The sequence below is a fragment of the Terrabacter sp. 2RAF25 genome (genome assembly GCF_052115265.1).
Lineage (GTDB): Bacteria > Actinomycetota > Actinomycetes > Actinomycetales > Dermatophilaceae > Terrabacter.
Map to the genome: position 1 here is coordinate 56,562 of NZ_JBFRGJ010000008.1, position 114,062 is coordinate 170,623.

The window sequence follows — 114,062 nt, forward strand, 5'->3', positions numbered from 1 at the left end:
AGAAGCAGCTGGACTTCCCGCTCCTGTCGGCCAACACCGTCCACTGGAAGACCGGTTCGCCCGCCTTCAAGCCGTGGGTCATCAAGACCGTCAAGCTGCCCGGCCAGAAGCCGATCAAGGTCGGCATCCTCGGGCTCGTCACGCCGGGTGTCGCGATCTGGGACAAGGCCAACGTCGAGGGCCGGCTGAAGTTCCCCGGCATCGTCGAGCAGGCGAAGGTCTTCGTGCCGCGCCTCAAGGCGGCCGGCGCCGAGGTCGTCATCGTGTCGTGCCACTCCGGTACCAACGGCAAGTCCTCGTGGGGCGACGCCCTGCCGTACGTGGAGAACGCCAGCCGGCTCCTGGCCGAGCAGGTGCCCGGCATCGACGCCGTCCTGGTCGGCCACTCGCACGTCGAGGTCGTCGACAAGGCCACGAACGCCCAGACCGGCAAGCAGGTGCTCCTCGTCGAGCCGCTCTACTGGGGCATGCGCGTGGCCGAGCTGACCCTGTGGCTGCGGAAGGTCCGGGGCCAGTGGCAGGTCGTCGACTCCGCCGGGCAGCTGTGGGACGCCAACGCCGTGCCCGAGGACCCGGCCGTCACCGGTGCGGTCCAGGCCGCCCACGAGAAGGTCCTTGCCTACGTCAACGGCGTCATCGGCACGTGCACGCAGGCGATGTCGGCGGCCAGCTCGCGCTACGAGGACACCCCGGCCATCGACTTCATCAACTACGTCCAGGCCGACGCCGTCAAGAAGGCCCTGGCCGGCACGCCCGAGGGTGCGCTGCCGATGCTTTCGATCGCCGCCCCGTTCAACAAGCTCGCGGCGATCCCGCAGGGCGACGTGACGATCCGCGACGTCGCCGGCCTCTACATCTACGACAACACGCTGCTCGGCATCGTGCTGACGGGTGCGCAGGTCAAGGACTACCTCGAGAAGAGCGCGTCGTACTTCGTGCAGTACGCGGGCACCGGCCCGGTCGCGGCCGACGCCATCACCGGCGCCGGCGGCACGCCCGACTACAACTACGACATCATGGGCGGTCTCGACGCCGACCTCACCTACGACATCGACATCGCCAAGGCGGTCGGCTCGCGCATCACCAACCTCGCCTACGGCGGGGCGCCGGTCGCCGCCGACGCGCGGTTCGTCGTCGCGATCAACAACTACCGGCAGTCCGGCGGTGGCGGCTTCCCGGGCGTCACGACGGCTCCGGTCGTCTACAACCGCCAGATCGAGATCCGCCAGCTGCTCATCGACTGGGCCACCGCCAACAAGGTCATCGACCCGGCCGTGTTCTCCAGCACCGACTGGAGGCTCGTCAGCAACGGCAGCCCGGTGACCGTCACCGGCTGACCCGCACCGTCCACGTGGCGGAAGTTCGCAGGAGTGCGGGCTTCCGCCACGGGTGCGCCGTGCACGGCGCACCCGTGCGGGCAACGTCCACTCGTGACGGGACTGCATACCCCTACGGGTCCTCGGGGCACGAAAAGGCGTACCCGCCGGGACAGGGGAGCACCGACGGGTACGCACCCCCATCCTCGCCGATCGACCCCTCCCACGTCTGTGGTTTCGGCGCGTTTTCGGCTGACAATTCGCGCGTCCGGGAGTTTTCTTCAGTCCTGCTCGGCGACGGGGGCACCGACGAGGACCCGGTGGCCCCAGGCGGGCAGCGTGAACGGCTGCCCGACGGACAGCTCCACGGGCTCGCCCGTGAACGCGTCGTTCCACAGCCCGGCTTGCGGCCCGTCGCCGAGCGTCACCGTCTGCTCGGTGTCCGAGAAGTTGAAGGCCGCGAAGACGCGGTCGTCGCCCACGGCCCGCACGAAGCTGAGCACCGCGGCCTCGGCCGAGTTCGGCACCCGCACCATCCGGCCGCCGGCAGCGCCGTTCCACAGGGCCGGGTGCGCCTTCTTCAGGGCGAAGAGCCGGCGGTAGAGCTCGCCCTGCTCGTCGTCGCGCCACTCGATCTGGTCCTTGTCGAAGAAGACGAGGCGCTTGTCGCTGCCGGCCTCCTGTCCGTTGTAGACGAGCGGCACCCCCTCGCTGACGACCGACAGCACGATCGCGGGCTCGAGCGCGTCGCCGAACTGCTCGTACTCGGTGCCCTCCCAGGCGTTCTTGTCGTGGTTGCTCACGAAGAGCATGCGGTAGGCGTCACGCTGGTAGAAGCGGTCGTTCCAGGCGTAGTAGACCTTGAGCGCCTCGACGTCGGCCTTGCCGTGCGCGATCTTGTGGAGCGTGTCGTTCCAGCTCCACGCGTACGTCATGTCGAAGGCGCGGGTGTGCAGGTCGCGCGCCTCCCACTCGGCGAGCATGAAGACAGGCTTGATCTCGTCGAGCTCGCGGCGCACGTTGTCCCAGAAGTCGACGGGCACGAATCCGGCCACGTCGCAACGGAACCCGTCGACGTCGACCTCGCGCACCCAATACGCCATGGCCTCGGTCATGTAGCGGCGGAGATCCTCGTTGTCGTAGTCGAGGTCGATGATGTCGTCCCAGTCCCACCACGGCGTGGGGCGGAAGTCGCCCTTCCAGTCACGGGCGTACCAGTCGGGGTGCTCCTCGACGAGCGGGTTGTCCCAGGCCGTGTGGTTGGCCACCCAGTCGAGGATGACGTGGAGCCCGAGGTCGTGGGCTGTCGCCACGAAGTGGCGCAGGTCCTCGAGGGTGCCGAACTCGGGGTTGACCGAGAGGTAGTCCTTGACGGCATACGGGCTGCCGAGCACCCCCTTGCGGTTCTGCTCGCCGATGGGGTGCACGGGCATCAGCCAGACGATGTCGATGCCGAGGTCGCGCAGGCGCGGCAGGTGGGCCTCCGCTGCGCGGAAGGTGCCCTCGGGGGTGAAGTGGCGCTGGTTGACCTGGTAGATCGTCGCGCTCCGGGTCCAGTCGGGGTGGGTCAGCAGGGTCTCGGCCCTCGGGGCGTAGGGGTTGGCGCTCACGGCTTCGGCGGTCACGGGTGGTGGTCTCCTTGGGCGAGGTCGAGCAGGTGCTCGACGAGTGGGACGGTGCGGTGGTCGAGTCGGGTGGCCAGCGAGATGACGGTGGAGGCGCGAGTGACGTGGGCGTCGTCGACGACCTGGTCGATGACGCGCTGAAGGTCGGCGTTGTCGCGCCCGACGATGCGGATGAGCACGTCGCCGGACCCGGTGATGGTGTGAGCCTCGAGCACCTCGGGGATGGCGGCGAGGTGCTCGACGACGGGGGAGTGGCCGCCGCGGCCCTGGCGGATCTCGAGGGTGCAGAATGCCGTCACCGGATAGCCGAGCGCCGCCGGGTCGACATCGGGGGCCATCGACCGCAGCACGCCGGTGCGCTGGAGGCGGTCGATGCGGGCCTGGACCGTGCCTCGAGCCACGCCGAGGCGGCGCGACGCACCGAGCACGCCGACGCCGGGCTCCGTGAGCAGGAGCAGCAGGATGCGGCAGTCGAGCGCGTCGACGGCGGCACGCGATCCCAGCCCGGCGGTCGAGGTCATGGGCAAAGTGTCCAGCACCAGACGGCATACGGGCAACACTTTGCGCACTGTGTCCAGCCGGAATCCGTGCTGTTGCACAGTCGACCAGTGTCGGACACCCTCGCTCCATGACTGACACGATGCCGTCTCAGGCCGCCGACCGCGCCGTCGACCTCAGCTCCGACCTCACCGCCCAGGAGCGCGAAGCCGACCTCGACCTCGACCAGCTCAAGCAGCTCGTCGGACTCGTCGAGTACGACGAGAACACCGACGTCTTCCCCGTCACCGGATGGGACGCGATCGTCTTCGTCGCCGGCAACGCCACCCAGAGCGCGCACTACTACCAGAGCGCGTGGGGCATGGACCTCGTCGCCTACTCCGGTCCCGAGAACGGCAACCGCGACCACAAGGCCTTCGTGCTGCGCAGCGGCTCGATCCGCTTCGTCGTCAAGGGCGCCGTCGACCCCGACAGCCCGCTCGCAGACCACCACCGTCGCCACGGCGACGGCGTCGTCGACATCGCGCTCGAGGTGCCCGACGTCGACAAGTGCGTGGCCCAGGCGCGCCGCGCCGGCGCGACGGTGCTCGAGGAGCCCGCCGACCACACCGACGAGCACGGCACCGTGCGCACCGCCGCCATCGCGACCTACGGCGAGACGCGCCACACCCTCGTGCAGCGCACCGTCGACGGCCAGACGTATGCCGGCCCGTACCTCCCCGGCTACGTGCCGACCACGTCCACGCACGTCAAGCGGGAGGGCCAGCCGAAGCGGCTCTTCCAGGCCCTCGACCACATCGTCGGGAACGTCGAGCTCGGTCACATGGACGAGTGGGTCACCTTCTACAACAAGGTCATGGGCTTCGTGAACATGGCCGAGTTCATCGGTGACGACATCGCGACCGACTACTCCGCCCTGATGAGCAAGGTGGTGGCGAACGGCAACCACCGCGTGAAGTTCCCGCTCAACGAGCCCGCGATCGCGAAGAAGAAGAGCCAGATCGACGAGTACCTCGAGTTCTACCGCGGTGCGGGCGCTCAGCACCTCGCCGTCGCGACGAACGACATCCTCGCCTCGGTCGACGCCCTGCGCGCCAACGGCGTGGAGTTCCTCGACACCCCCGACAGCTACTACGAGGATGCGGAGTTGCGCGAGCGCATCGGCAACGTCCGCGTTCCGATCGAGGAGCTGCAGAAGCGCAAGATCCTCGTCGACCGCGACGAGGACGGCTACCTGCTCCAGATCTTCACCAAGCCGCTCGGGGACCGGCCCACGGTGTTCTTCGAGCTCATCGAGCGGCACGGGTCGCTCGGCTTCGGCAAGGGCAACTTCAAGGCGCTCTTCGAGGCGATCGAGCGCGAACAGGACAAGCGCGGCAACCTCTGACCGCGGCCGCGACAGGAGTCCGCCCCCACGTCCGTCGACGGACGTGGGGGCGGATCCTTCTTCCCGGTCCCACGCGAGGGGGGGCGACCGCGGTCCCGGTCAGGTCCTGCGTCAGCCTCCCGTGGTGAAGGCTGCCGTGCTCGGTGTCAGGATGTTGCCCGCCGTGTCACGGATGCCCGAGGTGAGGCCGAGCGTGTAGCGCGTCCGAGCGGCGAGGGTGGCGTTCGGGTTGAGCGTCGCGCGCCGGGTCGTCGCGTTGTAGGTGACGACGGCAGGGACGATCGCTCCGCTGGGCGAGCGCAGGACCACCGACGCCGTGCTGACACCCGCGACGGGCTCCGTGAAGCCGACCGTCACGTTGCTGACCCGGCTCACTCCCACGGCGCCCGAGGCGGGGCTGCGGAAGTTGACCACCGGCGCCGGGCCCGTGAGGAACGTCCACGTCGTCGAGACCATCGCGACCCCGAAGTCGGCGCTCTTGACCGCCGTCGTGAGGCTTGCTGCGTAACGCGTGTCGGGGGCGAGGGTGGCGTTCGGGTTGAGCGTGGCCACGTGCGTCGGCGCGTTGTAGCTCACGACGGCCGGGACGACCGCCCCGCTCGGCGAGCGCAGCACGAACGACGTGCCGCTGACCCCGGTCACCGCACTGCTGAAGGTGGCGGTGACGTTCGCCGTCTGGACGATGCGGCTCTGGCCCGGGAGCGGCGAGCGCGTGCTGACGGTGGGGGCGACACCGACGGCGAATGCGGCCGAACGGGTCGCACCGACGTTGCCTGCGAGATCCGTCGCCCCGACGGTGAAGGTGTAGCGCCCGTCGGTGAGCGGGCCGTAGGTCATGCCGGTGAGGCAGGCCTGCGCGGCCGCGCCCGGCGTGAGCGAGCACGTGAAGGTGGATCCGGCATCACTCGTGAAGCGCCAGATGACCGTGCGTGCCGTTCCCGCCACAGCGGGCCCGGACGTGATGGACGTCGCCGGCGCGACCGTGTCGATCGTGAACGGCAGCGCACCGAGGCCCATCGTCTCGGGGCTCGCCCCGGAGACCTCTCCGGCGGTGACCGTGTGGGGACCGTCGGCGAGCGGGACCGTCGGCGTGATCGACCAGGCGCCGTTGGGCGCGATGGTGGTCGTGCTGCCTGCGGGTGCGCCGTCGATGTACAGGTTGATGGTGGTGGCGGTCGGCAGCCCGCGTACGCCGCCGAAGGTCGGCATCGGGTTGCTCGTCACGTTGTCGGTGCTCGAGCTGCCTGAGTCGCTGGCGGCAGCCAGGTCAGGCGTGCTGGGCCCACGGTCGGCCGGTGCGGTGCACGGAGCGCCCGGGCCGCCCACCTGGCCGAACTCGAAGATCGTGGACTCGAGGGGAACGGCTGCCGCTGGGATCCGGCCGAGCCACATGCCGCGGGTCTCGTTGGCCACCGCCCGCTGCGCGTCGGTGAGGCCCGCGACCGGGTCGAACTGCCCGAGCCCGGTGAAGGTCGCCGTCCACGTGTTGACCGTCGGTCCGTCGTAGGCCAGCGTGCCCTCGCCGCCCGTGCTGGACGCCCGGATGGTCCGCTTGCCGTTGATGAGGAAGGACTGCTTCGCGGCGACGATGCGCGCCTCGAGCTGGTCGACGGGGATCTGACCGCCCGTGGCAGAGGTGGCGGTGCCCTTGACGATCACGCTGGTGGGGTCGGCCGGGTTCAGGGTCGCCTTCTGGGTGATCGTCACGTCGGCCGTCGTGGTCTGGTCTCCCGTGTCTGGTGCCGTGAGCACCTGCACCACGTCGCCCGGGCGGATGTCGGGCGTGACCCCTGCCCAGCAGCCGCCGCCGGGGTGGTTGACCTCGACGATGCCGTCGAACCCGACGGTGGTCGGGTCGTCCTGCGGATCCACGAGCGCGGTGCCGACCACGAAGCCGGCGCGCACCACGTTGACCGTCGCCGTCTGACCCTGCTGGTAGCCCGCAGCGGAGATGAAGTCGCGCTCGGGGAAGACGATGATCGAGTGGGGTGCCACCGGAGGCTCGTTGATGCCGGCCGCGAACGCCGGCCAGGCTGAACCGAGGCCTGCGGCCATCACCACCGATCCGGTCACTGCTGTCAAGAACCTGATGTGGTGCTTTCGCGACATGGCCATCCTCCTGTGTCAACGCGGCGGCCGGGTCCAGCCACGGCCACGGCTCGTCCCCCCGACGGCGACGAGCCCACCGCACGCTCATGGTCGCCATGGGGCCTTGAGGAAACCTTGTGTTGAGATTGCGTGATATCGACCGATAGGCGTGATTCGCCGGGCAAGACGGACAGGACTCGCGACCGGGGGCCCGCTCCCTGGAGGGCGTACACCGTCGTGGCACAGTTGGGTCATGAGCCAGCAGCCCTCCGGGTGGTACGACGACCCGAGCCAACCCGACATGCTCCGCTACTGGGACGGCGTGTCGTGGACGAACCACACCGCACCGAAGAAGTCGCCGACGGTGTCGCAGAGCACCATCGGACTGCCGCAGCAGGCTCGCGGCGACCAGGGCTCGGCTGACCGCACGGGGGCTGCCGCGCCGACGCCCACCACTCCGGTGCCCAAGGGCAGCGGCTGGCAGAGCCAGTCGCAGACGCCCCAGCAGTACTACCAGCAGGCGCCGGGCAACGCGCAGTGGATGTACAACATCCGCACCACCGCCGACGGCATACCGCTCGCGTCCTGGGGCAAGCGCGTCGGCGCCTGGTTCATCGACGGCATCGTCATCTCGCTCGTCGGCGGCGCCATCTCGTGGGCGGCGACCCCCCGCATGGGCCAGCTGTTCTCCGAGATGGTGACGGCGGCCGAGGCCAACGACCGGGTGCGCCTCACCGCGATCCAGGGCGAGCTCACCGGGCCCGCACTGCAGTTCTCCTTCATCCTCTGGCTGCTCACCACGGCCTACTGCCTCGTCTTCTGGACCACCACGGCGCAGACCCCCGGCAAGATGGTCGTCGGCATCAGCGTGCGCCGGACCACCGAGCCCGGACCCCTGCCCCTGGGCACCGCGGCGCTGCGCCGGCTCGTCCCGCTGGCAGGGCAGTTCGTCCCGTTCCTCTCCCTGCTCGACGGGCTCTGGCCGCTCTGGGACGACAAGCGACAGGCCCTCCACGACAAGGTGGCCGGCACCCAGGTGGTGGAGGGCAAGCAGCCGCGCAAGCAGGGCTGAGTCCCGCACGGCACACGCGCCCTTCCCGTATGCCGGGTGTGGCGTAAGTGGGTTGCGCCGTTGTCGGGGGTGCGCGGCACAATCGTGGGTGCGCGGTCCGTACCGCTGCCACGGCGTCGTCGCCGATCCAGAACTCTGAAGACAATCGGAGCCCACCAGTGTCTGCACCAGTCGCACCATCCGCCGGTTCCGGCGGTCCGGCCTATCCTGACAAGCTCGACGCGGCCGTCCTCAAGGTCGCCGGGGTCGTCGTCCTCGGCGCGATCATGTCGATCCTCGACATCACCGTCGTCAACATCGCCCTGACCAAGTTCCAGACCGTCTTCGCCGAGCCGGGTGGTCAGCCGCTCGCCTACTCCACGGTGGCGTGGACGGTCACGGCCTACACCTTGGCGCTCGCGACGGTCATTCCGCTCACCGGGTGGGCGGCCGACCGCTTCGGCACCAAACGTCTCTACATCATGGCCGTCATCCTCTTCACGGCCGGTTCGGCCCTCTGCGCGACCGCCGGGTCCATCGAGATCCTCATCGGCTACCGCGTCCTGCAAGGCCTCGGCGGCGGCATGCTCATGCCCCTCGGTATGACGATCATGACTCGTGCTGCCGGCCCCGAGCGGATGGGCCGGCTGATGGCAGTCCTCGGCATCCCGATGCTGCTCGGGCCGATCTTCGGCCCCATCCTCGGCGGCTGGCTCATCGACAACTACTCGTGGCACTGGATCTTCCTGATCAACGTGCCGATCGGCATCATCGCCGTCCTCTACGCCCTCTGGGCGCTGCCCGGCGACCGGCCCGAGCCGTCCGAGTCCTTCGACCTCATCGGCATGCTGCTCATGTCGCCCGGCCTCGCACTGTTTCTCTACGGCGTGAGCTCGATCCCCGGCGAGCGCACGGTCGGGTCGGCGAAGGTGCTCGTCCCCGGCCTCGTGGGCCTGGCCATGATCGTCGCCTTCGTGTTCTACAGCTTCCGGCCCAAGCACCCGCTGCTCGACCTGCGTCTGTTCAGCAACCGCCGGCTCACGGTCGCCATCGTCACCATGTTCCTCTTCGCGGCGGCGTTCTTCGGGGGACTGCTCCTCGTGCCCCAGTACCTCCAGCAGGTGCGCGCCGAGACACCGCTCCACGCGGCGTACCTCATGGTCCCGCAGGGCATCGGGGCCATGCTCACGATGCCCGTCGCCGGATCGCTCGCCGACCGCATCCCCGTCGGGCGCATCGTGCCCTTCGGGCTGGTCGCGATCGTGGCGGGCATGTTCGCGCTCACCCAGGTCGGCCCCGACACCTCCTACTGGGGCTTCATCATCCCGGTGCTGTTCCTCATGGGTCTCGGCATGGGCGGCACGATGATGCCGATCATGACCTCGGCGCTCAAGACGCTGACCCACCACCAGGTGGCGCGTGGCTCGACGCTGCTGAACATCACCCAGCAGATCGCGAGCTCCATCGGTGTCGCCGTCATTTCGGTGGTGTTCACCAACTACCTCAACGGCTCGCAGTCGGCCGGCGCCGTGCTGGGCGCGCAGTTCGACCCGACCATCAAGGACAAGCTCGGCCCGCAGGGGATGGCCACGGCCATCGCCGAGCTCGCCCACGTCTACGGCAAGACGTTCCTCATCGCCGCGATCCTCTGCGCCGCAACGCTCGTCGCGGCGGGCTTCCTGCCGCGGAGGCACGAGAACTCACGGCTGCTCGTCGAGGAGTCCGAGCCGGCAGGGGCGCCTCCGGTCGTCCTGCACTGACAGCACCTTCACCCACAGTCGAGGTTCAGCGCGTGGGGACGATGGTGCCCGTGACCTCGGCGATGCCGATGCGTGAGTTGTCGGGCCCGGGGGCCCAGGCGGTCATCGTCACGGTGTCGCCGTCCTCGAGGAAGCCGCGCGTCGTGCCGTCGTCGAGGGTGACGGGTTCGCTGCCGTTCCAGGTGAGCTCGAGCAGGCTGCCGCGGCTCTCGCGGGTCGGGCCGCTGATGGTTCCGGAAGCGAAGAGGTCGCCGTCCCTGATCGAGGCTCCGTTGACGGTCAGGTGGGCGAGCATCTGCGCCGGCGACCAGTACATCGCCGCGTGCTCCGGGCGCGAGACCACCGTGCCGTTGAGGGTGACCTCGAGGTGGACGTCGAGGCCGAAGGCGTCGCCCTGGAGGTAGGGCAGCACCTGCGGATCTGCCTGTCCCGGAAGGGGAATGCGCGCGGCGGCCAGAGCGTCGAGCGGCGTGACCCAGGCCGAGATCGACGTCGCGAAGGACTTGCCGAGGAAGGGCCCCAGGGGGACGTACTCCCACGCCTGGATGTCGCGGGCACTCCAGTCGTTGAGGATCACGACGCCGAAGAGGTGGTCGGCGGCCTCGTCGACCGACACCCGTGAGCCGAGCTCGGTGGAACCACCCACGACGTAGCCGAGCTCGGCCTCGATGTCGAGGCGGGTGCTCGGGCCGAAGACAGGCGCGGGATCGGACGGTGCCTTGCGCTGGCCGCTCGGTCGCACGACGTGGGTGCCCGAGACGACGACGGTGCCCGACCGGCCGTGGTAGCCGATCGGCAGGTGCTTCCAGTTGGGCGGTAGCGCGGCGTTGTCGGGCCGGAAGATCTGCCCGACGTTGCTCGCGTGGTCCTCGCTGGCGTAGAAGTCGACGTAGTCGGCGACCTCGATGGGCAGGTGGAGCTCGACGTCGGCGATCGGGTGCAGGTGCGGGGACACCCCTTCGCGATGCACCTCGTCGGTGAGCACCTCCGTGAGCCACTCGCGCGCCACCGACCACGCTGGGCGACCCAGGGCGAGGAACGCGTTGAGGCTCGGTGTGAGCCAGGCCGTCGCCAGGTCGGGTCCGTCGCCCACGAGCCCGGCATCGCGGCCGATCGCGGCGACGGCCCCGACGTCGAGGACGAGCTCGGCGATGCGCACACCGACCCGTCGCGTCGGGTCGTCGCTCGTGCTGAAGACCCCGTAGGGGAGCGTGTTGATGCCGAACGGGTGGTCGGCAGGGACGTCGAGCCAGGTGGTCGGCTGGGCGGGCAGTGTCACGCGTGGGTCTCCTTGCTGGGAACGAGGCCGAGTGCCTCGAGCTCGGTCAGGGGGTCGAGCACGCCGCAGCAGCCGTATGCCGTGAAGCTCGCTCGCAGGCGGCGCGCCTCGCTCTCGTGCAGGCCCGACACCGCGGTGACGAGGACCTCGGTGTCGCTTCGGCCGAGCTCGCCCGCGAGCTCGCGGGTCTCGGCGCCGTCGAGGGCCTCGTGGGTGGCGAGGAGCACGTTGAGCAGGCCGTGTGCGGGGTGGCCGGCGTGGTCGCCGCGGACCGCGTGGTGCAGCCCGCCGGTCAGCTTGAAGGGCAGGCCCCGGAGGACGACGGCGTCGAGGAAGCCGGCGAGCGTCGTCTCGTCGGGCCAGGCCCACGCGGGGGTCGCGCCGGTGCGGAACTTGGCGGTGACGTCGTGCTCGTGGTCGACCGCGTGGGCGAGGTCGTCGAGGGCCGACTCCTGGTCGGAGCCCAGGCCGACCTCGACCACGAGGGGAATGTCCAGGTCGAGGGCCCTGCGCCAGCCGGTGGGCCCGTCGGTCCAGCCGAGCTCGGCGGCGCCCACGAGGATCCGGGGGTCGTCGCGCAGCAGCTCCACGGCGTCGAGGAGCGGCTCGAGGGGGGAGCCCGGGCGGACGATGAGCCCGACCTCGAGCGGCTGCGCGACGGCTCGCTCGTCCTTCGCGGCGAGGTCTGCGAGCTCGGCCGCCGCGGTGGCCGGCACGAGGAGCGGACCGATGTGGGCGGCATACGGCCCCTCGCGACGGTCGAGGTGCTCGCGCACGGCGACGTCGACGGGGGCGAGCCCCGGCGGGAAGACGGCGGCGTCGTCGACGAGGCGGTCGAAGAGCGGCGCGAAGGGCGTTCTTGACATGACCGGGAGCGTACTCCACTGTTGCAATAGTGATACACCAGCGTCCGTTCAACGGACGCGCTCGACGGAGAGGCTCTCGCCCGTGGCGCACTACCAGGCTGTCGGCAACATCCCACCCAAGCGGCACACGCAGCACCGCCGCCCCGGCAAGGGGCGGACCCCGGGCGAGCTCTACTACGAGGAGCTCATGGGCGAGGAGGGGTTCAGCTCCGACAGCTCGCTGCTCTACCACCGCAACATCCCGTCGACGACGATCGGCGCCGCTGTGTGGGAGCTGCCCGACCAGTCGACGACCCCCAACCACCCGCTCGTGCCGCGTCACCTCAAGCTCCACGACCTCTTCGACGCCAAGGCGGTCCGCGACACCGACGTCGTGACGGGGCGCCGTCTCGTGCTCGGCAACGGCGACGTACGCATCTCGTATGCCGTTGCCGCACAAGCAAGCCCGTGGTACCGCAACGGCATCGGTGACGAGTGCGTCTACGTCGAGCGGGGAAAGGCCCGGGTCGAGACCGTCTTCGGCGCGTTCGAGGTGGGCGAGGGCGACTACGTGATCATCCCGCGTGCGACGACGCACCGGTGGATCCCGAAGCGCTCGACCAAGGACCCGCTCCGCGTGTACTGCATCGAGGCCAACAGCCACATCGCCCCGCCCAAGCGCTACCTCAGCAAGTACGGCCAGCTGCTCGAGCACGCCCCCTACTGCGAGCGCGACCTGCGCCAGCCCGCGGGGCCGCTGCTCGCCGAGGACGTCGGCGAGCGACCGGACGAGCAGACCGAGGTGTACATCAAGCACCGCGGGAACGGGCCCGGCGGGGTCGTCGGCACGGTGCACACGCTCCCGTTCCACCCGCTCGACGTCGTCGGGTGGGACGGCTGCCTCTACCCGTACGTCTTCAACGTGCGCGACTTCGAGCCGATCACCGGCCGCATCCACCAGCCGCCGCCCGTCCACCAGGTCTTCGAGGGCTGGAACTTCGTCATCTGCAACTTCGTCCCGCGCAAGGTCGACTACCACCCGCTCGCGATCCCGGTGCCCTACTACCACTCGAACGTCGACAGCGACGAGATCATGTTCTACGTCGACGGCGACTACGAGGCGCGCAAGGGGTCCGGCATCGGCAAGGGGTCGATCTCGGTGCACCCGGGCGGGCACCCCCACGGCCCCCAGCCGGGTGCCACCGAGGGGTCGCTCGGCGTCGAGCGCTTCGACGAGCTCGCCGTCATGGTCGACACCTTCCGGCCCCTCGAGCTCGGCGAGGGCGGCCTCGCCGTCGACGACGGCAGGTATGCGGCGTCCTGGTCCAAGGGCCTCGTCGGCGGCGGCGATCCCGGCGCCGCCCACTCCGAGGGCTGAGAGCGGTGCCCGCTCCCGGTTCCGAGCCCGTCAGAGGGTCGGCGAGAGCCGAGTCGTCGCAGACGCTCGACCGCGGCATCCGGGTGCTCGAGGCACTGGCCGGCGAGAGCGGCCCCACCGGCCTCACCGTCACCGAGCTCGCCGCCGCGCTGGGTGTCGGTCGCCCGGTCGTCTACCGCCTCGTCACCACCCTGGAGGAGCACCGGCTCGTCTCGCGGGCCACCGACGGCCGCGTGCGGCTGGGGCTCGGCGTGAGCCGGCTCGCCTCGGCCGTCACGCCGATCGTGCGCGCCGAGGCACGTCCGGTGCTGCGTGAGCTCGCCGACGCGGTCGGCGCCACCGCGCACCTCACCATCGCCGAGGGCGACGAGGCGCTCGCACTGGTCGTCGTCGAGCCCTCGTGGACCGACTTCCACGTGGCCTACCGCTCGGGCGCCCGGCACCGCCTCGACCAGGGAGCCGCCGGGCGAGCCATCCTGGCCGGGCGGGCCGGTCGGTCGGGGCCTGTCTCCACTGACGGGGAGCTGCAGGCAGGCGCGCACGGGCTCGCGGTGCCGCTGGGCGTGGGCGCAGAGCCGCCCGGGGGTGTCGAGGCGTCGGTCGGGGTCGTCTCCCTCGAGCCCGTCGACGCCCGGACCGTCGGCCCACACCTGCGGCGAGCGGCCGAGGCGCTGCGCGGCATCCTGCGCTGAGGGCCTCACGCAGGGAGTCGAGGTGCCACCTCACGCCCCAGCGTGACGGCATACCTCGGTCCGGAGGCCGGGGCGCCGTCAGGCGACGGTCGGTGACCCGAGCAGCCGCACTCCCGCCTCGATCAGCTGCGCCACGGCTGCGTCGGTGGTCGGTCTTGCGACGCCGGCCGTGAGGTCCAGCAGCACCGTCGTGTGCAGGCCCCCGCGCTGCGCGTCGAGCGCCGTGGCGCGCACGCAGTGGTCGGTGGCGATGCCCACGACGTCGACCTGCCCGACCCCTCGCTCCCGGAGCCAGTCGGCCAGCGTGAGGTGCTCGTCGTCGTCGGACCGACCCTCGAAACCGCTGTAGGCAGCGGCGTGCTCACCCTTGCGGAACACCGCCTCGACGTGGGCCAGGGCCCCGGCCAGGCGCGGGTGGAACTCGGCGCCCTCGCTGCCGGCGACGCAGTGGACCGGCCAGGTGTCGACGTAGTCGGGACTCTGCGAGAAGTGGGCGCCGGGGTCGATGTGCCAGTCGGCGGTCGCCACGACGTGGTCGTAGTCGGCCGCATGGCGGCTCACGTGGTCACTGACCTGCCGGGCCACGTCGGCGCCGCCCTCGACGGCGAGCGAACCGCCCTCGCAGAAGTCGTTCTGCACGTCGACGATGACGAGCGCCCGCCGGGCACCGGCAGACCCTTCGGAAGGGTGGATGCTGCTCGATTCGACCACGGCTCAGTCCTCCTCGTAGATCGTTGGGATCACGGGCTCGCCGCGTGAGAGCTGCGCGGCCGCGCGGGGGAGCTCGGCGCGGGAGGCCTCGTGCCGAGCCCGGGCCTCGTGGATGTCCTGGTGGTCGACGACCTCACCGGCGCGGACCAGCTCGATCATGAGGGGGCGGTCGTTGCCGTCGTCGCGTGGTCGCTCGCCGATGCCGATGACCTCTGCCTGCGCGACCCCGTTGTCACCGAGGCGGCGCATCGCCCACTTGCGACCACCGACCGACGTCTTGTCCTTGCTCTTCTTCGCCACGCCCCGCATCTGGCCGGAGGCGTCCTCGCGCTGGACGAGCTTGTAGACCATCGACGCGGTCGGGGCGCCCGAGCCGGTGACCAGCGCGGTGCCGACGCCGTAGCCGCTCACCGGCCCGGCGGCCAGTCCGGCGATGGCGTACTCGTCGAGGTCGGATGTCACGATGATGCGGGTGTCGGTGTTGCCCGCCGCGTCGAGCTGGGCGCGCACCTCGGTCGCCTGGATGAGCAGGTCGCCCGAGTCGAGGCGCACCGCCCCGAGCTCGGGCCCGGCGATGTCCATGGCGAGGTCGACAGCCGTCTTGACGTCGTAGGTGTCGACGAGCAGGGTCGTCCCCTTGCCGAGCGACTCGACCTGCGCGGTGAAGGCCTCCTTCTCCGAGTCGTAGAGCAGCGTGAAGGCGTGCGCGGCCGTGCCGGTCGTGGGCACGCCGTAGCGCCGTCCAGCCTCCAGGTTGCTCGTCGCGTCGAAGCCGGCGACGTATGCCGCCCGGGCCGCTGCCACGGCCGACTCCTCGTGGGTGCGTCGCGACCCCATCTCGATGCACGGCCGACCGCCGGCTGCTGTCGTCATGCGTGAGGCCGCAGAGGCGATCGCCGTGTCGTGGTTGAGGATCGAGAGCACCAGCGTCTCGAGGATGACCCCTTCGGCAAAGGTGGACTCGACGACGAGCACGGGGGACTGCGGGAAGTAGCACTCGCCCTCGGCGTAGCCGCTGACCTCGCCCGAGAACCGGTAGGACTCGAGCCACTCGATCGTCGGCCGGTCGACGACCTGGTGGTCCGACAAGAAGCGCAGCTCCTCGTCGCCGAAGCGGAACTGCTCGAGCGCCTCGAGCACCCGGCCGGTGCCGGCGATGACGCCGTAGCGGCGCCCGTCGGGCAGCCGCCTCGCGAAGGCCTCGAAGACGCAGCGCCGGTGCGCCTCGCCGGAGGCGAGGGCGGCCTGCAGCATGGTCAGCTCGTAGTGGTCGGTCAACAGCGCCGTGCTCGCGGCGCCAGGGCTCGTCGGGCTCACCTTCCTCACCCTAGGGGTGTGCCTCTCTTCGCGGTCGGGAGCAGCCCCGGCCACGACTCCCGGGTCGGGCCCCCCGTCCGGGGACCTAGGGTGGCCCTGTGACCGCAGCGACCCTCTCCCTCGCCCCTGTCGAGCAGGAGGTGACCTCGACCGAGCACGTCGTGTCTCCGGACCTGCCCTGGGTGACGATCGTCTGGAACGACCCGGTCAACCTCATGACCTACGTGACCTGGGTCTTCGAGACGTACTTCGGCTACGCGCGTCCCAAGGCCGAGAAGCTGATGATGGACGTTCACGTCAAGGGCAAGGCGGTCGTCTCCAACGGGCCGCGGGAGTCCATGGAGCGCGACGCCGAGGCACTGCAGGGCTACGGCCTGTGGGCGACGTTCGAGAAGGACGAGTGATGGCACGCGCCTTCCTGCGCGAGGACGACGACTACGTCGCGCTCCTCGACGCGACCGAGCGCACGGTCCTCTACGGACTCATGCAGCAGACCCGCATCCTGCTGTCCCCGGAGATCGAGCCCACCGGTGACACCTTCGACGACCTCGTGGCCTCGATGGGCCTCTCGCTGAGCGCGGCCGATCGGACCCACCCGCTTGACGGCGGCGACGGCCTCGGCGCGGGCGAGCCTGTGGCGCAACCGGACTCGTCGAGCCTCACCGACCGTGACCCTGCCCTCGACCGACTTCTCCCCACCGCCCACCGGGGCGACGACCAGGTCGCCGCCGAGTTCCGCCGCCTGACCGAGGAAGGCCTGCGACAGCGCAAGAGCGGCAACCTCGACGTCGCCCTCGACCGGCTGACGGGGGTCTCGGGTGACCGGGTGGTGCTGGGCGAGCAGCAGGCGCCGGCCTTCCTCATGGCCCTGACCGACGTGCGCCTGCTCCTCGGCGAGCGCATGGGCATGCGCACAGAGGAGGACGCGGAGGCGCTGCACGCCGCCATGGAGGTGATCGACGACGACGACCCGCTCGGCTACGCCATGGCCTGGTACGACTTCCTGACCTGGCTGCAGGAGACGCTGACGCACGCGCTCATGGGCACCGACCTCAGCCTCGGCGAGACGGCATACGACGAGGACGACCTGGACGACGTCGACGACCTCACCGAGGACCTCACGGATGACTCCGGCGACGACGTCGAGGACGAGCCCCCCGGCGCGGTGTGACACACGCGACGCGCCGGTCGCGAGCCGGCGTCGGCGTCGGCACCTAGGCTCGACCCGTGGACGTCACGATCGTCGGGTGCTCGGGATCCTTCGCCGGGCCACGCTCGCCCGCGTCGTCCTACCTCGTGCAGGCCGAGCACGAGGGCCGCACCTGGAGCATCGTGCTCGACCTCGGCAACGGCGCCCTGGGTGCCCTCCAGACCCACCTCGAGCCGTATGCCGTCGACGCCGTCCTGCTCAGCCACCTGCACGTCGACCACTGCATCGACATGTGTGGGCTCTACGTCATGATGCGCTACGTCCCGGGAGGCCCCGGACGTCCCGCGATGCCGGTGTGGGGACCCCCGGGCACGGGCGTCCACCTCGCCCGTGCCTACGGCGGAGGCGACAGCGAGGACGTCTTCGGCACGTTCGACTTCCACGACCTGCGCGACCGCGAGACCGTGACGGTCGGACCGTTCACCGTCACCCCGGTGCGGGTCAACCACCCCGTCGACGCGTTCGGCTTCCGGGTCGAGGCCGACGGGCGCACGCTCGCCTACACCGGTGACACCGACACCTGCGACGAGCTCACCGACCTGATGGCGGGTGCCGACCTGGTCCTGGCCGACTCGGCCTTCGTCGACGGCCGCGACACCGTGCCCGACATCCATCTGTCCGGAAGACGCGCCGCCGAGGCCGCCGTCCGGGCCGGGGGAGTGGGGCGCCTCATGCTGACCCACATCCCCGCGTGGAACGACCCCGAGGTGTGCCGCGAGCAGGCCGCCGCGGTCTGGCCGGGCAAGGTCGAGCTCGCCGAGCCGGGCGCCAGCTACTCGCTCTGACGACTCCGCCACCCTGGACGCGTGGGTGACGGCGGCGGCCGCCCGGGTATGAGTCGTCTCGGTGCGTCGCCCGGCCGAAGGCCCGTCCACGCACCGACGACCCGGACCACCCGACGCACGACCGACCCAGGGAGGCGCAGTGCACCAGCGAACCATCGGAGCGAGGAAGGTCAGCGTGATCGGGCTCGGCGGCATGCCGATGTCGATCGAGGGGCGGCCCGACGAGGCCCGCTCGATCCGCACGATCCACGCCGCGCTCGACGCCGGTGTCACCCTCATCGACACGGCGGACGCGTACCATCGCGACGCCGACGAGGTCGGGCACAACGAGTCGCTCATCGCCAGGGCCATCGCGTCCTGGCCCGGCGACGCCTCCGACGTCCTCGTCGCGACCAAGGGCGGCCACCTGCGGCCGGGTGACGGGTCGTGGACCCTGAACGGTCGTCCCGACCACCTCAAGGAGGCGGCGCGAGCCTCGCTCGCCCGGCTTGGTGGCACCGCGATCGGGCTCTACCAGTTCCACCGGCCCGACCCCGACGTGCCGTACGCCGAGTCCGTCGGTGCGCTCGCCGAGCTGCTCGACGAGGGGGTCATCGAGATGGCCGGCATCTCGAACGCAGACCCGTCGCAGATCCGCGAGGCCCAGGAGGTGCTCGGGGGACGTCTCGCGTCGGTGCAGAACCAGTTCTCACCGGCGTTCCGCAGCAGTGCTCCCGAGCTCGACCTGTGCGCCGAGCTCGGCATCGCGTTCCTGCCCTGGAGTCCGCTCGGCGGCATCAGCAGGGCCGGCGACCTCGGTAGCAGGCACGACGCGTTCGCCGAGGTGGCGCGCGCCCACGACGTGAGCCCGCAGCAGGTGGCCCTCGCGTGGGAGCTCGCGCTGGCCCCGACCGTGGTGCCGATCCCGGGTGCCTCCCGCCCCGAGAGCATCGAGGACTCCGTCAAGGCCGTCGACCTCGAGCTGTCGGCCGACGAGGTCGAGCGCCTGTCGACGGAAGCGACTGACTGACCGACGACCGTCCACCGGGCACCCGCGATGCGGGGCTCGGCACCGAGCATGGCTAGCCTCGTCGTCATGACCCACCGACATGACGGACGTGCCCCCGACCAGACGCGCGAGGTGCGGATCACGCGCAACTGGCTCGACCATGCCGAGGGCAGCGTCCTCGTGGAGTTCGGTCGCACCCGGGTGCTGTGCGCGGCGTCCTTCACCGAAGGGGTGCCCCGATGGCTCAAGGGAAAGGGCACCGGGTGGGTCACGGCCGAGTACGCCATGCTCCCGCGGGCGACGAACACCCGTTCCGACCGCGAGAGCGTCAAGGGCCGCATCGGAGGCCGCACCCACGAGATCAGCCGGCTGATCGGGCGCAGCCTGCGCGCCGTCATCGACACGAAGGCCCTCGGCGAGAACACCATCGTCCTGGACTGTGACGTGCTCCAGGCCGACGGCGGCACGCGCACGGCCGCCATCACCGGCGCGTTCGTCGCGCTCGCCGACGCCATCGAGGACGCCCGCGCGAAGGGTCTCATCGCCAAGAAGGCCGAGCCCCTCACCGGTTCCGTCGCCGCCATCTCGGTGGGGGTCGTCGGTGGCCGCGCCGTGCTCGACCTCGACTATCCCGAGGACTCCACGGCCGAGACGGACATGAACGTCGTCATGACCGGCGACGGGCGCTTCATCGAGGTGCAGGGCACGGCCGAGGGCGAGCCCTTCGACCGCGACCTGCTGGGGCAGCTGCTCGACCTCGCGACGAAGGGGTGCGCCGACCTCACCGCGCAGCAGCAGCAGGCCCTCGCCACACCGTCAGCCGGCGGGGCCGACGGGGGGTCGGTCGCGTGACGAAGGTCGTCCTCGCCACCCGCAACGCCCACAAGGTCGAGGAGCTGCGCGAGATCCTCGGCGACGTCAGCGCGGAGCTGGGGCTCGACATCGTCGGACTCGACGAGTTCCCCGACGCGCCTGACGTCGTCGAGGACGGCGTCACCTTCGAGCAGAACGCGATCCTCAAGGCGGCCTCTGCGGCGCACGCCACCGGCATGCCCGCGCTGGCCGACGACTCCGGCCTGGCGGTCGACGTGCTCGGCGGGTCGCCGGGGATCTTCAGCGCACGCTGGTCCGGTGGGAGCGGCGACCGGGCCAACCTCGAGCTGCTCCTCGCCCAGCTGGGTGACGTGCGCGACGAGCACCGTGCGGCGGCGTTCGTCTGCGCCGCGGCGCTCGTGCTGCCCGACGGACGCTCGGCCGCCGAGGTCGGGCGTTTCCCGGGCACCGTCGCGCGCGAGCCCCGTGGCACGAATGGTTTCGGTTACGACCCGATTTTCGTGCCATCCGACCAACCCGACGGCAACGAACGCACACTGGCGGAGTACGCCGCCGACGAGAAGAACCACGTGTCGCACCGCTCGCTCGCCTTCCGAGCCCTCGTGCCGCACCTGAAGGAGCACCTGAGGCCATGACCGCAACCAGCCCGGCCACCCGTCCCGAGACCGCTCAGGAGCCGGTGGCTCGCCCACTGTGGTGGGGAGCCGTCGACGGGGTGGTGGTCGGGCTGGTCACGGTCGGCCTCGCCACGCTGGCGGCCGCGGCCCTGGTCGCGGTCGGCCAGTCGTCCGGGCAACCCGCTCCGGTCGCCGCGGTCAGCGGTGCCTTCATCGACCGGACACCCCCGTGGCTCAAGGACTTCGCGGTCTCCACGTTCGGCACGAACGACAAGCGTGCCCTGCTCGTCGGCACCGTGGCCGTGCTCGCCCTCGTCTGTGCAGCGATCGGTGCCGTCGCGACGCGACGCATGGTGCCGGCGCTCGTCGCCTTCGCCCTCGTCGGGGTCGTCGGCGCGGCAGCCGTCATGACGCGCCCGGGCGCCGGCCCTCTCGACGTCCTGCCCACCGTGCTCGGCACCGTCGCCGGCCTGTGGTTCCTCAGCCGCTCGCCGGTTGCACGAGGTGCAACCGGTGGAGCCGGGGCCGCGAACCCCGGTAGGCGCTGGCTGATCGGTGGCGCGGTCGGCGCCGTGACCGCATACCTCGGGAGCTACGTCGGGGGTGGCTCGTCGGCGGCCACGGTCTCACGCGATGCGCTCAAGAGCGTGCCGCTCAAGGGCACGAAGCTCGCCATCCCCGCAGGGGCCGACCTCGGTGTCCCAGGCCTCACGCCCTACATCGTCCCCAACGCCGACTTCTACCGCATCGACACCGCCATCGTCGTGCCGCACATCGACGCGAACGACTGGAAGCTCAAGGTCACCGGCATGGTTGACCGCGAGGTCGAGATCGACTGGAAGACGTTGCAGGGCAAGCAGATGCAGGAGGCGCTGGTGACCCTCACCTGCGTCTCGAACGAGGTCGGAGGCGACCTCATCGGCAACGCGGTCTGGACCGGCTGGCCGGTGCGCGAGCTGCTGGCGCTCGCGGGCCCGAAGGCCGGCGCCGACATGGTGCTGCAGACGAGCATCGACGGGTTCACGGCGTCGACGCCGCTCGCCGCGCTCACCGACGACCGCAACGCGCTGCTCGCGATCCGCATGAACGGCGAGCCGCTGCCCTTCGAGCACGGCTTCCCCGTACGCGTCGTCGTCCCCGGCCTCTACGGCTACGTGTCGGCGACGAAGTGGGTGACCGAGCTCAAGGTGACGACGTACCAGCAGGACGTGGCCTACTGGTCGACCCGCGGCTGGTCGGCGACAGGCCCGATCAAGACCGCCTCCCGCATCGACGTCCCGCGGGCAGGGGCGACGGTCAAGGCCGGCACCGTCGCGGTTGCCGGTGTCGCCTGGCACCAGCACACGGGCATCTCGAAGGTCGAGGTGCAGGTCGACCAGCAGCCCTGGGCCGAGGCCCGGCTCGCGGTCGACGCGAGCATCGACACCTGGCGGCAGTGGGTCTACGAGTGGCAGGCGACACCCGGCAGCCACGACCTGCGCGTGAGGGCCTACGACGACAAGGGGGTCGTGCAGTCGCCGCTCGAGGCCCCGCCGGCGCCCGACGGTGCCACCGGCATCCACGTCGTCAACGTCAGGGTGGAGTGACGGCGGACGCCGAGCCGCCGACGATGGCCTCCGCCTCGATCTCGACGAGCAGGTCGGGCTCGATGAGGGCGCTCACCTGCACCAGCGTCGAGGCCGGGCGCACGTCGGCGAACACCTCACCGTGGGCCCGTCCGACAGCCTCCCAGTCGCGCATGTCGGTGACGTAGAGGCGGGTGCGCACGACGTCGGCCGGCGAAGCCCCGCACTCGACCAGTGCCGCGACGAGGATCTCGAGGGCCACCTGCGCCTGGCGGTACGCGTCGCCCGGCGCCACCACGCGTCCGTCACGCACCGCCGTGGTGCCCGCGACGTGCACCGTGTCGCCGACCCGCACGGCGCGCGAGTAGCCGACGACGCTCTCCCACGCGCTGCCCGTGCCGATGTTGCGTCTCATGCCTGCAGGCTAGCCGCCGGCCCGAGGAGGACAGGACGTCCGGGACGGGGCCCGGGACAACTACAGTGGGCGGCGCAGCAGCGAGCGGACGTGGTGGAACTGGTAGACACGCAGGATTTAGGTTCCTGTGCCTCAGGTGTGCGGGTTCGAGTCCCGCCGTCCGCACCGAGATGAGGTCGATGTGTCGGCCTGAGGGCCGGGGGAGCGCCCGGGGCGGGTACGTGACCTACCGATACGCTTCGTGAAAGCCATTCGTCCAGCGCGAGATTCGTGCGCGTCGGGACCGCGGTCCGCGGTCGCACCGGCACGTTCCGACCAGGAGGAGCCCCAGTGACGTCAAGACTCGAGCCCGGCGAGCAGGCACCGGCCTTCGACCTTCCCGACGACGCCGGCGGCACGGTCGCCCTGGGCGACTTCGCCGGGCGCAAGGTCATCGTCTACTTCTACCCGGCGGCGATGACCCCCGGCTGCACCAAGCAGGCGTGCGACTTCAGCGAGTCGCTCGACTCGCTCAAGAAGGACGGCTACGAGGTCGTCGGCATCTCCAAGGACAAGCCGGCGAAACTCGCCAAGTTCCGCGAGCGCGACCACCTCACCATCCCGCTGCTGAGCGACGAGGACCTCTCGGTCCACAACGCGTACGGCGCCTGGGGTGAGAAGAAGCTCTACGGCAAGACCGTCGAGGGCGTCATCCGGTCCACCTTCGTCGTCGACGAGGAGGGCAAGGTCAGCCACGCGTTCTACAACGTCAAGGCGACCGGTCACGTGGCCAAGCTCCGTCGCGACCTCGGCCTCGCCCACTAGAGTCGCACCGTCCCGAAAGGAAGCCAGATGACCGACACCGCACGTATCGAGCAGGACATCCGGGCCGCCCGCGCGCGCCTCGAGGGCACCGTCAACGAGCTGGCCTACCGGGCGCAGCCACAGGTCATCGCCGAGCGCCAGCTGCAGGGCCTGAAGCTGCGCCTCGCCTCGGCCACCCACACCGAGGACGGCGACCTTCGCATCGAGCGCATCGGCGCGGTCGTGGCCGCGGCCGTCGTGGTGGTCGTCGCCGTCGGGCTGCTCCGCCGCCGGCGGGGCTGAGCGGGCGCGACCGCCCGGTCACCGGGAAACGACCAGGCACCCGCAGGTCACCATGGGCAAGAAGGACTCCGCCACGACGGCTCAGGAACTGCCGGTGCGGATGTTGCACGACCGCGTGCTCGTCTCGCTCGAGAAGGAGGGTGACCGGCGCTCGGGAGGCGGCATCCTCATCCCCGCCACCGCGTCCGTCGGCAAGCGGCTCGCCTGGGCGGAGGTCGTGGCCACCGGGCCCAACGTGCGCCAGGTGCAGCTCGGCGACCGCGTCCTCTTCGACCCCGAGGAGCGGGCCGAGGTGGAGCTGCAGGGCACCGACTACGTGCTGCTGCCTGAGCGTGACATCCACGCCGTGGCCGCCCAGCGCGTCGACCCGGGACAGACCGGCCTCTACCTGTAGGCCGTCGGCTCCGACCAGGTCACAGGACCTTGCTGCCGTACATCTCGCCGAGCGGGTCGGCGATGAGCTCGAGGCGTGCACCGTTGGGGTCGCGGAAGTAGAGGGACGACCCGCTCTCCTCGAGGTACTCGACGCCGGCCTCGTCGAGCCGTCCGCGCAATCGCGTCCAGGTGTCCGGCTCCACGGAGATGGCGATGTGGTGCAGTCCGCCGAGCACCTCCGCGTACGGCCCGACGTCGAGGCCCGGGAAGTCGAAGAACGCCAGCAGGTTGCCGTTGCCGATGTCGAAGAAGAAGTGGTTCGAGCCCCGGTAGTCGCGGTTCTCGAAGATCTCGGTCAGGGGGAACTCGAGCACTCCCTGGTAGAACCTGACGGTCTCCTCGACGTCGCGAGCGACGACGGCGAAGTGGTGCAGGCCGCGGGCGCTCGACCCCGGCCGTCGCTCGGCGGGCTCGAGGTAGGAGGCGCGGATGCGCTCGCGCTCGGCCTCGATGGCGGTCAGGTCGATCTCGGTCACGGGTGCCTCGGATCCTGGAGTCGGCGTCGACGGGCGGACGGCAGTTGCGCGTTCAACTCAGGCTAGCCCGAGGCGAAGGGTCGCTCCAGTCGCGGAGGTTGGGGGCGGTGTCGTGCGCCGCCTCGAGGTGGACGTACCAACCGGGCATGTCGGACTCCTTCGCGGAAACGGGACCGAACGGTCCTCCATCTCCAAAGAGGCCCACCTCAGGACGCTGAAACGCCGTCTGCCGCTCGGACTCGGCGTCCTACCGACTCGAGACCCACTCGCCGTAGAACAGCGCCAGGCCTGCCGTGATGCAGATGCCGGCGACGATCCAGAAACGGGCCACGATGGTGACCTCGGACCATCCGACCATCTCGAAGTGGTGGTGCAGCGGTGCGATCCGGAAGACGCGCTTGCCGGTGAGCTTGAAGCTGACCACCTGGATGATGACCGATGCCGTGACGATGACGAAGAGGCCACCGAGCACGACCAGCAGCAGCTGGGTGCGGGTGAGGATGGCCATCCCCGCCAGGGCGGCGCCCAGCGACAGCGAACCGGTGTCGCCCATGATGATCTCGGCCGGTGAGGTGTTCCACCACAGGAAGCCGAAGCAGGCGCCGCCGATCGCGCAGGAGACGACGGCCAGGTCGAGCGCGCCAGGCACGGCGTAGCAGTTGGGCCCGGGCGCGACGGCGCAGCCCTGGTTGTACTGCCACATGGCGATCAGCGTGTAGGCCCCGAACACCATGACCGAGGCACCTGGAGCGAGGCCGTCGAGGCCGTCGGTGATGTTGACCCCGTTCGACGCTCCGGCGATGAGCACGTTCGCCCATGCGATGAACAGCAGAACTGCGACGACGGGACCGGCGAACGCGAGGTTCACGGGCGTGTCCCTGACGAAGGAGATCGCGGTCGACGCGGGGGAGAGTCCGTGCTCATCGGTCAACAACAGGGCACCTAGCGCGAACACGACCGTGACGATCGTCTGGCCGATGAGCTTCTGCCTGCCCGTGAGGCCGAGGCTGCGTTCCTTCCGGATCTTCGTGTAGTCGTCGAGGAAACCGACGACGCCGAGGCCGGCGAGCAGGAAGAGCACGAGGGAGGCGTTGATCGAGATGCCGTTGTGGATGACTTTGAGCAGTCCCATGGAGCTCAACGCCAGCACGGCCGCGTGTGAGCCGAAGTAGCCGACGAAGGCCGCAGCGATGATGACTGCACCGCCCATGGTGGGCTTGCCCCGCTTGACGTGGTGATGGGTGAGGTCGTCGCGGATGAACTGGCCGTAGCGACGTCGCACGAGGAAGGCGATGAAGGGCTTCGTGAAGAGCAGTGCCACTGCCATCGAGATGCCACCGGCAAGCATGACGTTGACCATCGGAGCTCTTGGCTGCCCTTCCGACCGCGATCACGGTCATCGGTTGGTCTGGTCCGCGGCGCCCGTGCACGTGGCCGCACCCCGGTCGCCGGCCAACCCTAGGGCAACGACTGCGTGAGAGGTCGACCGGCACGCGCGAGGGCGTGAACGCACGTCCTTGAACGCTGACAGGACCGGCCGACGGCTCGTGTTCCGGCGCCCGGACAGCTCGGGCTCGAGCGCGGATCTCAGCTCAGCTGGTACGCGCGGGCTGGTATCGCACGGCGAACGCCCCCGACCGGAAATCCTGGCGATCGACGAGCTCGAGCTGGATGCGTTCGCGAAGACCGGCGAGCAGGGTCGGCCCGTGCCCGGCCAGGACCGGCTGCACGACGAACACGTACTCGTCGATCAGCCCCTGATCCGCCAGCGCCAGGGGGAGCGTCACCCCGCCCACGAACAGGCCCTCGCCCGGCTCCTGCTTGAGCCGTTGGACCATCTGCCCGACGTCGCCTCGCACCAGCTCGGCGTTCCAGTCGACCGCGCCCAGCGTGCTCGACACGACATGCTTCCTTGCCGTGTCGATGGCCTCTGCGAACTGGGTCTCCCGCTCACCCATCCAGTCGGGCCACGCGCCCGTGGCCGGCCGTCGCCACGCCGACTCCATCATCTCGTAGGTCACCCGACCGAACAGCAGGGCATCGGCGCGTTCGATCTCAGCGGTCCAGTAGCGCATCGAGTCGTCGTCGGGGGGCAGCCCGGCCTCGTGGTGGCAGCAGCCGTCGAGGGTGACGTTGATGGAGTATCGGAGCGGTCTCATCTCGTGGCTCTCCCTGGATCCGCGCAGCACGTCGTCACTGGACCGTACTCAGTATCGGACGACGCCACTGCTCCTGCGGGCGCCGTGGCAGGTTCGTGGGAGACCCTGATGGGGACACGACCTGTCGGCTCCGGGTCACAGGTCGCCCGGTGCCTGGAGTGAGCAGTTCCGGGCACACGAGTAGAGCCCGGTCCGTGTGGACCGGGCTCTACCCGCATGAAGAGTGCGCCGTCAGGGACTCGAACCCCGAACCCAGTGATTAAGAGTCACTTGCTCTGCCAATTGAGCTAACGGCGCAACGAGGGGAAACGTTAGCAGTCGCCCCCGGCGGGTACAAAATCGAGACGCTGGGCCCTTGAGGAGAGCAAGCGGGCCGGGCGGACAGCCCCAGCCGACGGGCGGATTCGCTGTTCCGCGAGGCAGCCCGAGCGCGCCAGATGCCTCACGGCGTCGCACTCGCGGTCGAGATCAGCGACAGCGCCAGGCTGACGACGATGACGCCGATGACGATGCCGACGGTGATCCGCTGGGCCTTCTTGCTTCCCATGAGCATGCACCCATTGTCGGGCACGCGCCGGTGTGGGCCTCAGCCGGCCACGACGACGATGAGGGTGCGCGGCCCGTGGACGCCCTCGACCCGGCTCAGCTCGATGTCGCTCGTGGCGGACGGTCCGCTGACCAAGGTCGTCGGCCGGGTCGGGTCGAGCCGGGCCAGCCCTTCGGGCACGGTCTGCACGACGTCCTGCACGCGTACGACACAGACGTGCGTGTCGGGCACGAGCGTCAGGGCACGCCGGCCGCAGAGCGGGGTGCCGTCGAGGGCTATCGTGCCCGTCCCGGAGACCGCCACGACGCAGCCCGTGACGACGGCGGGCACGGCGTCGAGCTCTCGGGCGCCGCCCGTGCCGTCGTCGGTGCGTGCCACGTCAACCGCGGCCGCCCAGGCCTCGGGGGCGCCCGGTGGTCTCATCACCTCGCGGATGCCGCGCTCGGCCAGGGCCGAGGCGACGGCGGCGCCGATGGCGGTGTCGTCGCCGGCCGCGCGGACGACGGTGGCCCGGTAGTCCTCGAGCCGGTCGACGAGCTCGGCGACGACGGCGTCGGAGCCCGGAGCGTGCTCGCCGCTGGTGCGGTAGCTGCGGGGCACGGTCGTCGCTCCGCTCACGTCGCCGCGCGCCTGCCGGATGCGCGCAAGCATCTCTTCGCGTGCGCTCACGACCGGTCACCTCGCGTCCGCGTCCACCAGTCGCGGAAGGTCTCGCTGGGCACGCTCGGCAGGTCCCGTGAACCGGTCCACCCGTTGAGGGGAGGCGGCAGCGGCAGCACCGGCTTGCCCTGCCGTATGCCGTGTCGCCCGTTTGTCGCCGCCCGCCCGGCCCGGGCGAAGCGCTTCGGGTCGGCCATCACCCAGGCGGCGGCCTTCATCGCCGCGGCCTCAGCCGTCGGGAGGCGGTGCTTCGCAGCGTGGGCCTCGGTGTGCTCGGCGCGCAGCTGGACGAGCAGGTCGGGGATGTTGATCTTGACCGGGCAGACGTCGTAGCAGGCGCCGCACAGGCTGGAGGCGTACGGGAGCGAGTCGTTGGGGTCGGTCCCCCCGGTCACGCCCGTGAGGAAGGGGGTGAGCACCGCACCGATGGGGCCGGGGTAGACCGAGCCGTACGCGTGCCCGCCGGTGCGCTCGTAGACGGGACACACGTTGAGGCAGGCCGAGCACCTGATGCAGTGCAGGGCCGTGCGTCCGAGGTCGTCGGCCAGTGCCCGGGTGCGACCGTTGTCGAGCAGGACGAGGTGGAACTGCTGCGGCCCGTCGCCGGGCGTGACGCCGGCCCAGGTCGAGGTGTAGGGGTTCATCCGCTCGCCGGTCGAGCTGCGGGGGAGCAGCTGGAGGAAGACCTCGAGGTCACGCCAGGTCGGCACGACCTTCTCGATGCCCATCACGGTGATGAGCGTCTCGGGCAGCGTGAGGCACATGCGGCCGTTGCCCTCGGACTCGACGACCGTCAGCGTGCCGGTCTCGGCCACCCCGAAGTTGGCGCCGGAGACGGCGACGCGCGCACGGAGGAACACCTCGCGCAGGTGCCTGCGGGCCGCCGCGGCGAGCACGGCCGGCTCATCGGTGAGGCCGGGGTCGACGTCGGGCATCTCGCGCGCGAAGATCTCGCGGATCTCGGACCGTCCGCGGTGGATGGCGGGCACGAGGATGTGGCTGGGGCGGTCGTGGCCGAGCTGCACGATGAGCTCGGCTAGATCGGTCTCGTGCGCGGTGACGCCGGCCTCCTCCAACGCCTCGTTGAGCCCGATCTCCTGCGTGGCCATCGACTTGACCTTGACGACCTCGGACTCACCGGTGGCCTTGACGAGGGCGACGACGATGCGGTTGGCCTCCGCCGCGTCACGGGCCCAGTGCACGGTGCCGCCCCGCGCGGTGACGTTCGCCTCGAGCTCTTCGAGCAGCTCGGGCAGCCGGGCCATGGTGTCGGCCTTGATCGCCGAGCCGGCCTCGCGCAGGGCCTCCCAGTCGGGCACCTCGCCGACGACGGCGGCGCGCTTCGCCCGGATCGTCGACGTGGCGTGCGCCAGGTTGCGGCGCAGCTGCGTGTTGCCGAGCGCTTCGCGTGCCGCAGTCGGGAACGGCCGGTCGCCGGTGAGCTGGCCCACCGCCGTGTCGGCGGGTGGCCCGGGGACCCGGCCCTGCGGCATACCCAGGAAGGTGCTCACGGTGCGCTCGCGAGGATCTCGGCGAGGTGGACCGGACGCACCCCGGTGCGCAGGCGCGAGAGGCCGCCCCCGATGTGCATGAGGCACGACGCGTCGCCGGCCGTGACGACCTCGGCGTCGGTCGCGAGCACCGCCGACATCTTGTCGGCGAGCATGGCGGTCGAGGTGTCGGCGTTCTTCACCGAGAACGTGCCGCCGAAGCCGCAGCACACGTCGGCGGCCGAGAGCTCGACGAGGTCGATGCCGCGCACCGCTCGGAGGAGCCGGAGCGGCCGGTCACCCACACCGAGGAGGCGCAGCGAGTGGCACGTCGGGTGGTAGGTGACCCGGTGCGGGTAGGACGCGCCGACGTCGGTGACCCCGAGCACGTCGACGAGCAGCTCGGACAGCTCGAAGGTGCGGGCCGCGACCGCCTCGGCCCTGGCGGCCAGCGCCTCGTCACCGCCCCGCCGGGCGACCGCAGCGTGCTGGTGGCGCACCGACCCCACGCACGAACCCGACGGCGCGACGATCGCCTCGCAGCCCCGGGCGAGGGCCTGCTCGAACACGTCGACGTGGTGGCGCACCAGATCCACCGCGTCGTGCTGGTAGCCGGTGTTGGTGTGCATCTGGCCGCAGCACGTCTGGGCCACGGGGAAGTCGACCTCGTGGCCGAGCCGCTCGAGGACGGTCACGGTCGCACGGGCGACGTCGGGAAACAGGACGTCGCCGAGGCACGTGACGAACAGCGCGACCTTCATGCGCGCCTCGCGCTCGCGGGCACGGCGGTCGACGCGCGCGCGATGAGCTCGGGTGGGAAGACGACGTGCTGGTGCTCGTGCTGGCTGCCGCGATCCGCCTCGTCGGCGAGCAGGCGGGCAGCCGTGCTGCCGAGAAGGTGGCGGGGCTGGGCGACGGAGGTGAGCGGCACCGCTGCGGCAGAAGCGAACTCGATGTCGTCGTAGCCGACGATGGCGATGTCGTCGGGCACCGCGATGCCGTGCTGGGTGAGGTGCTGCAGCAGCCCCAGGGCCAGCAGGTCGTTGGCGCAGAAGACACCGGTGGGGCGGCTGCGACGCGGCAGCCCGAGGAGGCGCTCACCCGCTCGGCGTCCTTCGGCGATGGTCAGGCCCGAGGTGCGGATGAGGGTCAGGGCCTTCTCGGGCAGGCCCGCGGCCGCCGTCGCCGCCGCGGCGCCGGCCTGTCGGTCGCGCACCTGCGGGATGTCGGCCGGGCCGCCGACGAAGGCGAGGCGTGTGTGACCCGCCTCGACGAGGTGGGTGATCGCCAGCTCGCCACCCGCGACGTCGTCGACCCCCACCGTGCACCACTCGGTCGTGCCCTGCTCGGGCGCCCGGTCGACGAGGACCACGGGCACGCCGGTGTCGCGGAGGCGCTGGAGGCGGGGGTTGGCGTAGTCCATCGCCGTGATGAGGACCCCTCGGGCGCGGAGCTCGGTGAGCTGCGCGAGGTACTGGTCCTCGCGGTCGGCGTCCTGGTCGCTGTTGCAGATGAAGAGCGCGAGCCCCTCGGCCTTGGCGACCTCCTCGATGCCACGCGCGACGTCGGTGAAGAAGGGGTTGGTGGCGTCTAGCACGACGTAGGCGATGGTGCGTGAACGCCCGGCCGCCAGCTGCCTTGCCGAGGCGTTGGGCACGAAGCCCAGCTCGGCGATGGCCGACTCGACCTTGGCGCGGGTGGCGGCGCGCACCGCGGACGGCCGGTTGAGCACGTTGGAGACGGTGCCGAGGGAGACTCCCGCCCGTGCCGCGACGTCCTTGATGCTCACCCTTGCCATGGGGCCTCCTCTCGTCGCTGAAACGTATCGCGCCGGGACGGTTCCGCGCCGCACCCGGTTCACGAGGGACGGTGCAGACGCAGTGGCTGCGTGGCCGCGAGGTCGGCCCGGATCTCCTCGAGGGTGGAGGGAGCCGCGCCGAGGGCCCGCGCCTGCACGAGGACGTTGCCGAGGGCGGTCGCCTCGACAGGGCCGGCCACGACCGGCACGCCGGTCAGGTCGGCCGTCACCTGGCAGAGCAGCCGGTTGCGCGAGCCCCCGCCCACGACGTGGATGACGTCCACGGCAGCTCCCGAGAGCTCCGTCGCGCGCTGGGTCGTCCTCGCGTATGCCGTCGCGAGCGAGTCGAGGATGCACCGCACCGTGTGAGCAGGGTCGGGCAGCGCTCCGGGAGCTCCGTGTGCCCCGGGTCCACCGAGTGCGTCGGCGGCGGCCGCGATGCGTTCGGGCATCTGACCCGGCGGGATGAACGCGTCGTCGTCGACGTCGATGACGGGTCCGCCGGCAGGTAGGCGCTCGGCCCTGTCGAGCAGCGTCTCCAGGTCGTGGCCGAGCCCCCGCTCGGTCCAGGCTCGCATCGACTCCTGGAGCAACCAGAGCCCGCCCACGTTGCGCAGGAACCTGGTGCGCCCGTCGACCCCGCCCTCGTTGGTGAAGTTGGCCGCGCGGCTGTCCTGCGTGATGACCGGAGCGTCGAGCTCGAGCCCCGCGAGCGACCACGTGCCGCTGGAGACGTACGCGAGCCGGGTCGTCGTGGCCGGCACAGCCACGACAGCGGAGGCGGTGTCGTGCGAGCCGACTGCCGTGACGAGGGTCCCGGGTCGCAGCCCGGTCTGCTCGAGGGCGGTGCTCGTCAGCGGGCCGACGACCTCACCGGGGGTGACGAGCGGGGGCAGGCGGTCGGCCGGGATCTCGAGCCGGTCGAGCAGGTCCTTGGCCCAGTCCCCGGTGCGCGCGTCGAGCAGCCCGGTGGTCGAGGCGTTGGTGGCCTCGGTGCGCAGCTCTCCCGTGAGCTGGAAGGTGAGCCAGTCGGGCAAGAGTGCGATGTGGGCGGCCTTGTCCCACAGGCCCGCCGACTTCTCAGCCTCCAGCTGGTAGACGGTGGTGAACGGCAGGAACTGCAGGCCGTTGACGGCATACAGCTCCTGGCGTGGGACGCGTCGGTGCACGCGTTCGACGGCTGGCCCCGAGCGTCCGTCACGGTAGGAGACCGGCTCACCGAGCAGGGCGCCGTCGACGTCGAGCAGGGCGTAGTCGACAGCCCACGTGTCGACGCCGACGGACTCGGTCTCGGGGAAGTCGCGGGCGAGGAGGCGCAGTCCCGTGAGCACCTCGGACCACAGGCGGGTCAGGTCCCAGCGGAGGTGGCCGTCACGCTGTACCGGTCCGTTGGGGAAGCGGTGCAGCGTGTGCAGGGTGGTCCGCGCGCCGTCGACGACGCCGGCCATCACCCGACCGCCGGAGGCGCCGATGTCGACGGCGCCGAAGACGCGCGGAGCCATGACGTCAGCGCAGGAACGCGGCGGCGACGCCGGCGTCGACGGGGACGTGCAGGCCGGTCGTGTGGCTCAGCTCGTCGGACGTCAGCACCGCGGCGGCGTTCGCGACGTGCTCGGGCAGCACCTCGCGGCCGAGCAGGGTGCGCTTGGCGTAGTAGGCACCGAGCTCCTCCTCGGGCACCCCGTAGACGGCGGCGCGCTTGGCGCCCCAGCCGCCGGCGAAGATGCCGCTGCCACGCACCACGCCATCGGGGTTGATGCCGTTGACGCGAACGCCGTGCTCGCCCAGCTCGGCCGCGAGCAGCCTGACCTGGTGGGCCTGGTCGGCCTTGACCGCGCTGTAGGCGATGTTGTTGGGGCCGGCGAACACGGAGTTCTTGCTCGAGATGTAGAGGATGTCGCCGCCCAGCCTCTGGGCGATCATCGCCCGCGCCGCAGCCTGCGCCATGAGGAAGCTGCCCTTGGCCATGACGTCGTGCTGCAGGTCCCAGTCGGCCTCGGTCGTGTCGAGCAGCGGCTTGCTGATGGACAGCCCGGCGTTGTTGACGAGCAGGTCGAGGCCGCCGAAGGCGAGCACGGCCGCGTCGACCGCAGCCTGCACCTGGGCCGCGTCGGTGACGTCCGCCTGCACGCCCACGGCGACGTCGGCGCCCTTGGCCCCGCTGATCTCGGCCGCGGCGTCCTGCGCCTTGGACAGGTCGAGGTCGGCGATCACCACGCAGGCCCCTTCGGCGGCGAGGCGGGTCGCGATCGCCTTGCCGATGCCGCCGGCGGCACCGGTGACGAGGGCGATCCGACCGGCGTGGCTGCGCGGCTTGGGCATCCGCTGGAGCTTGGCCTCCTCGAGGGCCCAGTACTCGATGCGGAACTTCTCGCTCTCGTCGATCGGCGCGTAGGTCGAGACGGACTCTGCGCCGCGCATGACGTTGATGGCGTTGACGTAGAACTCGCCGGCGACCCGCGCGGTCTGCTTGTCCTTGCCGTAGGAGAACATCCCGACGCCCGGCACGAGCACGATGGCCGGGTCGGCGCCGCGGATGGCGGGGGAGTCGGGGGTGGCGTTGCGGTCGTAGTAGCCCTGGTAGTCGTCGCGGTAGGCCGCGTGCAGCTCGGGCAGGCGGGCGATGACCTCGTCCACCGTGGCGCCGCTCGGCAGGTCGACGACGAGTGGCTTGACCTTGGTGCGCAGGAAGTGGTCGGGGCACGACGTGCCGAGCTCCGCGAGGGCCGACAGCTTCTCGCTCGCGAGGAACTCGAGCACGACGTCGGCGTCGGTGAAGTGGCCGACCATGGTCCGGTCCTGCGAGGCGACGGCCCGGATGTGGGGGGCCAGGGCGGCCGCCTTGGCACGGCGCTCGGCGGGCGGGAGGGCGGCATACGCGGGCACCTCGGCGCCGAAGGGCTCTGCGCTGCCGTGCTCGTCGAGGTAGGCCTGCGCGGTCTCGATGATCCACCTCGAGCTGGCCTCCGCCTCCTCGCTCGTCTCGCCCCACGCGGTGATGCCGTGACCGCCGAGGATGGTGCCGACGGCCTGGGGGTTGGCCGCCTTGATGGCAGCGATGTCGAGGCCCAGCTGGAAGCCGGGGCGGCGCCACGGCACCCAGACGACCTTCTCGCCAAAGATCTCCTTGGTCAGCTGCTCGCCGTCCTTCGCGGTCGCGATGGCGATGCCGCTGTCGGGGTGGAGGTGGTCGACGTGGACCGCGTCGACGAGACCGTGCATCGCGGTGTCGATCGAGGGGGCGGCGCCGCCCTTGCCATGGAGGCAGTAGTCGAAGGCGGCCACCATCTCGTCCTCGCGGTCCACACCGGGGAACACGTCGACGAGGCTGCGCAGGCGGTCGAGCCGGAGCACGGCGAGGCCAGGCTCGGTGAGCGTGCCGAGGTCGCCGCCCGAGCCCTTGACCCAGAGCAGCTCGACCGGCTCGCCGGTGACGGGGTCGGTCTCGGCGCCCTTGGCGGAGGTGTTGCCCCCGGCGTAGTTGGTGTTCCGGGGGTCGGCCCCCAGCCGGTTCGATCGGGCGAGCAGCTCGGCAACGGCGGTGTTGGTCATCTCGATGTCTTCCTCAGTGGCTCGGTTGGTCTGGTGTCTCTGGGTTTTCGGCGAGAGGTGCTCGGCTCAGGCACCCCAGCCGGCCTGCGTGCCGCCGACACGGTCGGCGGCGATCTGGTCGTGGTAGCCGCTGGCGGCGTACGCGGCCATGGGGTCGGCGGGGAGCCCGCGGTCGCCGCGCCACTGCGCGAGGTCGGCGCGCACGTCGGTGTAGAAGGCGTCCATGAGGACGCCGTTGCCGCCGAGCACGTCACCGTCACGCTCGGCGTCGGCCAGGGCGGCACGGTCGACGAGCAGGGCGCGGGCCGTCATCTCCTGGACGTTGAGCACCGAGCGGATCTGGCCGGGGATCTTGTCCTCGACGTTGTGGCACTGGTCGAGCATGAAGGCGACGCCGCTGTCCTCGTCGTAGCCGCCGCCCCTGATCACCTCGAAGAGGATGCGGAAGAGCTGGAACGGGTCGGCCGCCCCGACGATGAGGTCGTCGTCGGCGTAGAACCGGGAGTTGAAGTCGAACGACCCGAGGCGGCCGGCGCGCAGCAGCTGCATGACGATGAACTCGATGTTCGTCCCGGGGGCGTGGTGCCCGGTGTCGAGGCAGACCTTGGCCCGGTCGCCGAGGGCGAGGCAGTGCAGCAGCGACGTGCCCCAGTCGGGCACGTCGGTGGCGTAGAAGGCCGGCTCGAAGAACTTGTACTCGAGGACGAGTCGCTGGTGGTCGCCGAGGCGCTCGTAGATCTGCCGGAGGCTGTCGCCGAGCCGGTCCTGCCGGGCTCGCAGGTCGCCCTGGCCGGGGTAGTTCGTGCCGTCGGCCAACCAGATCTTGAGGTCTCGGCTGCCCGTGACGTCCATGATGTCGATGCACTCGAGGTGGTGGGCGACGGCCTTGGCGCGGATGCGGTCGTCGACGTGGGTCAGGCTGCCGAGCTTGTAGTCGTCGTCCTGGAACGTGTTGGAGTTGATGGTGCCCAGGCGGACGCCGAGGTCCTCCGCGACGCGAGAGAGCTTGTCGTAGTCGTCGACCCGGTCCCACGGGATGTGCAGGGCGACGGAGGGGGCCAGCCCGGTGAGGGCGTGCACCTGCGCGGCATCCGCGAACTTCTCCTCGACCGAGCGCGGCGTCCCCTCGCTGCTGAACACCTTGAACCGCGTGCCGGAGTTGCCGAAGGCCCAGGAGGGCAGCTCGATCGCCTGCCGTTCGAGCTCGCTCGAGATGTCGCTGAAGTTCGTCATGGTGGTCCCGATCCGTGTGAGCCGTCATCCGATTAAATGAAGCGTTTCAGAAGTCTGGTGATGAGTAAAGCGCAGGGCGGTGGGGTGGTCAAGCCTTCAGCTCCGCCTGCTTGGCTCGAACGGGACCCGGCTGAGCATGATTTCGGAGAAGGCGCGGGAACTTGTTGACAGGGGGTGGTGAGGACCTGCCGTTGGAGGCAACCGAATGAAGCGATTCAAAGTGCTGATCAACGCCGGCATCGTCAAGGGGGAGCGGGCCGTCGACGAGCACGTGCGGCGGCTGCTCCGGCTCGCCGACCGGGTGGGAGCGCTCGACGCGCCCAGGGCCTGGAGCCACGACGTCCCGACCCCGACCGACGAGGCACGGCGCGAGCAGTTGCTGCGCATCGCCGCGAGCGGCATGACGGTCCTGCGCAACGGTGACACCGTGCCGCTGGGCCGGGGGATCGCTCGCTGTCCGATGTCGTCGGGGGGTTACACCATTCGACGTAGGCCGCTCTCAGGCGCCCGCGCGAGGACGGGGTGGTCTCTCCTCCGCACACTGGAAGGTCAGGGAGCAGGACGCGAGAGACACGAGGATCCGCCGATGACACGGTCAGGGGCGTTCGGACAGGGACCATCACCCAGACGCAGCGCGGGACTTGCTGCGTGCGTCGCCGTCGCCGCGCTGGGGCTGGCGTCGGTGCCGCTGGGGGCCGCGGGCGGAGCAGTGACCACGCTCTACGTCGGTGGGTCCGGGTGCTCGGACACGGGGTCGGGCACCGCGACGGTGCCGTTCTGCACCATCGCGAAGGCCGCCAAGGTGGCCGTCGCAGGCCAGACGGTGCTCGTGGCCTCGGGCACCTACACCGACGAGGTGTTCCCCTGGCACTCGGGCATCTCGGGGTCGCCCATCGTGTTCCGTCCCGCGACCGGTGCATCGGTGACGATCTCCGGGGCCAAGCACGGATTCACGATCTCCAACCAGAGCTGGATCACGGTGTCCGGCTTCACGATCCAGGCCTCGACGAGCAACGGCATCTACGTCTTCAACGCCACCGGCGTGACGTTGTCGGGCAACACGGTGCGCACCTCGGGTCAGCGTGTGTCGGGCGCGACGGCATACGGGATGTACCTCAACTCGATGACCGGCTCGGTCGTGAGCGGCAACCTCGTCACGGACAACTCGGCGTCCGGGATCTTCCTCACCAACGGGTCCACCGGCAACCAGGTCACCGGCAACGAGAGCTCGTGGAACGCCTACGGGTACGTGCGCAACGCCGTGGGGATCGACCTGCGCGCACCGGGGAACGTCATCAGTGGCAACCGGGTCCACGACAACGAGGACTCCGGCATCCAGTCCTACCCGGGTGGTGACAGCAACACCATCGTCGGCAACGTCAGCTACCACAACATGGGTTTCACCACCGCGGCCCTGTCCAACTGCAGCCCACCGCCGACCGGCAACACGGGCGGCTGCATCACGGGCGACCACGGCATCGACGACTTCGGCGTGACAGGAAGCTCGGTCGTGGGAAACACCGTCTACGACAACGTCAGCTCCGGCATCAACCTCGAGGGCGTCGCCTCGGGGACGTCGACCGGGTTCACCATCGCGAACAACGTCGCCGTCGACAACGCCATCGGGTGCCCCGACGGCGTCGGCGGCACCGTCAAGTGCCCGCGGACGAGGGGCAACATCCGGGTCGACTCGACCTCACAGCTCGGCACGAACGTCGACTCCGACCTCGTCAGCCTCAGCACCGCCGGCACCATGATGGTGTGGGGCTCGACGTCCTACACGTCGATGGCTGCCTTCCGGACCGCGAGCGGCGAGGAGCTGCGCGGCCTCCAGGCCGACCCGCGGCTGGCCAACCCGGCCGGAGGCGACTTCACGCTCCGGGCCGGCTCGCCCGCCGTCGACTCCGCAGACTCCGGCGCCCCGGGCGAGCTCACCACCGACGCGGGCGGTCGGCCGCGCGTCGACGACCCGGCCACCGTGAACACCGGCATCGGACCGCGCGCCTTCGACGACCGCGGCGCCTTCGAGTACCAGCCCCCAACACCGAGCCAGGTCACACCATGAACCGGTCATCCACCATCGGCCGTCTCGGGCCAGTCGTCGCGGCCGTCATCGCCCTGGGTGTCGCGGGGGGTTCCGCGGTCGTCGCCGGCGGGGCCACCGGCGGCACGGCACCCGAACCCGCCGCCGTCGCGTCCCGGGTCAGCTCGTCCGGCCCGTCACCCGCGGAGTGCACCTCCATGACCGGCCTCGCGGCGGACGCGGCCGGCGCGACGTCGGCCTCCGGCACGGCAGCCTCGGTGCACGCCGCCCGGGGCAGGGCCGCGGCCGTGGCACGTGCGACGAGGTCGGACGACGTGCGGGAGGCGGCCCAGAACCTGGCCGACGACCTCGCCGCCTACCGGGTCGCCCTGACGACGATGTCGGGCGACCCGGCCGAGGCCGCCCACCGACGTGCCGACATCAACATCATGATCCGCGGCCACGTGGCGACGATGCGTCGCCTGTGCGGCCGCTGAGGCGTCGACGCGGACCGGGCGCGACTCGCGTGACGACGCCCGAGGGGCCCTGCACCACGGTGCGGGGCCCTTCGATCGATGCTGGGCAGATCTCGTGGACGGGCGAACGTGACAGGGACGGTGCCTTGCTGGCCCGACGACGCCGGCTCAGTGCCGTCGGCTGACGAAAGCACTGTGGCCCGCGCCCCCTCCGGAGGGGGCACGGGCCACAGACACGCCCCGCGCGAGCGGGGACCATGGGGTGAGTGACGGGACTTGAACCCGCGGCCACCTGGACCACAACCAGGTGCTCTACCAGCTGAGCTACACCCACCATGCACAGCACGAGCCGGGCCCGGGGGCTCGGCGTCGTGGGACTGCGTCGACAATCGTACAGGCTCCCGACGGGTGCTCGTGACCACCCCACGTCGGCGCGCCGGCGCCCCCACTGACTCAGCCCGGCGGCATACGCAAGCAGCCTGCGTATGCCGTCAGCCGCGTCGCGTGGTCAGTGCTGGCTCGGTCAGTGCCCGCTCGGTCAGTGCTCGATCACGTGCGGAGAGGCGAGCGCCTTCGCCGTGGCCGAGTCGGGGCCGGGCTGCGGCACGAAGACGGCCTGGCGGTAGTAGCGCAGCTCGGCGATCGACTCGCGGATGTCGGCGAGGGCGCGGTGGCCGCCCGACTTCTTCGGCGCGTTGAAGTAGACGCGGGGGTACCAGCGACGTGACAGCTCCTTGATCGAGCTGACGTCGATGATGCGGTAGTGCAGGTAGGACTCGAGCACCGGCATGTCGCGCGAGAGGAAGCCGCGATCGGTGGCGACCGTGTTGCCACCCAGCGGCGCCTTGCGCGGCTCGGGCACGAACGTGCGGATGTAGTCGAGGACGATGTGCTCGGCTTCCTGGAGGGTCACGCCCGAGTCGAGCTCGGTGATGAGGCCAGAGGCCGTGTGCATGTCGCGGACGAAGTCGTCCATCTGCTCCAGCGCCTCTTCCGGCGGCTTCACGACGACGTCGATGCCGTCACCGAGCTGGTTCAGCTCGAAGTCGGTGACGAGAGCGGCCACCTCCACGAGGGCGTCCGACTTCAGCGATAGGCCCGTCATCTCGCAGTCGATCCAGATGATCCGGTCGGCGATGGCTCGGTGGTTGGTGTCGCTCACCGGACCACCATAGTTGTTCGCGCGCGACGGGCCCGGCGCACGGACGGTCGGCACGCAACCGCCTGCACTAGCCTGCCTGCATGACCTCAGGGGACGTGACGACCCAGCATCCCGGCGATGGCCCGGGCGGCCAGGCGCAGCAGTGGAGCCCGGTGCGCAACCCGACCCGGCGGCCGATGCTCCGAACCGCCCTCACCATCGGCGTCTCGGCCTCGGCCTTCCTCGTCTGCCTGCTGATCCTCCTCGGCATCCTCGGCGAGCGGCTCAGCGCGCAGACCATCGTCACGTCGGCCCTGATGGCGATCATCCCGCTCCTCATCATCGTCCCCACGTTCCTCTGGCTCGACCGCTACGAAGCCGAACCCGTTCGCTACCAAGTGTTCTCGTTCCTCTGGGGTGCGCTCGTCGCCGTCGTGGGGGCGTTCTTCCTCAACACGTTCGGTCTCAAGCTGCTCGTCGAGGCCAGCTGGACCGACCCGCTCCAGACCGGCGCGGTCTACCTCGCGCCCGTCACCGAGGAGACCCTGAAGGGGCTCGGCATCCTGCTGATCTACCTGCTGCGTCGGCGCGAGTTCGACGGCATCATCGACGGCATCGTCTACGCCGGCCTCATCGGTGCCGGCTTCGCCTTCAGCGAGAACATCCTCTACCTGGGGCAGGCCTACAACGAGTACGGCGACGAGGGCCTCACCTCGACCTTCCTGGTGCGTGGCCTGATGGGGCCGTTCGGCCACCCGCTCTTCACGTCGCTGACCGGCATCGGCATCGGCATCGCGGTGTCGGCGCGCCGTCCGCTCGTCCGCGTCCTGGCCGTCGTCGCCGGCTGGGTCTGCGCGATGATCCTCCACGGCCTCTGGAACCTCTCGGCGCTCGCCGGCATGGACGGTTTCTTCGAGGCCTACGTGACCTACCAGGTGCCGCTGTTCCTGGCCTTCGTCGCCTTCCTGTTCTGGCTCCGCCGTCGTGAGGGTCGTCTCATCGGTCGCTACCTGTCGCCGTACGCCGACGCCGGGTGGCTGACGCACGCCGAGGTGACGATGCTGTCGCAGCTGCGCCTGCGTCGGTCGGCGCGGACCTGGGCGCGGCGCAACGGCGGTCGCGCGGCGAAGAAGTCGATGGACGCCTTCCAGGACAGCGCGAGCGACCTGGCGCTGCTCCGTTCGCGGCTGGTCCACGGCACGGCCGAGGACGGCGCGTCGGAGCGCGAGATGGTGCTGCTCGAGGCGATCACGGCCCACCGCCGCGACTTCATCGGGTCGCCCGTCACCTGAGCCGGGCGGTCGGTCAGGGCGTCGACGCCGGTGCCTATCATTGGACCGCGCCCGCTTCGGGCGATCGCCCCCGTAGCTCAGCGGATAGAGCAAGAGCCTTCTAATCTCTTGGTCGCAGGTTCGAGTCCTGCCGGGGGCGCCCACGCCAGGATTGGCGCCACGACTGGGTACGTGTTCACGGCACGCCCGCCGATGGGTTTGGTTGTGCCGACGCGACACGGAAGGATTCAGGCGTGGCAGGTGATACAGGGGTGGGCAATGCCCGTCTCCTCTCGGCGGTGCAGGCACTGCGATCCGCCGTCTCCGACGCCACCCTCCCGCTCGACCTCCCGGGCGCCCCGGCTGCACGGCTCGCGCGCACCCGGCTGCTCGACCAGCTCGACGACTACGTCATCCCGCGACTGACCTCGCTCGACGCCCCGTTGCTCGCCGTCGTGGGTGGGTCGACCGGCGCCGGCAAGTCGACGCTCGTCAACTCCGTCGTGGGCCGCGAGGTGAGCCTGCCCGGCGTGCTGCGACCGACCACCCGCTCCCCGGTGCTCATCCACCACCCCTCTGACGCGGCGTGGTTCTCCGGGCCCCGCATCCTCCCCGGTCTGGCCCGCATCACCGGGCGGCACTCGGCCTCAGACGGTCCCGGCGCGGTGCGGCTCGTGCCGACCGACGAGGTGGCCGCCGGTCTCGCCCTGCTCGACGCCCCCGACATCGACAGCGTCGTCGAGGCCAACCGCGACCTCGCGGCCCAGCTGCTCGCCGCCGCGGACCTCTGGATCTTCGTGACCACCGCCGCGCGCTATGCAGACGCTGTTCCGTGGGAGCTGCTGCGCGAGGCGTCCGAGCGCGGCACCGCCGTCGCGGTGGTCCTCGACCGCGTGCCTCCGGGCGCCGTCGACGACATCCGCACCCACCTCGCCGGGATGCTGCGCGAGCAGGGCCTCGACCAGGCTCCGATCTTCACCGTCGTCGAGTCCGAGCTCGTCGACGGCCTGCTGCCCGACGACCAGACCCAGCGGCTGCGCGGCTGGCTCGCGGCGCTCGCGGGCGACGCGCAGGCACGGGCCGACGTCGTGCGGCAGACGCTGCAGGGAGCCTTGGTCTCTCTCGACGCGCGCGCCCAGTCGCTCGTCACCGCCTCCAAGGAGCAGACAGCGGCGGGCCGCACGCTCATGGGAGCGGCCGAGGCGGCATACGCGGAGGCAGGCACGCAGGTGCACGACGGGATGGTCGACGGCACCCTGCTGCGCGGCGAGGTGCTCGCGCGCTGGCAGGAGTTCGTCGGCACGGGTGAGTTCTTCCGACAGGTCGAGTCGACCGTGTCGCGTGTGCGAGACCGCTTCACCTCGTTCCTGCGGGGTGAGCCGGCGCGCGCCGACCACCTGGGCGAGGCGCTCCAGTCGGGGGTCGAGTCCCTCGTCGTCAACCGCGGCGAGCTCGCCGCCAGCTCGATCGCGCGCGTCTGGCGCACGCTGCCGGGCGGCGACCAGCTGATCGTGGCCCACCCGGGCCTGGCCCGGTCGAGCAGCGACCTCGACACCCGCATCCAGCGCCTCGTGCGCGACTGGCAGGGCGACATCCTGCAGATGGTCCGCGACGAGGGCAAGGACCGCCGCACCACCGCCCGCATCATGGCCTACGGCGTCAACGGTCTCGGGGTCGTGCTGATGCTCGTCACGTTCGCGAGCACGGCTGGCATCACGGGCGCCGAGGTCGGCATTGCCGGCGGCACCGCCGTCGTCGGCCAGAAGCTGCTCGAGGCCGTCTTCGGCGACCAGGCCGTGCGCGAGCTGGCCCGCAAGGCCCGAGAGCTGCTGACTACCCGCGTCGACGAGCTGTATGCCGTCGAGCTCGCCCGTTACGAAGGAGCTGTCTCGACGTTGCAGGTCGACACCGACCAGACCGACCGCCTCGCTGCGGCCGCGGCCGCCGTCAAGGACGCCCGATGAGCCCGGTCAGGATGGGGCGGGCCACCGTGAAGGGCGTGTCGGCCGCCGAGCTCGGCACCCGCACCACCGAGCTGTCCATGGCCCTCGTGTCCGGTGCCGACGAGCTCGACCCCGCCCAGGTGCAGGCAGCGCGTCGCGTCGTCGACAAGGCGGTGGAGCGCTCCGGCATCGGTGGCGAGCACACGGTCGTGGCGCTCGCCGGGGCCACGGGCAGCGGCAAGTCGTCGCTCTTCAACGCGCTCGTGGGCGCGGACGTCGCGACCATCGGCGCCCGTCGGCCGACGACCTCGCGCCCGACGGCCGGGATCTGGGGAGATGCCGACGCCTCCGAGCTGCTCGACTGGCTCGGTGTCGACGCACGGCACGCCGTCGACACCGCGGTTCCGGCGGGTGCCCCGAAGGGTGTCCCGGCCGGCGTCCCGTCGGGTGGCGGTTCAGGCAAGGGCCGTGTGAAGGCCCCGGCGGCGGTGGACCTGGTCGGGTCTCTCGACGGGCTCGTCCTGCTCGACCTGCCCGACTTCGACTCGCGTGAGCTGTCGCACCGTCGTGAGGCCGAGCGCGTGCTCGAGCTCGTCGACGTGTTCGTGTGGGTGACCGACCCGCAGAAGTACGCCGACGCCCGCCTGCACGACGAGTTCGTCAGCCTCATGTCGCAGCACGACGCCGTGACGCTCGCCGTCCTCAACCAGTCCGACCGGCTGACGGGGGAGGGTGTCAAGACGGTGGGCAAGGACCTCTCACGCCTCCTCGTCGCCGACGGTGTCACTGGCGCGACGGTCCTGGCCACGTCGACGGTCACCGGCAACGGCATCGCCGAGCTGAAGCAGCGGTTGGCCAATGCCGTTGCAGGACATGCCGCCTCGCGACAGCGGCTCAAGGCCGATGTGGTGGGTGCGGCTGTCCGGTTGCGCCCCGGCGTCGCAGACGGCGAGGCCGACGTCGGCGCGATCCCGCGCGACGAGCTCGACACGTCGCTGGCCCGCGCCGCGGGCGTGCCGATCGTCCTCGACGCCGTCGCCCGCGACTACCGTCGCGAGGCGTTCGCGCACACCGGCTGGCTCTTCGCCCGTTGGACCAAGGGCTTCGCGGCCGACCCGCTGCGCAGGCTCCGGCTCGACCGCACGGGCGGGCGGCCCCCGATTCCCGTGGCGATCGACGGCGCCGACGTGCGCGCGGTGCTCGGGCGGTCGTCGATCCCAGCGCCGAGCGTGTCGACGGTCTCAGCCGTCGACGTGGCGACCCGTGCCTTCGTGCGCGATGCGTCGCAGTCGCTCCCGGTGCGCTGGGCCCAGACCGTCGAGGACGCCGTCGACCGCGGCGAGGGCAACCTCACCGACGCGCTCGACCGTGCCGTGATCGGCACGTCGCTGCGCGCCCGCAGGCCGGTCTGGTGGTTCACCGTCAACATCATTCAGTGGGTCCTGGGGCTCGTCGCGCTGGCCGGCCTGGTCTGGTACGCCGTGCTGTGGGGCTTCGCGCTGCTCCAGCTCCCGCGACCCGAGACCCCCACGGTCGGCATCCTGCCGCTACCGCTGGTGATGCTCATCGGAGGCGTCCTGCTCGGCCTCGGGCTCGGGGTGCTGTCGCGGTTCTGGGCGCGCGTCGGGGCGAGGCACCGACGCGCCGTCGTCGGCAAGCGGCTCTCCGAGTCGGTCGCGGCCGTGGCCGACGAGCACATCCTGGTGCCGATCGACGAGGTGCTCATGCGCCACCGCGAGACGCGCGAGCACCTCGACACCGCTGTCGGCTGACCCGTTCGTGACCGCCCTTGACCGCGCCCTGACCGCGTTCGAGGTATGCCGTCGCGTTGGCCCGCGAGGAATCACCTCGACCCAGCTGAGCCCGCGGTCGATCGAGGTATGCCGTCGCGCCGGGGCGCGAGCGGTCACCTCGACCCGCCGTGCTTGCAGTGGGTCGTCCACATCCCCTCGGCGCCGGGGCTGGCTGTCCACAGCGGAAAAGAGTGGGCTGTCCGAGCACCCGAGACTGCCCGGAGGGTGGGCTCCAGGCGGCATCGGGCCGTCACGCACCAGCCAAGGAGCCCACGCATGAACGAGATCCGCATCACCCTGCACGGCAACGTCGTCGACGAGCCTGTCGAGCGCGTCGCCCGCAACGGTTCGCCCTACACGACGTTCCGCGTCGCGACGACCCCGTACCGCCGCACCGCGGATGGCAAGTTCGTCGACGGTGACACGAGTTTCTACGACGTCATCGCATTCAACGCGCTCGCGGCCAACACGACACGGGGGCTGCGCAAGGGCCAGCCCGTGCTCGTCGAGGGCAAGCTCGCGATCAGGACCTACATCGGCAACGACGGCACCACCCGCAACGCAGCCCAGATCGACGCCGATCACATCGGGCACGACTTCTCGTGGGGTCGGGCCAGCTTCGAGCGGGTCAGCCGCGCGGCCGCGCTGGGTCACGACCGCACCGCCGACCCCGAGGTTCAGGAGTCGCTGCGCGCCCTCTCCGAGTCGTCGGCGGCTGACCGACCCGCCTATGTCGATGCCGACGGTGTCGTCGACGACGACTACGAGCCCGAGGCCGGCACCCTTGCGACGGGAGACCCCGAGACGGACGACTACGAGGTCGTCGGGGCCTCCGCCTGAGGCGTCGGGGGCGTTCCGACGGCACCGGTCTGCGGCGACCGGTCCGCTTCCGTCGCCGCAGCCGGCAGCCGTCCCGCGTCGGCGGCTCGGGATCTGCGTCGGGGTCCCCGTGGGGCGGACGCCGATTCGGTCACGCGTGCTCAGACAGATAGCGTGTGCGCATGGCCGAGTACATCTACACCATGACCCGTGCGCGCAAGGCACACAACGAGAAAGTCATCCTCGACGACGTCTCGATGTCCTTCTACCCGGGCGCGAAGATCGGGATGGTCGGCCCCAACGGCGCCGGCAAGTCCACGATCCTCAAGATCATGGCGGGGCTCGACCAGCCGAGCAACGGCGAGGCTCGCCTGGCGCCGGGCGCCAGTGTCGGGATCCTGTTGCAGGAGCCGCCGCTGAACGAGGAGAAGACCGTCCTCGGCAACGTCGAGGAGGGCGCCGGCGAGATCAAGGCGAAGCTCGACCGCTACAACGAGATCTCCGCCGAGATGGCCGACCCCGACGCCGACTACGACGCGCTGCTCCTCGAGATGGGCAAGCTGCAGGAGGACATCGACCACGCCGACGCGTGGGACCTCGACAGCCAGCTGGAGCAGGCGATGGACGCCCTGCGCTGCCCGCCCGCCGACTCGCCCGTCACCAACCTCTCCGGTGGTGAGCGCCGCCGTGTGGCGCTGTGCAAGCTGCTGCTGCAGAAGCCCGACCTGCTGCTGCTCGACGAGCCCACCAACCACCTCGACGCCGAGTCGGTGCTGTGGCTCGAGCAGCACCTCGAGTCCTACCCCGGCGCCGTCATCGCCGTCACCCACGACCGCTACTTCCTCGACAACGTCGCGCAGTGGATCGCCGAGGTCGACCGCGGCCGCCTCTACCCCTACGAGGGCAACTACTCGACCTACCTCGAGAAGAAGTCCGAGCGCCTGCAGATCCAGGGCAAGAAGGACGCGAAGCTCGCCAAGCGACTCAAGACCGAGCTCGAGTGGGTTCGCAGCAACGCCAAGGGCCGTCAGGTCAAGAGCAAGGCCCGACTCGCGCGTTACGAGGAGATGGCGGCCGAGGCCGAGCGCACCCGCAAGCTCGACTTCGAGGAGCTCCAGATCCCGCCGGGCCCGCGCCTCGGCTCCACGGTCATCGAGGTCAAGAACCTCAAGAAGGGCTTCGGCGACCGCGTCCTCATCGACAACCTGTCGTTCTCGCTGCCTCGCAACGGCATCGTCGGCGTGATCGGCCCCAACGGCGTCGGCAAGTCGACGCTGTTCAAGACGATCGTCGGTTTCGAGCAGCCCGACTCAGGCGAGGTCAAGGTCGGTGAGACTGTCAAGATCTCCTACGTCGACCAGGGGCGTGAGGGTCTCGACCCGAAGAAGAACCTCTGGGAGATCGTGTCCGACGGCCTCGACTACATGAAGGTCGGCAACGTCGAGATTCCCTCGCGGGCCTACGTCTCGCAGTTCGGCTTCAAGGGTCCTGACCAGCAGAAGCTCTCGGGCGTCCTTTCCGGTGGCGAGCGCAACCGTCTCAACCTCGCGCTCACCCTCAAGCAGGGCGGCAACCTGCTCCTGCTCGACGAGCCCACCAACGACCTCGACGTCGAGACGCTCGGTTCTCTCGAGAACGCGCTGCTCGACTTCCCGGGCTGCGCCGTCGTCATCACCCACGACCGCTGGTTCCTCGACCGCATCGCGACCCACATCCTCGCCTACGAGGGCACCGAGGACGACCCGGCGAAGTGGTACTGGTTCGAGGGCAACTTCGAGTCCTACGAGGCCAACAAGGTCGAGCGGCTCGGCCCGGAGGCCGCGCGGCCGCACCGCGTCACCTACCGCAAGCTGACGCGCGACTGACCGGTCTGACGGCAGCGAGGTCGACGAGAGGGCTGGGGCGCACTGCGTCCCGGCCCTCGGTCGTCAGATCCAGCCCTTGCGCCGGAAGACGCCGTAGAGGGTGACGGCCACCCCGGCGATGACGGCCGCGCTGAAGAGGACCCCCCAGGGCCGACCGAAGCCGGGGTAGGGCACGTTCTGGCCGAACCACCCCGTCACGGCGGTCGGGACGGCGATGATCGCGGCCCACCCGGTGAGCTTCTTCATCACCGTGTTGAGGCGGGCGTCCTGCAGAGAGAGGTTCGTCTCGAAGATCGTCGTCACCATGTCGCGCAGCGACTCGGTCCACTCGGAGGCGCGGAGGACGTGGTCGAAGAGGTCGTCGTAGAAGCCGTCGAGCTCGGTGTGCCGCTGGTCGAGCTCGCCCCGGTGCCGGAGCACGGCGTTGACGACGTCGCGCATCGGCAGCACGACACGGCGCAGCTCGACGAGCTCCTTGCGCAGTCGGTAGGTGCGCACCTGGACGGCGTGCGTCCGTCCGCTCTCGTCGAAGAGCAGGTCCTCGAGGTCCTCGATCGCGTCGTCGAGCTGCTGGATCGCCTCGAAGTGCCCGTCGACGACGGTGTCGAGCAGTCCGTGCACGAGCGCTCCGACGCCGAGCTCGAGCAGCTCGGGGTCGTCGTTCCACCGGTCGAGCACCTGCTGCATGTCGACGTCGTCGCTACCTCGGACGGTGATGATGCCGCCGGGGAGCACGAAGGCGGAGATCCGTGCCGTGCGCAGGCGGGACTCCGGTCCCAGGGGCTCGCGGTCGGCGCTTGTCGGGGTGGCGCCCGGCTCGAGCCGTGTGGCGTAGACGGTGAGGAAGGTGTGCTTCGCGTGCCGGGTCGCCTTCGGTCGCTCGCCGGCGGAGACCGCGTCCTCGACGGCGTGCGGGTCGAGCCCGAGCTCTGCGGACAGGGCGCGCAGCCCGGCGTGGTCCGGCTCGCACAGGTCGACCCAGATGAGCGAGCTCTCGCGCCCGAGGAGCTCGGAGACGTCCTCGAGGGGGAAGCCCTCGTCGACGACCTTGCCGTGCTCCCACCGGCAGGAGGTGATGCGCCCGGCGCCGTCGTTGCTCACCCGCCCAGTCTCGCAGCCACCGACCCCGCCGGCGGGTCAGGCGATGAGAGGGGTGACGTCGCGTGTCGTGGACCGCTCGCCGAGGGCGAGCTGCCACGCGTCCGCGAGGCGGCGACCGACCTCGTCGGCCTCGTCCGGAGCCGTGCAGAACGGCACGCGGACCCACCGCGTGAAGCCTCCTTCGACCCCGAACTGGCCACCGCGCGCCAGGCGGACGCCCGCCGTCTCCGCGACCCGGGCGAGCTCGTCGCCGCGAGGCTCGGGCAGCTCGCACCAGAGGTTGAGACCTCCGCTGGGCACGCTGAAGCGCCAGTCGGGTACGTGTCGCCGGAGAGACGCCACGAGGGCGTCGCGGCGGGTCCGGGCCTCGCGACGCCGGTCGACGAGCAGCGTCTCGCCCTGCCGCAGGAGATCGGCGACGACGAGCTGCTCGAGGATCGCCGTGCCGAGGTCGAGGCTGTGCCGGGCCTCGATGACGGCCTCGGCGGCGCCCTCGGGCGCCCGCACCCACCCGACCCTGAGGCCGCCCCACCACGTCTTGCCCGCGCTGCCGAGCGTGTGCGTGGCGCCGGAGGTAGCCGCGAAAGGCGCAGGCAAGGGCGAGCCCGGGGACTCGTCCAGACTCAGCTCGACGAAGGTCTCGTCGACGACGGGGACCGTGCCCGACCTGGCGAAGACGGGAGCCAGGGCCTCACGCGAGGGGCCGTCCATGACGAGTCCGGTGGGGTTCTGGTGGTCGGGGATGAGGTATGCCGCCCGCGCGCCGCTCTGACGCAGCGCGACCTCGATCGCCTCGACGTCCCACCCCGTCGGGGTGAGCTGTGCGGGCACTGCCCGATACGACGAACGCCTCACTCCGACAATGGCATTCGGGTAGGTGGGGCTCTCGACGAGCACGCGGTCGCCGGGCTCCAGGCAGGCCCGGAGGACGGCTGACAGGCCCCCATGGGCCCCGGAGGTGATGACGACCTGGTCGGGTGAGGTGGGCAGACTGCGTCCTTCGAACCACGCCGCGACCGCTGCCCGAGTCTCGGGCAGGCCGCGCGGGTCGTAGCCGGCGGTCGCGAGGAAGCGGGGGAGCTCGAGGAGCGCGCGCTCGTACGCCGCGGTGACGCCGGCAGCGGCCGGGAGGGCGGCATACGTGAGGTCGATGACGTCGGGTGGCACGTCGGTGGGGATGAGACCCGCCTGCGAGAGCGCCAAGCCGGAGGGGCCGGCAGGGAGGCAGACGACGCTGCCCGAGCCGCGTCGCGTCGCGACGAAGCCCTCGAAGCGCAGGGCGTCGAGGGCCGCGCCGACGGTCGTGCGGCTCAGGCCCAGCTCGGAGGTCAGCGTGCGTTCGCTCGGCAGCCGGGTCCCGACGAGGAGGCGCCCGTCGGACACCAGCCGGCGGATGCCGTCGGCGAGCCCGCGGTACGCCGGTCGGGGGAGCGGACCCGACCCGAGAAGAAGGGCGAGCGAGCGAGCCGAGATGGTGCGCATCGGTCCACTCTCCCACGATTGGCCCTTAAAAGGCAGTCCACTGGGCGTCATGATGGTCATCATGAGACGCCACGTCCCGCTCGCCAACATCTCCACGCGGCAGCAGCTGCGCGCCGGTCGCCTGCCCCGGCGCGTCGTCCAGCTGCTCGTCGGGCTGACCCTCTACGGCGTCTCGATGGCGATGATGATCCGCTCGACGCTCGGCCTGGACCCGTGGGACGTCTTCCACGCCGGCATCGCCACGCACGTGCCTCTGTCGTTCGGGCAGGTCACGATCATCGTCGGCGCACTCGTCCTGCTCCTCTGGGTGCCGCTGCGTCAGTGGCCCGGCCTCGGGACCGTCGCCAACGTCGTCGTCATCGGCCTCGCCGCCGACGCCGGCCTGGCCCTCCTGACACCACCCGACTCGTGGTGGGCCCGGGTCGTGCTCCTGACGTCCGGCATCGTGCTCAACGGCGTCGCGGGCGGCCTCTACATCGGCAGCCAGCTCGGCCCCGGTCCGCGCGACGGGCTGATGACCGGCTTCGCCCGCCGCACCGGCCTCTCCATCCGACTGGTGCGCACCACCATCGAGGTGGTCGTCCTGTCGGTCGGCTGGCTGCTGGGTGGTCCCGTCGGACTCGGCACCGTGCTGTATGCCGTGTCGATCGGTCCGCTCGTCCAGTTCTTCCTCCCGCGGCTGACCGTCGAGCTCGGCCCGTCCCGTGGGTTGCCGGTGACGGACGACGCAGAACAGGGCGACGCCGAGGGCATCGCCCCTGTCACCCCGCCAACGGCCATCGGCTCCACGCCGAGCTGACCGTCGCTGCTCCCTCAGCCCGTGAGTGGCCAGGAGTGCAGCACCCGGCACGAGCCGGGCTCGTACCAGGCCAGCTGCAGCTCCTCCGCACGGCAGGACGCCGGCAGGGATGCCCCCACGTGACGCGCGGTCGACGCCTCCGAGACGTCGTCGGAGACGGCGTCGAGCGTCAGGTGCGGCACGACGTCGTCGAAGGCGCCGGCATACGGCGGGCACTGCGGGAACGCCGCCCACAGCCGTCGCGTCAGCTCGGCGAACGGCGCCGCCGGCTCCGGAAGGACGTGGACGATGCCGTTGGGGAAGGTGTCGATGCGTTCGAGCGTGAAGTTGAAAGGTGCTGTGCCCGAGGCGATCTGCGCCACCTCGGCCAGTGCGGCCGGCGTGAGCGACGGCGCGGGGAGGAACGGGCCGAGGGCGGTGATGTGGGCGTGCACGAAGGCGGGGTCGCCGGAGACGTACGCCTGGTCGTAGTGCGCGTGACGCGCGCGGACGAAGGCCTCGAGCGGCGCCACCGGCACCTGCAGCACGCTGTGCCCGGGAGTCCGCACGCGCTCGAGGCTCCGGGTGCTGTCGACGCCGTCGACGCTCAGTGCGCGGCGCCGACGAGGCGCAGGGCGAGAGCGGCGTTCGTCGAGCCGATCTCGGAAGGGGTGCGCCGGATCGTGGGGGAGTACCACCGCGCGACGTCGACCACGATCGAGAGCAGCGCGAGCGCGGTGTCGGCGCTGTCGTCGACCGTGAAGGCGCCGTCGGTGACGCCGCGGTCGAGGACGTCGCGCACGAGGGAGTCCATCTCCTTGCGCAGGGCCAGCACCTCGGCGTGGTGGTCGGGCGTCAGGTGGTGGTGCTCGTACTGGACGACCCTGGCCACCTGGTACTGCTCGACGTGCCACTCGGAGAAGCGCGCCATGATGTTGGCCAGCTGCTCGGCCGGCGTGCGGCCGTCGGTGATGGCCGAGCGGAGCAGCCGGACCGCCGACTCGTGGCCGCTGCGGCTGAGGTTGAAGAGCAGCTCCTCCTTGGACCCGAAGTGGACGTAGACGCCGGCGGGGGAGAGCCCCGCGCCGGACGCGATGTCGCGGGTCGTCGTGGCGTGGAAACCCTTGTCGGCGAAGGCGTGGGCCGCGGCCTGCAGCAGTCGTTCGACGGTCGACGCGTCGGGGTCGGACCTCGGGGCGCTCGTCGCGGGAGGCGTCGTGGTGGGCTGCGGCACGTTGACAGCATGCCGCAGCGGAGTCAGACTAAGCAAGCGCTTAGTTACCGATCGGTACCCGCGCGCGCCGCACCCGTGAGCACGCCCGATGGAGGACGCCATGCCCCGCAACATCTACGACGAGGACCACGAGGCGATGCGCGCGTCGGCGCGCGAGTTCGTCGCCCGCACGCTCGCGCCGCGAGCCGAGGAGATGGTCGAGCTCAAGTCCATCCCCCGCGACATCTGGACCGCCGCGGGCAAGCAGGGCTTCTTCGGCTTCGACATCCCCGAGGAGTTCGGCGGTGCAGGGGTCGACGACTACCGCTTCAACGCCATCGTCGCCGAGGAGATGTCGCGCTTCAACGCCGCGACGAGCTCGTGCTTCGGCATCCACTCCGACGTGTGCCCGCCCTACATCGTCGACCTCGGCACCGAGGAGCAGAAGCAGCGCTGGCTGCCCGGCATGGCGAGCGGCGACCTGATCTGCGCCATCGCGATGACCGAGCCATCGGGCGGCTCCGACCTCGCCGCCCTCAAGACCACGGCCGTGCGCGACGGCGATGGCTGGCTCCTCAACGGCTCCAAGACCTTCATCACCAACGGCTACCAGGCCGACCTCGTCATCGTGGCGGCGCGCACCGACCCGTCCAAGGGCGCCAAGGGCATCACCCTCTTCATGGTCGAGCGCGGCATGGAGGGCTTCGTCAACGGCCGCAAGCTCGACAAGGTCGGCATGGACGAGTCCGACACCGCCGAGCTGTTCTTCGAGAACGTGCGGGTGCCTGACGAGAACCGCCTCGGCGAGGAGGGCATGGGCTTCATCGCGATGATGCAGCGTCTTCCGCAGGAGCGCATCGGAGCGGCCGTCTCCAACGTCGCCCACGCGAAGAAGATCCTCGAGGAGACGATCCAGTACGCCAAGGACCGCAAGGCGTTCGGCCAGCCGATCGGGGCCTTCCAGCACAACAAGTTCCTGATGGCCGAGCTGGTCACGAAGATCGAGGTCGCCGAGGCGTACGTCGACGACTGCGTCGCCGCGCACGCCGACGGCAAGCTCTCCGCCGTCGACGCCGCCAAGGCCAAGTGGTGGAGCTCGCAGGTGCAGAACGACGTGCTCGACCACTGCGTCCAGCTGCACGGCGGCTACGGCTTCATGAACGAGTACCGCGTGGCCCGCGCCTGGCGCGACGCCCGCGTCACGAAGATCTGGGCCGGCTCCAACGAGATCATGAAGGAGCTCATCGGCCGGGACCTCGGCTTCTGATGGGGGCTCACTCCGGAGCCGTCGCGATCGTCACCGGGGCGAGCCGCGGCATCGGCCTCGGCATCGCCGAGCGCCTCGTCGCGGAGGGCGCCAAGGTCGTCATCACCGCGCGCAAGCCCGAGGCGCTCGCCGAGGCGGTCGAGCAGCTCGGCGGCCCCGGGCACGCCCTCGGCATCGCCGGCAACGCCGCCGACGAGGCGCACCAGGACGAGGTCGTCGCCGCCGCGCGCGAGACGTTCGGCGGGCTGCACCTGCTCGTCAACAACACCGGCATCAACCCCGCCTACGGTCCGATGCTCGACTCGGACGTCGACGTCGCGCGGAAGGTGCTCGACGTCAACGTCGTCGCCGCGTTCTCGTGGATCAAGAAGGCCGTGGCCGCGGGCCTCGGCGACGAGGCGCACCCGGGTTCCGTCGTCAACCTCGCGTCGGTCGCCGGCCAGGGTGCGTCGGGCGTGATCGGCTGGTATGGCGTCTCCAAGGCGGCGCTCATCCACCTGACGACCGAGCTCGGCTACGAGCTCGGCCCCGACGTGCGCGTGAACGCCGTCGCACCGGCGGTCGTCAAGACGAAGTTCGCGGAGGCGCTCTACGAGGGCCGCGAGGAGAAGGTCGTGCGCGCCTACCCGATGAAGCGGCTCGGGCTTCCCGAGGACGTCGCGGGCGCCGTCAGCTTCCTCCTGAGCAGCGACGCCTCGTGGATCACCGGCCAGACGCTGACGATCGACGGCGGCGTCACCCTGGGCGGGGCCCTGTAGCCGGCCCGCACGCGCGACAGCGACTGTCGCACACCAGGTATGCCGTCCACCAAAGGGTGGACAGGATCCTTCCCTCGGCGGTCCGGGGGTGCCAGCGTTTCTCTGCCAGGCATCGGGACTGCCAAGAGGAAGCCGTGACCGACACCGTCGCCCTCGTCACCGGAGCCACCCGTGGCATCGGCCGCCAGCTCGTCGTCGACCTCGCCCGGCGGGGGGTCACGGTGCTCGCGTCCGGTCGCGTCGCCGAGGCTGCGCGCGCGACGGCTGCCGAGCTGGCCGCCGAGGGCGACGTGCGGGCCCTGGACCTGGACCTCGACGTGACCGATGCGCAGGCCGTCGAGGCGGTACCGGCGGCGGTCCGAGACGCCGCCGGTCGCCTCGACGTCCTCGTCAACAACGCCGCCGCGTTCGTCGACTGGACCGAGGTGGCATCCGTGGCCGACCTCGACGCCGCGCACCGGGTCATGGAGACCAACCTCTTCGGACCGTGGCGACTGACCCAGGTGCTCCTGCCGCTGCTGCGCGAGAGCCCGCACCCTCGGGTCGTCAACGTCTCGAGCGGTGGCGGGTCGCACGGCGACGAGCAGTTCGGCCTGACGCAGCGAGGCGGTGCCGCGGCGAGCTACGGGGTCAGCAAGGCCGCTCTCAACGCCCTGACGTCCACGCTGGCAGTCGAACTCGCCGGCACGCCGGTCCTGGTCAATGCCGTCTGTCCGGGGTTGACGGCGACCTGGCCGGGCGCCGAGCAGATGGGCGCGCGGCCGGTCGAGGAGGGGGCGGCCTCGGTGCTCGCGGCTGCCCTGCTGCCCGACGACGGACCGTCCGGGGCCTTCCTGCGCGACGGGCGGGTGATCCCCTGGTGACGGGCGGATGCCTGTCAAAGGAAGTCGACAGAACCCAGGCAGTCCAGCCCCGCAGAGTGCGACACGGTCAGGGCCTTCCGAGGGAGCTCGTGGGTGAAGGGTGAAGCCGCTCTGCCGCGTCGCCGGTTGGACTTCATCGGGTACTGAGAGCAAGGACGTGCGAGCTGACGGACCACGCGACTCGCCGACCGGCATACGGCCGGTGTTGCGTGGCCCCGGGGCGAGCAGGCAAGAATGGCGCCTGCGGCCACCGTCGTCCGCCCAGTGCCACACGGTGGCACCGCGGCCAACCGGTCGCGACCGACGACGGAAGTAGTTGCATGGAGATCTGGCCCGGCAAGCCCTACCCCCTGGGGGCCACCTACGACGGCTCAGGAGTGAACTTCGCCGTCTTCTCCGAGGTCGCGGAGCGCATCGAGCTCTGCCTGCTCGACGACGACCTGAACGAGACCCGCCTCGACCTGCCCGAGGTCGACGGCTTCGTCTGGCACGGCTACGTGCCCTACGTGCAGCCCGGGCAGCGCTACGGCTTCCGAGTGCACGGACCCTACGACCCGGCCAACGGCCACCGCTGCAACCCCAGCAAGTTCCTGCTCGACCCCTACGCGAAGGCGATCGAGGGTCAGGCAGAGAACGACCAGTCGCTCTACTCGTACACCTTCGGCGACGCCAAGGCCGCCACGACGACGAAGGTCAACACCGACGACAGCGTGCGGCACACGATGCACTCGATCGTCATCAACCCGTTCTTCGACTGGGGCGACGACCGCCCGCCGCGCCACGAGTACCACGAGAGCGTCATCTACGAGGCCCACGTCAAGGGCCTCACGAAGCTGCACCCCGAGATCCCCGAGGAGATCCGGGGAACGTACGCCGGCATCGCGCACCCGGCGATGATCAAGCACCTCAGTGACCTCGGGATCACCGCCATCGAGCTCATGCCCGTGCACCAGTTCGTCCAGGACGCGCCGCTCGTCGACCGCGGGCTGTCGAACTACTGGGGCTACAACACCATCGGCTTCCTCGCGCCGCACAACGAGTACGCCGCCGGCGGGCATCGCGGCCAGCAGGTGCTCGAGTTCAAGGCGATGGTCAAGGCGCTGCACGCGGCGAACATCGAGGTCATCCTCGACGTCGTCTACAACCACACGGCCGAGGGCAACCACATGGGCCCGACGCTGGCGTTCCGCGGCCTGGACAACAACAGCTACTACCGCCTGGTCAGCGACGACCTGTCGCACTACTACGACACGACCGGCACGGGCAACAGCCTGCTCATGCGCAGCCCACACGTGCTCCAGCTCATCATGGACTCGCTGCGCTACTGGGTCACCGAGATGCACGTCGACGGCTTCCGCTTCGACCTGGCCGCGACCCTGGCCCGCCAGTTCCACGAGGTCGACAAGCTGTCGGCGTTCTTCGACCTCATCCAGCAGGACCCTGTCGTCAGCCAGGTCAAGCTCATCGCCGAGCCGTGGGACGTCGGCGAGGGTGGCTACCAGGTCGGCAACTTCCCGCCGCTGTGGACCGAGTGGAACGGCAAGTTCCGCGACACGGTCCGCGACTTCTGGCGTGGGGAGGGCGGCGCGCTCGGTGAGTTCGCCTCTCGCTTCACAGGTTCCAGCGACCTCTACGAGCACTCGGCTCGCAAGCCCATCGCGTCGATCAACTTCGTCACGGCCCACGACGGCTTCACGCTGCGCGATCTCGTGTCCTACAACGAGAAGCACAACGAGGCCAACGGCGAGGGCAACAACGACGGCGAGAGCCACAACCGGTCGTGGAACTGCGGCGTCGAGGGGCCCTCCGACGACCCGACCGTCCGCGACCTGCGGCTGCGGCAGCAGCGCAACTTCCTCACCACCCTCCTCTTCTCGCAGGGCGTCCCGATGCTGCTGCACGGCGACGAGCTCGGTCGCACGCAGGGCGGCAACAACAACGGCTACTGCCAGGACAACGACATCTCGTGGATCCAGTGGATCCTCGACGACGACGACCAGAAGCTCCTGACGTTCACCCAGTCGCTCGTCAAGCTCCGCCGCGAGCACCCGGTCTTCCGTCGTCGGCGCTTCTTCGCCGGCAGCGCCGACCACGGCGGCGAGAGCGAGCTCGGCGACATCGCCTGGTTCACGCCGGACGCCGAGCACATGGACGACGAGGCGTGGAGCAACGGCCTCGCGAAGTCGCTCATGGTCTTCCTCAACGGCTCGGCCATCCCCGAACCCGACCCGCGGGGGCAGACGATCCACGACGACTCGTTCCTCGTGATGTTCAACGCCCACAACGGGCCGCTGACCTTCACGCTGCCCGAGGAGGAGTACGGCACGGAGTGGATCCCGGTCATCGACACGGCCCTGCACGACGTGCAGGCCAACCATCTCGAACCCACGTGGCAGATCCAGGTCCAGCCGCGCAGCATCGTCGTGCTGAGGTGTCCGCGTGAGGTCGTCTCGCCCATCATCCCGGGCGTCACCGAGGAGGCCACGGCGTGAGGTACGCCAGCGCGCCGGTCTCGACCCACCGGCTCCAGCTCGAGCCGGACTTCACCCTCGACGACGCGGCGTCGCTGGTCGACCACCTGGCGACGCTGGGCGTGACGCACCTCTACCTGTCGCCGATCCTCCAGGCGACCGTGGGCTCGAAGCACGGCTACGACGTCACCGACCACTCACGGGTGGCCGAGGGCATCGGCGGCGACGCGGCATACGCCCGCCTCGTCGAGCGTGCCCACGCGGCAGGCATCGGCATCGTCGTCGACGTCGTGCCCAACCACATGACCACGCCGACTCCCTTGTCGCTCAACGCTCCCCTGTGGTCGGTGCTGCGTGAGGGACGAGGCTCCGCGTATGCCGTGTGGTTCGACGTCGACTGGGACGCGCAGGACGGGCGCATCCTGCTGCCCGTCCTCGGGCGCCCGCTCGACGAGGTCCTGGCCGCCGGGGAGATCTCCGTCGGTGAGCAGGGCGGCGAGTCGGTCGTGCGGTACTACGACCACGTCTTCCCGGTCGCTCCGGGCACGGACCTCTCCCTGCCGCTGGATCAGCTGCTCGACGCGCAGCACTACCGGCTCGCGTCGTGGACGGTCGGCGACTCCGAGCTGAACTACCGACGCTTCTTCGACGTGACGTCGCTCATCGCCGTACGCGTCGAGGAGCCCGAGGTCTTCGACGCGACCCACACGCTGCTCGTCGACGGGGTGCGGTCGGGCACGATCGACGGGCTGCGCATCGACCACCCCGACGGGCTCGCCGACCCCGAGGGCTACCTCGAGCGCCTGGCCGAGGCGACCGGTGATACCTGGGTCGTCGTCGAGAAGATCCTCGAGGGCAAGGAGCAGCTGCCGCACGCGTGGCACACGGCCGGCACGACCGGCTACGACGCCCTGCTGCGTGTCGGTGGCCTGTTCGTCGACCCCGAGGGCGCCGAGCCGCTGGCCGGGCTGTCCGAGCAGCTGCTCGGGGAGCGCCAGGACCTCGACGCCATCGTCGCCGAGTCGAAGCGCTGGGTGGTCACCGTCATGCTGGCGACCGAGGTGAGCCGGCTCATGCGGCTCGTGGCCCGCGCCCGACCGGACCTCGACCAGGCATCGGCCCGCGAGGTGCTCGAGGCGATGCTCGTGGGCATGGACCGCTACCGGGTCTACATCCGCCCCGGGCACCCGCGCGAGGGCCTGTCGGCGGAGCCGCTCGAGCTCGCCCTCGCGGAGGGCGCCGGCGAGCACTACGACACGCTCGACCGCGCCAGCGCCGAAGGTCTCGTCGACCTCGCGCTCGGCGAGGGGCAGGTCCAGGACGAGACCGCTCGCGACGAGTTCGTCGTGCGTTTCCAGCAGACGTGCGGGCCGGCGATGGCCAAGGCGATAGAGGACACCGCGTACTACCGCTACGTGCGCCTCGTCGGCCTCAACGAGGTCGGGGGCGACCCGAGGCAGGTGGGGCTGGCGACCGACGAGTTCCACCGGTTCGCGCTGAACCTCCTCGACTCGTGGCCGCAGACGATGACGACGCTCTCGACGCACGACACGAAGCGGTCCGAGGACGTGCGGGCCCGGTTGTATGTGCTGTCCGAGCGGCCCGGGCAGTGGGCCGCCTGGGTGCGCACCGCCCGCGAGCTGGCCGGCGCGGTGCGTGCCGACGAGCTGGACGCGCTCACCGAGTACTTCCTGTGGCAGACCGTCGTCGGCGCGTGGCCGATCAGCGAGGAGCGGCTCCAGGCCTACGCGCTCAAGGCGATCCGCGAGTCGAAGCTGCACACGCGGTGGACCGAGCCGAACGAGGCCTACGAGTCGGCCGTCGAGCGTTTCGTGGCCGGAGTCGTGTCGACGCCGGAGATCGCGGCGCACGTGGAGGCGTGGGTCCTGGCAACGCGCAGGGAGACGCGGGCCAACGTGCTGGGGCAGAAGCTGGTCCAGCTCACGATGTCCGGGGTGCCGGACGTCTACCAGGGCACCGACCTCGTCGACCTCTCGCTCGTCGACCCCGACAACCGCCGCCTCGTCGACTACGACGACCGACGGGCCCGCCTCGCGCGGCTCGACGAGGGCGCCGCGCCGTCCGACCTGTCGGACGAGAAGCTGCTCGTGACGGCTGCAGCGCTGAGGACGCGCCGCGGCTGGCCGGAGTGCTTCACGGGCGAGGGTGCGACGTACGTGCCGATCGCGACGACGTCACCCCACGCCGTGACCTTCGGTCGAGGCACCCAGGAGGGCGTCGAGGTCATCACCGTCGTGACACGGCTCGCGGGGCGACTCGCCGACACAGGCGGATTCGGCGAGGCGACGGTCGATCTCCCGGACGGCGACTGGTCCGACGCCGTGACCGCTCGCACCTTCTCGGGGGGCCAGGTCCGGCTCTCCGAGCTCATCGGCGGTGACGCCGCCGGTGACGGTGGGCGGAACGGCCTGCCCGTAGCGCTGCTCGTGCGGGTACGTGACGACGCATGACCGCAGACCCGATCCGCGTCTGGGCGCCCTCGGCCCGCAGCGTCGACGTGCTCGTCAGCCCGGTCGCCGGGGCTGGGGCCGGGGCTGACGCCGACCGTGACGCCATGGAGCCGAGGGACGGCGGGTGGTGGTCATGGACGCCGCCGAGCGGGGACTCCGTCGACTACGCGTTCAGTCTCGACGGCGGCGACCCGAGACCCGACCCGCGCAGCCCGTGGCAGCCCTTCGGGGTGCACGGTCCCAGCCGCAGCTTCGACGCGGCAGCGCACGCCTGGGCCGACGACGACTGGCCCGGCGCGAGGGGCGGCCGGGGCGTGCTCGGCGGCGTCGTCTACGAGCTCCACCTCGGCACCTTCACGCGCGAGGGCACTCTCGATGCCGCCATCGGCCACCTCGACCACCTCGTCGAGCTCGGTGTCGACGTCGTCGAGGTCATGCCCGTGTCGGCCTTCGGTGGAACGCACGGGTGGGGCTACGACGGCGTGGCCCCGTATGCCGTGCAGCACGCGTACGGCGGACCGGCGGCCTTCCAGCGCTTCGTCGACGCGTGCCATGCCCGGGGACTGGGCGTCTGCCTCGACGTCGTCTACAACCACCTCGGCCCGACCGGCAACTACCTTGCCGAGTTCGGTCCCTACTTCACCGACACCCACACGACCCCATGGGGCCCGGCCGTGAACCTCGACGCCGACGGCAGCCACGAGGTGCGCCGCTGGGTCGTCGACAACGCCCTCCGTTGGTTCCGAGAGTTCCACGTCGACGCGCTGCGGCTCGACGCGGTCCACGAGCTGCGAGACGGCTCCGAGCATCACATCCTCGCGCAGCTATCCGACGAGACTGCCTCTCTGGCAACGGAGCTCGGCCGCCCACTCGACCTCATCGCCGAGAGCGACCTCAACGACGCGATGATGGTCACACCGACGGCGCAGGGTGGCCGCGGCATGACGGCGCAGTGGGACGACGACGTCCATCACGCCCTCCACGTCGCCCTCACCGGTGAGACCCAGGGCTACTACGCCGACTTCGCGGGCGGCACGGAGGCATGGCCAGACGGCGGTGCGATCTCGGTTCTGGCGAAGACCCTGACCGACGCCTTCCTGCACGACGGCCGGTTCTCGACGTTCCGCGGATCCGTGTGGGGTGCGCGGGTGGACCCCGCTGCGCACTCGGGGCACCAGTTCCTCGCCTACCTGCAGACCCACGACCAGGTCGGCAACCGCGCCACCGGAGACCGCATCAGCGAGCAGGTCTCGCCGGGCCAGCAGGCGATCGGGGCCGCCCTCTACCTGCTCTCGCCCTACACGGCCATGGTCTTCATGGGCGAGGAGTGGCGGGCGAGCACCCCTTTCGCCTTCTTCACCTCGTTCGAGGAGGAGTGGCTCGCCGACGCCGTGCGGTCGGGCCGACGGGCCGAGTTCGCGGCGCACGGCTGGGACGAGGCCGATGTGCCCGATCCGCAGGACCCTGCCACCCGCGACCAGAGCGTGCTCGACTGGAGGGAGCCCGCGGCGCCCGGCCACATCGAGATGCTCCACTTCTACCGTGAGCTGATCCGGGTCCGCCGCACCCAGCCGGACGTCGCATCGGGTGACCTGCGCTCGACGTCGGTCCGGTTCGACGAGAACGAGCGCTGGCTGGTGCTGTCGCGCGGCTCCGTGCACGTCGTCTGCAACCTCGCTGTCCGGAGCCAGGTGGTGGCTCTGGACGGCGACGTGCAGCACGTCCTCGCGTCCTGGGGTCGTGCGCCGATCGTCGACGAGCACGGGGTCTGGCTCGACGGGCACGACGTCGCGGTGGTGCGCACTGCCTGAGGTCCGAGCGGTCGCCGGTCAGAGATCGATCGGCGAAGCCCGGTCGTGGCCTGACGAGGGGTCTAGTTTGGTTCGAGGCGGCTCGGAGAGCCCGGGTGCCTTGAGCGAATCGAGAAGCCATGGCCAACCACGTGTATTCGATCTCCGAGGTCGTCGGATCATCGCCCGACGGGATCGAGGCCGCCGTCGGGAATGCGGTCGCCAAGGCGAGCTCGACCTTGCGCAACCTCGACTGGTTCGAGGTGAAGGACATCCGTGGCCAGCTCACCGACGGAGCCGTCGCGCACTGGCAGGTGACGGTCAAGCTCGGCTTCCGGCTCGAGGACTGACACGGGACCAGCCCGGCCCGGCGAGGGCCTGGTCAGCCGACCATGCCGGGCATAGCCGGAGGCGGCTCGCCGCACGGGTGGATCTGCGGCGTCAGGACTCCTTGACGCGCACCATGCCCTCCTGAGCGGTGGTCGCGACGAGCATGCCGTCCTGCGAGAACATCTCACCGATCGACAGCCCGCGTCCGCTGACCGCCGAGGGGGACTGCTGGGCATACAGCAGCCAGTCGTCGGCCCGGGCCTCTCGGTGGAACCACATGGAGTGGTCGAGGCTCGCAACCCGCAGCCGCGGGTCGGTCCAGACCATGCCGTGGCGCCGCAGCACTGGTTCGAGCAGCGAGTAGTCGCTGGAGTAGGCGAGGACGGCGGCGTGCAGCAGCGGGTCGTCGGGCAGGCGACCGATGGCCCGCATCCAGACGTGGTTGGTGGCGACCTGCTGCTGGCCCGCGTCGAGGAACATGTTGCTCTCGACGGGTCGCATCTCGATGGGCCTGGACTCCGCGATGTGCCTCGCCCCCGGGTGGTCGACGCCCCGGAAGGTGTCGGCGAGGGAGACGAGTCCGTCGGGACCCGCAACGGCGGGCATCGGGTCCTGGTGGTCGAGGCCGCCGGCCCGCTCCTGGAAAGAGCACGTCATCGACATGATCGGCGCGCCCTTCTGCACCGCGTGAACTCGTCGGGTCGAGAAGGAGTTGCCGTCGCGCATCTCCTCGACCGCGAAGCGGATCGGCAGGGTGTCGTCGCCGGGCCGCATGAAGTAGCCGTGCAGCGAGTGGATCGGCCGGGTGCCGTCGCCGTCGTTGACGTCGCGCACCGTGATGCCGGCGGCCATGACGCACTGTGCCAGCACCTGGCCGCCGAAGACGCGCCCGTGCGGCATCTTCTGGCTGCGGCCTTCGAAGACGCGCGCCGAGGTCGCTCCGATGGACTCCGCGGCGTCACGTCCCAGCACGTCGGTGACGGCGATCCTGGCCGTCCCGATGTCGCGCAGGGTCAGCACGTCGAGGAGGTCCTCGAGTGGTGGCAGCGGGCGCGGCTCAGCGGGGGCGTCGGCACTCACACGACGACCCTACTGGCCGCCTCACCACGAGAGCCCGGGGCCGCGACGCGTGTCACGCCTCGAGCGCGAGGGTCAGCGGGAGCACGGCTGAAGCGCCCGCCTCGCGCAACAACCCGGCGCAGACGGTGAGCGTCCAGCGGGAGTCGCTGACGTCGTCGACGAGCAGGACCGGACCCGGCACCCCTGCGAGCGACGCGGCCAGCTCGGGACCGACCGCCAGCCGACCCCACACGTTGGCGAGCCTGAAGGCGCTGTTGCCGCCTGGCTCGCCGACGGGGCCCCCCTCGACGAGGTCGAGCGACCCGAGGTAAGGGAGGCGCCCGAGCTGACCGAGGCCGGCCGCGAGTGACCCGACGAGCTGTGGTCGGCGTCGCGACGGCACCGAGACGATCGCGGCCGGCCGCTCAGCCCAGCCCCATCCGGCGAGCACGTCGACGCAGGCCCGGACGGCTTCGGCGGGCACGTCGCGGTCATCGCCGCGCAGCAGCTCACGCAGGCGTTGCCCCCATCCCAGATCGCTCAGGCGGGCCACCGCGCGCCCCTCACCCATGGCGATGGCCGGGGCGATCTTGCCCTTGAGGGGCACGCCGAGGCGGTCCATGCCGCTGGGCCACTGCGCCCTGGGCTCGAGGACGACGCCCGGACGCTCGAGCCGAGAGCGAGCGGTGTTGACGGCGGCCTCGGGGATCGTGGTGTCGAACCACGGCGCGGTGCACCGGTCGCAGCGCCCGCACGGCTCGGCCGAGTCGTCGTCGAGGCACTCCTGCAGGAACGCCATGCGGCACCGGTCGGTGCGCTCGTAGTCGACCATGAGCTGCTGCTCGCGCTCACGGGCCTCGGAGACACGCCCGTAGCGCTCGGCGTCGTAGGTCCACGGCTCGCCCGTCGCGGTCCAGCCGCCGGGGACGCGGTGCACGGCCCCGTCGACGTCGAGCACCTTGAGGAGCAGCTCCAACCGGGTGCGTCGCACGTCGACGATCGTCTCGAGCGCCATGGTCGACAGCGGTCGCTCGGACTCGGTGAGGGCCCGCACGACGGCGTCGGCCTGGTCCTGCCTTGGCATCGATGCGGACGCGAAGTAGCGCCAGATGTCCTTGTCCTCGGGCCCTGGCATGAGCAGCACGTCGGCCCGGTCGGTGGCGCGACCGGCACGGCCGACCTGCTGGTAGTAGGCGACGGGCGACGACGGCGCGCCGAGGTGCAGGACGAAGCCGAGGTCGGGCTTGTCGAAGCCCATGCCGAGGGCCGACGTCGCGATGAGGGCCTTGACCTGGTTGTCGCGCAGCGCCTCCTCGAGCCGGATGCGTTCACTTGGCTCGGTGCGACCGGTGTAGGCGGCGACCTGGTGGCCGGCCTCGCGCAGGGCGACCGCGACGTCCTCGGCGGCGGCCACGGTGAGTGCGTAGACGATGCCCGAACCCGGCAGGTCGCCGAGGTGCGCGATGAGCCACGCCAGTCGCTGCTCGGGCGCGGCCAGTGGCAGCACCCCGAGGCGCAGCGACGCGCGAGCCAGCGGGCCACGCAGGGTGAGCACGTCACGCCCGCCGGCGCCGAGCTGTTCGACGACGTCGGTGACGACCCGGGCGTTGGCGGTGGCCGTGGTGGCGAGCACCGGGGTGCGCTCGGGCAGCGTCGTCAGCAGGTCGCGGATGCGGCGGTAGTCGGGCCGGAAGTCGTGGCCCCAGTCGCTGATGCAGTGGGCCTCGTCGACGACGAGCAGGCCGCAGGACTCGGCCAGCGCGGGCAGCTGCTCGTCGCGGAAGCGGGGGTTGTTGAGGCGCTCGGGGCTGACGAGCAGCACGTCGACCTCGCCGCGGGTGAGCGCGCCCGAGACCGCACCCCACTCGTCCGCGTTGGTGGAGTTGAGCGTCACGGCCCGGATGCCGGCGCGCTCCGCCGCAGCGATCTGGTCGCGCATGAGCGCCAGGAGCGGGCTGACGATGACCGTGGGGCCGGCCCCCTCGGCGCGGCGCAGGGCCGTCGCGACGAAGTAGACGGCCGACTTGCCCCAGCCGGTGCGCTGCACGACCAGAACCCGTCGTCGGCCGGCGACGAGCTCGTTGACCGCCTCGAGCTGACCGTCGCGGAAGTCGACGTCGTCCCGCCCCACAAGGCGCCGGAGCGCGGTGGTCGCCCGTTCGCGCAGGGCGGGATCGACGTCGGCAACGGGGGGAGCGGCGAGGGGTGACGTCATGGCACCCAACCTACGTGGCCCCACCGACCGGGCCGACCGGCATACCCGGGCTGTGGACGGTGGGCCGTCCACCGACAGGGATGTGGACGAGCGGCCACGCCGGGGGCTGGAAGGATGGGCCCATGACCCAGACCGGCGAACCGCAGGCGAGGCCCTACGCAGCGCAGGTGTCGCTGCGCTGGTCCGACATGGACGCGTACGCGCACATCAACAACGTGCAGTTCCTGCGGCTGCTCGAGGACGCGCGCGTGATCGCGTTCCGCGACTGGTTCGACGGGGGTGGCGCCGGCGACAAGTCGCTGCTCGACGAGGGCGTGCTCGTGTCGCGCCACGAGATCGAGTACCGCCGGCCGCTCGGCTTCCGGCATGAGCCGGTCGAGATCCAGATGTGGGTCTCCCGGGTGGGCGGGGCGGGTTTCGACGTCGCCTACATCGTCACCGACCCCGACGGCGTCGACCCAGCCGCAGGGGAGCGCCGCGTCTACGCCGTGGCCGAGACCGAGCTGGCGCTCTACGACTTCACGAGCGAGTCGCCGCGCCGCATGCGCCCCGAGGAGCGCGCCTCGCTGCGCACGCACGAGGGCGAGCCGGCCCCGTTCCGCCGGCGGCGCCGGTGACCGGCAATGCTCAGATCGACTTCGGCGACCCGCGCGGTCTCGCCGACCTCGGCACCTATCTGGCGCGCGCACGCAAGGCCAACCCCGACGGCGCCGTTCGCCTGCAGGTGCTGGGCGGCCTGCTCGTTGCGACCGTCGCGGTGATCGAGGGCAGCGGTCTCATGGGCGACGGGACCGTGCTCGGTATGCGAGTGGTGACGATCGCGCCGTCGGACGCGGTCGACTCCACGGTGTCGTTCGCGTCGGTGTCCGACCGACTGGCTCGGGACGGCGCCGGCTCGGTGCTCAGCGTGCCTCCCACGACAGTGCGTGCACCCTGGAGCGGCCTGACGCCTCCGCGTGACGGGTGGGAGCCGGTGGGTCAGCTCGACGGCGAAGTTGTGGACTCCATTGCGCGGCAAGGGATCTCGCAGGTTGCGGAGGGAACGCCGAACGGTGCCGGAGCGCATGCCGTCGAAGCGCTGCGACGACGCACCTGGGCGGCGATGAGTGACACCGTGCCGCCGATCGCGGCGGCCCTGGCGTTCGGTGCACACGTGCTTGGCTTCACGGTCGCGGGGGAGCCGGCCTCGATCTCTGCACACGGCCGGTGGACGCGACTCAGCACGGACCGGGGTCACGTGCTGGTCCGCTGAGATCAGGGCCGTCCAGTCCAGGATCCGCGCTCGACGAGGACGTCCCTGAGCACGTCGATGCGGTCGCTCACGAGGCCGTCGACGCCGAGGTCGAGCAGGCGGTGCATCTCGTCCGCCTCGTCGATGGTCCACACGTGCACCTGCTTGCCGTGGCGGTGGGCCGCGTCGACCAGGCCGCGCGTGACGACCTTGACGGACCGGCCGCGCAGGGGCACGGTCGGCGGGACCTGGAAGACGTCGGCAGGAGTGCGCAGCAGGGCTGTCAGCCAGCGCGGACCGAATCGGGCCAACGCCGTGCCCACCTCCGCAGCGGCCGTGGCGACGCGGTTCTGTGAGAGACGCCGGAACTGGGAGATGTTGCGCTGCGAGAACGAGCCGACACAGACCTGGTCGTGCAGTCCTCGCTCCTCGATGAGCTGCCACAGCGGGAGCGCGGTTCCAGGCGCCTTGAGGTCGATGTTGACGTTGATGTCGGGCCACGCGTCGAGCACGTCCGTGAGCAAGGGGACGTGCTCGCCGTCGCCCACCACCGCGTAGGAGACCTGCGACCACGGCAGGTCGCGGATGAGCCCGCGCGCGTTGCTGACCCGGTCGAGCCGGGTGTCGTGAAAGGCGACGAGCATCCCGTCGTGCGTCACGTGCACGTCGGTCTCGAGGTGGGTGTAGCCGAGCGCCACAGCATTGCCGAAGGCGGTCATGGTGTTCTCGAAGCCGATGTTCGGGGCGTAGAGCGAGCCACCCCGGTGGGCGAGCGCCACAGGCGTGTGGTCGAGGTAGGGCCTGCGCGTCACCATGTCGCCGAGATTATCGGCCGGTCCGAAGCTCTGCGCCGTCCGTCCCGAGTCGTCAGCGGAAAGACGCCGCGGCTGTCTGAGCCGATCGTGGTCGCCCCGCGGGGCGAACCGGCCGCGTCAATCGTCGATCGGCCGGTCGACGAGCCAGGCACGCCGTCCCCGCTCGTCGCCTTCGGAGGTTGCCTCGAACCACACGAAGAACGAGTTCTGTGCCTCCGCGTGGTCGCTGCGCCACACCTCGGCGATGCGGCGGCACGCCTCCCGGGGTGCAAGCGGCCACGGGTGGAAACCCTCTCGAGTGACGTCGCCCGGGATCAACAGGTGCTCCAGGACGAGCTCGCTGACGAGGCCGATGGCCTGTTCGACGAAGGCGTCCTCGTCGATCGGCCAGGCGTACCTGGCGACGTCGAAGACGTCGCCAGGATCAACCCAGTCGTCGGCTGCCCGTGCCAGGATCTCGTCGAGCTGTTCCTCGTGTGTCAGCCGAGATGCCGGCTGTCCCCACCTCATCGGATGTGAACCTTCCTCTTGGAACCGTCCGGAAACACGAGGTCGATCGTGGCGCCTCCGGACGTCGAGGACTCGCGGAGTCGCACCTCTACGCCATCATCCCTGAGCCAGCGCGTGCCCGGGTACCGGCCAGGCTCCAGCGGGGTTGCGCCCCGGGTGAGAGTCTCGGTCAGGTCTCGAAGGTCGTCGTCGGACTCGACGAGTTTGATGGTCGAGTTCTTGCCGCGAGGCAGACTGTCGAGCTCGGGGATGCGGCCGTTACGCCCTTCGGCCACGTGCGCGATCGTGTGGTCGGGCGACCGTCTCGGGCGCCCACCTTCGAGGCGATCAGTCGATCTGCTGTCGCGCACGGCGTTCCACGCGGCGCGGATCTCGTCCTCACGCGCCTTCCTGAGGCTGTGCGCCGTCGCCAAGCAGGGAGCCCGGCCTGCCCCCTCGCGGAATGCAGCGCCGACCTCTCCGGACCGGTGACCGACGAGGCCCTCGATGCGCGCGAGGAGGGCGGCGCGCCGGCTGTCGTCCAGCTCGGTCTGCTGCAGCTCGACGTCGGATCGGACCACCGAGATGAGCAGGTCCTCCTCGGGCGTGCGCAGGCTTCCGCCGCTCGCATAGGTCTGCACCACCGAGACCAGGCCTGCAGGGCCGGCGCGGCGGATCTCGTCGACGACGTGGGCGGTCTCCGCCGTCGACTCCCATGCCGACCGGTTCAGGTCGTCCTGGCGCCGGGCGACTCCGACGAGCGCTGCCGAGGCGGCCTGGTCGAAGAAGCCGAGGCGTGCGACGCCGCGGGTCGGGTCCTCGCCGGACAGCGTGGCCTGTCTCGCACTCTCGATCTCGGTCTCGACGAGACGGCCGTACGCGGCGGAGGGTGCACGGGCGTGCAGCCCCATGCCCGTGTCGAGGGCGAGCGCGGCCACGACACCGGAGAGCTCGTGTGCGTCCAGACTCGGCTGCGGGCCGGTCGCCGTCTCGGCGCTGTAGCCGGCCCTCGCGCTGAGGACCGGCTGCCCCAGGGCGCGGTCGACGTTGGCGTGCATGGCGGAGAGCCACTCGACGACCTGGTGCTCGACCGCCCCCGCTGCACGGTTGTAGATACGGGTCGTGGAGGCTTCGCCCATCGCATGGGCGCTGGCGCGGGAGACCTCGAGCATGAGCCGAGCCCGTATCTCGGCCGCCTCGGTGGTCGAGCCCGCCGAGACGCCCTCGAGCATCCGGGTGAGGTCGTCGTCGGTCTGGAGGTGCAGGTCCGGGTGCGTCTGGGATCCGTTGGCCTCGAACGTGATCCAGCGCCGGACGAGATGTTCGCCCAGGGTGAGACGGTCACCTCTCGCGTTGTCGAGTGCGCTGCCGGCCACCGTCGAGTCGGGTAGCGGCTCGGCCAGCAGCGCCGACTGCTCGGCGGGGTCGTCACCCACCTCCCGGAGCAGCAGGTGAAGGGCATCGCCGTCGAAGTCGGAGGCGTCGAACCACGACGCGAACGCGGCATCGCCGTGGGCAGGAGCCGTGGTGCCGTGCCTCAGCTCGACGTCGGTGTCGCGCGTCTCGGTGATCTCCGCCGTCGCGGCTGCGGCGGCTGCACGGCGAACCATCCTCGCGGGCAGTGGCCGGGTGTCACCGGACAGGCGCGCGCCCGCCAGCATCTGCCCGAGGAGCCAGTACCCGGCGGCCCGCTGCCGGTGCGCCGGGTCGGACAGTGTCGTCGTCGCCCCTGAGACGATGTCGTCGGTGAGCAGCGCCGCCCACGACGCGATCTGAGTCCTGGTGCGCGGATCGGTGCCGGCGGGCGCCACCTGCTGGGTCGCCGACACGACCACCGACCCCATCACGCCCAGCAGCTGCCGGACCGTGTCGAGGTCGACGGACGCGGACGGGCCGCCGATGACCAGGGCGAGGCGGCCGAGACCGTTGGTGCCGACCTCCTCGACGAGCGCCTGCGCGTAGACCGGGTCGCCTGCGTGAGCACGAAGCCGCGCAATGAGGGTGGAGAGGTCGTGAGTCGCCCCACGCTCGACCTGGGCGCCTGACTCGATCCTGCGCATCAGCGCCGCGTCCGTGATCGCGGCATCACGTGACGTCCTCACCGCCGCCACGCCGTCGGCGAACCAGAGACCACCCGTCACGGCCGAGCGCACGGCAGCGGAAGTCGGCGAAATGCCAGCTGGGAGAGTCGCGTCCGCGAGGGAGTAGATCGTTCGGGCGCTCCGGCCGGCGTCGGCCTCCAGCTGGTCGATGACGCTCCGATAGGCCTGGCTGAGTCGAACGCGACCCGCGACGCGCGCCTCGTCTGCGTGCTGCCTCCCCACCGCGCCGAGGACCCCGCTCGGGTCGGGCAGTCCCAGCCCGCCGAGCACGGCCGCGTGCTCCACGTCCAGCGCGTCCCACTGACGCTGCAGGGAGACAACGCGACGCTGGGCGATCTCGAGGGCGACGGCATACGCGTGCACCGAGCGCGCGGCGACCGGCAGCGCGTCGACGACCGCGCGTGACCTGCGGCAGAGCTCGTGGGCCTCCGCCTCGGCAGCCGTGGCCGCCTCACCCGTCCACACGGCGCGCAGGCGTGGTGCCAGCGTGCCGCTGACCGTCGCCGTAGCGCGTGCGCGCGAGGCGGCACGCTCGAGGTCCCTTGCGGCGCTCCGGATCTCGTCGGGCCGTCCCGTCGGGCTCGGCAGGGCGACGGATCCGGCGACCGCTGTCGTCACCGGCTCGTCGTGGTGGAGGCGGCTCACCGGCCACCCACGGCTGCGCCCGCCTCGGCCAGCGACGACGTGACGAGCAGCTCGACCGACCGGGCCTCGGCCGTGGACTGGTCGAGGCGGTCACCGAGCGCGGCAGCCGCCTCAGCGAGGGCATCGAGCGCGCGGGCGTGCACCGTGCGGAGGCGGTCGAGCGACGCGCGCAGGCCCGCGCCCTCCGACCCCGCTGCCGCCATCGCGCCCGCCGTGGCGGTGGCCACCGCAGAGGCGCACGCGCACAGCTCAGTCGGGTCGTGGGCGAGCGCCAGCCGCTCGCGGGACACCCCGCCGACGTCGATCGAGTAGCGCGTCATGCCCCCGACCGTAGGTGCGTGGCCGAGGGGGCGTCGGTGCTCATCCACAGCCGGGTATGCCGTGAGGCCCCGTCCGCGTGGACGGGGCCTCACGACACCACCGGCGCGAAGGCCGGTCGGCAGCTCAGCTGGTCAGGGCCAGGTCGCCCAGACCGTCGTGTCGGTCGGCACGAGGCCGTCCTCGAGCGGGCCGGAGGCCACCAGGACCTCGGCGCCCTCGGGCAGGGCGACGGGCTCGGCTCCGAGGTTGGCGACGACGAGCACCCGCTCGCGCTGGTCGGCGCCGTTGGTCAGCGCGACGACGTCGGCGGCATACCCGTCGACCCACGTCAGCGAGCCGGTGCCCAGGGAGAGCGTGCGACGGTTGGCGAGCAGCGAGCGGTACAGCTCGAGGGTCGACCCGGCGACGCCCTCCTGCTGGTCCACCGCGTACTGGGCGTACACGTCCGGCTGGGGGAGCCAGGTGTCGGCGCTCGGACCGAAGCCGAGCGAGGGGCCCTCGGCCGACCACGGCATCGGCACCCGGCAGCCGTCGCGGCCGGTCTCGACGCCGTGCGTGCGTGCGAAGGTCGGGTCCTGACGGAACGCGGCCGGCATGTCGGTCGAGTCGGGAAGGCCCAGCTCCTCGCCCTGGTAGATGTAGGCCCCACCCGGGAGCGACAGCATGAGCGTGGTCGCCGCGCGGGCCCGACGCAGTCCGAGTGCGCGGTCGGGCTGCGGGTCGGTCGCCGAGATGCCGTTCATCCGCGGCGTGCCCGGCGCGTAGCCGAGGCGCGAGGCGTGGCGCACGACGTCGTGGTTCGACAGCACCCACGTCGAGGGGGCGCCGACCGAGTCGGCCGCGCGCAGCGACGAGGTGATGACGGCCTTGAGGTCCTTGGCGATCCAGGACGAGGTGAGGAAGTCGAAGTTGAACGCCTGGTGCATCTCGTCGGGACGGACGTACTTCACGGCGCGCTCCTGCGGCTCGACCCACGCCTCGGCGCAGAGGATGCGGTCGGGGGTGCCGTACGACTCGAGGATCTCGCGCCAGGCGCGGTAGATCTCGTGCACGCCGTCCTGGTCCCACATCGGGCTGCGCTTCGTGTGGTCGATGCGCGGGGCGTCCTCGGGCTGGGCAACGGCGGGCAGGGCGGCGTCGTCGTGCTCGGCGTGGCCGAGCATGACGGTGCGCTCCTCCTCCGTGTCGGGCAGGCCCTGCTGCTTGATGAGGCCGTGGGCGACATCGACGCGGAAGCCGTCCACGCCCCGGTCGAGCCAGAAGCCCAGGATCGACTCGAACTCGGCGCGCACCTCGGGGTGCTCCCAGTTGAAGTCGGGCTGCTTGGGGTCGAACAGGTGCAGGTACCACTGGCCCGGTCGGCCGTCGGCCTCGGTGACGCGGGTCCACGCGGCACCGCCGAAGACGGACTCCCAGTTGTTCGGGGGCAGCTCGCCGTGCTCGCCGCGGCCCTCGCGGAACATGTAGCGCTCGCGCTCGGCCGAGCCGGGCCCGGCGGCGAGGGCGGCCTGGAACCAGACGTGCTCGTCGGAGCTGTGGTTGGGCACCATGTCGACGATGACCTTGAGGCCGAGCTCGTGGGCGCGCGCGATCATGGCGTCGGCGTCGGCGAGCGTGCCGAAGATCGGGTCGACGTCGCGGTAGTCGGCCACGTCGTAGCCGGCGTCGGACTGCGGCGAGGTGTAGAACGGCGAGAGCCAGATGGCGTCGACGCCGAGCCCTCGGAGGTGCGGCAGGCGCGACGTGATGCCCGGCAGGTCACCGAGGCCGTCGCCGTCGGCGTCGGCCCACGAGCGGGGGTAGATCTGGTAGATCACGGCCTGTCGCCACCAGGCGGCGTCGGGCCGGTCGGCCGCGTGGACCGGGGTGGTCTCCTCACGCACCTCGAGGTCGCCGAGGGGGTGGGTCAGGGTCTGGGTTGCTGATCGCGTCACGAGCCACCATCGTTCCGCATCACGCCGAAAACTCAAAGAAAGAACTGCAACTTCTTGCAGAACGGTCACTCGAGCCCGGGCTGTCGGTGCTCGTTGGTAGGAACGAGGGCATGAGGAGCGGTTTCGTCGTCCCGTATGCCACCGAGCTCGAGTTCGCCGACCTGGCCCGCCTGGGCGAGCAACGCGGTTGGGATGCCGTCTTCGGCTGGGAGTCGCTCTACGGCGTCGATGCGTGGGTGCAGCTCGGCGCGGCAGCCATGGTGACCGAGCGCATCCGTCTCGGCACCCTGCTCACCCCGGCGTCGCGCCACCGGCCCTGGGACCTCGCCTCGAGGGTGGGCTCCGTCGACCGCATCAGCGGGGGTCGGGCCTTCATGTCGGTCGGACTCGGTGCCCTGCATCCAGGCTGGCTGGCCTACGAGGCCGACGAGGGGCGCGCCGTCCGCGCCAAGAAGCTCGACGAGTGCCTCGACATCTTTGCCGGCCTGCTCGGTGACGCGGCCTCGTTCACGTATGCCGGTGAGCACTACAGCGCCGCCGCCAACGACTTCATGCTGCCGCCGCCCACTCCCCAGCGTCCCCACCCGCCCGTGTGGGTCGTCGCGGCGCCGACTCCCGGCGGGGGCCGGCAACGCTCGCTCGAGCGAGCGGCCCGCTGGCAGGGGGTCATCCCCGCGATCCACTCCACCGACGACAGGCCCAAGACGCTCGACGCGTTCGCCGGGGTCGTGGAGCCGGTGCGCCGGCTCCGCGCCGAGCAGGGCCTGCCTTGGGCGGACTATGACGTGGTCATCGAGGCCGACTCGTGGGGAGACTTCACCCGCCTGGAGCCGGCCGAGCCGGCGGCGTGGCAGCAGGCCGGCGCGACGTGGTGGGTCGAGAGCTGGTGGGACATCCCGCAGGGTGCCGCTGGTCTGGCCGAGGTGCGTCGGCGCGTCGAGGCGGGCCCGCCGGCCCTGCGCTGAACGATTCGCTCGCCGGCGAGAGGTTCCGCCCTGCCGGGCCGTCGCGCACCGGGTCAGACGTCTCGGACTCCCTGCTTCGCCAACAGCTCGCGGTGCTCGTCGGTGAGCGCGGTGATGCGCTCGAGGTGTGTGGTGAGGAACGTGAGCTGCTCGGCGGACAGCTCCTCGAGAGCCGGCTGGCCCGCCTGGACGAGGGGCCCGTACGCCTCCCACGTCAGCCGCTGGCCGAGCTCTGTCATCTCGACGAGGACCGTGCGTCGGTCGGTCTCGGAACGCAGCCTGCGCACGAGACCGCGGCGCGCCAGCCGGTCGATGAGCGCCGTCGTCGCGGCGGGTCGTAGCCCCGTTGCGGCGCTGAGGACGCCAGCGGACTTGGGCCCGTCGACGAGCCAGTCGAGGCAGCGCAGGTCGGCCGGCCCGAGGCCGAGTCGCCGCCCGACGGTGTCGTCGAACGCCTGGACGGAGCGCTGGTAGCGCTGCATGGCGTCGCCGAGGGCGTGGACGAGGTCCTCGCGAGGGGGTTGACCAGAACCGGACATCGGGCTTACCTTTCGAATATCAAATCATTTGATTCTCGTAAGGAAAGGCTACCAAGATGAAGGCTCTCGTCGTGGGAGGTGGCATCGCGGGACCCGCCACGGCCCTCGCACTCGCAAAGGTCGGCGTCGACGTGACCGTGCTCGAGGCGTGGCCTCGCGGCGACGGTGAGGCCGGGTCATGGTTCACGCTGGCGCCCAACGGTCTCCACGCCCTCGACGTGCTCGGTGCCCGGCACCTGGCCACCGCGCTCGGGGTGCCCAGCGAGCGCAACGTCATGCTCGGGGCGTCCGGGGCCGTGCTGGGCAACCTGTCCCTCGGCGTCCCGCTCGACGACGGCACGGTGGCCCTGACCCTCAAGCGCTCCCGTCTGGCCCTGGCGCTCGCCGACGAGGCCGGGCGACGGGGCGTCGAGGTGCGGCACGGCGCCCGCGTCGTCGACGTGAGCCTCGCAGGCGACCGGGCCGTGGCGCTGCTCGCCGACGGGTCGACGCTCGAGGCCGACCTGGTCGTCGGCGCCGACGGGGTCCACTCCGTGGTGCGTCGCGCCATCGACCCGACCGCCGTCCCCGCGCGCTACGTGGGCCTGACGAACTTCGGTGGCATCACGTCGAACACGCCTGTCGCAGCCGGTCTCCCGGCACGACAGTGGCACTTCGTGTTCGGCAGCCGCGCCTTCTTCGGAGCCCACCCGACGCCGAGCGGTGACGTCGTCTGGTTCGTGAACCAGCCGCGACCCCTCATCACGCCGGACGAGCGGGCTCGCAGGAGCCACGAAGACTGGCAGGGCGAGCTGGCGGACCTCTTCGAGCAGGACGCAGGTCCCGCGGCCGAGCTCATCCGGAGCGGGCGCCTCGAGCTCTGGGCAGACAACACCCATGACCTGCCCAGCGTCGCCCGGTGGAGCCGCGGGCCGGTTGTCATCGTCGGCGATGCCGCGCACGCGCCGGCGCCGAGCTCGGGTCAGGGTGCCTCCATGGCGCTGGAGGACGCCGTGGTGCTCGCCACGAGCCTGCGCGACGCCGGGAACGTCGATGCGGCCCTGGCGGCATACGAGAAGGCGCGGCGCGCCCGCGTGGAGCGCATCGTCGCGGCCGGGGCGCGCAGCAGCAGCTCGAAGATCCCCGGCCGCGCGGGCCGCGCCGTCCGTGACGCCATGATGCGACTCGTCTTCCGCCACCTCGTGACCGAGAGGTCGACGGCCTGGATCACCGGCCACCGGGTGCAGTGGGAGCCGTCTGCCGACCGGGCACTACCGTCGGGGGCATGACGACCTTTGTCACGGCCGCCTTCTGCCTCGTCCGCGACCGGCGGCTGCTCACGGTCCGCAAGGCCGGCTCGGTCCGGTTCATGCTCCCCGGCGGCAAGATCGACCCGGGAGAGAGCGCGCGCGAGGCCGCCGTCCGCGAGGTGATGGAGGAGGTCGGCGTCGACGTCGCCGGCATCGGGCTGCCCCTCGGCCGGTTCCACGACGTCGCTGCCAACGAGCCCGGCTCGTGGGTCGACGCGACGGTCTTCGTCGCAGACCTGGAGCCGGGCCACGCGCCGACACCGCTCGCCGAGATCGCCGAGCAGCGCTGGCTCGGTCTCGACGATGCGCTCCCGGATGATTTGGCCCCGCTGCTTCGCAACCACGTCGTGCCGGCACTCCACTCCCACCTCGCCGCTCGCTGACGCCGGACGACCCGCGGCCGTCAACGGCCGCGGGTCGCGGGAGGGCTCGTTGTCCGAAGGTCAGCCGGGTCCGTCGTGCATCCCGATGATCCCCGCCTTGGCAGCCTTCTTCACGGCGTCGGCCTCGGCCTGGGTCAGCTTGCCGTCCTTGACGGCCTGCGAGAGCCGGTCGTCGAAGGCTTTCTGCTCGTCGGCCTCGTGCGCGGCACGGAGGTCGGCGACGGCCGTCTTGACCCTGGCGGCGTCGATGCCCAGCTTGGCGGCGAGCTTGGTCGCGAGCTCGTCCTCCAGCGCCGTGATGTCGGGCTTGGCCTGACCTGGTGTCCGGGAGGCCCTGAGCTCGTCGCGGACCGCCTTGAGCGCATCCTGGAGCTTCGTCTCGTCGACTCCGAGCTTGGTGGCGAGGGCGGACAGGTCGGCGCCCCGGCCGAACCCGAGCCCGGGACCTCCGTGGTGCCCGCCGGGTCCCCATCCCCGCCCGTCGCCGTCGTGGTCGCCGGGGGTCGTGCTGTCGGTCGTCCCCTTGTTCGGGTCGCCCTGGGTCGAGGTGGTCGTCGGTGACGGTGTCGGGGTGGTGGCGTCGTCGGCGCGAGCGACCTGCGAGACGCCGAGCCCGATGACGGCCGCGGCCGCACCCACGACTGCCACGCTGGCGGCCTTCTTGTTGATGGACACCATGTCCGGTCCCTTCGTCGCGTCGCCAGGCGTGCCGCCCGACGGTGGGTTCACCTGGGTCCAGCGAACACCCGGGAGCGAAGCAGCGAGCCGTGAACGGGCTGTGAGTTGCTGTGAGTCGGCCCGGGCCCCGGCTGCCTCAGAAGGTGCCGTCGGGCCCCGGGGCGTTGACGAGGGAGTATGCCGCCCGCGTGAGGTAGTCGCGCAGTCGGTCGTCGTTCTCGGGGCTCAGCTCCAGCGAGTCGACGGCGTCCATCATGTGCAGCAGCCAGCGGTCACGCATGTCTGGGGTGACCTGGAAGGGCATGTGCCGCATCCGCAGGCGGGGGTGGCCACGCTGCTCGGAGTAGGTGGTGGGGCCACCCCAGTACTGCTCGAAGAACATCCGCAGACGCTCCTCGGCCGGGCCGAGGTCGTCCTCCGGGTAGAGAGCACGCAGCGCCACGTCGTCGGCGACACCGCGGTAGAACTCGCGCACGAGCTTGGCGAAGGTCTCGTGCCCGCCGAAGTCGTCGTAGTAGGTCACGTCGGCCAGTCTCGCAGAGCCGGTGGGCGGCTCACTTGTGAGGGGGGCCGCCGTAGGGCGGCATCACGGGCAGGGGGCTGCGCACGCCCTCCCGGTCGAGGGCCACCTTGATCCGCTCCCGCATCTCGCGCTGCACGCCGAACTGCTCGTTGGCCACCGTCTTGGCGACGATGCGGATCGTGATCGCCCCGTTGGCGATCGACTCGACCCCGACGACCTCGGGCTCATCGAGCAAGATGTCCTTGTAGGGCCCGTCGTCGTCCATCACGCCGACGACGTCACGGATGACCGTGATCGCCTTCTCGACGTCCTGGTCGTAGGCGATGGCGATGTCGACGATCGCGGTCGACCACCCCTGCGTCTTGTTGCCGATGCGGATGATCTCGCCGTTGCGGACGTACCACGTCATCCCCCCGGCGTCGCGAATCTGGGTGACGCGCAGCGAGACGTTCTCGACGGTGCCGACCACCTCGCCGGTGTCGATGACGTCGCCGACGCCGTACTGGTCCTCGACGATCATGAAGACGCCGGAGAGGAAATCCTTGACGAGGCTCTGCGCGCCGAAGGCGAGGGCGACACCGCCGACGCTCGCGGACGCCAGCATCGGGCCGAGCGGGATGCCCACGAGGGAGAGCACGGTCAGCGCGGTGATGCCCCCGACGACGAACGTCGTGATGCTCTTGAGGAGCGCGCCCATCGTCTGGGTGCGCTGGACGTGGCGCACGTTGGCGACGCCGACGGCCTGCAGGGCGCGACCGGCCCGGGGAAGGCTCGCGAAGCGCTCGGCCCGGCGTGACGTCGCCGTGGTGACGACGCGGTTGATGAGCCGATGCAGCACGAAACGCGCGACGAAGCCGACGACGACCACCGTGATGATGAGCAGCGGCGTGCCGACGAGCCAGTCGCCGACACCGGACCAGGTCAGGCTCGCGAGGTCAGGCATGGAGAGGTTCACGGGCAGCTCCTGCGAGGGAGACGGGGAGGGCGTCGGAGTGGGTGGAGGTGTGCCGTCGGGGAGTGCGTTGAGTGCGGTCAGGTTCGTGAAGGCGTGGATCACAGAATCTCAGTCGGGGGTCGGGTTCGGGTGGATCTGCCCGCTCCCCGCGCGCGGCGGGGTGGCGGTGCGGGTTCGTGCTGGAGCGTCGTGGGCCGGCCCGACGCTGCAGGTCGGCCCACGACGGTCGAGTCAGCCGCGGCGGTCGCGCTCCTGGGCGACGAGGGCGCGCGCGACGGTGTCGCGGTTCTCGGCGACGGTGCGCACGAGGCCGGCCGCGGCGTCGGGGTTGGCCGCGAGCCAGGCGTCCGACGCCGCCTTGAGCTGCTCGCTGGCCAGGGCGAACGGGTAGAACCCGCCAACGACCCTCTCGCCGATGGCGACGCTGCGCTCGGCCCACGCGTCGACGAGCATGGCGTGGTAGCGCTCGACGTACGGCTCGAGCAGCGACAGGTCGGTGGTGCGGCGGAAGCCGGCGCCGGTCGCCTCGACCATCTGGTTGGACAGGTCGTTGCGCTCGACGGCCTTGGCCCACGCGTCGGCCTTGGCCTCGGCCGTCGGACGGGCCGCCAGTGCCTCGGCGGCGCGCTCCTTGCCCGTGGCCGTCGGGTCGCGGTCGAGCTCGCCCCGGATCTCGGCCTCGTCTGCGGAACCGAGCGCCGCGAGGGCCTTGGTGAAGGTCCACCGCAGCTCGGTGTCGACGGTGAGGTCGGGCAGCGACTCCTCGCCGGTGAGCAGCGCGCGCAGACGGGGCTCGTCGGCCGTGTCGGCCGTGCTGCCGGCCCATGCCTCGACGAGCTGGAACTGGGCGTCACTGCCGGCCTCGGCCGACTCGGCGAGCGACCGGAGCGAGGAGGACAGCAGGGCCGAGACCTCGGCACGGTGCTCGGGCGCGGTGTAGAGGCGGGCGGCCGTCGAGACCTGCCCGAGCAGGACGCGCAGCAGGGTCGAGTCGGTCTCGCCCGGGAGCGACTCGAGGACGAACCGCACGAAGTCGCGGGCCGGCATCTCGCCGTCGCGGGTCATGTCCCACGTCGCGCCGAGCACGAGCGAGCGGGGCAGCGAGTCCTGGAAGCCGCGGGGACGGGCGAGCGCCGTCGCGAGCGACCGCTCGTCGAGGCGGATCTTGCCGTACGCGAGGTCGTCGTCGTTGAGGAGGAGCAGGTCGGGCTGCTCCTGGCCGACGAGCTCCGCGATGTCGGTGCGCTCGCCGGCGACGTCGACCTCGTCGTAGCCGGTGCGCTCGAGGACGTCGACCGAGCCCTCGCTGCGTCGGACGGCATACCGGCCGATGCCGATGCGGTGCGGTCGCAGCGTCGGGTACTCCTCGGTCGCCGTCTGGGTGATCGCGAACGAGCTGTAACGGCCCTCGGCGTCGACCTCGAAGACCGGGCGCAGGGTGTTGACCCCGGCCGTCTCGAGCCAGAGCTTGCTCCATTCGGTCAGCTCGCGGCCCGAGGCCTTCTCGAGCTCACCGAGCAGGTCGGAGAGCGTGGTGTTGCCCCACGCGTGCTTTCTGAAGTACTCGCGCAGCGCAGCGACGAACGGCTCACGGCCGACGTACGCCACGAGCTGCTTGAGCACGGACGCACCCTTGGCGTACGTGATGCCGTCGAAGTTGACCTCGACGTCCTCGAGGTGGCGCATGTCGGCCGCGATCGGGTGCGTGGAGGAGAGCTGGTCCTGGGTGTAGGCCCACGCCTTCTCGGAGGTGCCGAAGGTCGTCCAGGCGCTCGTCCACTCGGTGGCCTCGGCCTGGCAGGTCGTCGACGCCCACTCGGCGAACGACTCGTTGAGCCAGAGGTCGTCCCACCACTTCATCGTCACGAGGTTGCCGAACCACATGTGGGCCAGCTCGTGCAGGATCGTGAGGGCGCGGCGCTCGATCTTCGCCTCGGACACCTTGGACCGGAAGACGTAGACCTCGGTGAAGGTGACGGCGCCGGCGTTCTCCATCGCGCCCATGTTGTACTCGGGCGTGAAGATCTGGTCGTACTTGGCGAACGGGTAGGGCTGGTCGAACTCCGCCTCGAAGAACGCGAAGCCCTTCTTCGTGCAGTCGAAGATGTTGTCGGCGTCGAGGTGCTGCGTCAGCGACTTGCGGCAGAACACCCCGAGCGGCACGACGCCGTTGCGGGTGGTGACCTCGTCGCGGACCTCGTCGTAGGGGCCGGCGACGAGGGCCGTGATGTACGAGGAGATGCGCTGCGTGGGCTCGAACGCCCAGGTCGCCCGCTCGACGCCGTCGGCGACGCCGGCCGCTGCGGGGGTCGGCGTGGGGGAGTTGCTGATGACCTTCCAGTGCGCGGGCGCGGTCACCGTGAAGCGGAAGGCCGCCTTGAGGTCAGGCTGCTCGAAGACGGCATACATGCGCCGGGAGTCGGGCACCTCGAACTGCGTGTAGAGGTAGACCTCGTTGTCGACCGGGTCGACGAAGCGGTGCAGGCCCTCGCCGGTGTTGGTGTAGCGGCCCGTCGCGTCGACGGTCAGCTCGTTCTGCGCCGCGAGGCCGGGCAGGGCGATGCGCGAGTCGCCGAAGACCTCGGCCGGATCGAGGTCGACGCCGTTGAGCGTGACCCTCTCGACCGAGTCCGCGATGAGATCGATGAACGAGTCGGCGCCGGGCTCTGAGCAGGAGAACGTGACCGTGGTGAGGGTGCGGAAGTTCTCCGGACCCGTCGTCAGGTCGAGGCTGACGTCGTACGCGTCGACGCGCAGGATCTCTGCGCGGCTCGCCGCCTCGTCGCGGGTCAGGTTCTTGCCGGGCACGTGGGGACCTCCTGGGACAGGTGTGGGGGCGCGGCGCAGCATCAGTCCGACCGCGCCGTCGCGGGCCATCCTCGCACGGAACCCCGTCCCGTCCACCACCGCAATCGAGTCGCGGCGGCAGTGCCATGATGGGCCGCATGGCCGATGTGAACGACAGCCCGAAGCCGAGCCGCGACTCCGTCGAGATGTGGTTCGACCCCATCTGCCCGTGGGCATGGATGACGTCGCGGTGGCTCATGGAGGTCGAGACGCTGCGCGACATCGACGTGACCTGGTCGGTCATGAGCCTGGCCGTGCTCAACGAGCACCGGCACGACCTCGACGCTGCCTATCGGGCGCGGATGGACGAGGCGTGGGGACCGGTCCGCGTCATCATCGCGGCGGTCGAGGCGCACGGCGAATCCGTCATCAAGCCGCTCTACGACGCGATGGGCACGCGCATCCACCTGCGCAAGATCAACGACTTCGACCAGGTCATCCGCGAGTCCCTCGAGGAGGTCGGGCTGCCGGCCGCCCTCGCGAAGGAAGCCCACCACAAGAAGTTCGACGCCGCCCTGCACCGCAGCCACAAGCGCGGCATCAGCCTCGTCGGCACCGAGGTCGGCACCCCGATCATCTCGGTCGCCGGCGTCGCCTTCTTCGGTCCCGTCGTCACTCCCGCCCCCAAGGGCGAGGACGCCGCGAAGCTGTGGGACGGGTGCGTCCTCGTCGCGAGCACACCCGGCTTCTTCGAGCTCAAGCGCACCCGTACGCTCGGCCCGATCTTCGACTGACGCGACTGACGCGGCTGACCCGATCGGCTCGCCTCACCGGGCCGGACTCTCGGCACTCGACACCCTGACCGACCACCCCAGGCACCCAAGGACCCACATGCGCATCCACATCGGCGGCGACCACGCGGCATACGAGCTCCACCAGTCCCTCCTCGTGCACCTGCGCGAGGCCGGGCACGACGTCGTCGACCACGGCCCGTTCGACTACGACGCCCAGGACGACTACCCGGTCTTCGTGCTGCGTGCCGCCGAGGCCGTCGCCGCGGAGGAGGGCTCGCTCGGCGTCGTTCTCGGCGGCTCTGGCAACGGTGAGCAGATCGCCGCCAACAAGGTGTCCGGCGTCCGGGCCGCCCTTGCCTACAGTGCCGAGCTCGCGAGCCTGGCGCGTGAGCACAACGACGCGCAGGTCGTCTCCATCGGGGCCCGGTTCACCTCCGAGGCTGTCGCGAAGGAGATCGTCGACACGTTCGTGTCGACCGCGTTCTCGGATGAGGAGCGCCACAGCCGACGTCTGGGTATGGTTTCCGCGTACGAGAACTCGGGGGATCTGCCAGCACTACCGGACGCCGCCGCGCGCTGACGCTGCGGCGTTCTCCTTCCGCCTGTCGTTTCCCCCTCAACGCCGCAAGGGAGGCCCGTGGCCCACAACGAGAGCATCGTCTCTCGACGCTCGCGCTACGGTGCCGGACCGATCAGACGCCTTCGCATGGTGGGCCCGTGGCTCGGCCGGGCGCCGTGGGCGCTCGTCTGCCTGTTCCTGCTCCTGAGCATCCTGGTCACGGCTGCCGTCGCGCTGGCGCCCAGGACGGTGCCGTGGGGCGTCTACGGCTTCGTCGTCGTGCTGGCCGGGCTCTTCCTCGAGCCGCGGTTCCTGCTCGTCGTCTACATCGGTCTCTTCCTGTCGATGGCGATCCTCGGGGCCTACCTCGGGCAGGACAAGCCGACGACCACCGGCGCGCAGATCGTCACCGTCGCCACGATGATGCTGATGCTGTGGCTCTCGCACGCACGTGCCCAGGTCGGGGTCGTGGGGGTGAGCGGCGAGTCGATGCTGGTCGACATGCGCGACCGCCTGCGCGCCCAGGGGGAGCTGCCCCCGCTGCCGCCGTCGTGGGGTGCCGAGGTCGCGCTCGAGTCCGCGTTCGGTGACGGCTTCTCCGGTGACTTCGTCGTGGCGAGCCGCTCGACCGACGGGTGCACGCTGGAGGTCGCGCTCGTCGACGTCTCGGGCAAGGGCCGCGAGGTGGGTGCTCGATCGCTGCTGCTCTCCGGTGCGTTGGGCGGCCTCCTCGGCGAGCTGAGCGAGCGCGGCTTCCTCCAGTCGGCCAACAACCACCTGCTCCGGCTGCGCTGGAGCGAGGGGTTCGCCACGGCCGTGCACGTCGCCGTCAACCTCGAGACCGGCAACTTCACCATCGGGTATGCCGGCCACCCGGCTGCCGCACAGTTCACCGCCGGGTCGGGTCGCTGGCGCATGCTCGCTGGCGGCCGCGGCCCGCTGCTCGGCGTCATCGAGCGGGCCGAGTTCCCCCGCGAGACCGGCACGATGCGCCGGGGAGACGCCCTCGTGCTCTACAGCGACGGCGTGATCGAGGCGCGCGACAAGGCGCTCGACGACGGCATCGACCGTATGCTCGGCCGGGCGGAGTCCTTCATCCGGACCGGCTTCGAGGGGCTCGCCCAGAGACTGTGCGACCAGGCCGCTGCCGGCCTCGGCGACGACCGCGCGGTCGTCACCATCTGGCGCACCTGAGCCGCGCCCGAGACCGCCCGCGACCGAACAGAGGCCGCGCAGAGGCGGCAGCCGCGACGGCCCTGAGACACGCAGGGCCGGCCACCGCACGGTGGCCGACGCCTTCGCGCGGCCGAGCGGCGTCAGCTGATGTCGTCGTCCTGGCCGTCCAAGCCGTCGAGTGCGTTCGTGACACCTTCCTGGCCCTGGTCGACCTTGTCGGCGTACTGGCCGCCGGTCTTCTCGTCGACGAAGTCCCCTGCCTTGTCGACGCCGTCGCCGACCTGCTCGCCGTGCTCGTCGACCTGCTTGCTGACCTGGTCCTTGATGTTGTCGAAGGCGCTCATGGCTTCCTCTCGGTCGCCGAGGACCGCTGCTGGTCCCCGTGCCCTTTCCACGCTAGACCCATCGATGCGCGGCGCAACCCTTGCGAACCGCCCGGTTCGGGCGGGGGCCGAGGGCTCACTACGATGCCCGCGTGACCGACAACGCCAGCGACCTCACGGGTGACGTGCTCGACCCCTCCGGGTCCTCCCTGCCTGTCCGTCGCAAGGACCACGAAGTGCCCGAGCTGCCCGCGGGCGTCACGCCGGCACGCGTGCGGACGTTCGTGCGCCGCGGGCGTCTCTCGTCGCTCACGCGCGACCGGGTCGAGCGTCTCGGCCCGGCCCGCTCCCTGCCCGCGGGCCCCTTCGAGGCCCAGGCCGCCTTCGGACGCGTCGCGCCCGTCGTGCTCGAGATCGGCTGCGGCCACGGCCACGCGGCCATCGCGTATGCCGCCGCGTTCGCCGAGCACGACATCCTCGCCATGGACGTCCACACGCCCGGTCTCGCGCGGATGCTTGCCGATGCCGACGAGGCCGGGGTGCCCAACCTCCGCGTCGAGATCGGCGACGCCGTGCTGTTCCTCGAGGAGCGGGTCGCCGACACGACCTTCGATGCCGTGCACCTCTTCTTTCCCGACCCGTGGCGCAAGCAGAAGCACACCAAGCGCCGTTTCGTCAGCGCCGGCAACCTCGACCTGCTCGCGCGGGTGCTCAAGCCCGGCGGGCACGTGCTCGTCGCGACCGACCAGGACTTCTACGCCGAGCACGTCCTGGCTGCGGTGGCTGCCCACCCGCGGTTCGAGGCCCACCGGGTCGAGCGGCCGGCGTGGCGTCCGGGCGACGGGTTCGAGGCCAAGGGGATCGCGGCCGGGCGCACGATCAACGAGCTGCGCCTCGACCTCGTCGACTAGGGCTCCCACTGCTCCGTGCCGGAGGTCGAGGAGCCTTTCTGGCGACTGGTGCCGGAGCATCTCCACGACTCTTCGGAGCCCCTCTGGACTGATGCCTCCGGGGTGACAACGCCGGCCTCACTGCCGCGGCTCGTTCCTCGCCTCGGCTGCTCGGCCTCCCGGCATCCTGTGCGCCCCGACAAGAGCGAAGGCCGGGCTCGGAGCGACGAAGTCGCCCGAGCCCGGCCTTCACGAAATGTCGGGGTGACAGGATTTGAACCTGCGGCCCTTGCGTCCCAAACGCAATGCGCTACCAAGCTGCGCCACACCCCGTGGCGTCGGAATCGTAGCCGACGTGCGGGTGACGAGCCGAGCCGGGACGGTCCGCGGGCGGGTCGATTCGGTGGACCGGAGACGACCCAGTAGGCTTTCGCCTCGGATCGCCGGCACCGTCCGGTGGCCTGCGGGCGTAGCTCAATGGTAGAGCCTCAGTCTTCCAAACTGATTACGCGAGTTCGATTCTCGTCGCCCGCTCCGAAACCACTTGGCCCCAGGGCCGCGGCTTCCTACCGTGGGGACCATGTTCCGCCCCGACCTCCAGGACGCCCTCCGCGACCGCGACGCGGTGCTCCGGTCGTTCCTCGCGCCCGACGGCACGCTCACGAGCATCCCGACGAAGATCCGCAAACGGCTCGTCGTGCTCGACCTGCTCTCGCAGGAGTTCGAGCCGGGGGAGAAGTACGACGAGACCCAGGTCAACAACCGGCTGCGGGCCTTCCACCCCGACGTCGCGGCCCTGCGGCGCTACCTCGTCGAGGAGGGCTTCCTCGACCGTGCCGACGGGGTCTACTGGCGCTCCGGGGGCACTGTCGACTGACAGCTCAGCGGAAGCCGAGCGCTTCACTGAGGTGGCTCTCGGCGCCGTCGGCCTCGAGGCCCGCCTCCACCGCCGCTGCCGTGCGCGCCGAGGGCCAGCCGTGCACCCAGAAGAGCGCGAGCCCGCCGGGCAGGGCGATGAGCAGCGGCAGCCACGAGTGCGGCGTGAACGCGAACGAGCACGCGAACGCCACGAGCACCGGGGCCTCCGCGAGTGCCGTGCGCAGGGTCGTCGTGGACGTGAAGTAGCGCAGGCTCGTCGCCTCGGCGTTCTCGCGCGGCAGGCCGAGCGGCAGGGCCGGGACGGCATACCCGGCGTAGCGGATGAGCGCGGCCGAGCCGACGAGCGCGACGAGCGTGACGGCGACGGCCCACGGCGAGGGCAGGGGCGCCGACGGGTCGACGACGATGCGAACGGCGCTGAGCATGAGCGCCCCCATGCCGACCGCCACCGAAACCATCTGGATCGGCCGCAGCGCGGCGTTCGCGGAGGAGGCGAAGGGGGACTGCGGTGTGCTCATGGCCACCGAGCATAGGCGTCAGGTGTCCGGGGACGATCCGCGCATTTAGCCATCGGCCGTGTGCCCTATAGCATGGTGCGCTGGCCCGTCCGTTCACCGTCGACGACCACGTCGGCACCACCCCAGGAGTACCCCGCAGTGAAGAGTGCGCTCGAGACCCTCAGCCCGACCCGGGTCAAGATGACCATCGAGGTCCCGTTCGAGGAGCTCAAGCCGAGCCTCGACGCGGCCATCAAGCACATCGGTGAGCACATCCAGGTGCCCGGCTTCCGCAAGGGCAAGGTCCCGGCCCGCATCATCGAGCAGCGGGTCGGCCGCGCCGCCGTCCTCGAGGAGGCCGTCAACAGCGCCCTCCCGACCTTCTACGGCCAGGCTCTCGAGGAGAACGCCGTGCGTCCGCTCGGCCAGCCCGAGATCACCGACCTCAAGGTGCCCGCCACCGACGGCGAGGACTTCACGTTCACGGCCGAGGTCGACAAGCGCCCCGAGATCGAGCTTCCCGACTTCTCCGACATCGAGCTGACCGTCGACGAGGCCAAGGTCGAGGACGAGGACGTCGAGCAGCGCCTCACCGACCTCCGCGCCCGCTTCGGCACGCTCAAGGGCGTCGACCGCGCCGTCCAGGACGGCGACTTCGTCTCCCTCGACCTGTCCGCCGAGATCGACGGCAACGAGATCGACTCCGTCACCGGTGTCTCGTACGAGGTCGGCAGCAAGAACATGCTCGAGGGCCTCGACGAGGCGCTCATCGGCATGACGGCCGACGAGACCAAGCAGTTCACCGCCCCGCTCGCCGGTGGCGACCAGGAGGGCCAGGACGCTGACTGCACCGTGACCGTCACCGCGGTCAAGGAGCGCGAGCTTCCCGAGCTCGACGACGAGTTCGCCCAGCTGGCCTCCGAGTTCGACACCCTCGACGAGCTCAAGGCCGACCTCACGACCAAGGCCGAGGTCGACGCCAAGTTCGCCCAGGGCGTCGCAGCCCGCGACAAGCTCCTCGAGGCCATCCTCGAGAAGATCGAGGTCCCGATCCCCGAGGGCGTCGTCGAGGCCGAGGTGCACAGCCACCTCGAGGGCGAGGGTCGTCTCGAGGACGACGAGCACCGTGCCGAGGTCGACGAGAGCACCCGCAAGGGCCTCAAGACCCAGCTGGTCCTCGACGCGATCGCCGAGAAGGAAGAGGTCAAGGTCGAGCAGCAGGAGCTCATCGAGTTCCTCGTGATGAGCTCGCAGCAGTACGGCATGGACCCGAACCAGTTCGCGCAGTCGCTCGACCAGGACGGCCAGATCCCCGCGATGGTCGCCGAGGTCGCCCGCCGCAAGGCGCTCGCCACGGTGCTCGAGAAGGTCTCCGTCAAGGACACCGCCGGCAACGTCATCGACCTCAACGAGTCCGTCCCGGGCACCGAGGACTTCGAGATCGAGGAGATCGACGAGGACGACGACAGCACGGAGGCGACCGCCGAGTCGGCCGAGAAGGCCGACGCCTGAGCGTCCGACCCGAGCACGTATGCCGCTGGGCCGGCTCCCGCACGGGAGCCGGCCCAGCGTCGTCTGCGGGTGCTGCGAGGTCGTTGCACATCGCGCGCGCGTGGGTACGTGGTGGCTGGTCGCCGGTTCGTCCGGTGGCCAGCACACGTGATCCGGACGGAGGAGCGATGACTGCGTACGACGACCTGACCGACTCGAGCCCCGAGAGCCCCGCCGAGTCCCTCGCGGACCAGCCGGGCGGGCTTTCCCAGACGCCCGCTGCGATCGACGGCAGCGGCAACGGCCCGGGCGATGACCCCGGCGGCGACGCCGACCTCGGCGACGACCTGGGGGCCGCGGACGACAAGACGGCGGCCGGTCCCGGCGTCGACGGCTCGGACGCCGACCGCGGCAACCTCGACGGCAGCACGGCTTCCGAGGGCTCGCGCGAGGACGCCCTCGACGACGCGAGCGACGCCGTGCGCGACCCGTCCGCCGCGAGCCCCGACGACGTCGACGGCAGCGACCTCGCCGCCTACACCGACGCCGGCGACTCGGGCCAGGACAACGGCCTGAACGAGTAGGACCCGATCGCGACGAGACCCCGCCCCCACGGCATACGTCGGCGGGGTCTCGTGCGTCCGGTTGCGCGTCATCCGCTCAAGGTTGTGCGCTCAGGGCGAACAGGGCGCGGTTCGGGAAATCTGGCCCGGGGGTCGGGCGTTAGGGTCAGTGACGAGCCAGCCGGCGCCGCATCCCGCGGCGGGAGGCTGGACCACTTCGACGATGGAGACTTGGGTGACTTCGGAGACCTCCGCCAACGGCAACGGCATGCCGGGTGGTCTGGACGACCACATCTACAACCGCCTGCTCAAGGAACGCATCATCTTCCTCGGGTCCGACGTCCGCGACGACAACGCGAACGCCATCGCCGCGCAGCTGCTGCTGCTCTCGGCCGAGGACCCCGAGAAGGACATCTGGCTCTACATCAACAGCCCCGGTGGCTCGATCTCGGCCGGCATGGCCATCTTCGACACCATGAACTGGATCCCCAACGACGTCGCGACCGTCGCGATGGGCATGGCCGCCTCGATGGGCCAGTTCCTCCTCTCGGCAGGCACGAAGGGCAAGCGCTACGCCACGCCCCACGCCCGCGTCATGATGCACCAGCCGTCGGGCGGCATCGGCGGCACCGCCACCGACATCAAGATCCAGGCCGAGCAGATGCTCTACGTCAAGAAGCAGATGGCGCAGCTCATCGCCGAGCACACCGGCCAGAGCGTCGAGCAGATCGAGAAGGACTCCGACCGCGACCGCTGGTTCAGCGCGGAGGAGGCCAAGGACTACGGCTTCGTCGACCACGTCTTCAGCCGGTCCGACCAGGCCGTCGAGGGCAAGGGCGTCGGCCAGGCCGACGCCAAGGGCGAGAACTGACCGCGGCCTGAACAGGACTTGGAGACCACACGCATGAACATCGAACCCACCAACCGCCTCGCGGTCGCAGCGCCGTCCAGCCGCTACATCCTGCCGCAGTTCGAGGAGCGCACCTCCTACGGCATGAAGCGGTCCGACCCCTACAACAAGCTCTTCGAGGACCGCATCATCTTCCTCGGCGTGCAGGTCGACGACGCGTCGGCCGACGACATCATCGCCCAGCTGCTCGTGCTGGAGTCGCTCGACCCCGACCGCGACATCCTCATGTACATCAACAGCCCGGGTGGCTCGTTCACCGCCATGACGGCGATCTACGACACGATGCAGTTCGTCCGGCCCGACATCCAGACGTTCGTCATCGGACAGGCCGCCTCGGCCGCGGCGGTGCTCCTCGGCGCCGGCGCGCCCGGCAAGCGCTTCGCCCTGCCGAACGCCCGCATCCTGATCCACCAGCCGGCGCTCTCGGGCGGCGACTACGGCCAGGCGTCCGACATCGAGATCCAGGCCAACGAGGTGCTGCGCATGCGCACGTGGCTCGAGGACACCCTCGCGCACCACACCGGTCGCACCTCCGAGACGGTCCGCGACGACATCGAGCGCGACAAGATCCTGTCGTCCGAGTCCGCCAAGGAGTACGGCCTCATCGACGAGGTGCTCGCCTCGCGCAAGGCCTCGCTCGAGGTCTGACCCGCCAGACGTCTCCAGCACGATCACGTATGCCGCTGGGCTCGGTCACCGGACCGGGCCCAGCGGCATACCTGCTTGGATGGAGCGTAAGCGACGTCGAAGCGTGGAGGTCTGAGGCATGGCTGGTGCGGAGTTCGAGCAGGCGGTCGAGGCGGTCAAGGGGCTGACCGACGACCCGGGCAACGACGTGAAGCTGAGGCTCTACGGGCTGTTCAAGCAGGCGACCCAGGGCGACGCCACTGGTTCACGACCGGGCTTCACCAACCCGGTCGGGCGCGCCAAGTACGACGCCTGGGCCACGCTGTCGGGCACCGCGCCCGAGGCTGCCGAGGAGCAGTACGTCTCCATCGTTCGCGACCTCACCGCCGGCTGAGGCGCGCTCGCGGCAGCGCGGGTCGGGCGGATTCGACTGGAACGCCGTTCAAGTGACACGGGCGTCGTTTGTCCGCCATCAGCGGACAAACGGCGTTGCGCGAGCGGGGGTGGGCCCCGCCGTCGTCTAATAGGAGTCGGCCCCTAGGTTGGGGTCGGCCGGGTGCACCCCAGCGTTCGGCGCCGACGAACCAGGAGCGAATCGGTGGCACGCATCGGAGAAGGCGGAGACCTCCTCAAGTGCTCTTTCTGCGGAAAGAGCCAGAAGCAGGTCAAGAAGCTCATCGCCGGTCCCGGTGTGTACATCTGCGACGAGTGCATCGACCTCTGCAACGAGATCATCGAGGAAGAGCTCGCCGAGAGCAGCGAGCTGGGTCTCGACCACCTGCCGAAGCCGCGCGAGATCTTCGACTTCCTCGAGAACTACGTCATCGGCCAGGACGTCGCCAAGAAGTCGCTCGCCGTCGCCGTCTACAACCACTACAAGCGCATCCAGGCCGGTGAGGGCGTCAAGCGCGACGACGACCACATCGACATCGCGAAGTCGAACATCCTGCTCATCGGCCCCACGGGCTCGGGCAAGACCTACCTCGCGCAGACCCTCGCCAAGATGCTCAACGTCCCCTTCGCCATCGCCGACGCGACGGCCCTGACCGAGGCCGGCTACGTCGGCGAGGACGTCGAGAACATCCTCCTCAAGCTCATCCAGGCCGCAGACTACGACGTCAAGAAGGCCGAGACGGGCATCATCTACATCGACGAGGTCGACAAGATCGCCCGCAAGAGCGAGAACCCGTCGATCACCCGGGACGTGTCCGGCGAGGGTGTGCAGCAGGCGCTGCTCAAGATCCTCGAGGGCACCACCGCGTCGGTGCCGCCGCAGGGCGGGCGCAAGCACCCGCACCAGGAGTTCATCCAGATCGACACGACCAACGTGCTCTTCATCGTCGGCGGCGCCTTCGCCGGCCTCGAGAAGATCATCGAGTCGCGGGCCGGTCGCAAGGGCCTCGGCTTCGGACAGCCGCTGCACAGCCCCAAGGACCTCGTCGACAGCTTCTCCGACGTCATGCCCGAGGACCTGCTGAAGTTCGGTCTGATCCCCGAGTTCATCGGCCGCCTGCCGGTTCTCACGACCCTCGCGCCACTCGACCAGCAGGCCCTCGTCAACATCCTCACGGTGCCGCGCAACGCGCTCGTGAAGCAGTACCAGAAGATGTTCGAGATCGACGGCGTCGACCTCGAGTTCACCGACGACGCCATCGCCGCGGTGGCCGACCAGGCCCTCCTGCGCGGCACCGGGGCACGTGGCCTGCGGGCGATCATGGAGGAGGTCCTCCTCCCGGTCATGTTCGACGTGCCGAGCGACGACGAGATCGCCCGCGTCGTCGTGACCCGCGAGGTCGTCCTCGACAACGTCAACCCGACGATCGTGCGGCGCGAGGCCGAGCCGCGTGCCAAGCGTCAGCGCAAGGAATCCGCCTGACGCAACGAGCCCCGATCTCTGCGTTCAGGCGCAACGGGCCACACCGTATAGAGTTCTCCCGAAACGCACGCGCTCTGGCTGCTCGGCCGGGCGCCGCACCAGGTGTGCCGGGCACCAATGCCACGCGGTTCTCGCCCTCGCTGGGTGGTTCGGGATCGTATGAGGCGCCCGAGCCATCGAGCGCCCAGGTGGGCGGTTGCGCGCGAGACCAGCTCGGCTGAGATGACTCGGCCTGGGGGAGCGCGCGCGTTCGGGGCTGTCACCGGGGCAGCACGAGACTGAAGGAGTCGGGTTGGCGCACAGCCACGTCGCGCGCCTGCGCGCCAGGGACGACATCGACCCCCGTTCGTCCGTGAGGTGGTCGAGGCTCGGCCCCGGCCTGGTCGCCCTTGCTGCCACCGTGTGGTTCACGGTCTCGGCGGGTGTCCCGCTCGGATCCGTGGCGCTCTACCTCCTGGCGTTCGTCTGGTCCGTGATGGTGCCCGGGGTGCTCGTGCACCGGGCTCTGTGCGGCCGTCCGGCGTCCGTGGTGTCCGACCTGGCCCTCGGCGGCGCCACCGGACTCGTGCTGCAGCTGATCGCCTGGGTGGCTTTCACCGGCGCGCACGTCGCCGGCTGGCTCGTCCTCTGGCCGCTCGCGGTCGTGATCCCGTTCGCAGTGGCCCCGAGGCTGCGTCGGCACTGGGGCTTCACCCCCTACCGACGGACAGTCAACCCCGCGGCGGCCTGGCTGACGCTGGTGGCCTACCTGCTGCCCGTGTTCGCGCTCGCGGTCGGTCTCTTCAGCACCACGAACCTGCCGCCCGCCTCGAACATCTGGTACCCGGACGACCTGTGGCACCTGGCCCTGAGCGCCGAGCTCATGCGAAGCGTGCCGCCGGACATCCCGCAGCTCGCCGGCAACCCGTTCTTCTACCACTGGTTCAGCAACGCCCACATCGCGGCGATGACCTGGACCACCGGCCTCGACCTCCCCGTCGTCTTCCTGCGCCTGTGGATGGCCCCCGTCATCGCCCTCGCGGTCGGGGTCGTGTTCGCCGTCACCGAGCAGCTGGCGCGTCGCACCTGGCCCGGCGCCGTCGCCGCCCTGCTGCTGGGCTCCCAGGCGGCCCTGTTCCCGACGTGGCTGACCCTGCCGGGATTCGCCGCGTTCGGCCTGCACAGCCCGTCGCAGGTGTTCTCGATCCCCATCATCGGGCTCGCGCTGCACTCCCTCGTCCACGTGCTCCGTGACCGCCGGGTCGCTCCCGGGCGATGGGTGCTGCTCTTCCTGTCCCTCGCCGGTGCGTCCGGCGCGAAGAGCTCCGTGGTCCCCGTGCTCGTGTGCGGTGTGGGGCTCGCCCTGCTCGTGGCCCTGGTGGGCCGCCGGGCCCTGGTGCCCCGGCTGCTCGCCGTGCTGGGCCTGTCCCTGGTGCTCGTGGTGCTGACGGCCATGCTCACCGGCGGCTCGAGCGCCGGAGTCATCGTCCAGCTCTTCTCGACCGTGCGGGCCAGCCAGCCCTGGGTCATCCTGACCGGCACGAGCTCGCCCTTCTCGAAGGCGTCCGTGCTCCCGGGACTGGCGGCACAGGGGGCTCCGAAGCTGCTCGCCCTCGTGCTGGCCACCTGGGCCCTCGGCTATGCCTGGGCGGTCCCCGGCCTCAAGGCGCTCAAGGCACGCGACCTCAGCGGCTGGCTCCTGCTGGGAGTCGGGCTGGGGGGCTTCGCGGCGATGATGCTGCTGAGCCAGGACGGCCTGTCACAGGTGTACTTCATGTCCGGCGCGGTCGTGGCCCTCTACCCGCTCGCCGGGTGGGGTCTCGCGCTCGCCTGGGACTCGGCCGCCTCGAGTGCCGGACGCGGCGCGGCCCTGCGGTGGTCGCTGGTCGGTGCCGGCACCGCACCGGCTCTCCTCCTCGTCTGGCGCACGTTGAGCGGGCCGACGCCGACGGCAGCCGGGCTCAACGGCTCGCTCCTGCGGGGGCTGGTCGTGCCCACCCTCGTCACCTGCGTGCTGCTGGCCGCCCTCGTGGTGGGCCGGAGGTCCGGCGGCGGGCCGAGCGGGTCGCTCGCCTTCCTCGCGGTCAGCTGGCTGGCGGTGACTGCCGCGCTCGTCCCGCGTTCCGTGCCGGGCGCCGGGGGCCCGCTGCCAGCGGGCACGGAGACGATCTTCGTCGTGGCCGGACTGGTGCTGGCCGTGGCGGCCCTCGGCTCGCTGCTCTGGGTGCCGCGGCGTGGACGTGCCTCGCGCCGGACCGCGACCGTGGCCGCGAACGTGGTCCTCGGCCTGGCCGTCGTCGCACTCGTCGTGCAGGTTGCCGGCCTGTTCCGCACTGCCACGGAGGCCGAGCCTCGCAAGAGCGTGCTGCGCGTGTCGGTGGCTGAGGCCAGCGCCGCCCAGTGGCTGGAGGCGAACTCCGACCCGGACGATGTCGTCGCCACCAACGTCCACTGCCGGGCCGGGAAGACGGTCGCACACTGCGACTCGCGGGCCTTCTGGGTCAGCGCTCTCACCCAGAGGCGGTCGCTGGTGGAGAGCTGGGCCTACACCGCCTCGGCGCACGAGCGTCACGGGGTGGGCGGCCGGCCGTACTCCCAGCAGCCGTTCGAGAACCCCCAGCTCCTCGCGCTCAACGAGGGGGCGTTCCGCGCGCCCACCACTGAGAGCCTGGCCGCGCTCAAGGGCAAGGGAGTGAGGTGGCTCCTCGCCGACACGAAGGCCGGCACCGTCTCACCACGGCTGAGCGAGCAGGCGGACCTGGTGCACGAGTCGGGCACGGTGAAGATCTTCCGCCTGCGCTGACGGGCAGGCCGGTCGGCAGCGGGGGAGTCGCGCCGGTCGGCGTCGGCTCAGGCCGATCGGCGCATCGCGTGGACCGTGGTGACGGCGCCGAAGGGCCGGAACCCGGACCGGGCCCAGGCGCGCTGCACCCGGACGTTGTGGGCCTGGGTCGAGATGATCACCCGAGAGCATCCGCGGGAGCGAGCCTCGGCGCCGACGCCCGCGAGCAGGTGCCGGTACCAACCCTGCCCCTGGGTGGACCCCGTCAGCCCGGCCAGCAGGATCTCGAGATCCTGCCCGCCCCCGCCCGTGGTCAGGGTGGCCACCCCGATCGCCTCATCGTGGTGCCGCAGCAGCACCACGTCGCGCGGGTTCTCGTCGAGCGCGCGTCGTGCCCAGTCGAGGTAGCCGCTGAGGGCGAGGTCGCGGTCGAGGCGAGGGTTGGCCGTGTAGTGGTTGCCGTAGCCGGTGAACGAGTCGCGCACGACGGCCTCGAGAGCGGCACGGCTCGCGTCGTCGGCCTCGGAGGGAACGTCGACGCGGAGGTCGTCACGCGCCAGGGCCGCCGGCTCGGCCTGGAGGTCGCTCACCGGCACCTCCCAGTACACGAGCACGTCGGCCGGGATGATGGCCCGCGAACTGGCGGCCGCAACTGCGCCGAGGGCCGAGAGCCGGGTGGGCCACCGGACGACGAGCAGCTCTTCAGGCGCCTGTTCCAGCGCCGCACCGAGGGCCTGCGAGGCCTGGGGCTCGGGGCACTGGTCGCCGACCACCACCCGGCCGACTGTGAGTCCGAACCGGTCGCTCTCGACGGCGCTGGCCGCCTGGGTGACGGTCGCACCCTGCAGGGTGTCCCAGCTCATCGGGTGGGGTACTCGGACACGGCCGCGACCACTCGCTCCGTGTCGGCTGCCGACATGCCGGCGTGCAGCGGAAGGCGCACGATGCGCAGCGCCCGATCGGCCGTGACCGTGCACGGCGCGGGGGTGCGACCGAGGCGCAGCCCCGCGACGGAGGAGTCGAGCGGCTGGTAGTGGAAGGTGGCGACGATGTCGCGCTCCTTGAGGTGCTCGATCAGCCCGAGCTGGTGCTCGTGCGAGGGCATGGTCACGAAGTAGAGGTGCGCGGGGTGCTCGCAGCCGTCGGGAACCGTCATGAGCTGCACGCCGCCGTCGGAGGCCCAGCCGCGGAGGTTCTCGTGGTAGCTGCTCCAGACCGCGTGGCGCCGCTCCTGGATGTCGTCGAACCGCTCGAGCTGCGCCACCAGCAGGGCTGCCAGCAGGTCGCTGGGCAGGTACGAGGAGCCCTGGTCGACCCAGGTGTACTTGTCCACCTGACCACGCAGGAAGCGTGAGCGGTTCGTGCCCTTCTCGCGGATGATCTCCGCGCGCTCCGCATAGCGGTCGTCGTTGATCAGCAGGGCGCCACCCTCGCCGCTGGTGACGTTCTTGGTGTCGTGCCAGCTCTGCGTGCCGAAGGTCCCGAAGGTGCCGAGGTGCTGGCCGCGGTAGTAGGCGCCGAGCGAGTGGGCGTTGTCCTCGACGATGGACAGGCCGTGCCTGTCGGCGATGGCCTGCAGGGCCGGGAGGTCGCAAGCGATGCCGCCGTAGTGGACGATGTAGATGGCCTTGGTGCGGTCGGTGACGGCGGCCTCCACGCAGCTGGGGTCGATGTTCAGGGTCTGCTCGTCGACGTCCACGAAGACGGGGACCGCCCCCCGCACCGCGATGGCGGTGGCGGTGGAGGAGAACGTGAAGGACGGGCAGATGACCTCGTCGCCGGGCTCGAGCTCCAGCAGGAGGCTGGCCAGCTCGAGTGCGTGCGTGCACGACGTCGTGAGCAGGGCGTGCCTGGTGCCGGTGCGCTCCACGAGCCAGCGGGTGGCTCGGTCGGTGAAGGGCCCGTCGCCGTGCCAGACGGTGGACTTGAGTGCCGCTTCGACGTACGCGAGCTCGTTTCCTGCGTGAAACGGCTCGGAGAACATGATCCGATCCATCCGGTTAGCCTCCCATACCGTGCTTGGCTAACCTGTGCGGGTGTCCCGTATCTCGGAGCGAGCCCGCACGCTCTGGTCCCACCACGAGATCCGTTATCTCCTCGTGGCTGGAACCACCTCTGCCGGCTACCTTCTGCTCGTGTCCGCCGGCCTGCTGGCCGGCTGGCACTACATGATCGCCATCCTCGCGGCCCAGGTCGTCACGATCGCTGCAGCCTTCCCCGCCTACCGCAACCTCGTGTTCGAGTCCCAGGGCACCGTGAAGCGCGACTTCGTCCGCTTCCTGTCGGTGTGGTCGTCGGGCGCGGTCGCCGGCGTCGTCGCCACCCCCTTCCTCGTCGAGGTCTTCGGGATGAACCCGCTCGTGGCGCAGGTGCTGGCCATCCTCGTGATCGCCGTCGGCTCCTACCTCGGTCACCGCTTCTTCTCGTTCCGGACGCGTCCCGAAACGTCGGGGGCCCACCAGTCCGACGACGTGGCGCCGAGGCGGTGAGCACCATGGACCACTCACCCGTGAACCTCTCCGTGATCATCCCGTGCTACCGCTCGCGGCTGACACTCCCGGAGCTCGTCAGGCGTCTGCAGAAGGAGCTGCCGCTCATCGCGGACCTGTACGAGATCATCCTCGTGGTCGACGGGTCGCCCGACGACACCTACGCGGTCGCGCGCAGCCTCGAGCTCGAGTTCCCGGCAACGGTGCGCGCCGTGCTGCTGCGGCGCAACTACGGCCAGCACAACGCGTTGCTGGCGGGACTGGCACGTGCGCAGTATGAGTTCACGGTCACGATGGACGACGACCTCCAGCACCGGCCGGAGGAGCTCGCCACGTTGATCGCGCCCCTGTCCGACCCCCTGGTCGACCTGGTCTACGGCGTGCCCGACGAGGAGGAGCACGGCTTCTTCCGCTCGCTGGCCTCCCGGATGGTCAAGGCCGCCCTGGCCGCCGCCGACGTCCCCAGTGCCCGGGACGTGAGCGCGTTCCGGGCGTTCCGCACGGACCTGCGCGACGGCTTCGCGCACGTGGCCGACCCGTTCGCCTCCGTCGACGTGCTGCTCAGCTGGACCACCAACTCGATCCGCCGGGTGCAGATCAGCATGGACCAGCGCACCGTGGGGTCCTCGTCCTACACGTTCGCCTCGCTGGCGAGGCACGCCATGAACATGGTGACCGGCTACGGCACCGTCCCGCTGAAGCTGGTGACGTGGCTGGGGTTCGCCTGCTCGCTGCTGGGCTTCGTGCTGCTGCTCGTCGTGCTCGTGCGCTTCATCGCGGGCGACATCGCGGTTGCGGGGTTCACAACGCTCGCGTCCATGCTCGCCATCCTGAGCGGGGCCATGATGCTGTCGATCGGCATCCTCGGCGAGTACATCGGACGACTCCACTTCCGGTCGATGCAGCGGCCGACCTTCCTCGTTCGCGTCGACGGCGGCGACGACGGTCCGCGCGCCGGCCTCCCGGGCACCAGGCTGGCCGCCGTGGTGGAGGAGAAGCACCCGGACGACATCGCAGCGGCGTTGAGGGGCAGGTACGGCGCTTCGGAGCAGAACGCCCCCCAAGCCCCCGAGGCCCCCGAGGCTGCCGAGCCCCCTGTCGATGGTGGGCCGGTCGATCGTGAGCCTGTCGATCGTGGGCCGGTCGATCGTGGGCCTGTCGAGGCGCCCCCCGAGCCGGTGTCGTCGAAGTGGCCGCCGAGCCCCGCCTGACCGGCGCGCCGCGGAGCGGAGGCTGACCGTGGCCGCCCCGTTCCGGCTTGTCGCAGGGGATCACGCGCCGGTGCAGCAGACGCAGACGACGTGCGGCTCGGCGTCGCTGACCGTCGCCCGGATGCTCGTCAACCCGGCCTTCGCCGCGTGGATCCGTGACGGCATACGCAAGGATGCGCGCGACGGCGACGTGCCCGACGCAGGCACCGAGGCACAGCGGTTCGCCGCCTACGAGCAGGTGGTCGCCGCCCGCACCAACGCACTGGTGGGTGCGGGCCGGCGTCTCCAGCTGCCGTGGCCGCGATCGCTCGGCACCCCGCCCTGGGGTGCGCGGGGCGAGCTGGAGTTCGGCGCGTCCGCGCCCGACACGGACTACGACGTGAGCTGGTTCCGCCAGCGCGGGCGTGTGGGCCTCGAGCACACGTATGCCGACCTGCGCGCTCGGGTGCGCACCGGTCGCCCCGCCCTGCTCTACGTCGGCAACGCGTGGAGCCCGCGTCACGTCGTGCTCGTCATGCCCCCGACGGGTGACCAGGAGCTCGACGTCTACGAGCCGTCCGCCGGGCGGGTGGTCGACCTGCCGCGGCACGCCTTCGTCGAGCGTCGCCTCCAGATCGGCGGCTGGGACTACCCCTGGGCCGCCGTCTGGGCCGACCCCGCCAGCTGACCCCACCTCCCAGACCGAAACCTGTCGAGAGGCCACCATCTGCCGCCTCTCCACGTCGAGAGGCCACTGTCCGTGACGGACAGTGGCCTCCTTGTGGCGCACGTTGAGCGCAACGAGGGTGATGACACCGGCGACGGCGATCATGATGGCCGCGACGAGGTAGGCGCGGCTGGCGCCGTAGCTGAACGCTTCGTCGGCGATCATCTTCTGGGCCGCGGCCATCGCCTCCTTCGAGGGAGCCGGGCCACCCTGCGGCAGCTTCGCGGTGAGCTCGGCGACTTTGTCGCCCATGTTGTTGACGAAGATCGTGCTCAGCGTCGCGAGGCCGAGCGTGCCGCCGACCTGCTGCATCGTGTTGAGCACGGCCGAGGCCACCGAGGAGTCCTCGTGGGCGACCCCGTGCACGGCCGTCAGGGTGAGCGGCACGAAGATGAGGCCCAGCCCGAACGCCAGGATGACGATCCACGGCAGGAGGTTGGCGGCATACGTGCTCTGCGGCGTCAGGTGGGTGAAGCCCCACATGCCGAGGGCCGCGAAGCCCGCGCCAGCACCGGAGATCCAGCGCGGGTCGACCTTCGCGATGAGGAAGGAGGCGACCTGGGCGGCCACGACGATGCCGACCGAGAACGGGAGGAACGCGAGGCCCGTCTTGAGCGGCGAGTAGCCGAGGATCGTCTGGATGTAGATGCCGAGGAAGTAGAACATCGCGAACATGCCGGCGCCGACGACGAGCATGACGAAGTACGACGTGCCGCGGGTGCGGTCACCGGGGATGCGCATCGGCAGCAGCGGGTGCGCGACGCGGGTCTCGATGACGACGAAGGCCACGAGCAGGGCGACGCCGATCGCGAGGTAGGTGACAGTGGTGGTGTCGCCCCACGAGGTGCTCGCCGCGTGCGTCAGGCCGTAGACGAGGGCCGACAGGCCGACGATCGAGGTGATCGCGCCCGGCACGTCGAGCGCGCCACGCCCGTCCTCGGACTCGGTGAGGATGCGCTGCGCGAAGAAGGCGACGACGACGCCGATCGGCAGGTTGATGAAGAAGTTCCAGCGCCAGTCGACCTCGGTGAGCGCGCCACCGAGGATGAGGCCGATCGCGGCGCCGGCGCCCGACATGGCGGCGAAGACGCCCATCGCGCGGTTGCGCTCCTTGCCGGCGGGGAAGGTCGTCGTGATCAGGGCGAGCGCGTTCGGCGCAGCGAGGGCGCCACCGAGGCCCTGCAGGGCGCGGGCGCCGAGCATCATCGCCTCGTTCTGGGAGACGCCGGCCACGAGCGAGGCGAGCGTGAAGAGCGCGACGCCCCAGACGAACATCCGGCGGCGGCCGTAGAGGTCACCGAGGCGTCCGCCGAGGAGCAGCACGCCACCGAAGGCGAGCGTGTAGATGGTGATGACCCACTGGAGGTTGGCCTGGCTGAAGCCGAGGTCGGTCTCGATGTGGGGCAGGGCGATGTTCACGATCGTGCCGTCGAGCACGATCATGAGCTGGGCGGCGCAGATGACGAACAGCGCCAGGCCGAGCCGCTTGGGCGGGCTGTCGTGCGAGGTGAAGTCGCCGGTGGGCTCCTGCACCTCCAGGGCCGTGTTCGAAGACATGGGTTTCCTCTCGGGAGCACGCGTCGGGGCGTGCGGAACGGGGTGCGCAGTCAGAGCGCGTGCGTGATCGGCGCGCGGCAGCGTTGGCGGGCGCGATGGCGTGCGTGGGCCGGGTCAGGGCCGGCGTCGGGCGGGTGGTGCGGTGGTGCGGTGGTGCTGTGGTGCAGTGAGGCTGGTGGTGCGTGGCCGTGTGCTTCTCCGCTTCAGCCCTCGGCCGGTGCGGGTGTCAGTGTGGCGGCGCACGCCGGGAGCACGACGGTGTCGACGAACTCGGCGATGCGCTCGGGTCCGGGCCGCCTGCCAGAGAGCAGCGCCTCGTGGATCGACAGGGACGGCAGGACCATCAGCAGGGTGTCGAGGTCGGCGTCGGCGCCGACCTCACCCCGCCGTCGGGCGTTCTCGAAGATGGTGCGGGTGGCCGCGATCTTCGGGGCCAGGAACCGCTCGTGGATGCCGCAGGCCAGCTCGGGCTCGCGGTGGATGACCGGGAGCAGGGCGCTCCAGGTGCCGATGACGACCTCGTCGTCGAGGCCCCCGTCGGCGCACGCCTGCGCGAGCAGGTCGCCGCGAAGCGAGCCGGTGTCGGGGTCCTGCTCGGCGGGACAGTCGATGAACAGACCCACTGCGTCGATGACGAGGTCGCGCTTGTGCGGCCAGCGCCGGTAGAGCGTCGCCTTGGACGCCCGGGCAGCTGCGGCCACGGCATCGAAGGTGAGCCGGTCGTAGCCGAGGTCGCGCAGCACGTCGATGGCCGACTCGAGGATCTCGACCTCGCGGTCGCCGGCGACGCGTGGACGGCTGGCGGGCTGCGTGTCCGTCGTGCTCGGACTCGTGGTCATCCCGCCCCCTCTCTCGTCTGGATGAAACGAAACTGTTTCGTTTCATCCGAAGCGTAGAACGCGAATCCCCAAACTGCAAACGACGCCGGTCAGCCGTCGACCGTCGCCGTCATTCGCGCTCGGTCGGCGGGGTGGTGCGCACCAGCCACACCCCGACCGAAACGCCGAGAAGCCCGACGACGTATGCCGCCGGAGTGAGCGGGATCGAACGGCCGGCCAGCAGCCCGGCGAGGAGCGCCACCGGCAGCGCGGCCAGGAGAGCTGCGGCGGTGTGCCGCGCCCAGCGACCTGCGGTGCGGGCCGTGAACGAGCCGGCCGGCGGCGACGACGCTGAGAGCGCCGCGGCCGCATGGCCGATGACGCACCCGGCCGCGGCAGGAAGCGACCACCACGAGAAGCTGCCGGCCGCGGTCAGGGTGAACCAGCCGAAGAGCAGCAGGCCCCAGTAGAAGAGCGGCGCGGCAGACCCGGTCCAGACCATCGTGACCAGGGGCAGCAGGACCAGCGACCACCACACGGGGTCGAAGCCACCCGCAGCCAGGGACAGGCTCGCCAGGTAGACCAGGACGCCGCCCATCGACGCGGCGGTCGCGCCGAGCTGGCTGAGCGACCACTCGGGCCCGGCGCCGAAGTGCACGGTGCGTCGGACCGGGTGGAGTGCGACGGGCTGGGTGACGGCGGGCGTCGGTCCTGCGGGGCCGGGAACGGTGGGGTCATCGGGTTCGACGCCGTCCTCCGGGTGGACGGGGTCGTCGGCACGACCGTGCTGGTGCGGGAGCACGGTCACCGCCTCGCCAGGCGTGGCGCAGAGGCGCGGCGGGCGATGTCACGCAGCACGTTGTCGAGGGATCCGGGCCCGTGCCACGGCACGACCGGGACCCCGCGCTGCCGGAGGTTGTGCACGTCCGCCTCGCGACCGAGGAGCCGGATCCGCCACGCGAGCGCCTGGTAGGCGCTCTTCGGGTCGTTCACCAGGTGGTCGGGGAAGGTGTCGACGACGACGACGGTCATGCCCCGGGCGGCGAGAGTGTGGGCGAGCGTGACCATGGTCGGCTCGACGAGGGGGGACAGCACGAGGCACAGCGCCATCGGGTCGACCCCGCGGATCGCGTGCTCGCCGGTGTCGCGGCGCTCGGTGGCGGGGGCGATCGCCGCGAGGGTGTCGAGCACACGCCGCAGGTGGTTGGTGCCCGAGCCGACGCCCAGGGTGGGCACCTCGGCCGCCCCGACGGTCCTCAGCGTGAGCCGGTCGTTGCTGCGGAGGAAGTGCTCACTGATGGCGCCGGCGGCGCGGACGGTCACGTCGAGGCTCGTGGGTCGACCGTCGATGCCCTCGCGGGGCCCGAGGTCGCTGAAGCAGTCGGCGAGCAGGAAGACGTGGGCGTCCTCGTCGGTGAAGGTCGAGGTGACGTGCAGGTTCCCGGTGCGCATCGAGACGGGCCAGTGGATGCGGCGCAACCGGTCGCCCGGGTGGAACTGGCGGATCGTGTTGAACTCGGAGCCCGACCCGGGGCGGTTCGAGCGGTTGAGCCCGACAATGCCCCGGGGGTGCGGTGTCGGCGCGCTCGCATCGAACGAGGCCGGCACCGGAAGCGTGGCCGAGTCGAGGTCGGGCAGGTCGACGGGTCCGACCCGGAAGGCGCCCCAGGAGCTGACGAGGGCGATGCTGACGGTCCCGATGCGGCGGCGGCCCCATCGGGTCGACCGCAGCCCGATGGTCGCCGACCCGTCGTCGAGCTCGGCGATGCCACTGGACGGCTTGCGCTCCAGCCAGGGCACGCGCGCCACGGTGACGACGCCGTGCACGTCAGGCAGTGCCGGCGTCGTGTGCACGTAGAGGCCGGTCACCGAGCCCTCGCGCAGGGTGGTGTCGCCGAGCCGGGCCGTGCCTGTCACCTCGGTGCGTGGCCGGGCGAGGTGACCCCACACGGCGGCCACGATCAGGGGCGTCACGATCACCAGCAGGTCGGGCCGACGGCCCACCACGGCGGTGACCGCACCCGCAGCACCGAGGAAGATCGCCCGCTGGTGTGCAGCGGTCGACTCCCACGCGCCGAGACGGCGCGAGGCGGTGCGGTGCGGGCGCCAGGTGGGCACGGGTCCTCAGCCGGCTGCGGGACGGGGGACGACGGCCTCACGGGCCGACGGCGTCGTGACGGTGCGCAGCAGGCTCTCGACGACGCCCGTGCCGGAGGCGTTGCTCATCCAGAGCTCGGGTTTGACGGTGATGCGGTGGGCCAGCACGGGCACGGCCACGGCCTTGACGTCCTCGGGGGTCACGTAGTCGCGTCCGTCGACCACGGCATACGCCCGGGAGCACAGCAGCAGACCGAGGGCACCCCGGGGCGACGCGCCCATCAGGACGTCTCCGTGGCTGCGCGTGGCTGCCGTGAGGGCGACGCAGTAGCGGCCGATCGACTCGTCGACGACGGTGGCCTCGATCGCGGCCTGCATCTGCAGCAGCGTCTGCGCGTCGACGACGGCCTGCAGCTGCTGCTCCTCCTGCTGGCGCGCCATGCGGTTGGCGAGGATCTGCCACTCCTCGTCGAGCGAGGGGTAGCCGAACGAGATGCGCATCAGGAAACGGTCGAGCTGGGCCTCGGGCAGGGGGTAGGTGCCTTCGTACTCGACCGGGTTGGCGGTGGCGAGCACGTGGAAGGGCCGGGGGAGCTGGAAGGTGCGCCCCTCGACGGTGACCTGCTTCTCCTGCATCGCCTCGAGCAGGGCCGCCTGCGTCTTGGGCGGGGTGCGGTTGATCTCGTCGGCGAGCAGCAGCCCGGCGAAGAGCGGACCTGGTCGGAACTCGAAGTCGCCCGCGCGCTGGTCGTAGATGAACGACCCCGTGATGTCGCCCGGCAGCAGGTCGGGTGTGAACTGGGCCCGCTTGAACTCGAGCCCGAGCGTCTGGGCGAAGCTGCGGGCGGCGAGCGTCTTCCCCAGGCCCGGGAAGTCCTCCATGAGCACGTGGCCGCCGGCGAGGACGCCGGAGAGCACGAGCCGCAGCGCCTCGTCCTTGCCGACGACGGCCCGGCCGACCTCGTCGAGGACCGCGCGGCTGAGCTCGCTGACGCGGGGGAGGGGCATCTCGGTCATGGTCACCATTGCTCGATTCGTCGGAGGATGGGGTCGAGTCGCTGCGGACGGTAGAGGTCGGGCGGCGGCAGCCCGACGAGGAGGTCCCAGAGGTCGGGCGGGGTGACCCCCTGAGCCCACTTCGGCTCCTCCTCGGCGAGGATGCCGTGCTTGGCGAAGAGCCGCTCGCGGATCAGCACCTGCAGCTGCAGGTGCAGGTCGTGGACCAACGACTCGCGGCCCTCGTTCCTCGTGTCGGCGGCCTCGAGCCGGCCGGCGAGGTTGGCCACCCGGAAGTCGTTGCCGCGGCCCTGGTTGCCGAGCTCGCTGTCGACGAGGGGCCAGACCGTGAGGTGCTGGGGCCCGGTGTGGTCGAGGACGTGCCAGACGATGAGCGCGATGGCGAGCAGGACCGCGAGCATGCCCGGCACATCGGGCTGGAGGCCGAGCGCGGCCGTCATCAGCGCGAGGCCCGCCCAGGCGACCGCCAGACCGACGAGTCGACGCCTCCACGGCCGCACGGCGATCCGCACCGCCTCGAAGCGCGACGGCTGGGCGCTCATGGCGACCTCGGATCCGGTCGACGGACGACGCCTGCGTCCGGGCCAGCGCTCTGGGCGCCCCGGGCGTGCGCGTGCGCAGCCATGTCGGCGCCGGCCTGCTCGTCGGCCACGCGCTCCAGGTCGGCGATGAGGACGCGAAGGTCGCCGATCGCCCGCGTGCGGTGCTCCTCACCCAGCGCGTGCACCGAGAAGCGTGCCTCGCGGTAGAGCGCCGCCAGGTCGGCGAGACACTCGCGGTCGACGGCCCACACGGTGATGACCCGCTCGGTGTACTCCGTCGAGGTCTCGGCGGGCAGCCGCGGCAGCCCCGTCGCCGCCGCCGACCCCTCGAGGTCGAGCCAGGCCGCGACGATGGCGTTGCGGGGCTCGCCCGACTCGAGGTCGCGCAGCCGCTCGCGGGCCGCTTCGAGCAGTTCGGCCGGCACGAGCGGCACGGTGAAGGTGGGCTCCTCGTGGACGGTCAGGTGCGGCTTGCGGACGACGGCCACAAGCAGACGCACGAGCGCGAGCAACAGCACCAGGGCGGCGCCGACGATCAGGATCTGCACGAGCGCGACGAGGATCGGCGACGGCTCGAAGGGCGCACCGGTCGGGGTGACCGTCAGCGACGGGACGGTCTGCGTCGCGCGCGACGTCGAGGCGGGTGGCCCCGGTGGGATCGTGGGCAGCGCGGCCGAGGGCCGCACGAGCAGTGGCACCGGTCGACCGGTGGACGCGACGACGAGGGCGGCCATGACGACGACGCCACCGGCGATGGTCAGCTGCACCCCCCGTCTCGACATGCGCGAAACCATATTGCAGAGGGGGAGCACAGACCCCGTTTGGGCACGGATCGTTGCCGTCCCGAGAGGTCGGGACGGCAACGACCGTCGGCTCAGGCCCTGGCGGGCGGCTTCTCGACGGGGACGAGCTCGGCGTCACGCACCTCGACGGACTCACCCTCGGCGTACGCGAGCTCACTGATGCGTCCGCTCGCCCGCAGGTCGGCCTCGGCCGCCCGGATGCGCTCCACCGAGGCAGCGGGGGCGACGAGCGTCATCGAGCGCACCTCCGCGCGCATGCCGACCTTCGCCTCGGACTTGACCTTGCGGACACCGGCCAGCGCCGCCCCGACCGCGGGCAGCACGGCGGGGTCGCCACCGGAGGGCAGCTCGTCACGGGTCGGCCAGGTCTGGCGGTGCACCGAGCCGTCGCCGAACCACGACCAGACCTCCTCGGTGGCGTACGGGATGAACGGCGCGAGCAGGCGCAGCAGCGTCTCGAGCGCGAGACGCAGCGCGGCCCGGGCGCTCGCGGCGGCCTCGTCGCCCTGGCCACCGTAGGCACGGTCCTTGACGAGCTCGAGGTAGTCGTCGCAGAACGTCCAGAAGAAGGTCTCAGTGACCTCGAGCGAGCGGGTGTAGTCCCAGCCCTCGAAGCCCTGCGTGGCCTTGTCGACGACCTCGCCGAGGGCCGAGAGCATCGACAGGTCAAGGGGATTCGTGACAGCGGCACGCAGGTCGCCTGACACGTCACCGAAGCCCAGGGCGAACTTGCTCGCGTTGAGCACCTTGATCGCGAGGCGCCGGCCGACCTTCATCTGGCCGGTGTCGTAGGCGGCGTCGGTGCCGAGGCGTCCCGAGGCAGCCCAGTAGCGCACGGCGTCGGCGCCGTTGGCCTTGACGACGTCCTCCGGCGTCTCGGCGTTGCCCTTGGACTTGCTCATCTTCTTGCGGTCGGGGTCAAGGATCCAGCCGCTGATCGCGGCGTGGCGCCACGGTGCGACGCCGTGCTCGAAGAAGGACCGGGTCACCGTCGCGAAGAGCCAGGTGCGGATGATGTCGTGGCCCTGAGGGCGCATGTCGTACGGGAAGAGCGACCCGAACAGGGCCTCGTCCGAGCCAAGGCGTTCGCCGTCGGGCGCCCCCTCGCGCACCGGCCACCCGGCCGCGATCTGCGGCGTCAGCGACGACGTGGCCCACGTGTCCATGATGTCGGGGTCGGCCACGAACCCACCCGGCACTCCGCGCTGGGCCTCGTCGTAGCCGAGTGGCGCGTCGACCTGCGGGTCGACCGGCAAGGCCGCCTCGGGCGCGACGATGGGGTGGTCGTAGTCGGTCTCGCCCTCGGCGGTCACGGGGTACCAGACGGGGAAGGGCACGCCGAAGAAGCGCTGGCGTGAGATCAGCCAGTCGCCGTTGAGGCCCTCGACCCAGTTCTTGTAGCGCGACCGCATGAACGCCGGGTGGAAGTCGACGGCGTCACCCATCCCGACGAGCTTGCTGCGCAGCGACTCCTCGCGGCCGCCGTTGCGGATGTACCACTGACGCGACGTGACGATCTCGAGGGGCTTGTCGCCCTTCTCGTAGAAGTTCGCCTTGCGCTGGGTCTTCTGCGGCTCGCCGTCGAGGTCGCCCGACTCGCGCAGCGCCGCGACGACCGCCTCGCGGGCGCTGAAGGTCGTCTTCGTGGCGAGCGACTCGGCGTAGAGAGCCTCGCCGGGCCCGCCGGCGATCCACTCGGGCGTCTCGCCCTGCAGGCGTCCGTTGCGGGTGATGATCGAGCGGATCGGCAGCTGGAGCTCGCGCCACCACATCACGTCGGTGAGGTCGCCGAACGTGCAGCACATGGCGATGCCGGCGCCCTTGTCCATCTCGGCGGCCCGGTGGGCCACCACGGGCACCTCGACGCCGAAGAGCGGCGACGTGACGGTCGTGCCGAAGAGGGCCTGGTAGCGCTCGTCGTCGGGGTGGGCGATGAGCGCCACGACCGAGGGGATCAGCTCGGGACGGGTCGTCTCGATGTGGATGGCCTCGCCTGCGCCTGCGCCGACCTGGTGGAAGGCGACCCGGTGGTAGGCGCCGGGGTAGTCGCGGGCCTCGAGCTCGGCCTGCGCCACCGCCGTCTGGAACGTGACGTCCCACAGGCCCGGGGCCTCGCTCTGGTAGGCCTCCCCGCGCTCGAGGTTGCGCAGGAACGCCTGCTGCGCCACGGCGCGGGAGCGCTCGTCGATGGTGCGGTAGGTGATGTCCCAGTCGAGCGAGAAGCCGAGCCGGCGGAACAGTGACTCGAAGGTCACCTCGTCCTTGACCGTGAGGATGTCGCACAGCTCGATGAAGTTCTTGCGGCTGATGGCCTGCTGGTCGGCGGGCTTGATCGCCTTGCCCTTGGCGTCGACGCCCTCGCTGAACGGCGGCTCGTAGCCGTCGACGTACGCCAGCGTGGCGTCGCCGCGCACGCCGTAGTAGTTCTGCACGCGGCGCTCGGTCGGCAGACCGTTGTCGTCCCAGCCGATGGGGTAGAAGACCTCGAAGCCCTTCATGCGCTTGTAGCGCGCCATGCAGTCGGTGTGCGTGTAGGAGAACACGTGTCCGACGTGGAGCGACCCGCTCGCGGTCGGCGGGGGCGTGTCGATGGCGAAGACCTGCTCACGCGGCGCCGCTAGGGCCTTCTCGCGGTCGAACGAGTAGGTGCCCTGCTGCGCCCATACCTGCATCCACTTCTCCTCGAGGCCGTCGAGCGTGGGCCGCTCGGGGATCCGCGAGTCAGTGGTGTCAGGTGCGTCAGTCATGCGTCCAATCCTTCCATGGGCGAGCGGATGCCCTCGACCGGCTTTCAGGGCGTATGCCGTCCCGCCGGGTCCGCGCCGCAGGCGGGGCTTCGCTGGGGCGGCTCAGAAGTCGCAGCCCGGCAGGTCGCAGGCGTCGAACCCGTCGGCGCACCCTGGCAGGCCGTCGAAGGAGAAGAGCGAGTCGGTCGCGTCGGTGAAGCCGTCGACACCGTCGAAGACGCCGTCGACGTCGAGGAGGTCGCCCAGCCCGCCGGCAGCGTCGGCCAGGTCGGTCACGAGCACCCCGGCAGCCAGGAGTGTCAGGGGGACGAGCACCACCATGCCGATCGTCCGGGTGCGCCCGCCACCACTTGACGAGCACGATCAGGCCCGCGAGCGCGAGCGGGACGAGTCCCAGCAGCGAGGCGCCCACTGACCGTGTCGCGGTCGACGAGGGCCGGCGCGGCGGCATACGCCATGGCCTTCCCGGTGATGCTGCTCACGTCGTCCTGTGTCGTCAGCCCGCCCCACGACGCGCGGGGGGCCCATCAGCGTGCCGAAGCGCAGCCGCGCAGGGCAGAGTGTCCCTCATGGAGCCCGTCTACTCGTCCGTCATCGGCGTCGCCCGCGGGGTCTTCGCCATGCAGGGGCTGAAGTTCACCATCCTCGGCGACGACAACGTGCCGCGCACCGGTGGCGCCGTCATGGTCGTCAACCACACGGGCTACTTCGACTTCGCCTATGCCGGACTGGCCGCGCAGAGGTCCGGCCGGCTCGTGCGGTTCATGGCCAAGGACGGCGTCTTCTCGCACGCCGTCAGCGGGCCGCTCATGCGGGGCATGAAGCACATCCCTGTCGACCGCACGGCAGGAGCGGCCTCGTATGCCGCCGCGGTCGACGCGCTCAAGGCCGGCGAGATCGTGGGCGTCTTCCCCGAGGCCACCATCTCGCGGTCGTTCGAGCTCAAGGAGTTCAAGACCGGCGCCGCCCGGATGGCCGCCGAGGCCGGGGTGCCGATCCTGCCGGTCGTCATATGGGGGTCGCAGCGGGTCTGGACCAAGGGCCACCCGAAGCGCCTCGGACGCACCAACGTGCCGATCATCATGTCCGTCGCCGAGCCCATTCCGGTCGCTGCCGATGCCGACCCCGACGAGGTGACCGCCCGCTACAAGGCCGTGATGGCCCACATGCTCGACGTCGCGCGGGCCGCCTACGAGCCGCTCACCGGTCCGGACCTCAAGTACCTCCCGGCGAGCCTGGGCGGCACGGCCCCGACCCTGGCCGAGGCGACCCGGCTCGACGAGGCCGAGGCGGCCGAGCGGCAGCGCCGCGCCGACGAGCGACGGGGCTTCTCGTCGGACTCCTGACGCCCGCCGGGTCGACGCGTCGGGCTGGTCCTGGACCTCGAAGGTCGGGCCGCAGGCTGGATGGAGCACGGCACGCGCGCCGGTAGCCTTCCGGGCATGGCTCGTCAGGCACGTCAGCGCGTCCCCGAGGGTCCGGCCCCGGACCCCGCGGTCCAGAAGCTCCGGATCCGCTACACCAAGCGGGGGCGCCTCCGGTTCACCTCCAGCCGCGACTTCCAGCGCGCCCTCGAGCGGGCGCTGCGGCGGGCCGACGTGCCGATGGCCTTCTCCGCCGGGTTTCACCCCCATCCCAAGATCAGCTACGCGAATGCGGCGGCCACGGGCACGGCGAGCGAGGCCGAGTACTTCGAGATCTCGGTGACCCAGCGCGTCGACGTCGACTCGGTCCGTGAGGCGCTCGACGAGGCGCTCCCCGAGGGCATCGACATCCTCCAGGTCGTCGAGGCGGCGCCCGGGGCGCTCGCCGACCGGCTCGAGGCGAGCGACTGGGTGCTCGAGTTCGCCGGATTGGCGATCGAGGTCCTCGAGGCCGCGGTGAGCACGCTCCTGGCCCGCGACACGGCCGAGGTGACACGCCTGACGAAGTCGGGTCCGCGCACCTTCGACGTGCGGGGTTCCATCGTGTCGGCACGCGTGCTGACCTCGGCGGATGCGCTCGCCGACGTCGTGGCGACTCACGTTGTCGGCGCCGACTGTGCGATACTGCGCATGGTCGTACGGCACACCACACCTGCTGTACGCCCCGACGACATTCTGACCGCGCTGCGTGAGACCGCCGACCTGCAGCCTCCGCGTCCGCCACTGGTGACGCGTCTGGCGCAGGGACCGCTCGACACCGCAAACGTGAGGGTGACCGACCCGTTGGCATGACCCACCAGGTCATGACGGCGAAGTGGTTGCCGACAAGAACGCCGACGGCATCTGATCACGGGGCCGCGCCCAGCGCGAACCGTTTTCGGGTGTAGCGAGACGACTTCCGTCCCGCCGCACACGCGGCGCGACGACTGCAACCGCACTCGTGCGGTGTTGACGGCCCCGGCCGAGTGTGGGTCACACCGCACCTGACGGGAGACTGCCTGATGGCACCCAACGACAACACCACTGGCGACAACGGCGACACCACCCGCGACACCACCGGCGAGGCCAACGCCGCCGGCTCCGGCGACGCGACGCTGTTCGCCGCGACGGCCCCGGCTGCCGAGAAGGCGCCCCGACGCAGGGCCACGCGCCGCACCACGAAGAAGGCCACGGCGCAGCCCGACCGTGCCGCCGACCCGATCACCGAGGCCGTCGCGGAGCCTGCCACCGAGCAGCCCACTGTGCCGGCCAGTGTGCCGACTGACGGCGCTGACGCCGACGCGCCGGCTGCCACCCGTCCGGCCCGCAAGCGCGCGACGCGCAAGAAGGCTGCCGACGGTGACGAGGCGGCTCCGGCCACGAAGGCCACGAAGGCCACCACGCGGCGCAGCTCGCGCGCCAAGGCCACCAAGGTCGACCGGGCCGCTGCGGCGTTGGAGGAGCTCGTGGCCGAGGTCGAGACCGCCGACACCTCGCGCATCAGCTCCGGCGCCGGGTCCCCAGGGGCGCCGGTCGAGGCGCCGCTCGACCCGAGCGCCCTCGACGACCTCATCGACCTCGAGGCGCTCGAGGAGCCCGCCGACGAGTCGCTCGGCGCGACCGGCACCGAGAGCTCGGACCCCGACGCTTCGGACGAGCGGCCGGTCGCCCTCCCCAGCTTCAGCGTGCTCTTCCAGGCACCCGACGCCACGAAGGCGACGCCGACCCGTCGCCGTCGCGCCGCCAGTGCCCCCGAGCAGGCGGTGGTGCCCGCCGAGGACGTGCAGGAGCCTGAGGCCGCCGACGACGACCAGGCCGTCTCGGACGAGCCGACCGACGACGAGGGCACGCCCCGCCGCTCGCGCCGCCGCCGCGGCGGCAAGGGCCGCCGCGGCCGCGCCTCCGACGAGGACGAGTCGCAGGACCAGTCCTCTGACGAGGGTGACGAGGAGGGTGGCTCGGGTCGCCCTGCCGTCGACGCCGGCGATCGCGACGACTCCGAGTCCGACTCGTCCGACGACGCCTCTGGCGAGGCCGAGGGCGACGCCGACGACGAGGGCGGCTCGAGCCGACGACGCCGTCGCCGCCGCCGCGCCGGTTCCTCGACCGACTCGGGTGACGACACCCCGAACGTCTCGACCCGCGTCCGCCAGCCCCGCACCCAGAGCGACGAGCCCGTGGCCGTCAAGGGTTCGACCCGTCTCGAGGCCAAGAAGCAGCGCCGCCGTGAGGGCCGTGAGGCCGGGCGCCGTCGCACGGTCATCACCGAGGCCGAGTTCCTCGCCCGCCGTGAGGCCGTCGACCGCGTCATGGTCGTGCGCAACAAGGACGGCCGCACGCAGATGGGTGTGCTCGAGGACGGCGTCCTCGTGGAGCACTACATCGACCAGGCCACCAACGTGTCGATGGCCGGCAACATCTACCTCGGCCGCGTGCAGAACGTGCTGCCCTCGATGGAGGCCGCCTTCGTCGACATCGGCAAGGGCCGCAACGCCGTGCTCTACGCCGGCGAGGTCAACTGGGACGCCGCCGGCCTCGAGGCCAACCAGCCCAAGCGCATCGAGAACGCGCTGGGTTCGGGGCAGACCGTGCTGGTCCAGGTGACGAAGGACCCGATCGGCCACAAGGGCGCCCGCCTGACGTCGCAGATCTCGCTGCCCGGCCGTTACCTCGTCTACGTGCCCAACAGCTCGATGACCGGCATCAGCCGCAAGCTGCCCGACACCGAGCGGGCTCGCCTGAAGAAGATCCTCCGCGAGGTCGTCCCGGACTCGGCCGGCGTCATCGTGCGCACGGCTGCCGAGGGGGCGAGCGAGGAGGAGCTGCGTGCCGACGTCGAGCGCCTCACGCGTACGTGGGAGGACATCCAGGCCAAGGCGGAAGGGGCGTCCTCACCCCGGGCCGGCAAGAGCAAGGGCAAGAAGAAGAACGGCGGCACGGGCTCCGCGACCGGCGGTCAGGCCCCGATGTTGCTGCACGGCGAGCCCGACCTGACGGTCCGGGTCATCCGCGACGTCTTCAACGAGGACTTCAAGCAGCTCGTCGTCGCCGGCGACCAGGCGTGGAACGAGATCCACCCCTACATCAGCGCTGTCGCGCCCGACCTCGCCGACCGGGTCACGAAGTGGACCTCGGAGCAGGACCTCTTCACCCACCACCGCGTCGACGAGCAGCTCTCCAAGGCGATGGACCGCAAGGTCTGGCTGCCCAGCGGTGGCTCACTCGTCATCGACCGCACCGAGGCGATGACGGTCGTCGACGTCAACACCGGCAAGTTCGTCGGCTCCGGCGGCAACCTCGAGGAGACCGTCACCAAGAACAACATCGAGGCGGCCGAGGAGATCGTGCGTCAGCTGCGGCTGCGCGACATCGGCGGCATCATCGTCATCGACTTCATCGACATGGTGCTCGAGAGCAACCGTGAGCTCGTCGTCCGGCGCCTGCTCGAGTGCCTCGGGCGCGACCGCACCAAGCACCAGGTCGCCGAGGTCACCTCGCTCGGGCTGGTCCAGATGACGCGCAAGCGGGTCGGCTCGGGCCTGATCGAGGTCTTCTCCGAGACGTGCGACCACTGCAACGGGCGCGGCTTCATCATCCACACCGACCCCGTCGACCGTGGGGCGCACCAGCACGAGCCCGCACAGGCTGACGGAGGCAGCAGCCGGCGGCGCGGACGCGGCCAGGGCAGCAACCAGGGCGGTAGCTCGTCCGGTGGCAGCCAGGGTGGCAGTCAGGGTGGCAGCCAGGGCGCCTCGCAGGGCGCCTCGCACGGCAGCGCCCAGGGCAACGGCCAGGAGGCTGCTGCCGCCGAGAGCAAGCCCAGCGGACCCACCGCCGCACAGATCGCGGCGGCGGCCCACGCCGCGGCGCTCAAGAGCGCTTCCGGCCAGCCCGCGGGCGAGGCGGCCGCGGAGGCCATCGCCGAGGTGAGCGCCGACGTGAACGCCGAAGCGAGCGCCCACGACTCGGTCGATGCCCACGCCGACGGCCACGCGCACGCGTTCCCCGATGACTCCGGGCCGTGGTCCGGCGACGACGCCCACGACCCGGGCTCGTCCGACGAACAGGCAACCGAGGGCGGCTCGCACGTCGAGCTCGAGTCGGACGTCACCGACGAGACCGTCACCGAAGAGACCGTCACGCACGAGGCCGGCACTGTTCCGACGTCCGAGCCGGCGGTGACCGCCACGGTCGAGTCCGACGGCTCCGCCCCGGTCGAGGCTGTTGTCGAGGTGGCGCCGGCCCCGCGCGGTCGTCGTCGTCGGGGCCGCGTCGTGGCCCCCGCCGGACCGCCCCGTGCGAGCGGTGGGTCCGAGTCCGCGGGCGAGGGCTGACCTCGGTTTGGAGCTGGGCCGTCCCAGCCGGTAATCTTGTTCCTTGGTGCGCCCACCGGGCCCGTGTTGACGGGCCGGTGCCGAAAGCGGCGTTCCGAATCCTGATGAGAGAGTGAGTTTCACTGTGTACGCGATTGTTCGCGCTGGCGGTCGCCAGGAGAAGGTGTCGGTGGGCGATGTCCTGCTCGTCGACAAGGTGACGGGTCAGCCCGGCGATGCCATCGAGCTCACGCCGCTGCTCCTCGTGGACGGCACGACCGTGACGTCCGACGCCGACAAGCTGTCGAAGGTGTCGGTCAAGGCCGAGGTCGTCAAGGCCGCCAAGGGCCCCAAGATCGTCATCATGAAGTACAAGAACAAGACCGGCTACCGCAAGCGTCAGGGTCACCGTCAGCCGCTGACCCAGGTCA

General features: G+C 71.0%; 101 protein-coding genes, 6 tRNA genes and 1 pseudogene (2 of these 108 cut by a window edge). 57 read left to right on the plus strand and 51 right to left on the minus strand.

The window, feature by feature from the left end:
- Positions 1 to 1,337, plus strand: partial view of a bifunctional metallophosphatase/5'-nucleotidase gene (locus tag AB4091_RS18040; RefSeq protein WP_442293543.1) — the 3' portion only. It extends 514 nt beyond the left edge of the window; 1,337 of the gene's 1,851 nt are visible here — the last part of the coding sequence; its start codon lies off the left edge, out of view; the stop codon is at positions 1,335 to 1,337.
- A 260-nt stretch (positions 1,338 to 1,597) separates the two neighbouring features.
- Here the strand turns inward: AB4091_RS18040 and AB4091_RS18045 are convergent, their stop codons facing one another.
- Positions 1,598 to 2,941: an alpha-amylase family glycosyl hydrolase gene (locus AB4091_RS18045; protein ID WP_442293545.1), complete on the minus strand. Its 1,344-nt coding sequence runs from the start codon at positions 2,939 to 2,941 to the stop codon at positions 1,598 to 1,600.
- Positions 2,938 to 3,462 (minus strand): Lrp/AsnC family transcriptional regulator, encoded by a 525-nt coding sequence (locus tag AB4091_RS18050; protein ID WP_442293547.1) that lies wholly within the window; start codon positions 3,460 to 3,462, stop codon positions 2,938 to 2,940. Before AB4091_RS18050 ends, AB4091_RS18045 begins: the two co-directional genes overlap by 4 nt.
- Before the next feature lie 107 nt (positions 3,463 to 3,569).
- On the opposite strand from AB4091_RS18050, the gene hppD reads away from it, so the two are divergent.
- Positions 3,570 to 4,826 (plus strand): 4-hydroxyphenylpyruvate dioxygenase, encoded by a 1,257-nt coding sequence (gene hppD, locus AB4091_RS18055; RefSeq protein WP_442293549.1) that lies wholly within the window; start codon positions 3,570 to 3,572, stop codon positions 4,824 to 4,826.
- Between the two features lie 111 nt (positions 4,827 to 4,937).
- Here the strand turns inward: hppD and AB4091_RS18060 are convergent, their stop codons facing one another.
- Positions 4,938 to 6,935, minus strand: a complete 1,998-nt coding sequence (locus AB4091_RS18060; RefSeq protein ID WP_442293551.1) for an Ig-like domain-containing protein — start codon at positions 6,933 to 6,935, stop codon at positions 4,938 to 4,940.
- Positions 6,936 to 7,167: 232 nt separating this feature from the next.
- On the opposite strand from AB4091_RS18060, the gene AB4091_RS18065 reads away from it, so the two are divergent.
- Together AB4091_RS18065 and AB4091_RS18070 are read left to right on the plus strand one after the other, a co-directional pair.
- Positions 7,168 to 7,986, plus strand: a complete 819-nt coding sequence (locus tag AB4091_RS18065) for an RDD family protein (protein ID WP_442293553.1) — start codon at positions 7,168 to 7,170, stop codon at positions 7,984 to 7,986.
- Positions 7,987 to 8,144: 158 nt separating this feature from the next.
- Positions 8,145 to 9,725 carry a DHA2 family efflux MFS transporter permease subunit gene (locus tag AB4091_RS18070; RefSeq protein ID WP_442293554.1) on the plus strand — a complete coding sequence of 527 codons (1,581 nt, stop codon included), beginning with the start codon at positions 8,145 to 8,147 and terminating at the stop codon, positions 9,723 to 9,725.
- 25 nt (positions 9,726 to 9,750) lie between these two features.
- Here AB4091_RS18070 and fahA read toward each other — a convergent pair whose 3' ends face one another.
- Both fahA and AB4091_RS18080 read right to left on the minus strand, forming a co-directional pair.
- On the minus strand, positions 9,751 to 11,004 hold the full coding sequence (fahA, locus tag AB4091_RS18075; RefSeq protein ID WP_442293556.1) for a fumarylacetoacetase: 1,254 nt from the start codon (positions 11,002 to 11,004) through the stop codon (positions 9,751 to 9,753).
- Positions 11,001 to 11,870: a hypothetical protein gene (locus tag AB4091_RS18080; protein WP_442293558.1), complete on the minus strand. Its 870-nt coding sequence runs from the start codon at positions 11,868 to 11,870 to the stop codon at positions 11,001 to 11,003. The genes fahA and AB4091_RS18080 overlap by 4 nt, the downstream gene beginning before the upstream one ends.
- Before the next feature lie 82 nt (positions 11,871 to 11,952).
- Here AB4091_RS18080 and AB4091_RS18085 point away from each other — a divergent pair, with 82 nt between their 5' ends.
- Positions 11,953 to 13,227 (plus strand): homogentisate 1,2-dioxygenase, encoded by a 1,275-nt coding sequence (locus tag AB4091_RS18085; protein WP_442293560.1) that lies wholly within the window; start codon positions 11,953 to 11,955, stop codon positions 13,225 to 13,227.
- Between the two features lie 5 nt (positions 13,228 to 13,232).
- Positions 13,233 to 13,919, plus strand: a complete 687-nt coding sequence (locus AB4091_RS18090) for an IclR family transcriptional regulator (protein ID WP_442293562.1) — start codon at positions 13,233 to 13,235, stop codon at positions 13,917 to 13,919.
- A gap of 78 nt (positions 13,920 to 13,997) precedes the next feature.
- Here AB4091_RS18090 and AB4091_RS18095 read toward each other — a convergent pair whose 3' ends face one another.
- Both AB4091_RS18095 and AB4091_RS18100 read right to left on the minus strand, forming a co-directional pair.
- Complete coding sequence (locus AB4091_RS18095; RefSeq protein ID WP_442293564.1) at positions 13,998 to 14,630, minus strand: isochorismatase family protein; 633 nt, start codon at positions 14,628 to 14,630, stop codon at positions 13,998 to 14,000.
- 3 nt (positions 14,631 to 14,633) lie between these two features.
- A complete protein-coding gene (locus tag AB4091_RS18100) occupies positions 14,634 to 15,947 on the minus strand; it encodes a nicotinate phosphoribosyltransferase (protein ID WP_442293566.1) in 1,314 nt (437 codons plus the stop codon).
- A 98-nt stretch (positions 15,948 to 16,045) separates the two neighbouring features.
- Between AB4091_RS18100 and clpS the strand changes: the two genes are divergently transcribed.
- From clpS to AB4091_RS18135, 7 genes are all read left to right on the plus strand, one after another.
- Positions 16,046 to 16,351, plus strand: coding sequence for an ATP-dependent Clp protease adapter ClpS (gene clpS, locus AB4091_RS18105; protein WP_442293568.1), 306 nt, complete (start codon positions 16,046 to 16,048; stop codon positions 16,349 to 16,351).
- Positions 16,351 to 17,118 (plus strand): DUF2017 domain-containing protein, encoded by a 768-nt coding sequence (locus tag AB4091_RS18110; protein ID WP_442293570.1) that lies wholly within the window; start codon positions 16,351 to 16,353, stop codon positions 17,116 to 17,118. Before clpS ends, AB4091_RS18110 begins: the two co-directional genes overlap by 1 nt.
- A 56-nt stretch (positions 17,119 to 17,174) precedes the next feature.
- The gene (locus AB4091_RS18115) at positions 17,175 to 17,942 is read left to right on the plus strand and encodes an MBL fold metallo-hydrolase (RefSeq protein WP_442293572.1); all 768 of its coding nucleotides are present in this window, start codon (positions 17,175 to 17,177) and stop codon (positions 17,940 to 17,942) included.
- Between the two features lie 139 nt (positions 17,943 to 18,081).
- Complete coding sequence (locus AB4091_RS18120) at positions 18,082 to 18,951, plus strand: aldo/keto reductase (RefSeq protein ID WP_442293574.1); 870 nt, start codon at positions 18,082 to 18,084, stop codon at positions 18,949 to 18,951.
- A 66-nt stretch (positions 18,952 to 19,017) separates the two neighbouring features.
- Positions 19,018 to 19,782 (plus strand): ribonuclease PH, encoded by a 765-nt coding sequence (gene rph, locus AB4091_RS18125; RefSeq protein WP_442293576.1) that lies wholly within the window; start codon positions 19,018 to 19,020, stop codon positions 19,780 to 19,782.
- Positions 19,779 to 20,399 carry an RdgB/HAM1 family non-canonical purine NTP pyrophosphatase gene (gene rdgB, locus AB4091_RS18130; protein ID WP_442293578.1) on the plus strand — a complete coding sequence of 207 codons (621 nt, stop codon included), beginning with the start codon at positions 19,779 to 19,781 and terminating at the stop codon, positions 20,397 to 20,399. The genes rph and rdgB overlap by 4 nt, the downstream gene beginning before the upstream one ends.
- Positions 20,396 to 21,967 carry a molybdopterin-dependent oxidoreductase gene (locus AB4091_RS18135; protein ID WP_442293580.1) on the plus strand — a complete coding sequence of 524 codons (1,572 nt, stop codon included), beginning with the start codon at positions 20,396 to 20,398 and terminating at the stop codon, positions 21,965 to 21,967. The genes rdgB and AB4091_RS18135 overlap by 4 nt, the downstream gene beginning before the upstream one ends.
- On the opposite strand, the gene AB4091_RS18140 is transcribed toward AB4091_RS18135, so the two are convergent.
- A complete protein-coding gene (locus AB4091_RS18140) occupies positions 21,954 to 22,361 on the minus strand; it encodes a RidA family protein (protein ID WP_442293582.1) in 408 nt (135 codons plus the stop codon). The genes AB4091_RS18135 and AB4091_RS18140 overlap by 14 nt on opposite strands.
- A gap of 84 nt (positions 22,362 to 22,445) precedes the next feature.
- Between AB4091_RS18140 and AB4091_RS18145 the strand changes: the two genes are divergently transcribed.
- The 4 genes from AB4091_RS18145 to AB4091_RS18160 all read left to right on the plus strand — a co-directional run bounded on the left by AB4091_RS18145 (position 22,446) and on the right by AB4091_RS18160 (position 23,841).
- Positions 22,446 to 22,526: transfer RNA gene (locus AB4091_RS18145), tRNA-Leu, on the plus strand.
- A 165-nt stretch (positions 22,527 to 22,691) separates the two neighbouring features.
- On the plus strand, positions 22,692 to 23,165 hold the full coding sequence (gene bcp / locus AB4091_RS18150; RefSeq protein ID WP_442293584.1) for a thioredoxin-dependent thiol peroxidase: 474 nt from the start codon (positions 22,692 to 22,694) through the stop codon (positions 23,163 to 23,165).
- A 27-nt stretch (positions 23,166 to 23,192) separates the two neighbouring features.
- Entirely contained in the window at positions 23,193 to 23,447 is a 255-nt protein-coding gene (locus AB4091_RS18155) for a DUF3618 domain-containing protein (RefSeq protein ID WP_442293586.1), read from the plus strand.
- A 52-nt stretch (positions 23,448 to 23,499) separates the two neighbouring features.
- Entirely contained in the window at positions 23,500 to 23,841 is a 342-nt protein-coding gene (locus tag AB4091_RS18160; RefSeq protein ID WP_442293588.1) for a GroES family chaperonin, read from the plus strand.
- A 19-nt stretch (positions 23,842 to 23,860) separates the two neighbouring features.
- On the opposite strand, the gene AB4091_RS18165 is transcribed toward AB4091_RS18160, so the two are convergent.
- From AB4091_RS18165 to rhaI, 11 genes are all read right to left on the minus strand, one after another.
- Entirely contained in the window at positions 23,861 to 24,358 is a 498-nt protein-coding gene (locus tag AB4091_RS18165; protein ID WP_442293590.1) for a VOC family protein, read from the minus strand.
- Positions 24,359 to 24,605: 247 nt separating this feature from the next.
- Positions 24,606 to 25,718, minus strand: a complete 1,113-nt coding sequence (gene mraY / locus AB4091_RS18170) for a phospho-N-acetylmuramoyl-pentapeptide-transferase (RefSeq protein WP_442293592.1) — start codon at positions 25,716 to 25,718, stop codon at positions 24,606 to 24,608.
- 232 nt (positions 25,719 to 25,950) lie between these two features.
- Positions 25,951 to 26,517 (minus strand): dihydrofolate reductase family protein, encoded by a 567-nt coding sequence (locus AB4091_RS18175; protein ID WP_442293594.1) that lies wholly within the window; start codon positions 26,515 to 26,517, stop codon positions 25,951 to 25,953.
- A gap of 224 nt (positions 26,518 to 26,741) precedes the next feature.
- Positions 26,742 to 26,814 (minus strand) — tRNA-Lys (locus AB4091_RS18180).
- 289 nt (positions 26,815 to 27,103) lie between these two features.
- Positions 27,104 to 27,733: a LutC/YkgG family protein gene (locus AB4091_RS18185; protein WP_442293596.1), complete on the minus strand. Its 630-nt coding sequence runs from the start codon at positions 27,731 to 27,733 to the stop codon at positions 27,104 to 27,106.
- Entirely contained in the window at positions 27,730 to 29,217 is a 1,488-nt protein-coding gene (locus AB4091_RS18190) for a lactate utilization protein B (RefSeq protein WP_442294090.1), read from the minus strand. Before AB4091_RS18190 ends, AB4091_RS18185 begins: the two co-directional genes overlap by 4 nt.
- A 14-nt stretch (positions 29,218 to 29,231) precedes the next feature.
- Positions 29,232 to 29,975: a (Fe-S)-binding protein gene (locus AB4091_RS18195; RefSeq protein ID WP_442293598.1), complete on the minus strand. Its 744-nt coding sequence runs from the start codon at positions 29,973 to 29,975 to the stop codon at positions 29,232 to 29,234.
- Complete coding sequence (locus AB4091_RS18200; RefSeq protein WP_442293600.1) at positions 29,972 to 31,012, minus strand: LacI family DNA-binding transcriptional regulator; 1,041 nt, start codon at positions 31,010 to 31,012, stop codon at positions 29,972 to 29,974. The genes AB4091_RS18195 and AB4091_RS18200 overlap by 4 nt, the downstream gene beginning before the upstream one ends.
- Before the next feature lie 59 nt (positions 31,013 to 31,071).
- A complete protein-coding gene (locus tag AB4091_RS18205) occupies positions 31,072 to 32,514 on the minus strand; it encodes a rhamnulokinase (RefSeq protein ID WP_442293602.1) in 1,443 nt (480 codons plus the stop codon).
- 4 nt (positions 32,515 to 32,518) lie between these two features.
- Entirely contained in the window at positions 32,519 to 34,564 is a 2,046-nt protein-coding gene (locus AB4091_RS18210) for a bifunctional aldolase/short-chain dehydrogenase (RefSeq protein WP_442293604.1), read from the minus strand.
- Between the two features lie 66 nt (positions 34,565 to 34,630).
- Positions 34,631 to 35,797 carry an L-rhamnose isomerase gene (rhaI, locus tag AB4091_RS18215; protein WP_442293606.1) on the minus strand — a complete coding sequence of 389 codons (1,167 nt, stop codon included), beginning with the start codon at positions 35,795 to 35,797 and terminating at the stop codon, positions 34,631 to 34,633.
- A 205-nt stretch (positions 35,798 to 36,002) separates the two neighbouring features.
- Between rhaI and AB4091_RS18220 the strand changes: the two genes are divergently transcribed.
- Together AB4091_RS18220 and AB4091_RS18225 are read left to right on the plus strand one after the other, a co-directional pair.
- Positions 36,003 to 37,862, plus strand: a complete 1,860-nt coding sequence (locus AB4091_RS18220; RefSeq protein ID WP_442293608.1) for a right-handed parallel beta-helix repeat-containing protein — start codon at positions 36,003 to 36,005, stop codon at positions 37,860 to 37,862.
- Complete coding sequence (locus AB4091_RS18225; protein WP_442293610.1) at positions 37,859 to 38,317, plus strand: hypothetical protein; 459 nt, start codon at positions 37,859 to 37,861, stop codon at positions 38,315 to 38,317. Before AB4091_RS18220 ends, AB4091_RS18225 begins: the two co-directional genes overlap by 4 nt.
- 237 nt (positions 38,318 to 38,554) lie before the next feature.
- On the opposite strand, the gene AB4091_RS18230 is transcribed toward AB4091_RS18225, so the two are convergent.
- Together AB4091_RS18230 and orn are read right to left on the minus strand one after the other, a co-directional pair.
- Positions 38,555 to 38,630, minus strand: a tRNA-His gene (locus tag AB4091_RS18230).
- Positions 38,631 to 38,834: 204 nt separating this feature from the next.
- Positions 38,835 to 39,458 carry an oligoribonuclease gene (gene orn / locus AB4091_RS18235; protein ID WP_442293612.1) on the minus strand — a complete coding sequence of 208 codons (624 nt, stop codon included), beginning with the start codon at positions 39,456 to 39,458 and terminating at the stop codon, positions 38,835 to 38,837.
- Positions 39,459 to 39,538: 80 nt separating this feature from the next.
- Here orn and AB4091_RS18240 point away from each other — a divergent pair, with 80 nt between their 5' ends.
- The 6 genes from AB4091_RS18240 (at position 39,539) to ettA (ending at position 47,128) form a co-directional block, all read left to right on the plus strand.
- Positions 39,539 to 40,729: a PrsW family intramembrane metalloprotease gene (locus tag AB4091_RS18240; RefSeq protein ID WP_442293614.1), complete on the plus strand. Its 1,191-nt coding sequence runs from the start codon at positions 39,539 to 39,541 to the stop codon at positions 40,727 to 40,729.
- 66 nt (positions 40,730 to 40,795) lie between these two features.
- Positions 40,796 to 40,868, plus strand: a tRNA-Arg gene (locus AB4091_RS18245).
- A gap of 94 nt (positions 40,869 to 40,962) precedes the next feature.
- A complete protein-coding gene (locus tag AB4091_RS18250; RefSeq protein ID WP_442293616.1) occupies positions 40,963 to 42,672 on the plus strand; it encodes a dynamin family protein in 1,710 nt (569 codons plus the stop codon).
- On the plus strand, positions 42,669 to 44,423 hold the full coding sequence (locus AB4091_RS18255) for a GTPase (protein WP_442293618.1): 1,755 nt from the start codon (positions 42,669 to 42,671) through the stop codon (positions 44,421 to 44,423). Before AB4091_RS18250 ends, AB4091_RS18255 begins: the two co-directional genes overlap by 4 nt.
- 297 nt (positions 44,424 to 44,720) lie before the next feature.
- Positions 44,721 to 45,284 carry a single-stranded DNA-binding protein gene (locus AB4091_RS18260; protein ID WP_442293620.1) on the plus strand — a complete coding sequence of 188 codons (564 nt, stop codon included), beginning with the start codon at positions 44,721 to 44,723 and terminating at the stop codon, positions 45,282 to 45,284.
- A 161-nt stretch (positions 45,285 to 45,445) separates the two neighbouring features.
- Entirely contained in the window at positions 45,446 to 47,128 is a 1,683-nt protein-coding gene (gene ettA / locus AB4091_RS18265; protein ID WP_442293622.1) for an energy-dependent translational throttle protein EttA, read from the plus strand.
- Between the two features lie 63 nt (positions 47,129 to 47,191).
- On the opposite strand, the gene AB4091_RS18270 is transcribed toward ettA, so the two are convergent.
- Together AB4091_RS18270 and yczR are read right to left on the minus strand one after the other, a co-directional pair.
- Positions 47,192 to 48,229, minus strand: coding sequence for a magnesium transporter CorA family protein (locus tag AB4091_RS18270; protein WP_442293624.1), 1,038 nt, complete (start codon positions 48,227 to 48,229; stop codon positions 47,192 to 47,194).
- Positions 48,230 to 48,265: 36 nt separating this feature from the next.
- Positions 48,266 to 49,711 (minus strand): MocR-like transcription factor YczR, encoded by a 1,446-nt coding sequence (gene yczR, locus AB4091_RS18275; RefSeq protein ID WP_442293626.1) that lies wholly within the window; start codon positions 49,709 to 49,711, stop codon positions 48,266 to 48,268.
- A gap of 61 nt (positions 49,712 to 49,772) precedes the next feature.
- Here yczR and yczE point away from each other — a divergent pair, with 61 nt between their 5' ends.
- Positions 49,773 to 50,510, plus strand: a complete 738-nt coding sequence (gene yczE, locus AB4091_RS18280) for a membrane protein YczE (RefSeq protein ID WP_442293628.1) — start codon at positions 49,773 to 49,775, stop codon at positions 50,508 to 50,510.
- 14 nt (positions 50,511 to 50,524) lie between these two features.
- Here yczE and AB4091_RS18285 read toward each other — a convergent pair whose 3' ends face one another.
- Both AB4091_RS18285 and AB4091_RS18290 read right to left on the minus strand, forming a co-directional pair.
- Entirely contained in the window at positions 50,525 to 51,058 is a 534-nt protein-coding gene (locus AB4091_RS18285) for a 2'-5' RNA ligase family protein (protein WP_442293630.1), read from the minus strand.
- A 38-nt stretch (positions 51,059 to 51,096) separates the two neighbouring features.
- Positions 51,097 to 51,723: a TetR/AcrR family transcriptional regulator gene (locus AB4091_RS18290; RefSeq protein WP_442293632.1), complete on the minus strand. Its 627-nt coding sequence runs from the start codon at positions 51,721 to 51,723 to the stop codon at positions 51,097 to 51,099.
- A gap of 100 nt (positions 51,724 to 51,823) precedes the next feature.
- On the opposite strand from AB4091_RS18290, the gene AB4091_RS18295 reads away from it, so the two are divergent.
- The 7 genes from AB4091_RS18295 (at position 51,824) to AB4091_RS18325 (ending at position 61,672) form a co-directional block, all read left to right on the plus strand.
- Complete coding sequence (locus tag AB4091_RS18295; RefSeq protein ID WP_442293634.1) at positions 51,824 to 52,969, plus strand: acyl-CoA dehydrogenase family protein; 1,146 nt, start codon at positions 51,824 to 51,826, stop codon at positions 52,967 to 52,969.
- Positions 52,969 to 53,727: an SDR family oxidoreductase gene (locus AB4091_RS18300; protein ID WP_442293636.1), complete on the plus strand. Its 759-nt coding sequence runs from the start codon at positions 52,969 to 52,971 to the stop codon at positions 53,725 to 53,727. Before AB4091_RS18295 ends, AB4091_RS18300 begins: the two co-directional genes overlap by 1 nt.
- Before the next feature lie 134 nt (positions 53,728 to 53,861).
- Positions 53,862 to 54,590: an SDR family NAD(P)-dependent oxidoreductase gene (locus tag AB4091_RS18305; RefSeq protein WP_442293638.1), complete on the plus strand. Its 729-nt coding sequence runs from the start codon at positions 53,862 to 53,864 to the stop codon at positions 54,588 to 54,590.
- Between the two features lie 320 nt (positions 54,591 to 54,910).
- A complete protein-coding gene (gene glgX, locus AB4091_RS18310; protein WP_442293640.1) occupies positions 54,911 to 57,082 on the plus strand; it encodes a glycogen debranching protein GlgX in 2,172 nt (723 codons plus the stop codon).
- Positions 57,079 to 59,532, plus strand: coding sequence for a malto-oligosyltrehalose synthase (treY, locus tag AB4091_RS18315; protein ID WP_442293642.1), 2,454 nt, complete (start codon positions 57,079 to 57,081; stop codon positions 59,530 to 59,532). Before glgX ends, treY begins: the two co-directional genes overlap by 4 nt.
- Positions 59,529 to 61,343 carry a malto-oligosyltrehalose trehalohydrolase gene (treZ, locus tag AB4091_RS18320; RefSeq protein ID WP_442293644.1) on the plus strand — a complete coding sequence of 605 codons (1,815 nt, stop codon included), beginning with the start codon at positions 59,529 to 59,531 and terminating at the stop codon, positions 61,341 to 61,343. Before treY ends, treZ begins: the two co-directional genes overlap by 4 nt.
- A 119-nt stretch (positions 61,344 to 61,462) precedes the next feature.
- Complete coding sequence (locus AB4091_RS18325; protein ID WP_442293646.1) at positions 61,463 to 61,672, plus strand: dodecin; 210 nt, start codon at positions 61,463 to 61,465, stop codon at positions 61,670 to 61,672.
- A gap of 91 nt (positions 61,673 to 61,763) precedes the next feature.
- Here the strand turns inward: AB4091_RS18325 and AB4091_RS18330 are convergent, their stop codons facing one another.
- Positions 61,764 to 62,732, minus strand: coding sequence for an acyl-CoA thioesterase (locus tag AB4091_RS18330; protein ID WP_442293648.1), 969 nt, complete (start codon positions 62,730 to 62,732; stop codon positions 61,764 to 61,766).
- Positions 62,733 to 62,784: 52 nt separating this feature from the next.
- Complete coding sequence (locus tag AB4091_RS18335; protein ID WP_442293650.1) at positions 62,785 to 64,926, minus strand: RecQ family ATP-dependent DNA helicase; 2,142 nt, start codon at positions 64,924 to 64,926, stop codon at positions 62,785 to 62,787.
- A gap of 122 nt (positions 64,927 to 65,048) precedes the next feature.
- Here AB4091_RS18335 and AB4091_RS18340 point away from each other — a divergent pair, with 122 nt between their 5' ends.
- The gene (locus AB4091_RS18340; RefSeq protein ID WP_442293652.1) at positions 65,049 to 65,543 is read left to right on the plus strand and encodes an acyl-CoA thioesterase; all 495 of its coding nucleotides are present in this window, start codon (positions 65,049 to 65,051) and stop codon (positions 65,541 to 65,543) included.
- Positions 65,540 to 66,178 carry a hypothetical protein gene (locus tag AB4091_RS18345; RefSeq protein WP_442293654.1) on the plus strand — a complete coding sequence of 213 codons (639 nt, stop codon included), beginning with the start codon at positions 65,540 to 65,542 and terminating at the stop codon, positions 66,176 to 66,178. Before AB4091_RS18340 ends, AB4091_RS18345 begins: the two co-directional genes overlap by 4 nt.
- A 2-nt stretch (positions 66,179 to 66,180) precedes the next feature.
- On the opposite strand, the gene AB4091_RS18350 is transcribed toward AB4091_RS18345, so the two are convergent.
- From AB4091_RS18350 to AB4091_RS18370, 5 genes are all read right to left on the minus strand, one after another.
- Entirely contained in the window at positions 66,181 to 66,972 is a 792-nt protein-coding gene (locus AB4091_RS18350; RefSeq protein ID WP_442293656.1) for a glycerophosphodiester phosphodiesterase, read from the minus strand.
- 117 nt (positions 66,973 to 67,089) lie between these two features.
- Positions 67,090 to 67,482, minus strand: coding sequence for a hypothetical protein (locus AB4091_RS18355; RefSeq protein ID WP_442293658.1), 393 nt, complete (start codon positions 67,480 to 67,482; stop codon positions 67,090 to 67,092).
- On the minus strand, positions 67,479 to 70,208 hold the full coding sequence (locus AB4091_RS18360; protein WP_442293660.1) for a hypothetical protein: 2,730 nt from the start codon (positions 70,206 to 70,208) through the stop codon (positions 67,479 to 67,481). The genes AB4091_RS18355 and AB4091_RS18360 overlap by 4 nt, the downstream gene beginning before the upstream one ends.
- Positions 70,205 to 70,528 carry a hypothetical protein gene (locus AB4091_RS18365; protein ID WP_442293662.1) on the minus strand — a complete coding sequence of 108 codons (324 nt, stop codon included), beginning with the start codon at positions 70,526 to 70,528 and terminating at the stop codon, positions 70,205 to 70,207. Before AB4091_RS18365 ends, AB4091_RS18360 begins: the two co-directional genes overlap by 4 nt.
- Before the next feature lie 132 nt (positions 70,529 to 70,660).
- A complete protein-coding gene (locus AB4091_RS18370; protein ID WP_442293664.1) occupies positions 70,661 to 72,463 on the minus strand; it encodes a glycoside hydrolase family 13 protein in 1,803 nt (600 codons plus the stop codon).
- A gap of 110 nt (positions 72,464 to 72,573) precedes the next feature.
- Here AB4091_RS18370 and AB4091_RS18375 point away from each other — a divergent pair, with 110 nt between their 5' ends.
- Positions 72,574 to 73,428, plus strand: coding sequence for an LLM class flavin-dependent oxidoreductase (locus AB4091_RS18375; protein WP_442293666.1), 855 nt, complete (start codon positions 72,574 to 72,576; stop codon positions 73,426 to 73,428).
- Between the two features lie 53 nt (positions 73,429 to 73,481).
- On the opposite strand, the gene AB4091_RS18380 is transcribed toward AB4091_RS18375, so the two are convergent.
- The gene (locus AB4091_RS18380; RefSeq protein WP_442293668.1) at positions 73,482 to 73,967 is read right to left on the minus strand and encodes a MarR family winged helix-turn-helix transcriptional regulator; all 486 of its coding nucleotides are present in this window, start codon (positions 73,965 to 73,967) and stop codon (positions 73,482 to 73,484) included.
- 56 nt (positions 73,968 to 74,023) lie between these two features.
- Between AB4091_RS18380 and AB4091_RS18385 the strand changes: the two genes are divergently transcribed.
- On the plus strand, positions 74,024 to 75,235 hold the full coding sequence (locus AB4091_RS18385; protein WP_442293670.1) for an FAD-dependent oxidoreductase: 1,212 nt from the start codon (positions 74,024 to 74,026) through the stop codon (positions 75,233 to 75,235).
- Positions 75,232 to 75,639: an NUDIX hydrolase gene (locus AB4091_RS18390; protein WP_442293672.1), complete on the plus strand. Its 408-nt coding sequence runs from the start codon at positions 75,232 to 75,234 to the stop codon at positions 75,637 to 75,639. The genes AB4091_RS18385 and AB4091_RS18390 overlap by 4 nt, the downstream gene beginning before the upstream one ends.
- Positions 75,640 to 75,699: 60 nt before the next feature.
- Here AB4091_RS18390 and AB4091_RS18395 read toward each other — a convergent pair whose 3' ends face one another.
- The 4 genes from AB4091_RS18395 to pepN all read right to left on the minus strand — a co-directional run bounded on the left by AB4091_RS18395 (position 75,700) and on the right by pepN (position 80,603).
- The gene (locus AB4091_RS18395; protein WP_442293674.1) at positions 75,700 to 76,317 is read right to left on the minus strand and encodes a hypothetical protein; all 618 of its coding nucleotides are present in this window, start codon (positions 76,315 to 76,317) and stop codon (positions 75,700 to 75,702) included.
- 136 nt (positions 76,318 to 76,453) lie between these two features.
- Complete coding sequence (locus tag AB4091_RS18400; RefSeq protein ID WP_442293676.1) at positions 76,454 to 76,840, minus strand: globin; 387 nt, start codon at positions 76,838 to 76,840, stop codon at positions 76,454 to 76,456.
- A gap of 31 nt (positions 76,841 to 76,871) precedes the next feature.
- Positions 76,872 to 77,795, minus strand: coding sequence for a mechanosensitive ion channel family protein (locus AB4091_RS18405; protein WP_442293678.1), 924 nt, complete (start codon positions 77,793 to 77,795; stop codon positions 76,872 to 76,874).
- Positions 77,796 to 78,026: 231 nt separating this feature from the next.
- Positions 78,027 to 80,603: an aminopeptidase N gene (gene pepN, locus AB4091_RS18410; protein WP_442293680.1), complete on the minus strand. Its 2,577-nt coding sequence runs from the start codon at positions 80,601 to 80,603 to the stop codon at positions 78,027 to 78,029.
- A 137-nt stretch (positions 80,604 to 80,740) separates the two neighbouring features.
- Here pepN and AB4091_RS18415 point away from each other — a divergent pair, with 137 nt between their 5' ends.
- The 3 genes from AB4091_RS18415 to AB4091_RS18425 all read left to right on the plus strand — a co-directional run bounded on the left by AB4091_RS18415 (position 80,741) and on the right by AB4091_RS18425 (position 83,129).
- Positions 80,741 to 81,376, plus strand: a complete 636-nt coding sequence (locus AB4091_RS18415) for a mycothiol-dependent nitroreductase Rv2466c family protein (RefSeq protein WP_442293682.1) — start codon at positions 80,741 to 80,743, stop codon at positions 81,374 to 81,376.
- Between the two features lie 97 nt (positions 81,377 to 81,473).
- Positions 81,474 to 81,956 (plus strand): ribose-5-phosphate isomerase, encoded by a 483-nt coding sequence (locus tag AB4091_RS18420; protein WP_442293684.1) that lies wholly within the window; start codon positions 81,474 to 81,476, stop codon positions 81,954 to 81,956.
- Positions 81,957 to 82,013: 57 nt separating this feature from the next.
- The gene (locus AB4091_RS18425) at positions 82,014 to 83,129 is read left to right on the plus strand and encodes a PP2C family protein-serine/threonine phosphatase (RefSeq protein WP_442293686.1); all 1,116 of its coding nucleotides are present in this window, start codon (positions 82,014 to 82,016) and stop codon (positions 83,127 to 83,129) included.
- A gap of 122 nt (positions 83,130 to 83,251) precedes the next feature.
- Here the strand turns inward: AB4091_RS18425 and AB4091_RS18430 are convergent, their stop codons facing one another.
- Positions 83,252 to 83,455: an antitoxin gene (locus AB4091_RS18430; protein WP_442293688.1), complete on the minus strand. Its 204-nt coding sequence runs from the start codon at positions 83,453 to 83,455 to the stop codon at positions 83,252 to 83,254.
- A gap of 131 nt (positions 83,456 to 83,586) precedes the next feature.
- On the opposite strand from AB4091_RS18430, the gene trmB reads away from it, so the two are divergent.
- Positions 83,587 to 84,345: a tRNA (guanosine(46)-N7)-methyltransferase TrmB gene (gene trmB / locus AB4091_RS18435; RefSeq protein ID WP_442293690.1), complete on the plus strand. Its 759-nt coding sequence runs from the start codon at positions 83,587 to 83,589 to the stop codon at positions 84,343 to 84,345.
- 238 nt (positions 84,346 to 84,583) lie between these two features.
- On the opposite strand, the gene AB4091_RS18440 is transcribed toward trmB, so the two are convergent.
- A tRNA-Pro gene (locus AB4091_RS18440) sits at positions 84,584 to 84,657 on the minus strand.
- A gap of 130 nt (positions 84,658 to 84,787) precedes the next feature.
- On the opposite strand from AB4091_RS18440, the gene AB4091_RS18445 reads away from it, so the two are divergent.
- Positions 84,788 to 84,858 (plus strand) — tRNA-Gly (locus tag AB4091_RS18445).
- 46 nt (positions 84,859 to 84,904) lie between these two features.
- Positions 84,905 to 85,201 (plus strand): DUF2087 domain-containing protein, encoded by a 297-nt coding sequence (locus AB4091_RS18450; RefSeq protein WP_442293692.1) that lies wholly within the window; start codon positions 84,905 to 84,907, stop codon positions 85,199 to 85,201.
- A gap of 4 nt (positions 85,202 to 85,205) precedes the next feature.
- Here AB4091_RS18450 and AB4091_RS18455 read toward each other — a convergent pair whose 3' ends face one another.
- Positions 85,206 to 85,721 (minus strand): hypothetical protein, encoded by a 516-nt coding sequence (locus AB4091_RS18455; RefSeq protein ID WP_442293695.1) that lies wholly within the window; start codon positions 85,719 to 85,721, stop codon positions 85,206 to 85,208.
- 138 nt (positions 85,722 to 85,859) lie between these two features.
- On the opposite strand from AB4091_RS18455, the gene tig reads away from it, so the two are divergent.
- The 7 genes from tig (at position 85,860) to AB4091_RS18490 (ending at position 93,949) form a co-directional block, all read left to right on the plus strand.
- Entirely contained in the window at positions 85,860 to 87,212 is a 1,353-nt protein-coding gene (gene tig, locus AB4091_RS18460; RefSeq protein WP_442293697.1) for a trigger factor, read from the plus strand.
- Positions 87,213 to 87,379: 167 nt separating this feature from the next.
- Positions 87,380 to 87,775 (plus strand): hypothetical protein, encoded by a 396-nt coding sequence (locus tag AB4091_RS18465; RefSeq protein ID WP_442293699.1) that lies wholly within the window; start codon positions 87,380 to 87,382, stop codon positions 87,773 to 87,775.
- Positions 87,776 to 87,977: 202 nt separating this feature from the next.
- Positions 87,978 to 88,625 (plus strand): ATP-dependent Clp protease proteolytic subunit, encoded by a 648-nt coding sequence (locus tag AB4091_RS18470; RefSeq protein ID WP_442293701.1) that lies wholly within the window; start codon positions 87,978 to 87,980, stop codon positions 88,623 to 88,625.
- A 33-nt stretch (positions 88,626 to 88,658) separates the two neighbouring features.
- On the plus strand, positions 88,659 to 89,312 hold the full coding sequence (locus AB4091_RS18475; RefSeq protein WP_442293703.1) for an ATP-dependent Clp protease proteolytic subunit: 654 nt from the start codon (positions 88,659 to 88,661) through the stop codon (positions 89,310 to 89,312).
- Positions 89,313 to 89,430: 118 nt separating this feature from the next.
- Entirely contained in the window at positions 89,431 to 89,685 is a 255-nt protein-coding gene (locus AB4091_RS18480; RefSeq protein ID WP_442293705.1) for an acyl-CoA-binding protein, read from the plus strand.
- A 204-nt stretch (positions 89,686 to 89,889) separates the two neighbouring features.
- Positions 89,890 to 91,167 (plus strand): ATP-dependent Clp protease ATP-binding subunit ClpX, encoded by a 1,278-nt coding sequence (gene clpX, locus AB4091_RS18485; protein WP_442293707.1) that lies wholly within the window; start codon positions 89,890 to 89,892, stop codon positions 91,165 to 91,167.
- A 292-nt stretch (positions 91,168 to 91,459) separates the two neighbouring features.
- On the plus strand, positions 91,460 to 93,949 hold the full coding sequence (locus AB4091_RS18490) for a hypothetical protein (protein ID WP_442293709.1): 2,490 nt from the start codon (positions 91,460 to 91,462) through the stop codon (positions 93,947 to 93,949).
- Positions 93,950 to 93,996: 47 nt separating this feature from the next.
- Here the strand turns inward: AB4091_RS18490 and AB4091_RS18495 are convergent, their stop codons facing one another.
- On the minus strand, positions 93,997 to 94,791 hold the full coding sequence (locus AB4091_RS18495) for a GNAT family N-acetyltransferase (protein WP_442293711.1): 795 nt from the start codon (positions 94,789 to 94,791) through the stop codon (positions 93,997 to 93,999).
- Positions 94,788 to 95,924 carry a dTDP-4-amino-4,6-dideoxygalactose transaminase gene (gene rffA, locus AB4091_RS18500; protein WP_442293713.1) on the minus strand — a complete coding sequence of 379 codons (1,137 nt, stop codon included), beginning with the start codon at positions 95,922 to 95,924 and terminating at the stop codon, positions 94,788 to 94,790. The genes AB4091_RS18495 and rffA overlap by 4 nt, the downstream gene beginning before the upstream one ends.
- Positions 95,925 to 95,964: 40 nt before the next feature.
- Here rffA and AB4091_RS18505 point away from each other — a divergent pair, with 40 nt between their 5' ends.
- Entirely contained in the window at positions 95,965 to 96,417 is a 453-nt protein-coding gene (locus tag AB4091_RS18505) for a GtrA family protein (RefSeq protein WP_442293715.1), read from the plus strand.
- Positions 96,418 to 96,422: 5 nt separating this feature from the next.
- Positions 96,423 to 97,628: a glycosyltransferase family 2 protein gene (locus tag AB4091_RS18510; RefSeq protein WP_442293717.1), complete on the plus strand. Its 1,206-nt coding sequence runs from the start codon at positions 96,423 to 96,425 to the stop codon at positions 97,626 to 97,628.
- 808 nt (positions 97,629 to 98,436) lie between these two features.
- Here AB4091_RS18510 and AB4091_RS18515 read toward each other — a convergent pair.
- The 9 genes and pseudogenes from AB4091_RS18515 to AB4091_RS18555 all read right to left on the minus strand — a co-directional run.
- A pseudogene (locus AB4091_RS18515) lies at positions 98,437 to 99,891 on the minus strand (DHA2 family efflux MFS transporter permease subunit); the annotation flags it as partial.
- 203 nt (positions 99,892 to 100,094) lie between these two features.
- The gene (locus AB4091_RS18520) at positions 100,095 to 100,730 is read right to left on the minus strand and encodes a TetR-like C-terminal domain-containing protein (RefSeq protein ID WP_442293719.1); all 636 of its coding nucleotides are present in this window, start codon (positions 100,728 to 100,730) and stop codon (positions 100,095 to 100,097) included.
- Between the two features lie 109 nt (positions 100,731 to 100,839).
- On the minus strand, positions 100,840 to 101,511 hold the full coding sequence (locus tag AB4091_RS18525; protein ID WP_442293721.1) for a hypothetical protein: 672 nt from the start codon (positions 101,509 to 101,511) through the stop codon (positions 100,840 to 100,842).
- A 2-nt stretch (positions 101,512 to 101,513) separates the two neighbouring features.
- Entirely contained in the window at positions 101,514 to 102,827 is a 1,314-nt protein-coding gene (locus AB4091_RS18530) for a DUF58 domain-containing protein (protein ID WP_442293723.1), read from the minus strand.
- Between the two features lie 6 nt (positions 102,828 to 102,833).
- Positions 102,834 to 103,823 carry an AAA family ATPase gene (locus AB4091_RS18535; protein ID WP_442293725.1) on the minus strand — a complete coding sequence of 330 codons (990 nt, stop codon included), beginning with the start codon at positions 103,821 to 103,823 and terminating at the stop codon, positions 102,834 to 102,836.
- A gap of 2 nt (positions 103,824 to 103,825) precedes the next feature.
- Positions 103,826 to 104,365, minus strand: a complete 540-nt coding sequence (locus AB4091_RS18540; protein ID WP_442293727.1) for a hypothetical protein — start codon at positions 104,363 to 104,365, stop codon at positions 103,826 to 103,828.
- A complete protein-coding gene (locus AB4091_RS18545) occupies positions 104,362 to 105,147 on the minus strand; it encodes a DUF4129 domain-containing protein (protein ID WP_442293729.1) in 786 nt (261 codons plus the stop codon). Before AB4091_RS18545 ends, AB4091_RS18540 begins: the two co-directional genes overlap by 4 nt.
- A gap of 92 nt (positions 105,148 to 105,239) precedes the next feature.
- Positions 105,240 to 107,915, minus strand: coding sequence for a valine--tRNA ligase (gene valS / locus AB4091_RS18550; protein ID WP_442293731.1), 2,676 nt, complete (start codon positions 107,913 to 107,915; stop codon positions 105,240 to 105,242).
- A 102-nt stretch (positions 107,916 to 108,017) separates the two neighbouring features.
- Complete coding sequence (locus tag AB4091_RS18555; protein WP_442293733.1) at positions 108,018 to 108,233, minus strand: hypothetical protein; 216 nt, start codon at positions 108,231 to 108,233, stop codon at positions 108,018 to 108,020.
- A 251-nt stretch (positions 108,234 to 108,484) separates the two neighbouring features.
- Here AB4091_RS18555 and AB4091_RS18560 point away from each other — a divergent pair, with 251 nt between their 5' ends.
- The 4 genes from AB4091_RS18560 to rplU all read left to right on the plus strand — a co-directional run.
- Entirely contained in the window at positions 108,485 to 109,261 is a 777-nt protein-coding gene (locus AB4091_RS18560; protein WP_442293735.1) for a lysophospholipid acyltransferase family protein, read from the plus strand.
- A gap of 96 nt (positions 109,262 to 109,357) precedes the next feature.
- The gene (locus AB4091_RS18565; RefSeq protein WP_442293737.1) at positions 109,358 to 110,131 is read left to right on the plus strand and encodes a TIGR03936 family radical SAM-associated protein; all 774 of its coding nucleotides are present in this window, start codon (positions 109,358 to 109,360) and stop codon (positions 110,129 to 110,131) included.
- 209 nt (positions 110,132 to 110,340) lie between these two features.
- Positions 110,341 to 113,652 (plus strand): Rne/Rng family ribonuclease, encoded by a 3,312-nt coding sequence (locus AB4091_RS18570; protein ID WP_442293739.1) that lies wholly within the window; start codon positions 110,341 to 110,343, stop codon positions 113,650 to 113,652.
- A 124-nt stretch (positions 113,653 to 113,776) separates the two neighbouring features.
- Positions 113,777 to 114,062: the 5' portion of a 50S ribosomal protein L21 gene (rplU, locus tag AB4091_RS18575; protein ID WP_045190103.1), read on the plus strand. The gene runs 23 nt beyond the window's last position; only the first 286 of its 309 coding nucleotides appear in the window; it begins with the start codon at positions 113,777 to 113,779; its stop codon lies beyond the right edge, outside the window.

Coding starts and splice junctions, on each gene's coding strand:
- AB4091_RS18240 (WP_442293614.1), top strand. CDS start 39,539: ATGACCTCAGGGGACGTGACGACCCAGCATCCCGGCGATGGCCCGGGC.
- AB4091_RS18050 (WP_442293547.1), bottom strand. CDS start 3,462: ATGACCTCGACCGCCGGGCTGGGATCGCGTGCCGCCGTCGACGCGCTC.
- AB4091_RS18225 (WP_442293610.1), top strand. CDS start 37,859: ATGAACCGGTCATCCACCATCGGCCGTCTCGGGCCAGTCGTCGCGGCC.
- AB4091_RS18355 (WP_442293658.1), bottom strand. CDS start 67,482: ATGAGGTGGGGACAGCCGGCATCTCGGCTGACACACGAGGAACAGCTC.
- valS (WP_442293731.1), bottom strand. CDS start 107,915: ATGACTGACGCACCTGACACCACTGACTCGCGGATCCCCGAGCGGCCC.
- AB4091_RS18465 (WP_442293699.1), top strand. CDS start 87,380: ATGACTGCGTACGACGACCTGACCGACTCGAGCCCCGAGAGCCCCGCC.
- AB4091_RS18450 (WP_442293692.1), top strand. CDS start 84,905: ATGTTCCGCCCCGACCTCCAGGACGCCCTCCGCGACCGCGACGCGGTG.
- ettA (WP_442293622.1), top strand. CDS start 45,446: ATGGCCGAGTACATCTACACCATGACCCGTGCGCGCAAGGCACACAAC.
- AB4091_RS18200 (WP_442293600.1), bottom strand. CDS start 31,012: ATGGCAAGGGTGAGCATCAAGGACGTCGCGGCACGGGCGGGAGTCTCC.
- AB4091_RS18385 (WP_442293670.1), top strand. CDS start 74,024: ATGAAGGCTCTCGTCGTGGGAGGTGGCATCGCGGGACCCGCCACGGCC.
- AB4091_RS18510 (WP_442293717.1), top strand. CDS start 96,423: ATGGACCACTCACCCGTGAACCTCTCCGTGATCATCCCGTGCTACCGC.
- AB4091_RS18475 (WP_442293703.1), top strand. CDS start 88,659: ATGAACATCGAACCCACCAACCGCCTCGCGGTCGCAGCGCCGTCCAGC.
- AB4091_RS18430 (WP_442293688.1), bottom strand. CDS start 83,455: ATGAGCGCCTTCGACAACATCAAGGACCAGGTCAGCAAGCAGGTCGAC.
- AB4091_RS18295 (WP_442293634.1), top strand. CDS start 51,824: ATGCCCCGCAACATCTACGACGAGGACCACGAGGCGATGCGCGCGTCG.
- AB4091_RS18220 (WP_442293608.1), top strand. CDS start 36,003: ATGAAGCGATTCAAAGTGCTGATCAACGCCGGCATCGTCAAGGGGGAG.
- AB4091_RS18545 (WP_442293729.1), bottom strand. CDS start 105,147: ATGTCGAGACGGGGGGTGCAGCTGACCATCGCCGGTGGCGTCGTCGTC.
- AB4091_RS18415 (WP_442293682.1), top strand. CDS start 80,741: ATGGCCGATGTGAACGACAGCCCGAAGCCGAGCCGCGACTCCGTCGAG.
- AB4091_RS18060 (WP_442293551.1), bottom strand. CDS start 6,935: ATGTCGCGAAAGCACCACATCAGGTTCTTGACAGCAGTGACCGGATCG.
- AB4091_RS18260 (WP_442293620.1), top strand. CDS start 44,721: ATGAACGAGATCCGCATCACCCTGCACGGCAACGTCGTCGACGAGCCT.
- AB4091_RS18205 (WP_442293602.1), bottom strand. CDS start 32,514: ATGGCTCCGCGCGTCTTCGGCGCCGTCGACATCGGCGCCTCCGGCGGT.
- AB4091_RS18065 (WP_442293553.1), top strand. CDS start 7,168: ATGAGCCAGCAGCCCTCCGGGTGGTACGACGACCCGAGCCAACCCGAC.
- AB4091_RS18390 (WP_442293672.1), top strand. CDS start 75,232: ATGACGACCTTTGTCACGGCCGCCTTCTGCCTCGTCCGCGACCGGCGG.
- AB4091_RS18480 (WP_442293705.1), top strand. CDS start 89,431: ATGGCTGGTGCGGAGTTCGAGCAGGCGGTCGAGGCGGTCAAGGGGCTG.
- AB4091_RS18175 (WP_442293594.1), bottom strand. CDS start 26,517: ATGAGACCGCTCCGATACTCCATCAACGTCACCCTCGACGGCTGCTGC.
- AB4091_RS18335 (WP_442293650.1), bottom strand. CDS start 64,926: ATGACGTCACCCCTCGCCGCTCCCCCCGTTGCCGACGTCGATCCCGCC.
- rffA (WP_442293713.1), bottom strand. CDS start 95,924: ATGGATCGGATCATGTTCTCCGAGCCGTTTCACGCAGGAAACGAGCTC.
- AB4091_RS18375 (WP_442293666.1), top strand. CDS start 72,574: ATGAGGAGCGGTTTCGTCGTCCCGTATGCCACCGAGCTCGAGTTCGCC.
- hppD (WP_442293549.1), top strand. CDS start 3,570: ATGACTGACACGATGCCGTCTCAGGCCGCCGACCGCGCCGTCGACCTC.
- rph (WP_442293576.1), top strand. CDS start 19,018: ATGACCCACCGACATGACGGACGTGCCCCCGACCAGACGCGCGAGGTG.
- AB4091_RS18495 (WP_442293711.1), bottom strand. CDS start 94,791: ATGAGCTGGGACACCCTGCAGGGTGCGACCGTCACCCAGGCGGCCAGC.
- AB4091_RS18140 (WP_442293582.1), bottom strand. CDS start 22,361: ATGAGACGCAACATCGGCACGGGCAGCGCGTGGGAGAGCGTCGTCGGC.
- AB4091_RS18365 (WP_442293662.1), bottom strand. CDS start 70,528: ATGACGCGCTACTCGATCGACGTCGGCGGGGTGTCCCGCGAGCGGCTG.
- AB4091_RS18535 (WP_442293725.1), bottom strand. CDS start 103,823: ATGACCGAGATGCCCCTCCCCCGCGTCAGCGAGCTCAGCCGCGCGGTC.
- AB4091_RS18520 (WP_442293719.1), bottom strand. CDS start 100,730: ATGACCACGAGTCCGAGCACGACGGACACGCAGCCCGCCAGCCGTCCA.
- AB4091_RS18135 (WP_442293580.1), top strand. CDS start 20,396: ATGACCGCAACCAGCCCGGCCACCCGTCCCGAGACCGCTCAGGAGCCG.
- rhaI (WP_442293606.1), bottom strand. CDS start 35,797: ATGACGAACTTCAGCGACATCTCGAGCGAGCTCGAACGGCAGGCGATC.
- AB4091_RS18395 (WP_442293674.1), bottom strand. CDS start 76,317: ATGGTGTCCATCAACAAGAAGGCCGCCAGCGTGGCAGTCGTGGGTGCG.
- AB4091_RS18155 (WP_442293586.1), top strand. CDS start 23,193: ATGACCGACACCGCACGTATCGAGCAGGACATCCGGGCCGCCCGCGCG.
- AB4091_RS18110 (WP_442293570.1), top strand. CDS start 16,351: ATGGCACGCGCCTTCCTGCGCGAGGACGACGACTACGTCGCGCTCCTC.
- glgX (WP_442293640.1), top strand. CDS start 54,911: ATGGAGATCTGGCCCGGCAAGCCCTACCCCCTGGGGGCCACCTACGAC.
- AB4091_RS18380 (WP_442293668.1), bottom strand. CDS start 73,967: ATGTCCGGTTCTGGTCAACCCCCTCGCGAGGACCTCGTCCACGCCCTC.
- AB4091_RS18455 (WP_442293695.1), bottom strand. CDS start 85,721: ATGAGCACACCGCAGTCCCCCTTCGCCTCCTCCGCGAACGCCGCGCTG.
- yczR (WP_442293626.1), bottom strand. CDS start 49,711: ATGCGCACCATCTCGGCTCGCTCGCTCGCCCTTCTTCTCGGGTCGGGT.
- AB4091_RS18470 (WP_442293701.1), top strand. CDS start 87,978: ATGGAGACTTGGGTGACTTCGGAGACCTCCGCCAACGGCAACGGCATG.
- AB4091_RS18325 (WP_442293646.1), top strand. CDS start 61,463: ATGGCCAACCACGTGTATTCGATCTCCGAGGTCGTCGGATCATCGCCC.
- mraY (WP_442293592.1), bottom strand. CDS start 25,718: ATGGTCAACGTCATGCTTGCCGGTGGCATCTCGATGGCAGTGGCACTG.
- AB4091_RS18570 (WP_442293739.1), top strand. CDS start 110,341: ATGGCACCCAACGACAACACCACTGGCGACAACGGCGACACCACCCGC.
- AB4091_RS18340 (WP_442293652.1), top strand. CDS start 65,049: ATGACCCAGACCGGCGAACCGCAGGCGAGGCCCTACGCAGCGCAGGTG.
- AB4091_RS18350 (WP_442293656.1), bottom strand. CDS start 66,972: ATGGTGACGCGCAGGCCCTACCTCGACCACACGCCTGTGGCGCTCGCC.
- AB4091_RS18080 (WP_442293558.1), bottom strand. CDS start 11,870: ATGTCAAGAACGCCCTTCGCGCCGCTCTTCGACCGCCTCGTCGACGAC.
- AB4091_RS18560 (WP_442293735.1), top strand. CDS start 108,485: ATGGAGCCCGTCTACTCGTCCGTCATCGGCGTCGCCCGCGGGGTCTTC.
- AB4091_RS18420 (WP_442293684.1), top strand. CDS start 81,474: ATGCGCATCCACATCGGCGGCGACCACGCGGCATACGAGCTCCACCAG.
- AB4091_RS18540 (WP_442293727.1), bottom strand. CDS start 104,365: ATGAGCGCCCAGCCGTCGCGCTTCGAGGCGGTGCGGATCGCCGTGCGG.
- AB4091_RS18210 (WP_442293604.1), bottom strand. CDS start 34,564: ATGACCAACACCGCCGTTGCCGAGCTGCTCGCCCGATCGAACCGGCTG.
- AB4091_RS18195 (WP_442293598.1), bottom strand. CDS start 29,975: ATGAAGGTCGCGCTGTTCGTCACGTGCCTCGGCGACGTCCTGTTTCCC.
- AB4091_RS18190 (WP_442294090.1), bottom strand. CDS start 29,217: ATGCCGCAGGGCCGGGTCCCCGGGCCACCCGCCGACACGGCGGTGGGC.
- AB4091_RS18300 (WP_442293636.1), top strand. CDS start 52,969: ATGGGGGCTCACTCCGGAGCCGTCGCGATCGTCACCGGGGCGAGCCGC.
- AB4091_RS18160 (WP_442293588.1), top strand. CDS start 23,500: ATGGGCAAGAAGGACTCCGCCACGACGGCTCAGGAACTGCCGGTGCGG.
- AB4091_RS18565 (WP_442293737.1), top strand. CDS start 109,358: ATGGCTCGTCAGGCACGTCAGCGCGTCCCCGAGGGTCCGGCCCCGGAC.
- treZ (WP_442293644.1), top strand. CDS start 59,529: ATGACCGCAGACCCGATCCGCGTCTGGGCGCCCTCGGCCCGCAGCGTC.
- AB4091_RS18255 (WP_442293618.1), top strand. CDS start 42,669: ATGAGCCCGGTCAGGATGGGGCGGGCCACCGTGAAGGGCGTGTCGGCC.
- yczE (WP_442293628.1), top strand. CDS start 49,773: ATGAGACGCCACGTCCCGCTCGCCAACATCTCCACGCGGCAGCAGCTG.